Genomic DNA, 115,343 nt, shown 5'->3' on the forward strand with positions numbered 1-115,343 from the left:
GGGCAGATTGTCGGGAATCGTCAGCTTCAGGTCAATGTGTTTGCTTTTGATTTTATGATCAAGCAGGGTAAGCGTACTTCGAATACCTTCGGCAAGCAGCACGTTTTCCTTACCCCCGCCCCGATCCATGTGGGTATAATTTTTGATTGAGCCGGTCAACGTTGCTATTCGCCGGGAAGCCTCGCCAATATCGGAAACCAACTTCTCAATTACCAGATTATTTACTAACCAGTTGGCCACACCCACCAGGTTCCCGTCGCCAATTTTTTCCAGTATCCAGTCCAGATCATCGACCGTAAAGCCAAACTCAACCAGTGGGCCTGCCAGATCGGTACTGTCGTCGAGGCCATGATCGTCGAGCCAATCCGTAACATCATCTTCCAGACTGGTTCGTTCGAGCAACGTTAGGCGTTTGGTATCGGGCAATAGCTGGTTGTCAACTTTCTTGAAAAATACCTCGGTTACACTATCCACCTGACTGGCCGTCAGTTGCAGACTCATAACTGTTTTGAAGGCTTCGGGCGTAGCTCTTAAATGGCTTTTCAGCGTATCGACAGAACGCACAACGGCGGCAACCGGGTTGTTCAGTTCGTGAGCCAGCCCCGCCGACAACCGGCCCAGTGATGCCATTTTATCGGTCTGCTGAGTTAGTTTGGTATAATCCCGAACGCGGGTCGTCATCTGATGCACCAGCGCTTCCGTTAGTTCATAGCAGTTATGTATCAGGTCGTGCAGTTTATCGCGGTGGAGCCGCAAAAGCCGGGTCGGTGTTGTAGACACCAGCCGATTCGGGATGGTTTTCATCCGCGAAAAAGGCAATACGCCAAGAACTGAGTAGGGGTCGTAGGTAAGAATCTCGTCGTTGGCCCCGCCCCCGTCGATGCGAATACGACCTTCCAGCAACAGCATCAGGTACTCAACCGGCTCGTTCGGCTTGTAAAACACCGTTTCTTCGGGATACGATACCTCTTCGGCCCGGTCAATAACCCACTGAAGCTGCTCGTCCGGCACGTTCGCTAAAGCCGGAAACTGGTGTAGTGTTTCTAACAAATTCATGGAAAAGAAGAGGTTGACAGACAGACTGGTAACCAATTTTAAAACAGATTGGTTACAGGATTAGTCCGAACCACCTAGCTAATGCGTCTACCAGTTCTTTTGCTTTGCCTGCTGGCTTTTGCTTTTCGAGCCGACAAGCCCGCTTACCGTCTCTATACCCCTGCTCTGAAGTCCACCTCTTATGCCAAATTGCTTCGCCAAGCGGCCGAGGCCGATGTTGTTTTGTTTGGCGAACTGCATAACAATCCCATTTGCCACTGGCTTGAGTTTCAACTAACAAAAGACCTGCAGGCAATCCGAAAAGGAAACCTTGTGCTGGGTGCTGAAATGTTTGAGGCCGACAATCAAACCGCTCTCAGCGACTACGTACAGGGCAAAACGACTAGCAAAGAACTGGCAGTACAAGCCCGGCTCTGGCCCAATTTCGATACCGATTATAAACCTATTGCCGACTTTGCCCGTGAACAGCATATTCCATTCATTGCTACAAACGTGCCGCGCCGGTATGCCCGCCTGGTTTCGCGTCAGGGACTCTCCGCCCTCGACACGATTTCTGCCGATGGGAAACGACAGGTAGCACCGTTACCCATAACCGTTGATTTAACGTTACCCGGCTACAAAGCCATGATGGAGATGATGGGGGGAACCGACGGAAAAGCGGGGGCTGGCCAGCATGGCTCGCAACCCGACATGACGGCTAATTTTGCGCGTGCTCAGGCCATCAAAGACGCGACAATGGCCTATTTTATTCTCCAGAACTGGAAATCAGGCCAAACCGTTCTGCACTTCAACGGGGATTATCACTCCAAGAATTTCGAGGGTATTGTCTGGTATCTCCGTCAGAAACAACCAAACTTAAAAATCCTGACCTTATCCTCTGTCGAACTATCCGACATCGAAAAGCCCGAAGTCGACAACCGCAATCTGGCCGACTTCGTGTTAGCCATCCCCGCCGATATGACGAAGACGTATTAAGGTGAGGTGTATTAAACAGCTTGGCACCGGCCACCCGGCCAGCTGTTTGCGTGAGTTGCTATCTTACAAACAGCTAGCCGGGTGGCCGGTGCCAAGCTGTTTAATACACACCCTTAACCCTGTGTTTTCTTTTTTGCTTTCGCTCCTGCCTTAGCCAAATTCTGTTCAACCCTGTATTTTGTAATTTTTGCAATTAACTCCAGCGGCAGCGGTTCATTGAGAGGAAACTGAACAGATCCTTTTGCTCCTTTATAGCCAGATAGTTCTTCTTTGAACGCGTCCAATCCCTGCGGTGCCGGATAGAAACCAATGTGGTTTTTGAAAGCCGCAAAATGCACCAGATTCCCCTTCAGTTTTAACGTGGGCATTCCGTAACTGATCGCTTCTTCGGCATCGGGAGCGGCAGTTCGAACGGTTTGCCGCATATGTTCCAGAAGTATCTGAATTTCTGGAGGGAACGCAGTGATGTAGGCGTCGATTGTTGTAACTGAACTTTTTTCCATGATGGATCGGTGTGATTTTGTAGCCGGTATCTGTTTAGAATAGGCTCACTGCAGATGCACGGTTACTAAATTTCCTCTTAGCTCAACAAAATCAGAATCGGCATCGCTCTGAACGGCCGCTTTTTTACCATTCACCTGCCAATCATGATACTTGCCTTTGGAGAAAACCAGCTTTACGGTCCATTCTGGTTTCTTCTGCGTAATTGACAGCGTCAATTGCTGACCTGCTTTTGCGTAATCCATCGACAATAGGTTATCACCTACGGTCACTTTTTCGACGCTGGCTTTGTCCCAGTCGCTTGGCATTTGCGGGTGAACGGTAATTAATTTTCGTGACGCTTCCGGCTGAATACCGAAAAACTGTTTAATGATCGGAACAGCATAACTGTACATGTTCCAGGCCTGCGTAACCATCCCGTAATCGGGCGACACTTCATAAATAGAGCCCGGAAGGGCGTAGCTGAACGTTTTTGTCATTCGTTTCAAATAGCCCAGCGCTTTGTCTGGATGGCCGTATTGATTTTCGCCAATGGTCGCTACGCCCGTGGGCAGTGTCATCACCGCCCCGGTGTAGGTAAATACTTTTTTATTTAAGGTGAACGACCCCTCGTCGTTTCCCGCCGATTCGTCGCGGTCGATTCCCGTTACAAACACGCCAAACGGATTCGTAAATTTGCTGGCCGTCTGGAGGGCAATATCGGCTTTTTCGGGATCAGCTACACCCGTTTCCATCGGCGTGTTGACTACCCAGTTATGGTGTAGTACAAAGCCTTTTTTAGTACCCTCGGGCAATAGGCGCAGCTTTTGTTGGGTAGCTTTCAATTCGGCAACCGCCCAGGGCTTGTGCAGGGTATCTGCCCGAATAATGGCTCCGTCAACAAGCTGCAAAGCCTCGGCTTTTGTTCCGATGAAATCGGCGTATGAGCCGCTTTCGGGTACCCAGAAATCTGTATTTATCTTCGTTTTCAGGGTGGAAGCCTTCTCCTGATAATTCATCGCCAGCGTTTTGTCGCCGAGCTCCGACGCCATGTAGGCGGCATTGGCAAAAGCTTTCTGCGTGTACACCGCTACGTCGATCATCTCGCTGTTCATGCCGTGTATTTCCATCATGCCAAAGCCATCGGGCAACAGGTTTTTATCTTTGTCGTTCTCCGCCAATAACCAGGTCATGCCCTTTTTTACCGTCGGGAAGTATTTCTGAAGAAAACCCTTATCACCCGTCCATCGGTACACTTCAGCAATCATGCTGGCAAACTGGGGCACTTCATTCAAGTTTCCGGGATTGAAGACAGCTCCGTTGGTCGATACTTCATGGATGATTCGCCCGTTTCCGTTTTCCTTTTCGGAGATTTTATTCAGCAGGTCGACGGAATCATACACCAGTTGCCGGTTTCCCGTTGTGATTAGTCCCGATAGGGTATAACACCCATCGGCACCAAACCACCACGGGTAATCGGGCAAGCCCGCCGACATGCCCCGGCCTATTTCGGGCACTTCCCGTATCAGCCAGTCTGAATTGTATTTTACCCAGCGAAACGCCTGTTCCAGTTTTTTATCCGGTATATGTACCGATGCCATCTGGTCAATGGTAGCATAGCGACTTTTCTTGCTTGCCAGATACGTATAGGCATTTTTCTGAACATCAGAGAAAGTACGATTAGCCAGCTCGGCCGATTTATAGGAGCCTGCAATCGTAATTGGCACTTGTGTTTTCCCGTTGGCGGGCACCGTGATCGTGTACACCAGCGAAGCCGCGCACCCCTGCCCTGCCGACACAAAATCACAACTCTTATTCTGGTGATGCTGACTGGCGGGAACGTTGGCACCGAAGACGACGAACCAATCATTCTTTTGATCCTTAGCCAGCCAGGAATGGTTTTTGGCATCCCAGGTTGCCGCATCCGGCGCATCGACCATATTGGTCCGTTCGCCCAGCCAGGTAGGGCGTAGATCCGTGTGGCCCGTCCACGTAAATTGAAGCGTAAGCGGTTTGGCTTGCTTATTTATGAAGGTGTACTCCACCACCATTCCCTCTTTGTTATCGGGCACAAATTGGAATCGCTCAATGTCCAGCCCATCGGCAACCTGTTGGTATAGGTGCTTATTGGCAAAAGGGTAGTTAATAAATTCGGTTGCTCTATCCAGGCAAATCTGTTTTTGCTTGATGGACACAGACGCCGTAAAGCCATCCATCAATTTGATCGGATGATCCCAGATTCCGCCCATCTCGCCCGTAATGTGCCAGCCCAGATCAGGAAATTTCCCATCCTGATGACCAACCATATACAACCGATTGCCAGCCGTTACAAAGGGAGACGCCAGGTACGCTTTCTTACCAGAAATATGCTCGACTTGCTGCACAAGTGTTTGAAGCGGTTGCTGCGCGGCTACGTTTTGAACGTACACCGACAAAAGGGCAAAGGCCACTAAACTAACTGTATAGAGTTTATTTCTACAAAGAGTCAGTAAAGCCGACTGGCAATGGGTTTTCATTAGTTGAGGGTTATTTTAATGGGTAACGATTGGCTTACGCACGCTAGTTGAGCCGTTTACAAAGATACAGATTTACCAAAAGCAGTACTGTTATTACTACTTCATAAAGGTATAATCCTAATTTAACTTGCGAGATATGTGGCCTATTTTACAACGGACGGGTTTAGGTTTTCCGCTTTACCTAAGATTCCTGCGTCATCTTACCAATTTCACCCCTTGTAACAAAGCCCCACATACTCCGCCACCAACGCCCAACAATGGGCCTCACACTGCCAGCGCATTTGCATAAGGGGGCGGTCGGCGAACCGACGGAGCAGGGGTTGTTCGTAGGCCGTGAGCAGGCCCGCTATGAAGAAGTGAAAGGTGTCAAAATCCTGTTCGATACCGTCGAGATTGATTGGCGGAACCGATTCGTCCAGGCGACCTAACGAAGTTGCCAGTATGAGCTTCTCCACACGGTTTGTGGCGTTGACTAATTGCTGACGTGCATCAGCGATCAGGCGCGGGCGGATAGGTTCGAGTTCGGTAATGGTGAAAGCCGACATAAGCCGCGCCAGGTGGTAAATAATCAGGGATGTTCGGGCGTAGTGGGGCGCACAACGAAAGGGCTCTGATACATACCGTCCCGACTCCACAACAGACCGCAAATAGGTCAGTGAATCTGTGTCGTGCGAGTTACGTGGCAAGTCGAATTGATAAATGCAATACAGGGTATTGCTCAACGCACAGGCATCAAAATCAACACCCATGTTTTTTCCGAACCAGGTCGAGTAAGCACGTAAATCCCGATAATCAGGGTATGTATTTTTAATACGCTGCGGCTGGCTTCCGTTGGCATGCTGGGCCAGTTTATTTTTAAGCCAACCCTGTTCGTCGGGTGTGGGCGTGGTTGTCAGGTACACCATCGCCGTGTCGTCGATATCGTCGGGGATGCGGAAGTGTTCGAAATGGCGAAATACATAGCCGTTTGAAAAGTGCTGCGAGGGGCGTGTAGGCCAGAAATTATAGGTATTCAGCCCGTCTTTGTTCTGAAAAATCGGGTAGGCGGCTGTAGCCCGGCTGGCGATGTGATCAATTAGCAAACGGGTTTCGGGCAATGCGGACGAACGCAGCTTCTGCAACGTAAACACCGTGACCGCCGTAAAGAAGACATTAGTGTCGGGGCGACGGTAAAAAACCGCTGGATTATGCCGAAACGAAGCAAAGAGGCCGGTTTCGTCCTGCAAATCAGCAATCCGCTGAATGATACTGTCGATGGATAGAGCCGCCATATTTTCGTAAAAGTACCGTTTCATACGTTCTCTTTTTCCAGATTAAGGTTGGATATTTGCCGCCTGATTACCCTGATACAATCAATGCCAACTTTGATTTTATTCGATGACCCCGTCATCCGTACAGCTTTATTACCCTTCACGTTTACGCGGCCTGTGGCGGACATTCGTATCGGAACACTTACACTGGCCGAAAAATGGGCGCATACGCTTGGCCAAACGCCCTCGTATCTGACCGAACCCTATTTGCAAACGAAGTTTCCGCAACAGAGTAGCAACGATAATCTGTACATCAGTGGAGCCGTTTGCCCCACAGATGCCCTCAATCAAACCATTTCGGCCTTACCACCCAATACAGGACTGATTACCCACGATGGCTTACTACTGGCCTTACGGACAAACAGCCCATTAGCCACCGCCCCTATCGTAAACGACGACTACCCGTTCCGCACCTTTATGGAGCCGCTAATGATTGTTCGTCATTTGTGGGATATATTCGTTAATAACAGCGATCAACTGCGCGCTGATTTTGTGCGACTAACCACCGGACGAACCTCAGAGCCCATTATCGACCCCTTTACCCGTTGTTACGCGCCCGAAAACATTTTTATCGAACCGGGGGCTACCATTCGGGCGTCGGTTCTGAATGCAGAGGGCGGGCCTATTTATATCGGTCGAAATGCCACCATCAGCGAAGGCTCTATTGTTATCGGCCCATTTTCGCTTGGCGAAGGATCGACCGTGAACTGGGGCGGCAAAATGCGGAGCAATACCACTATTGGGCCCTTCTGCAAAGTGGGTGGCGAAGTAGGCAACTCGATTTTCTTCGGCTATAGCAACAAAGCGCACGACGGTTTTCTGGGTAACTCGGTCATTGGCGAATGGTGCAATCTGGGTGCCAATGTCAATAACTCGAATCTGAAGAACGATTACAGCAATGTAAAACTCCACTCCTATGCCACGGATCAACTGGAAGACACCGGACGGATTTTTTGTGGACTAATGATGGGCGATTTTACAAAAGCCGGTATCAGCACCATGTTCAATACGGGCACCGTAGTGGGCGTTAGTGCCAACGTATTTGGCGGGGGCTTTCAGCACAAACATATCCCCTCTTTTTCGTGGGGCGGTGCCGCTGATGGCGTCACACCTTACCGCATCGAAAAAGCGCTGCAAGTAGCCAGAGAAGCGTTCATTCGGCGCGACAAGGCATTTGACGAGGTAGAAGAAAAGATTTTGAAGCACATTTTTGATGTAACAACGGTTCTTCCAGACCGTTGAGCCGCCCAAGCGGCTACTATAGCCAAGCAAAGATAGTCGCTTACGCGACTCAACGGTCTGGAAGGACCGTTGCTACAAGATTATGCAATTCTCAGAAATAATCGGCCTGAACGAAACGAAGCAAATGCTGCTGCGGGCGGTGCAAACCAACCACCTGGCGCATGCGTTGCTATTCGATGGCCCGGCAGGAAGCGCCAATCTCGCGCTGGCGCTCGCATTGGCGCAATACGTCAACTGCGAAGACAAGCAGGCCGAAGATTCCTGCGGACGTTGTGCATCCTGTGTGAAAGTTCAGAAACTTGTGCACCCCGATATGCACATGGTTTTTCCGGTGACGAATCAGGGTAAAGGAAAAACATCAGAAACGTATTTGACCGACTGGCGGAAATTTCTGCTCAGTACGCCTTACCGCACCCTGCCCGATTGGCTCGAATCGCTGGGGGCTGATAACAAACAGGGAAATATCTCGGCGGAGGAAGCCCGGAATATTCTGCAAAAACTGTCGCTGAAAGCCTATGAGGGAGCGTATAAGATCATGCTCATCTGGCTGCCCGAACTCATGAACGTGACCTCGGCCAATGCCCTGCTGAAAGTGCTGGAGGAGCCGCCTGCCCAAACGCTGTTTCTGCTCGTAACCAACCAGTCCGACAAATTGCTGATTACCATCCTGTCGCGCACGCAGCGGGTGGCGATTCGGGCGTTTACGGATGAGGAAGTGGCTACATACCTGCGCCAGCACCTGAATGTGGACGAAACAACCGCCCGACGACTGGCCTATCTGGCCGATGGCAATCTGGCCGAAGCCCTGCAACTGAGCCAGCAGGACACCGGTTCGACTGATGAACATGCCTGGTTTGCCGAATGGATGCGTACCTGCTATCGGCAGGATTTAGTTGCGCTGGTCAAACAGGCCGACCAGTTTGATGGTTTCAGCAAGGAGAAACAGAAGGGTTTGCTGGATTACAGTATCCGGCTGTACCGCGATTTATTCCTGTGGCAACAGGGAGCCGCCGAATTACTCCGCCTGCCCGACGATGAAATGGCATTTGTAAAAAACTTTGCTAAAATATTGACCATTAATCACATTGAGCGCATTGTCCATGACCTTAACGAAGCCGCCTATCACCTCGAACGGAACGCCCGCGCAAAAATGATTATGCTGGATATGTCGCTTACCTTTAGCCGGTTGATCCGGTGAAATTATTGAATAGAACCGCACCGGCGGACTGGCAGATTTTTATGATGACTTAAGGTTTTTTAAAATCATATCTACACCCTATTGATCATAAAAATCTGCCGGTCCGCCGGTGCGGTTCCATAATGAAACCTAAGCCCAAGCAAATTATCGGCATGACTGATCTGGTTGATTTTCCAGATCTGGGCTTATTCGACATACAGGCCAAAGTCGATACAGGTGCGTTTACATCGGCCCTGCATTGTAAAGATGTGCGTGTAATACGGTTGGGACTTAAACGAAAATTGAGCTTTTGGCTGATCGATAAAACCGGACTACCTGCCCGCAAATTCCGTAGCGACCAGTTTAGTCAACGCATGATTAAAAACTCGTTTGGTGTGGCCGAATTACGCTACGTCATTCAAACCCGCATCGTTTTATTTGGCCGTACGATAAAAGCCGAATTTACCCTTGCCGACCGCGAACAACTCAAAAACCCGGTTCTTCTGGGCAGAAAACTATTACGCAACCGCTTCCTCGTCGATGTGTCGCAGAAGAACCTATCCTATGATGCCAAAGTCGCAGGCAACGTTTCCTCAGTAGCGCCGTCGGAAAACGACTAACACAGGTACCAACAACTCCTCACAGATAACTGAACACTGAATCGATGCGTATTGCCATTTTATCGGCCAATCCGAATTTATATTCTACCCAACGACTTCTCGAAGCCGCCAGACAGCGTGGTCACGAAGGAGTGGTTGTCAATCATCTGAATTGCCAGGTCATGATTGAGGGCGGCAAGCCTTCGATCCTGTACGAAGGCCACGAATTAGAGACATTCGATGCCATTATTCCCCGCATTGGCGCTTCTGTAACGGATTATGGCTGCGCTGTTGTCCGGCAGTTCGAGATGATGAACGTCTTTACAACGGGCAAATCGCAGGCCATTATGCGCTCACGCAACAAGCTTCGCAGCTTGCAGGTACTCTCAAAAGCGGGTGTCGGTTTGCCCAAAACCATGTTTGCCAATCATCCAAAAAACGGCGACGTAACCCAACTCATTAAGCTTGTTGGCGGTCCACCGGTCGTTATTAAACTGCTGGAAGGAACGCAGGGTATTGGTGTCGTGCTGGCCGAAACGACCAAAGCGGCCAAGTCAACCATCGAAGCATTTTATGGGCTGAAGAAGAACGTACTGGTGCAGGAATTCATTGCCGAAGCCAAAGGGGCTGATATTCGGGCATTTGTCGTTGGCGGTCGTGTGGTGGGAGCCATAAAACGACAGGGACTGGAAGGCGAATTTCGCTCCAATATTCACCGGGGGGGCAACGCCGTTGCTGTACAACTCACCCCCAACGAAGAGCAAACTGCTATAGCGGCCGCCCGTGCTCTGGGTTTGCGGGTAGCAGGTGTCGATATGCTCCCCTCCGACCGTGGCCCACTCGTGCTGGAAGTCAACTCATCGCCAGGGCTGGAAGGCATCGAAAACGCGACCGGCCTCAACGTTGCCGCCGAAATAATCACTTACATAGAAGATAAAATCCGCACCGACGAAAGCGACACGGTGGGAGTTTAAATGAATAATGTAAAGTCTTAATGAAAAATGAAGAGTGAAGAATGAATAATAAATAATTTTACCGATCAGTATGCTTTATTCTTCATTATTCACTCTACATTATTCATTTAATGCCCCTCGATCCTGATCTCAAAAAAGCCATTGTCCGAATGCCGGGTGTGGAGAAAGATAAATTATTACTGCGTCTGATTGCAAAAGACGCCGTACTAACCGAACGACTTCAGTTCGAGCTGGTTGAAGAAGGGAGAACCATCGACGAACGGCGGGGCCTGATCCGGGACTTCATTAACCGAACGGCCAATCTCCACGCCGATACGCCCGGCTGGCTCATGATGGATATGCGTACCGTGAGCGGCTACATCAGTCGCCACCTGAAGGTCACGAAAGACAAATATGGCGAGGTGGAATTGATGTTGTACATGCTCAATACGTTCTACGACAACAACGCGCACTTGCTTCAGAAGTACAACTCCCGCACCGACAAAGCGGCCGAGTACGTTGCCAAACGCACAGAACAGGTCCTAAAAAAAGCGGTGAAACTAGACCCGGATTATTACGTCGAATTTGTCGATGACATTAACAAACTGCTCGGCTGGGTGAACCACACGGCATCGGCACACTATGCCCGTCAGTTGAACTTGCCTAAAGAGTGGCTGGTGTGAGGCTGCTATTTGGATAAAAGATGGTCTGGTCACTCCTCAAAAGCCTACACATAAATGCGCTCCTGAACCTGTCAGGGTCACCTCTACCAAGTGAATACAAAATGTCAAGTCGCTCTGTCAGACTTATTTCAACAGATAATTAATACCAACATTAGCTTGCCAACGGTTATAATCTGGTGTTAAATAAGACGATTGTAGCCAGCTACGTTCAGCAGTTGCCTCTAAAGACCAGCGTTTCCCCAAGCGGTAATGCGCTCCTAGACCAGCGTTGGTTTGCCAGCTATTAGTACGTATACCATTCCTGGAAGAGGCTGGATCTACTGGATCATATTTGTCATATTTACTCTGGCCATACGTGGCACCAATTTTAGCAAAAAGCGCAAACCGACTACCGCGCAGAAAATAATATCTAGTCGACAACCCAGCACCCAGATACGTGAAGGTGTAAAACGAATTCGATTTCAGAGAACGACCTTCGAGCGCCACCGACCATCCACTGGCAAGAAAATACTGAATTTTGGGGCTATAAACAGTAGTTGTTGACTGACTCCCTTTGTACCCTTGCCCAACAGAAACACCTGCATGTACATGCCCCTTTCCAAGCAAATCCTGCTGATGCTTGCCAGGCACCTTTTGAGCGGATGCGACTAGAGGTAAGAAAATACCTAACAGTACTACACAACGTTTCATCATGATCATGTTCTAGTTGAGTCAATGATACTGGCATGATCAAATTGGTTGTAACGCGGTGCGGCTTTTAAGCTTTTTTAACGATCATTTTCAGGCAAGTGAACTGGTTCAGTTATAGGCTGACAGGAAGGCTGACCGTATCCGTTTCGACTACGTTACTTTCGTTCAAGTTCCGATCACGCACGCGTACCTGAAACTTGATGGGTAGTAGCTTATAAGTACCGGCATAAGTGAATACTTGGTTATACTTAAGTGTACCATTCTGAGGTACGATTGTGCTGCCCCCCAGATCAACAAAAAGCCTCTTGTTAACGGATGGCGTAATCTCTTCGAACTTGTTATTTACAAATTGAAACGCACGAATTTGGTAGTTCCCCCAAGTCTGATTACCAAATACACGCTTCAAACGAGTTGAATCACCGGGATCTTCACCCAGATCACCATCCGCATCACTAAAACTGATAGCGACCACCACAGAGTCCCGTTTTGCTTTAGTGGTATTGGCGGCAAGAGTAACTTTATTTATTGCTTTAAAGGCAATAACCGGCACAGGGTTGGCAGCCGGTTCTTTTTCAGAACAGGCTATAATCGAACTTGTTAGCCCAATCAGAATGAGTAACTTAACGAATAATAGCCGAGACATACAGGAACCTTTTTGAGTTGATTTTATTAAGATGGAAGACAACTGTTTTGGTGTGGTTAACGTCACCATTAGAGCAACCAAACATAAGAATTCAGAAGCGAAGACACAATCAATATGATAGGATTTTCATTTAAAATCTGATACACTATTGTGGTTAATCTTCCTTTGCGCGCAACACTAGTGTCACCCACCCAATAAGGCAGCTGCTTGCAAAACAGCAATCGTTCGAGTAGCCTGATTGGCTAAATCGATAACTTATTACCAACCTTATACAAACACAGTAAATGCACAAGGTCAACCAAGAACAGAAAACAATGCTCCCTGCAGATAAAACCGATATTTTATCTACGATAATTACGAATTTACTAACTTAAACGAACGAACACTAAGCTAGTTTGTGTGTTATATACTTACACCCACCAACTAAATCACTGACGTATGAACGAAACAGTTTTAATTTCTGGTGGCACCGGCTCTATCGGTCGTCGACTCACCCAATTGCTTCAAGAGAAAGGGTATCAGGTTTCGCTCTTAAGCAGGTCACCCAAGTCGATCCCCAATGTGCAGGTGTATCAATGGGACATCAAAAAAGGCCATATTGACCCACAAGCCATCGCTACAGCCGATCATATTATTCATCTGGCTGGCGAAGGCATTGCCGACGAACGCTGGACGGATGAGCGAAAAGAAGCTATCATAAGTAGCCGGACACAATCCACCGATTTACTGGCGCAGGCGCTGGCAAAGAATCCGCATCATGTTAAATCATTCATGGGGGCTTCGGCGATCGGTTTTTACGGGGGCAACACCGAAGATCGACCGCTAATTGAAACCAGTCAGGGCGGATCTGATTTTCTGGCGCAGACCGTGCGAGCCTGGGAACGGTCTGAAGAACAGGTGGCAGCCCTTGGCATTCGAACTGTCAAGTTCAGAATTGGGGTCGTATTAATGACCGAAGGCGGGGCACTACCCAAGCTCGTTCAGCCCGTCAAGTTAGGAGCGGGCGCACCCATCGGGTCGGGGCAGCAGTATATTTCGTGGATACACCTCGACGACCTTTGCCGCCTGTTTATGCAGGGTCTTTCAGATAACTCGTGGCAGGGAGTTTACAATGCCGTAGCGCCCAACCCTGTCACGAACGAAACGCTGACACGGGCAATTGCCGGGGTATTGCACAAGCCTATATTGCTACCCAACATACCTAATTTTGTCATCAAACTCATGTATGGCGAAATGGCGATTGTCGTCACGGGCGGCAATTACGTGTTGAACAAACGCATTGCCGACGAGACGAATTTCCAGTATCAATACGCTGATTTGACAAAGGCACTGGAGAATTTATTAATGTGAACGTACCCACGGGCTTTAGCCCGTATTTTATGCTTAAATATATACCAGCATAAAACACGGGCTGAAGCCCGTGGGTACGTTCACTTCTAACTCCACTCTCGATCGGCGGAGTCTTTCGTATTCCATGTGTCGGTTGGGGCAAACCAGGTGGCTCCTTTTTTCAGGAATTTCTTGGCAGCGTCTTCGTTTAGTTCGACACCAAGACCCGGTTTGTCAGGTACCTTCACAAAGCCTTTGTCAACTATTGGCCTCATGCCTGTAACGATATCCTCCCAACCCGCCACGTCGACACCGTGGTGTTCGAGGGCGACAAAGTTCTCGGTTGCAGCGGCACAGTGAACGTTGGCCATCATCGAAATGGGCGAGCCGGCAAAGTGCATAGCCATTGGAATACCCTTCTCCTCGGCGTAATCGCCAATCTTCTTCGTTTCGAGCAGCCCGCCCGACGTTGCCAGATCCGGGTGAATCATGTCTATGGCTTTGGCGTCGATGAGTTTAATAAAGTCCTCTTTGAGGTAAATATCTTCACCCGTCAGCGTTGGCGTGTCGATGGCATCGGTAATCTGTTTCCATTGATCGGTGTAAAACCAGGGCACAAGATCTTCGAGCCAGGCCAGCCGGAAGGGTTCCATCGCTTTGCCAATCTGAATGGCCGTGTTTACATCGAAGTGACCAAAGTGATCGGCGGCTAAAGGCGTATCGTAGCCAACAATGTCGCGCACTTTACCCACGTGTTCGACCAGTTTATCCAGTCCTTTTTTCGTGACCTGAATGCGGGTAAATGGGTGTTTTGTATTGGCGTAGTTGCCGAGTTTACCTGACTCCCGATCGTTCCATTGTTGCTTCACACTCCAGTTATTGGCATTTACGAGCATACCCGGCTGACCCGCCAGCATACCAATACCGAAGTCCATTTTCAGGAATGTATAGCCCTGATCCCGGCGTTTCTTCATGTTTTCGGCAAACCCCTCGTAGGTATCAGCTTCGGGGGTATCGGCATATAACCGGACGAAGTCACGGTATTTACCGCCCATGAGCTGATAGGCTGGCACATTATAGGCTTTCCCGGCCAAATCCCAGAGCGCCATTTCAACACCACAAACGCCACCAGCCGCGCGGCTATGGCCACCAAACTGCTTGATCTGTTTAAAAATCTGCTCTACGTTGCAGGGGTTCTTGCCCAATAAACGACTTTTCAACATCAGCGCGTAATTAGCGCTGGCCCCATCACGCACTTCGCCCCAGCCAATAAGGCCCTGATTGGTATCGATACGAATAATTGGACTGCTAAAAGGTACGCCATTCAGAACGGCAACCCGCATATCCGTAATTTTCAAATCGGCGGGCTTTGAGTCGCGGGGGACTTTTTGGGTAATATATTCCATTTCCTGCTCGGCAGCATGTGCGGTTTGCTGATCGAACATAAAACCAAGCGACAGACCGCCCAGGCCTGCATTACGTAGGAAGTCACGTCGGTCAGAAGAATTGCCGGAAGATGACAATCGGGAGAAAATGTTTTTCATGGTAAAAAAACGTCAGGAGTTTAAGGCTGTTCGATGCAAGAATGTAATGATAAGCAGAACCATACTTTCCGGTACAAACCGGACAATGTGCGGTCAGGATCACCACAATAGTCTAGCAATCACATAAGTAGACTAATGCCAGTATTTTACTTATGTTTTGGCCTTTTTGACTGGAATTGTAACGAAACACCTCTTTTCGTCAAAGAAAACTAATCCTATTTTCAACGCCTTTTTTCGTATCAGGTCCCATCCCGATACATCTATTAGTCTCATAAACAGTCAACTCAAGATAAAGCAATGATCAAGCGAGCGCTCTTATTTATGACCGTCATTACCCTGTCTGCTGGCTACATGGCCCAGGCTCAACGGGTGGGTTCAACGCCAGAATACGTTAAAGCGTTAACGGCCGACTGGAAGGGCGAACGCTTTGCCGATGGTCGCCCGAAGATTCCTGATATCGTGATGGAACGCCTGGCGAATTGTACGCTGGAACAAATCTGGGGGTACCTCGGCAAAAAAGGCTATCGTAATCAGGTTGAGAAAAACTGGGTCATTCTCAAGCCCGGCGAAACGATGACCGGCCGCGCTGTTACGGCTCAGTTCATGCCCATGCGACCGGACCTCGACAGTCTGGTACGCGCTCAGGGCAAAGCCGAAGGGCGTTCGCAAAAAGGCGGCATCAACATCTGGCCAATTGATATATTAACGAAAGGCGATATTTACGTAGCCGACGGATTCGGAAAGGTAAAAGACGGCACCCTGATCGGCTCAAGTTTAGGAAATGCGATCTATGGCAAAACGGGCAAGGGCGTCATCTTTTATGGTTCGGTGAGAGACATGCAGGAGTTGAAGGATACCAAAGGCTTCAATGCCTGGGTAAAAGGCCACGACCCCTCTTACATCAAAGACATGACACCAACTTCCATCAATGCCCCGATTCGCATCGGTGAAGTAACGGTTATCCCCGGCGATGCGGTGTTTGCTAACGAATACGGAACGGTATTCATACCAGCACACCTTGTAGAAGGACTGGTGTCGGCGTCGGAAATGACTGCCCTGCGCGATGAGTTTGAGCGTGTACTGTTACAACAGGGCAAGTACCCATCCGGCGAAATTCACGGCGATTGGTCTGACAAAATTAAAGGTGAGTTTAGAGCCTGGGTTGGCAAGTACCCGAAGAAATTAGCCATCACCGAAAAAGATATTAATGCTTATCTGGCAAAAGAGGGCCACTGAGTTTGCACACTGGCGCGGGTTTGAACCGCTCGGGCGGCCCCGCCGTGCCTTCTAATAGCACACTGGCGCGGGTATTTACCCGTGCCTATTTATTCGTCAGTATTCACTGACGCTTGTTGAATAGGGCCAGCGAATGCTGGCTAGATTAAAAGGCACGGTTGAATACCCGCGCCAGTCAGTATCCATAATTAAACAATCTGATGAAATTTCGAATTACTCTTTTCCTATCCTTTCTGACTACCGTTTTTACTAACAACTCCTTACGGGCACAGACGATCCCGAAAGACGAATTGACCTTTCTAACCTCCGAATGGAAAGGCGAACGATTTCCCGATGGTCGCCCAAAAATTTCGGATTCACTGGTAGAACGGGCCAAAAACATAGGTATTGATGATGCCTGGACGGTGTTGAAAAATGAAGGCTACACCAACCAGTTTGAAGGTAACTGGAAACTGATTCATAACGATGTAGTGGTAACAGGCCGCGCCGTTACGGCCATGTATATGCCCAGCAGACCGGATGTCGAAAAGATTATTAAAGAGCGGGGAATAACGAAGCAGGGTCGCAAAGGGAATACCAACACCTGGCCCATCGAAACCCTGACAAAAGGCGATGTGTATGTAGCCGATGCTTTCGGTAAAATTGGCGGAGGCACACTTATGGGCGCTACGCTGGGAAATGCCATTTTCAGCAAAACGGGTAATGGCGTCGTTTTTAACGGAGCTGCCCGCGATTTGCAGGAATTACAGAACATAAAAGGTTTCAATGCCTTCGTTCGTGATTTTCACCCGTCTTTTCTGGAAGAAATGGTGTTGATGGGCCTCAACTCTCCCATTCGAATAGGTAACGTTATGGTACTACCGGGCGATCTGGTGATTGCCCAACGGGAAGGCGTTCTTTTTGTGCCGGCTCATATGGCCGAACAGGTTGTCAGCACCGCCGAGTTTGTAACCCGCAAAGATCAGTTTGGCTTTGAAACGGTCAAATCGGGCAAATACACAACCGGGCAAATCGACAGTCAATGGACAGATGAAATCAAAACGGATTTCCTCAACTGGCTCGGTAAGCATCCCGAATTAGGGAAAATGACCCGACCTGAATTAGACAAAGTGATGAGCAAACGAACCTGGTAATGCCCGAAAAGGCATCCCGCTACTAAACAACTTTACGCGCGTAAAAGACTGGCTACCTCCATCAAAAAAAGTTGATTTTAGAAAAAACTACCGTTCACTAAAAATTGTAATGAATAAAAAATAAATATAATTTTCTCAAGATTTACCTGATTGTTGAATAAATACAAAGGGAACTTATTTTGTCTATCTGACTGGAAGGTGGAGTAAACTGATTGTGAGCTAATTAGTGATAAGAAGTCTAGATTATCACTATTCCTTTGGGGAAAAATTATACAAATTCCAGAATAAATCAAATCACTTTATTCAAAAATTGGTATATAAAAGGCGCCTTGCTTTTCTGAATGGTCACTCTATATTTGACTTATTAAAATACGGAGTTATACTGATTGATCAGGTAATTTGCCAGAACGACAGGTATATACAGAATACGTATGACTATCCACTTAATTATGAAACGCTCTTTACTTCTCTCCTTCGCTGATCTTCGGCAAGACCTATCGTCAAATCACAAGTCGTCTGTTTCCAGGCAACCTTCTGCTCATTTCTTCGGGCGGGATTCGTATCAACTTACTTCCTGAAAGGCAATCAATGATAGGCTTGCTATCAGAGTCGTAGGCTAATCGACAGCACTGACTGTGTGTTGTTTATTGGCTTACCTGACCAAGGGATATATTCTAGTAAATCGTTAGATTAACTCTACAAATAGTATCTATCATGTAAGTGACAAATAGCGACATCGAATGACCGATGCTACGGAGACGGATTAGTTTCCAAACGACGATTAGTTTGTTCGGGCGCAACCCAAATCGGTTTAACACCCGTGCAGACCAATCATAACCCGCAGCGACTATTTACTCAACGTTGGGGACGCACGCACAACTCAGTGGTATTACTTTCTGGCCAGGAGTTTATCACTCACCGAAAACGCTCTACGACACAATACGGTGATTACAAATGCAATTAACCCTTACTCATTTCATTCATTCTTAACAATCTTTCTTTCCTCTAACATCATGAAAAAAGTAATTCTTTCTCTCGTTGCCGCCTGTGCAATAACCACATCCTTTGCGCAAAACAATGCATCACTGAGTCAAAGTGGTACAGGTAATAGTTCCAGTTCAACTCAGATTGGTGATTTACAAACTGTCAACGTTGTTCAGAATGGAACAAATAACGTAAATACGAATCAGCAGTTCAGCCACTTCTCGCAGTTAACCAATGTTACGCAGACGGGCCTTGCCAACACGGCCACTACGTTTCAAAATGCCGATGCCGGTCCAACAAACGTCATAACGGTCAATCAGAACGGCACAGGAACTGGCGGAAACACGGCCGTAGTTGACCAGTCTGACTTCTTAACGATCAATTCGCAGGCTACTGTTCTTCAAAGCGGACAGAATCTACAGTCAACGATCACACAGCATTATGCTATCAATGATGTGGCTATTACCGATCAGACGGGTGCCTCTAATAATGCTACGATCAATCAGGGCAATGGTTCGATGGGCAGTGCAAACAGCTACGCTTATATTCAGCAATACAGTGACTTCGGACCACAGGATGCCACGATCAATCAACTGGGCGACAACAACAATGCTCAAATCTTTCAGAGCAATGATGCAGGACCAAACAATGTGGCTACTTTGAACCAGAACGGTAATAATAACATAGGGTTGATTGACCAGTCAGATTTCAGTACGGTCTCTACGGCTGGTGTTATTAACCAATTGGGCAATAATAATCAGGCTTACCTCCAACAGAGAGGTGGCGGTCCGTTCACTTCTGGCTCAAGCGCCAGCATTGATCAAACCGGCAATGGCAACTACGCTAACCTCACGCAGTATGGTGGTGCGAACAATCAGGCTGTAATTACACAAACAGGGGATTTAAATGTAGTAACCGGCCTTGCAGGCGTAGGCGTATCGGGTTTACAGATTGGCACAAACAATTCGTTAACAGTAACGCAATTGTCGGCGGCAGGTGGCCCTGGCCAAACAGCTCGCGTTCAACAGATTGGTACTGGAAACGTAGGCGTAATTGGTCAAGGCAACTAAGTAGTTGCTGCCTATAATTTACCCCAGACGGATACATCCGACAACTTCGGAAATCCGCCTGGGGTACACATTCCCTTACCCATTCCGGTACGCCCTTTCTATCCTCACAATGACTAAACTTATACTTACGGGGGTGAGCTTTATGGTTTTTTCGGCAGCTATTGCCCAAAATCAGGCTACACTCCGTCAGGTGGGCACGCAACTGAACAGCACACAAAATCAGGTGGGCAGTCACCTGATGTCAACTGTTATTCAGGGAACTGGAACAAATACGGCTATCAATAGCCACAATACCGCCCTTACCGATCAATTGGGAAATAATTCAACGGCTACCGTTGAGCAACGTCTCTTCTCGACGGCAAATACAGCCATTCTGATTCAGAAAGGGGATAACAACGCCGGGGCAATCGAACAAAATGTAGCCAGTGGCGGCATGGGTGTTGGCAACACAGCCGAGTTGTTTCAGGCGGGCAACAACAACCTGTCAACTATTGTTCAGCAAAACAACGTCAGTTTTGGCAACCAGGCTTACCTGAATCAGTACGGCAACAATAATAACGAAACCCGAATTACTCAATCAACGCTGTCATTTCGCAACAAAGCGACTATAGACATGGGTGGTGATGGGCCAATGGGTATGTATCCGAATGGCTGGACACCCGTAAACGGCGGAACGGCCATTATTGAGCAAATGGACAACAGTCACGATAACATTGCCCGAATCGGGCAGTCGGGTGATGGTCATATTGGACGTATATACCAGAATAATAACACGGCCAATAGCGAAGCGTATATTGAACAATATCCTTCGGAGCAGGCAAATAACGCGCTTATTCAACAGACGAATCAGTCGTCGGGAACGGCGCGAATCACGCAAAATCAGAACAGCTTTGGAGGTGGCAGTGGGGCTAACCTGGCCGAAGTCTTTCAGGGAAGCAATGCCTTTAGCCTGTCAGGTGGAAACTATACACTCATTACGCAGGAGAACGCCAACAACATAAGCCGAAACCAGCAACTAGGTACTAACAATGTGGCCATCATCAGCCAGACAGGAAATGGAAACATAGTGGAAGGACTCGGCGGTGACCCTATTGCCCGCCAGATTGGCTCTGCCAATCAACTGCATGTTACGCAAAGCAGCCTGGGTGGACCGGGTAATGTGGCACACGTTAGTCAACTGGGTACGGGCAATGTCGCCATCATATCGCAAGTATCGCAAGTAAGCAACTAATCCCGAAAACTGGCCAAGCAACTGTACAATACCGCTCACTGGTCAATCAATAAAAACTGTTCTTTATCAAGTAAACGTATGAAAAAGGCATTTTTTCTAAGTCTGGCAACCTTGAGCAGTGCAGTGGCTGTAGCACAAAATACAGCCGTTATTAATCAGCAGGGCAGCTCGCACGACGTGTCCGTTGTGCAGCAGGGAACGGGCAATACGTCTGTCATAAGCCAAGCCAATTCAGGTTCGTCAAACAGTGTCGTTATTTCACAATCCGGAGCGGGTAATGTGGCAACCATCAATCAGGGAAGCCTGCCCGACGGTTATGCGGAACCCAAAAACTCGGTTACTACTGTGCAGACGGGAGAGGGCGTAACGATTGTAAATCAATCGAAGGGCAGCAATACAATTAGTGTTTACCAGTCAGGCATGCCCGAAACCACCAAAAAGAAGAAAAAACAGAAGGGGCACTTTAACAATTAAAGCCGGCAACCACTAAACATGAAGTCATCATGATACGTCTTTTGCTCCTTATCGCTTGGGTAGCCGGTACTGTTTCCGTACAGGCTCAGACGAATACAGGACCTGCCAACACGCGGGATGCTTACTGGAGTCTAAGCTCTATTCCCAGCCAGGCGCAGCTGAGGATAGGCACCAATAGTGTCAATGACCCTGGTTCATCGCTGAACGAGGTCATTACACACCAGGATGGCGTCAACAACACAGCCGTTTTATCGGTTGTCAATGGTGCGCAAAACAGGCTGGAGGTGAACCAGTATACCGGCTATAATTATACCGATGTACTGCTGTCGGGGGTGAATAATAGCGTCTTACTGAACCAGACAGGCGGCAATAATAGTGCCTCATTCAGCTTGAACGGTGTGAATAACCGGTTTTTAGTAACGCAGGATGGCGGAGATCGCCTACAGATGCAGGGGCTTCAACAGGCCAACACACGGCTCGAAATAACGCAGGGAATTGGCAATAATACCCTGACGATCGATAATACATCGTTGTTTCAGAATGCGAATGGAACGGGCATTCAAAACCTGCGGATCGAACAAAGCGGGGGCGCAGCAGCCACGATTCAGAACGGACGCTTATTTGGCAATTAACGTCATGAAAGAACTACGGAGTATCGTATTTATGGCTTTGACGCTACTAAGCGTTGCCGCCAGCGCACAAGACCCTGAGCTGGAAGGCAAACTCGAAGAGGATATGCTGACAGAAACGGTCATAGCCGAAGAAGGCACCGAAACCCTATTGCTGGATAATACCCGCTCAAAGATTGGCCGTGATTTTTACGAAGCTTTTTTTCGGCACTATGTAGAACTGCCCAAAGCTATATCGCCTGCGGCCCTGGCTGACTCTACCGTTAAAATAACCCCGAATCTTGAACTTGATATCAATGCGTTCATCGTCACAATTGACGAGTTACCCGCTTTGGGGATTGGCACAAGCATTATTTCGGTGTCGCTGAACGACCAGTTGGTCTGGCAAAATTATGTGCAAATTCGGCAGGAGGTGCTTGAATTGTATGCTTTCAATGCGGCCGAGATTGTAAACCAGTATGTACTCAATTATCAGGAAGTTCAACGATCGCTCGAAAACGAAGACCAGAAAGGCAGCGGCATGTTTTAATCAGTGCAACTTCATCAACCCTCAACCTCGATCCTACTCACCATGAAAAAAAGTTTATTTTCTCTACTTTTCAGCTTTGGCGTTATAGCCTGCGCATCTGCTCAATCATTTGTTTACCACCCGAATAACCCAAACTTCGGAGGAAACACGTTCAATTATTCCTGGATGCTGAGTTCGGCACAGGCGCAGGACAAAACGAAAGATCCAAACGCACTAACGACCACTCGTACAGCGACAAATACCTCCGCCAATAGCTTAACCAATTTTGCTCAAAGCTTACAGAATCAACTGCTTAACCGAATTACAACTAGCCTGATTGGCAACCAGTTTGGCGAGGGGACTCTAAAGCCCGGCAATTATACATTTGGTGATTTTCAGGTGCAGATCAGCAACGGTGCCGATGGTGTTATTGTCCGGATTGTGGATGGGAAAGGGGGCGAAACGTCAATTACGGTTCCTTACTTCTGATGGCGTTGTTTGGCTGGCTGTCCAGACGTCCCGAAAACTCCCTCATCAACCTCCTTCGCCCCTCCTCATTATCATGAAGATACGTTTACTTACCTTAATTCAAGTAGTTATTCTGAGCGGCCTGATTAGCGGGCTAACGGGTTGTACCGCCTTTTTTCATCAGCCTACTCAGCCCCGGCGTGCCCGGCTGGGCGAAGAAACACCCACTACCGTTTCTCTCCGTCAACTGCCTTTGGCTAAAGAAAAGGTTGTAGCTGCCGTTTACAAATTTCGGGATTTAACAGGCCAGTATAAGCAAACCGAGACAGGCACCGGCTTTTCGACGGCGGTTACGCAGGGCACAACCAATATTTTGCTGAAAGCACTTGAAGAGAGTGGCTGGTTCATTGCTATTGAGCGCGAGAACGTCAGCAATCTGCTTAACGAACGAAAAATTGTACGCTCCAGCGTCGCGCAGTTTAAAGAGGGTGAAAACCTGCCCCCGCTCTTGTTTGCCGGTATTATTCTGGAAGGTGGCGTTGTCTCCTACGATGCCAACATTATTACCGGTGGCGGTGGAGTTCAGTACTTTGGGGCGGGTGCCTCAACACAGTATCGTCAGGATCGGGTAACGGTCTATTTACGGGCAGTTTCGACAAAATCAGGCAAGATTTTAAAAACGATTTACACATCCAAAACCATTCTGTCTCAAACTGTTAACGCCAGCTTGTTTCGGTATGTGGATTTCAAGCGGTTACTCGAAACAGAAACCGGCCTGACCACAACCGAGCCGGGCCAACTGGCTGTGACAGAAGCCATCGAAAAGGCGGTCGAAGGCTTGATCATCGAAGGCGTTCGGGATGGTTTATGGTCGCCCGCCGACAAGTCGGCAGGTGCCATGAAAACCACGCTTGAGGCTTACGAGAAAGAGAAAACTATTATGAGTGAGACCGACGTGTTTGGTCTACGCAAGGAGATTGCTCCGCCTTTTCTTAGTCTCCATCCCTATGCCGGTGTGCTGCGCTACTATGGCGATTACGCCCGGCATACCCTTAAAGGCAGCTACGGTGCATCGCTGGACTTCCACATTACCCCCGTTTTTGGGATACAGGTAAATGGTGCCACCGGTGTTCTGGCCAGTGAGGGGGCTTTTTCCAGAAATATAACCTCGCTGGAGGGTAATCTCATTATTCGCCCAATGCCCTATGAACGCTGGACACCTTTGCTGTTTATTGGTGCCGGAACGGTGTCGCAAAGCGGGTCGTCGCCCTTCCGGTTTCAGGGAGCCAGCTATTTACAGGCGCAGGGGGGGCTGGGGGTACAGTTCTCGGCGAGTAAGGCGATTGGCTTTCGCTCAACGATCTCCTACAATCAACCCTTTACTGATGCGCTGGACGGAAGAATAGCGGGAACGCGAAACGATTATTACCTGCGCGGAACCCTGGGGTTAGTGATTCACATCGGTCGATTCTCCCTGCCCAAATCCCGCCCGTTAACCACTCAGGGAGTATTCCAACAGGCAACACCACTTAATACGACGCCAAAAAATTAACAGTCTCTTCATCACACCTATTTACTTGACCCTTTCTGTCAATGAAATCTCTTCTTTATCTCATTACGCTTGCTGCGGGTATGTCTATCTTCTGGGGTTGTAATGAGGATGTTTATGTAGATCCGATTCAACTATCTACCGTGCGGGGCCGGGTTCTGTATAGTGTTAACCAGCAACCAATTCGCAATGCGAGTGTAACCCTTTCGCCTACCAGCCGGGTCGTTACCACCGATTCATCAGGCAACTTCCGCTTCGATAGTGTACTGGTAGGCAGCTATACACTTAGAGTATCGAAAACTAATTATGGCACCGAGTCATCGACGATTACCGTAACGGCCGATGCAGTTCCCCTAGTTACGGTTCAGCTAACGGACGACCTAACGCAAAATCGCCCCCCAACGGCCCCCACCCTGGTTTCACCCGCCACAAACAGCAATGCTCAATCGACAACACTAACCCTCAAATGGACAGCTACCGACTCAAATCGGGATAGCCTGACGTATGATGTGCTGTTATTCAGGGGTGGGAGTTCGACACCTTCGGCTTCGTATACGGGCCTGACCGTCGATACGTTGACCGTGTCAAACCTCGACTATAGCACAACCTATTTGTGGCAGGTAATTGTCAAAGACGGAATCAACACCGTCAATGGCCCCATCTGGTCGTTCACAACCGGCGAGGTACCCGATTACAGCTATGTATTTGCCCGGAGAATAAACGGCCAGTACCAGCTTTTTACGGCCAACGCAACTGGTCCGGTGGCACAACTAACGCGGAATGGCAGCAACTGGCGACCCGTCGTTAGCCCAAACCGACAGCAGATCGCGTTCATTTCCAACGTGACTACCGACCTGCAACTGTTTGTTATGAATGCCAATGGCAGCAACCTAAAGCAGGTGACTACGGTACCCATTGCCGGGCTGTATCAAACTGATTTGTCGTTTTGCTGGTCGCCGGATGGAACGCAGTTGCTCTATCCAAACAACGACAGACTTTTTGCCATACGCACCGACGGAACGGGCCTTCGCACGGTGGCGCAGGCTCCTTCGGGGCGCATTTTTGCCGGGTGCGACTGGACGCCCCAGGGCAATCGGATTGCCGCCCGAACCACAGGAACGAGTGTGTATGATAACGAAATCACCACGTTTCAGGACGATGGATCGGGGGTAAAATCTGTTTACAGCAAGAGAAACAGCCGGGTTGGCAATCCTGTTTTCTCGGTAAATGGACGTCAATTGGTTTTCTCAGCCGATGCCAGTGGATTTATGAATGAACAGGGCCGTCAGCTCGACGCCCGCCTTTACCTGCTCGATCTGTCGACGGATGGAGTTGTTGATTTATCAACCTCGCAAAGCTCTGCCACTAATCCCGGCCAATTGAGCAAACCAGCCGGTACAAATGATGTAGACCCCCGATTTTCGCCTAATGGCTCGCAGGTTATTTTCACCAATATGGACAATACAGGAAACGGAACGCGATCCGTCTACACCGTTGATCTGACCGGAACCAGTCAGATAATCCAAAACCGAAAACTGTTATTTACATCTGCCGAGATGCCTTACTGGCGGCAGTAGGCTGATTCGTTGCCTACTAGTTTTCGGTTGGGATGAACTCAATTCGCTGCTAGTGTGGACTGTTCGGAGGTGAGGCCGGCCTGTTTGGTAAAGGTTGCCAGCAAGCTTTGGTAAGCATTGATCTGGCTCGTTCGATGGGTTTCGCTCCAACTTAATTCTGCCGCCATAAGGTCGGCAACTTGTGGGGTTAGCCGGGCGGTCAATTGCCAGTTAGATAATTCCAGACGCCACCGTCGCGCCAGTACATCGCGTACTGTGACGGCCATTTCTTCGCGAACCTGATAGATCACCTCGGCACCAATAAACGGCTGGCTCTCCGTTAACTTTTCAGCTAGAACTGGCTGCACTTTTGTCAACTGAGCTACTTTCCCAGCCCGATTTCCGTACGTCCGCATAAGGTGCTGACAAACATCTTCGGGCAACTTATACTTGCTTTGCAGTTGTTTCCAATCGTCGAGATTATACCCTTCGCCCCCAACCAGATAATGGGTTTCGGTACGGCCGGGCACTGTTTTTTTCAACAGTTCTCCGGCTCGGTCAATGGCATCCTGGGCCATGAGCCGGTAGGTTGTCCACTTCCCGCCAAGCAAACTCAGCAAACCGGATTCTGAATCGTGCTCAACTTCGTGGTCGCGAAGCAGTGTTTTCGTATCGGCGCGGCTACTCACAATAAGCGGGCGAATACCACCAAAGCCTGCCTGTACATCACTCCGTTCCGGCATTTTAGCTAAGTAAGGCCGTACCGTTTCGAGGAGGTAATCGACCTCGTCGGGTTCCAGTACAGGCTCCTCCGTCAAATCCGAGTAGTCGTTATCTGTTGTACCAACAAACACTTTGTCGCCAAACGGAATGGCGAATACAACCCGGCCATCTTTCGTTTTAGGGATCAAAATTGCGTAATCGCTTTGCAGCGTTTCGCGCGGCAGCACAATATGAACGCCCTTGCTGGGGCGGATACGCGGCTCAAGACCCGGGTTAGCTAATAGCCGAACAGCATCGGCGTAGGGACCGGTACAGTTCAGAAATACGCTTGCCCGAATGGATATGGTTTCTCCCGTTAGTTGATCTGTCGCTACAGCCGTTTTGAGTTGACCGTTCTCTCGGCCAAAGCCGGTAACAGCCACGTAGTTGACTACCGCAGCCCCAGCCTCATCGGCCGAGTGCGTCAGCGCGAGCGCATAGCGGGCATCATTGAATTGACCATCATAATAGAGAACAGCACTGTGCATCTGGCGCGTCAGCATCGGACTTTTGTCAAGTGCTTCGGCTTGCTTGAGCCAGCGACCTTTAGGGAAGGCATCATGCCCGGCAATGAAATCGTAGAGCGTCAGGCCAACGGTCATATACATACCCTCAAACCAACTGAATACCGGCGTAAGAATAGCCAGCGGATGCGCCAGATGTGGCGCATTTCGGATAACCGTCCGGCGTTCGGCCAGTCCATGACGAACCTGCCGTAATTGCGCCAGATCGAGCTTTTTGATGGCTTGTTCCAGGTATCGAACGCCACCATGAATCAACTTAGTGGATCGGGATGAGGTTTCGCCGGAAAAATCTCCCCGGTCAATCAGAGCAACCCGGTAGCCGCGCAGAGCCGCATCCAATGCTGACCCGGCCCCGCTTGCACCGGCTCCAATTATACAAATGTCGAATGTTTCCTGTTGTAGCCGCTCCCAGTTTTTTTGCCGATCCATACACAAAAGTACGTTTAATGAAGGAGGATGCGAAAGGATGAAGAGGCCATATTCGCGCTTAACGATTTGTTAACCAAACCATCTCCCCGGTTAATCAAACGGACGTGCTTCCACCAAGTTCTATTGATTACCCTCCGAAACTACGACCACCCCTGCTAAAGAAGCCGCTACGACCGCCCGACGGCCGAACCGTGCGGGTTACGCGCGAGCCGCGGACACTCTCGCCAACCCGTGTAGACCGTTCATAAAGGCTTGAGTTGGCATATACGCCTGCCCCGTATCGACGTTGGTCATTAGAATACCGGGATGAGTTATTGCGACCAAGCATATAACCCAGACTCCCCCAAAGCAACACATTGGCCAGGCCATTATGATGGTGCTGCTGGTAGGCATTTGGGTTATTGAGGTAGGTGCTGGTCGATTGATCAGTCTCAACAAGTTTTTTAGCGGCTTCAACACTCAGTGTATCCCGGTGCCCATCGAAGTAGCTCACAATAGCTCCGGCCTGACCGGGACCTGTTTGTACCTCATCCGTAATTTTAAAATTACCGGGTGCCGTTTCTGTAATATACGTCCGAACGCCCTTTTCAAAACGGGTTTCGGTTCTCTCGGCCTGATCTTCGTCGGAGTTATTGCTGCCGCAACTTTGCAGCATAGCGGACCCATTGAGTAATGCCAAACTAAGGGTAGCACTAAGGGTAATATCTTTTACGCGCCGAAGAACGGCATGCCGACGAAGGGGTGTCATGGCCTGAATAGTATAAAGTTAGACCACTAAACTACGGCACTCAGCCGAAGGTTACAACCCAATATGGATGAACCGTCGGGGCAGTCAATCAACGGTCGTTAGAACGGACGGTATTTATCACCGAATAACACCGTTACACCCGCTGATACGCTCACAATACTCACCACTCGATTACTGCTAAAAGTAGAACTTTCAGAACGAATGGAGCCATTGGTAGCGGTTGAGGTAAGGTTATTGAAGGTGAAATCGGCCCGGCTATAATCAGCGTTGAGGTTTAGAGCAATGCTTCGTCCAAGTCGATAACGCATGGTTAAACCGCCACCCAGCGACAAGGCTGTACTCTGTGAACCGGTTGTTTTCACCGACATCTCTGTCGTACCAAAATTACCAGCCATCGATGTATTTGGCAATACAGCCAGGGCTCGTCCGGCCAGCAAGCGGGCATCGACAGAGAAACGTCCCATAGGTACGGAAATGTACGGCCCGGCCGCGACCGTCAAAACAGACCAGTTATCGGCTTTAGCCGTCCATACGTCCGTGTCGTTCCGATAAAGTGCATCGAGCATGGCACTGGTATTGACGGTATTCCGATGCTGTTCTCCCCGAATCATGAGCCCTACCGGGCCAGCAACCCGATAACCTGCCGAAGCATTGAAGGCAAACCCTTGCCCAGCCATACACGCCTGGCCGTCGGTAGGTGAACAACTGGCAAATTTACCCACGGGCAGACTGGCTCCCGCCGATACAGCAAAAAATCCTTTTTTATCCTGATGCGATAAAATGAACGTCTTCTGGCAAAAAGCAGCGGTGGTCATACCAGCGGCCAGCACAGTTAAGAAGAGCTTTTTCATGGCTAATAACTTGCAGAGTAAGGTGTTGAAAGCTTACTCTACAAATTCAGTGCCATAAATTGGTGGAGTGGTAAGTAGTGTAGTAGTTAATTGGTTACCCAGTTAATGTCATCCCCTTACTGCTACACGACTCCACTACTCAACCACTCCACCAATAAACCGCTTAACTACTCCATAGCTCGCTCTTTATCCATTGCCAGATACACGCCATTGGTCCAGCCGAAGACATCCTGGTTTGGGTATTCGCCCCCGCCAGTGGTTAGGGCCGCATCGACAACGTTATATTTTTCCATCATTTTGCCTGTGGCTCTAAATACTTTGTCGTTCAGGTCCAGCCATCGGTTCCGTCCCTCACGAGCCGTTTCGGTAAAGCCGTAATTCATCAACGACCGGTACACGATCCATTGCAGGGGGGCCCAGCCATTGGGCCAGTCCCATTGTTGTCCTGTTTGAGTGAGGGTAGTTACCCAACCGCCAGCCTGCAAAAAATCGGCCTTGAGCCGATCATGAACACAAGCTGCCTGCTCGGGCGTGGCAAGTTGAAAAAACAAAGGAAAAACACCAGCCAGCGTCAGGGCATCGGTCTGCCGACCAGCCACAGCGTCGTAGTCATGAAAGAATCCGGTGTCTTTATTCCAGAATGTTTGCTGAATGGCGTGTTCACGTTTTTCGATCAACAGATCGTATTTATCTGGAGCTGTTTTCAGGGAGCCGGTCGCCACTGACGCTTTATTTAGAGTCGTTTCCAGTGAATACAGTAAGCAATTCAGATCAACAGGCACGATGTGAGCGGTTTGAATTCGACCCATTATTTGCTGATCGGGAAACCAGCGGCTGCTAAAATCCCAGCCCGATTCGCAGGCTGCCCTGATGTGATTGTATAATTCGGCGGGCACAACCCCTAGTGGTTTAGCCTCTTCGGTCAGTTCAACCTCCTGTCGATACGCTTCTGGCCGGGGGGTAGGCCTATCATCCCAATAGCGATTCAATACATGATTTTCCGGCACACTTGCCACCCGTTTAATTAATGGCTGGTCTGCACCTAGTTTATCCTGACCATCCATCCAGAAATCATGTTCCCGCTGCAATTGTGGTTTGTATTTCACCAACGCCTGAGATCCAGCAACCCCGTCAATATCGGCCAGCAAACTCACCATTAGCGCAAAATAGGGTGGCTGCGACCGACTTAGAAAGTACGTTCGGTTGCCGTTTGGAATAAAACCAAATTCATCAATCAGGTAAGCGAAGTTGTCGAGCATAGACCGAATCAACTCATCACGACCAGCTTCCTTCAGGCCAAGCATAGTAAAATAACTGTCCCAGTAGAAAATTTCCCGAAACCGTCCACCGGGCACAATGTAGGGGTGTGGCAGTGGCACCCGCGAGCTGCCTTCAACAGGTACATCGGCCTTACGCGTGAGCCGATCCCATAGCCTGTCAATATGCTGCGCTGTGCTGATCGTTGTATCACTAACATACTCATCAACCAATTTCCTCGGTGCCCTAAAATAGGCATGCACAAATGTCGCCAGGTCGAAATCGGGTTTGATTTTTTCGCTTTCATAAAGCGCCATCAAATCAGTCGGAGCGAGCTTCGGTACACTGTCCACAAATGTTTTAGAGTCGGCGAAAACGTGCCCTACCTGAACATCTCGAAACAGGCTACCGAAAAGTTGATCAGGCGATTGAGGGATTGATTGATTTACCAAAATAAAATAGATACGTTTCAGTAGGTGTAACGAAAAAGAAGTGCATTTGTCATTGCGCGTTGACTGAGCACGACAAAAATGCAGAATGCCTAATTGTAACGGATAAAAGTAACAGGTTTAAACACGAATGTTTATCACTCTTAACCAACTAACCACCGCATTTAATGGCTCACTGGCCTATAAAGCTATTGCTGCTTCTTAATTATTTCGTTTTCGAAATTCTCCTCCACAGCGTTGGAATAAGGATTCAATGGACTCAACATGACGACGTATAATGTATGCTATAAGGTGAATGTACCCACGGGCTTTAGTCCGTGCCTTAACTGATGTATACATCAAGTTAAGGCACGGACTAAAGCCCGTGGGTACATTCACCTTATAGCATACATATTCTTCATTCTTCATTTCTCAAAACCCGGCCCCATGAGCAGTTGGCCGGGTCGCTGGCCGGTGTGCTGGTTGTTCTCAACGACAGGAACGCCGTTGACAATGACCCAGGAGATACCTGTTGTGTAGGCATGAGGCTGATCGTATGTCGCCTTGTCGGAAACGGTTTTCTCGTCGAACAACACAATATCGGCGGCATAGCCTGGTCGGAGCAACCCCCGATCTGTTAACTTAAACCGTTGGGCAGGCAGCGACGTCATCCGTCGAACAGCTTCTTCCAGCGGGATAACGTGTCGTTCGCGTACGTACCGACCCAACACACGGGCATTGGTGCCATAAGCACGGGGGTGCGGCATACCCGACCCTAGTTTGGCAACACCGGCATCAGATGCAATCATCGTATTCGGGTAGCGCAAAATAGTTTCCACGTCCGTTTCCGACATGGTATGATACACCATCTGTATGCGTTTCAGGTTGGCACGTTCCATCAGGTCCAGAATCAGATCGGCTTCGGTCGATGCGTTATTTTTTCTACCTAGTTTCTGATTGATCGTACTGATACTAAGGCCGTTGAATGTTGAATCAGGCTTGTAGTTGGACACGACAGCATAGTCGTAATTTTTGCGAAGATTTTTGGCCAGGCCATCCAGCATTTCGGCCCGGATTTTGGCGTGAGAAACGGGGGCACGAAACCGGGCCAGCACCGCCGAATCGCCGTCGGCCAACGCCCAGGAGGGGACAATACTCTCCAAAGACGTACTTGAGGCCGTATACGGATACTGGTCTACCGTTACGTCGAGCCCTTCGCGACGGGCTGCTTCGACCAATTCGACGGTTTCGGTACTTTTACCCCAAAGTGGTTTACTGGCGACTTTGAAGTGCGATATTTCGACGGGAATTTTGGCCTCGCGACTAATCAGAATAGCTTCTTCGATGGCCTGTTTCACGTTTTGACCCTCGTTTCGAATATGCGATGCGTAGACCCCGCCATAGCGAGAGGCCATTTTTGCCAGATTGACCACCTCGGGCGTGCGGGCGTAAGTACCAGGCGTATAAATCAACCCGGTCGATAAGCCTACAGCTCCGTCTTTCATCGCCTGTTCGACCAGTCCTTCCATATCGGCCTGCTCACGGGCGGTCGGCTCCCGAAAGGCCATTTTCATGACTTTCATCCGCACGGTATTATGCCCGATCAGCGAGCCAACGTTCACCGAAATTCCCTGTGTTCTAAGCGTATCGAAATAAGTGCGAAGGTTTGTGCTTGAGCCGCCACAGTTTCCAGTAATCATGGTGGTAACGCCGTCGAAAATAAAATTTGGCGCACCGGGCTGCGCTTCCAGGCTGCCTTCTACGTGCGTATGTACATCAATAAACCCGGGTGCTACAATGAGTCTGCTGGCATCAATTGTCCGTTTGGCATCCGTGGCGGGTATCGACCCCACCTTAACAATGCGTCCATCTTTAATGGCTACATCGGCATATACCCAGGGGTTGCCCGTACCATCGACAACCCGGCCATTTTTAATAACGAGATCATACGTTTGCGCATGGGCTGAGCAGAAACATAACAGGCAGAAAACCAGTGTCAGGAAACGGTAGTGCATACGTTCGTTTTAGGTTGTATAGAAAGTGATTCAGTGATCAATGTGGCTGTTTTTCATCTGAAAACCAAACCAATTTCTAGCCAAACACCCAGAAGCCAATCCCCTTACGAGTGCGACAACTAGCACATCAAATCAATTTGTCAGTCCATAGGATAAGTATTGATACAATATGTAACTAGAACACGTATAGACAATTATCTTTCAATTACGCTTTCTTATTCCAATTACTAAACACGTATACAGATGCTTAAGGAATTCAAAGAGTTTGCCATGCGGGGTAATGTCATGGATCTTGCCGTTGGTGTAATTATTGGGGCTGCTTTCGGCAAAATTGTGGATTCGGTCGTAAACGACCTGATCATGCCGCTTGTGGGTATGGTAGTAGGCAATGTCGATTTCAGTAATCTATACACGCCCCTCTCCGACAAGATTACGCCGGGGTTGACGCTGGAGGAGGCAAAAAAGCTGGGGCCGGTTTTCGCCTACGGTAATTTCCTGACCATTGTCATCGACTTTCTAATTCTGGCATTTATTATTTTCCTGCTTATTCGGGGTATGAACCGTCTGATGCGCGCTAAAGCCGATGCGCCCGATGTTCCACCCGCACCAACGAAAGAAGAGGTGTTACTCACCGAAATTCGGGACGCACTGATAGCAAACACCCCGACAACAATGCGTTCACCTGAAATAAGTCCTTCTGCGATGGGCAACAGACAAATCCCATAAATCTTCCATTCATTGAGAACGAATTCATTCCGGCCGGTATCCTGTTAGGTAACCTGACAGGATACCGGCCGCCTTCGGTTGCAATCGAGCCCGGTTTTTCGGTACTTAGCCTTCTCTACCGAATTGACCCGGCCATGAAACAACTGCTTTCCCTGCTCCTGCTGGGTATAACGTTAACAAGCTTTGCTCAAGCAGCGAAGCCTATTTTTAACACCCCCTTAAGTCCCCGTCTGGCTAATTACCAAATAGATGTCACACTGAACCCAGCCACAAAAAAACTTACAGGGCGCGAAACGCTCACGTGGAAAAACCCATCGACAGATATTGTTCGGGAGTTGCAATTCCACTTATACCTGAATGCATTTCGCAACGAACGGTCGACGTTTATGCGGGAATCTGGTGGGCAGTTGCGGGGCGAAGGAATTGATAGAAATGCCAAAATAGACCCCTATGGCTCTATTGACATTGTTTCGATGAAGGTCCGGAATGGCGAGGCACTGGCCTACCAGTTTTTCCAGCCCGACGATGAGGCTGCCGGAACGCAGAACAAAGACGACCATACCGTTATCAGGGTGCCGCTGAGTAAACCCGTCGGACCGGGCGAAACGATTGTACTCGACATTGCTTTTCGGGCCAAACTGCCCAAGATTTTTGCTCGGACGGGTTTCAGCCGCGACTTCTTTCTGGTGGGCCAGTGGTTCCCTAAACTAGGCGTTTATGAACCTGCCGGTACGCGCTACGCCAAATCGGGCCAATGGAACTGTCACCAGTTCCATGCCAATTCCGAGTTCTATGCCGATTATGGTGTATATGATGTCAATATCACCACACCTTCAGCCTATTGGGTAAGTGCTACGGGTCTCTACCAGTCCGAAAAAATTCATAGTAACGGCACAAAAACCATTCTCTACCACGCCGAAGATGTCGTCGATTTCGCCTGGACGGCTTCCCCCCGTTTTAAGGTTGTAGAAGATAAATGGCAACGCCCCGGCGGTGGGTTCGTTAGCCTCGAACTGGCTATGCAGCCAGAACACGTGCATCAGGCGCAACGGCATATAGACGCGATTAAGGCCGCGTTAACCTATTTTGACAAACATCTTGGCAAATACCCGTTTCCAAACCTGACCATTGTTGACCCGCCGTTTCATGCTCAGGGTTCGTTTGGCATGGAATATCCAACCTTCATTACGGCCGGAACCGCCTGGTTCTTACCTGCCGGAGCCCGTTTTCCGGAAGAGGTGACCATTCATGAGTTTGGCCACCAATATTTTATGCAGTTGCTGGCGACGAATGAGTTCGAAGAAGCCTGGCTCGACGAGGGGTTCAATCAATATTATGAAGGCCGGATTATGGACGCAACTTACGGGGCGCGTTCATCGCAAATCGACTTGCTTGGCTTTGGGATGGGCGATCTGGAAAGCTCGCGGGACAGTTATGTGCATCAGGGCAATCCGGCTATTGGGTCGTCGTTCGGCAACACCTGGCAACTGCCCGACGGCCAGTATTCGGTGCTAACATATACTAAAACGGCGACCTGGCTCCGAACGTTGGAAGGGCTGGTGAGCCGCCCGGTGATGGACGAAATCATGCAGACGTATTTTAACCGCTGGAAGTTTAAACACCCCAATGGGCAGAACTTCGTCGACATTGTAAATGAAATTGTGCCGAAGCGACTTGGTGCTAAATACGGCCCCGATATGAACTGGTTTTTCGCTCAGGCGCTCTACGGCGATAACGTTGTTGACTACGAACTCCTGTCGCTCAAAAACCGCAAACAGGCGGGCCAGCAACAAAGTATTATAACCGTACAACGCAACGGCGACGGAACGATGCCGGTAGATATACTCGTTCATTTTGACAACGGTCATGAGTCCACGTTGTTCTGGGATGGTAAAGGCCGTCAGCGGCAGTTTACGGTTAGCCAGAACGCCAAAGCCATTTGGGCAAGCATCGATCCGAAGCAAAAGATTTACATGGACACCAACCTGAACAACAACAGTTTAACGCTGGAACCATCATCTGCCCCAGCCGCCAAGTTTGCGACAAAATTCTTATTCTGGATTGAAAACTGGATGCAGTGGCTGGCCTGGCTGGCGTAAAAAGGATGTGAATCCATATTAGGTATGACTTTTCCCGAAATAAACGACCTCCTTACTACTCAATTTGGTACCGGGCTACAAGCCACAACCCAAACCCTGCAACCGTATCTGACCGTTCCTGTCGATCAACTCGTAGAAATCTGTCAGTTTTTGCGCGATGACGAGCGGCTGTTTTTTGATCTGCTGGCCTGCGTCACAGCCATTGACAACGGTCTCCAGACAGATACAATGGAGGTCATTTATAACCTCACATCCATTCCATACGAGCACAATTTGATGCTTAAGGTTATTGTGCCGCGCAACACCACAGGGGCAAATTTGCCATCGGTGCCAAGCGTAGCCCACATCTGGCGCACCGCCAACTGGCACGAGCGGGAAGCCTTCGATCTTGTTGGTATTCATTTCGATGGTCACCCCGACCTGCGCCGAATCCTGCTACCCACCGATTGGGTAGGGCACCCGCTCCGCAGTGATTACCAGGAAGAAGAACAATATCATGGCATAAAAACGAAATAAGCTGTCGACATTTCGGGCCGATTGTTGACTGTTTCTTAATTTCGTTTGTTATTGCTTTATGCGTTTTCCTGAACCAATGAAAAATCGTTATCGGCTCTTCTGCCGCTTGTTGTTTAGTGCCTTTTTCCTGGCGCCCATGTTGGGTCACGCTCAAACTGACTCAGTGATTGTAACGGGCCGCATTCGGAATCTGTCGGCCCGGCTGTATCGGGAATCGCCCACGGTTCTCGTAAGCCGAAATAATATCTTGCAGGCAAATCGCGAACTTGTTCGCCCGGCTGCCCTCGGTATCGATGGTACGTTTCGGGTATCGCTGCCACTGATTTACCCGCAGGAAGAAATGTATTTCAACTACGGTCGTATTTCAACGGCTTTTCTGGCTGCTTCCGGAACATTGACTATAGACCTCGATGCTGATTCGCTGTTTACGGCGGCAGTGCCTTTCCGATTTGGGGGCGTTAATGCCCAGGTAAATAGTCAATTTGCCCGCTTTAAAGCCTTTGAAGCAAGTTTCCCGGATAAGCCAGATGGCAAAAAATTAACGACTAAACTAACTGGCCTGTCCACTGAAAAATCCTTCGATGTACTTCTGGCAGCTTATCGCGCTCCTTTCGACAAGTTCGCTGTAAAGGAGAAAGTCTTTCCGCTGGTATCTCGCTGGATCATGGCCAACAACCGCTATAACGCAGCGGCTTTTCTATACGATAAAGCGACCTATGAAGGCGAAAAAATTCCTAATTCGCTGACGGATTCACTCCGCCCTGCCAATGATCTTATTCTTACGGCGGCTCGTTCCTCGGCAATGAATCGTTTTGCAGCCTATGCGGCACAACGAGTTACGACAGAGGCCACCAATAGCCGGACAAACGGGCTCACCGTGCGGGCCTTGTCTCTTTTACTTGAGCGATACGGCAAAAACCTGACAGCCGACGAGCGAATCCGACTCAGTGATTATGCGATGGCAAATTCAGCAAAAGCATCGGATTTAAAATTTTTCGATGGGCTTGTCAAACGAAGCCCCGATACACTCCAACGGTTAGTCAACTACGAAATGTTGATTCAGCGCAGTATTCGACAGTTCGACAGTCTGGCGGTGAATTATGTAGCGGCTTATTGGCTGGCAACGTCACTACCCGGCCTGACGCTCAATTTTGCCGAGTTACTGTATGATTACGGTCGCCCGCAGGTGAAGGATCAGGCACTGGCACAATCGCTCGATGAACTGTATAGCCTCGAAGTAAAAGACAGTACCCGCATCCGGGCGGCTATTCAAACGCTAAAAAAAGCGGGTAATACAGCATCCTCACTAGAAATATCGTCTGGTGTTTTCGTAACCAAAGCTACACGCGGGAATGGGGCTACGCTTTTCGATCAAGTCGTCAATACAAACCGGGGAAAGGTTATTTATTTACTCTTCTTCTCGCCTACTGAAGAGCCTGATCGGCAAGCCGCAATTGATGCCCAACGTTTACGTAATGCGTACAGCACTCGCGATTTTGCGTTAGTCTATCTACCACTTCCGGGTACAGATCAATCCCTATGGCCTGAAATTGCGGCCCGTTATAACCTTGAGGGCGATCATCTATTACTAACCGACTCTCAACTGATTGATGCCGTAGACCGGCTACGATCTGATAATGACCTATCGGGTACGATCATCAATCGAACGGGAAAGATCGTAAAACGAAACGCGCCCTTGCCGGGCGCGTTCGATGAAGTCAAGAAGCTAATCGATAAGAATTTATAAGATTGGTGACTATAAGCCGTATTGGTCCAGCAAATAAATCAGAGCGGCCATTGAGGCTGCGCCCAACTCAAGTTCGCGCTGGCTAACGACTTCAAAATTATCGGCGGCCGTGTGGTGGTAATCGAAGTACCGTTGTGAGTCGGGTTTGAAGCCGAACAATACCGTGCCCGACTGGGCTAATGGGCCAATGTCGGCTCCACCCCCACCAGCACCAATTTCGAGCAGGCCGTAAGGGGCCAGTAATGGTTTCCAGGGCATCACTTTGGCGCGTTGCTCGGGCGTTCCAACAATGCCAAATCCGCGTGGTGTAAAGCCACCGGCATCGGACTCGACAGCCGCCATATGTTTCTCGTTATTCTTTTTGGCAAGATCGGCATAGGCAACGCCCCCACGCAATCCATTTTCTTCATTCATGAACATGACGGCCCTAAGCGTATGCTTTGGTTTAATACCCAGGGCTTTAAACAGTCGAAGCACTTCGATCGACTGCATGCAGCCAGCGCCATCGTCCTGCGCGCCTTCGGCCAGATCCCACGAATCAAGGTGCCCACCTACAACAATGATCTCATCAGGCTTCTCGCTGCCCTTGATTTCGCCAACTACGTTATAAGACTTTGCATCAGGCAGGGTCTCGCAATTTTGTTTAAAATAGAAGGTCAAGGCTGGATTCTCGGCTAATGATTTGCTCAGCAAATCGGCCGCGTTTGTGCTGATAGCTGCCGTCGGAATTAGGGGAACACCGGTTCCGTAGCGCATTCCACCCACGTGTGGATAATCGTCGTGCCGGGGATTCATGGAGCGAACGATAGCGCCCACGGCACCTAATTTAGCGGCTTCGGTAGCGCCATTAGCCCGTTGATCTACCGCCCCGCCATACGCTTCGAACGTGTTGATTTTCGTCGGGTCCATTGGCCGATTGAAAAAGACAATCTTGCCTTTCACTTTATCCGGCCCCAGAGCCCGCAACTCAGGAAAGCTTTTTACCTCAATAACACCCGCTTCGACACCTTTTGGCCCGGTGGCAACAGAACCGCCTAAGGCAGCCAATGGTACATTAACTTTCTGTTTGCCACTGCGAATGAAAGCTTCTTCTTTAGCGCCCCGTACCCAGTGTGGCACCATCACATCCTGCAGGAACACCCGGTCGAAGCCTTCTTTCTCCATCACCTGTTTTGTCCAGTCAACAGCTTTTTGCGCCCCCTCCGATCCACTCAACCGTGGTCCGATCTGCTTGGTCAGGTGGCGTAGCCATTCGTAGGATTTCCCGTTGGCGAGTGCTTCACTATAAATTTTTCGGATAGCTACCGAATCGGCATTTTGCGCCTGTGCATAGCCGACCAGTATGGTAAAAAGAAGTGTAATGGTTTTTTTCATTGTAGGCGGTTGTATTGGTTAAGAGGGCAATATACAGAAAAGCCCGGCTGCTTTCCAGCAACCGGGCTTGTGTACTCCTGTATCTCGAAAATTACATATTGATCGCCCGATTGTCGGTAGCAGCCAGGCAGGCTTCTTTGAAGGCTTCTGTATAGGTCGGGTGTGCGTGCGACATGCGCGACACATCTTCGGCCGAGGCCCGGAACTCCATAGCGATAACGGCTTCGGCAATCATATCGGCCGTACGGGCTCCAATCATGTGAACGCCCAGAATCTCGTCCGTTTCTTTGTGCGCCAGCACTTTCACCAGCCCATCGACATCCATACTCGCCCGGGCACGACCAAGCGCCTTGAACGGGAATGAGCCAACTTTATAGGGAATACCTTCCTGTTTCACTTCTTCTTCGGTATAGCCTACCGAAGCAACTTCCGGCCAGGTATACACTACACCTGGAATAAGCCGGTAGTGGATATGCGGCTTTTGACCCACAATGGTTTCGGCAATGAACGTACCCTCCTCTTCGGCTTTATGAGCCAGCATAGCACCCCGAATAACGTCGCCAAGGGCGTAGATGTGCGGAACGCTTGTACGCAGATAGTTGTCAACCTCAACTTTACCCCGAGCGTCGGTTTTCAGGCCGGCCGCTTCAAGGTTCAGCCCGTCGGTATAAGGGCGACGACCAACTGAAACCAGGCAGTAATCGCCGGTAAGCGTGATTTGCTCTCCCTTTGAGGTATCGATGCTCACAACGACTTCATCGCCCGTATTTTCAACTTTGGTAACTTTATGACTGAAGTAAAAATCGGCACCGAGTTTTTTGATGGACTTTTGAAGTTCTTTACCCATCGTTTTATCCATTGTTGGAATCATCGAATCGGCAAATTCAACGAACGACACCTTTGAGCCAATCCGGGCATACACTGAACCTAGCTCGGCACCAATAACCCCCGCACCAATAACGATTAAGTGTTTCGGGATTTCTTTGAGCGTAAGGGCTTCGGTTGAGGTAATGACGCGTTTTTTGTCAATCGGCATCGAAGGAAACGACATTGGTTTGGAGCCAGTCGCAATAATGATATTCTTCCCTTTGATGATCTGCTCTGATCCGTCTTCTTTTGTAATTTTAATCGTGTGTGGATCAACAAACGAGCCAAGGCCATGCAGCTCGTCGATCTTGTTTTTCTTCATCAGAAAAGCAATGCCTTTGGTTGTCTGATCGACCACGCTTGCCTTGCGGGTGATCATCTGCGCCAGATCGACCTGCAAATCGTTCAGTTTGATGCCATGTTCGGCAAAGGTATGCGCGGCATTATAATAATGCTCCGACGAATCGAGGAGTGCCTTCGACGGAATGCAGCCTACATTAAGACAGGTGCCGCCCAGTGCCTGGTATTTTTCAATAATGGCTGTTTTCAGCCCGAGTTGGGCGCAGCGAATCGCGCCAGTGTAGCCGCCCGGCCCCGAACCAATCACAATAACATCGTATTCCATGAATTAGGTTGTTTTTTTGTGGTTTGAGGTTTGAAATCTGTAATTAGCTGCTGGCAAATCAGTCTCCTGTCCGGCCCAAACTACAAACCTCAAACTGTTTACTTAAAAAGCATTCTGACTGCAAATTTGGTTCAGAATTTGATTACCTAAACCGATTTGTAAAAAAAGGTGTTGGTAATTCCGTAAGGCCCTCTTCATTCAAGGCCGTTTTGTCCTGATTTATGCGTTTCGTTTATTCCATTTTTCTGTTATTCACACTGTTAGCCAGTAGTTGCACCGACCCCGCTCAGCAAAATCAACCGAACGTTTACTATGACGTATTAGGCTATGTGAAAGGGCAGATTGCTGAGGCATCGGCAAAAAAACCACTTATTACAAAGACGGTGGCAATTAACGAAAAACGAAATCAACAAACCACCCGTGACATCAATTGGAGCCGCGAACTGGAATTATTCACACAAGCCGATATTAACAAACCCGCCTTGCGTAGCAGTTACCAGGTAAATCGTCCCGATTCACTCACGTATAAGTATACTTTGAAAAATTCGGAAGAACGACTCACCGTTCGGTCGCTAACAGTGCGGCTGGATGCTGCTACCCGGAAACCTACCCGAATTGACGCTGTTTTACAGACAAACAACCCGCTTTATTCGTCGGAGCGTCGTTTGTTGTTAGAGAGTGGCCCTGGCGTTAACCGACAATGGAGCCTACAGCACTATACCGTTTCTGGTTTTCAGAAACTGCCTTACTTCGACAAGAATGAATTTTTGGTAGATGGACGTCTGAAGTGACGTCACACAATCAGGCTGTTGCCAGATTGGACGAAAAAGGCAGGATAAATATAAAGGTAGTTCCCTCTCCTTTGCTGGAATGTATTTCGTAGCGTCCCCGAATAAGATCCATACGAGCCTGAATATTATGAAGCCCCATACCGGTTGCATCGTCGGGATTCATGCCACAGCCATTGTCCTTCACAATCATATTCAACTCATCGTTAAATCGCCGAAACAGAATATCAGCTTCAGAAGCTTCGGAGTGCCGGAGAATATTGCTGCATAATTCAATACAAATCGAATATAGGTTAAACTCGGCCGTTTTGTCTAATCGGGGCAACTCAGCGTTGTCTAACCGAAACGTGATTTTCTGTGTTAGGTTGAGTTTATAAACCAGCCGGACCAAAGCCTCCGATAAGCCTTGTTTCTCTAATTCGTCAGGTTGCAGATTATGCGATAAGTACCGGATCTCAGCGAAGGCTTCTTTCGTCATGGTCAACAGATTGTTATAAATCTGCTGCTCCCGTTCGGCCATATGCGCCGGATTTAGGGCCGACATGCTGGTTTTAATAGCCGCCAGCAATCCGCCGAGGCTATCGTGCAAATCGGCTGCCATACGCTTGCGTTCAAGCGTTTGTCCGCGTAGAAGTGCTTCTTCGATCTCCCGGTTTTTAGCCCGCAACTGGTCATTGGCCAATTTCAGTTCAACCGTTCGGGCAAACACTTTATCCTCCAAATCCCAGTTCAACCGTTCGATTTCCCGCTTCTGACGGTAGATCAACCGGTTCTTCCGGTAATAAACGATCACAAAGCCCAGCAGCATAGCTAAGCCACCTACCATAACAGCCCGCATTAATTTATCCTGCTGAATGTCGTGACTTAATTTATCAATGTGGGCTCGTTGTTCCAGACGGCTTTTTTGAGATTCAGCTCTCAGATGTTCTGTTTCGACTCGTTGCTGAAGTTGACTCATTCGGGTTTCTCCGGCTATTTGTTCGCGTTCCGCTTCGGCACGTAAATGGGAAATTTCCGCCTGTCGACGCACATTAATCAATTGCTGTTGCTGAATAACCCGCTCTTTATTGGCAGCCAGGCGAACCTGATCGATATCATATTTTTTCTGGACCGTCGACAATTCTTCCACTCGCTTAATATTCGTCAGGCTATCGCGGAGCATACTAAATTCCTCATACATGGCCAGTGCCTGAGCGGGCTTGTTGGCTGCTTTGTAAGCCTTATACAACGACTCGGCAGCCATTTGCTGAATCCGGATGTACCCCGATTCTCTGGCTATGGCAACAGCTTTTTCGCCAAACTCGATAGCCAGGTCAGGCTTGTTGGTAAGCGTATAGCCTTCAGACAAGCGAGCCCAAACAGCGGCCTGCCCGCCCCGATCGTTAAGTTGGGTCCAAACGGCTAATGCTTCATCAAAAAACTTGATAGCCTGCTCAGGCTGGTGCCGACTGATAAAGAAATCGCCCAGGCGTTCGTTTGCATACGCCACATTCACCTGCGCATGTAGATCTACGGCAATTTTCCGACTGGCGTCGAATTGTTGACGAGCCTGTTCAAACTCACCCCGAATTTCGTAGACTTCTCCAATTTGAGTAATTGCCTGACTGGTGAGTAATTTCCGGTTCTTAGGTGTCAGTGACGTATTAAAAGTTAGTAAACGTTGCGAGAGCTGGTAGCTGCGGAGTGCATTGTCATATTCCTTTAAGAGCATATAAATATCGCCCATGTTCATTTGCACCTGCCAGCGCGGAGAACTCTCACGGGGCAGTTTGATACACAGTTCAGATGCTCGCTGATTTAGGCGAAGTGCCTGAGGAAAGTCGCCTTTTATGGTTCGTATATGATACTCTTGCAACATTATAGCCCGTACGGCATACAGGATGTTCTTATAGAGTAGTGCCTGCTCTTCTAACTGCCTGGCATACAAAAAGCTACTATCACGCTGCGTGCCACGCATTTGTTTAAACACCAGTGCCATGAATCGTAAACCTTCAAGCCGTAAGGTATCGTTATGGAGTGTACGTGGCAGTGTGCGGGAAATCTGTCGGTGTGTTCGGCCGAGAGTGAGTAAACTATCCATGTAAACTGCATCGCCCCGCCGATCAAAATTTAAGTCCGGCAGTTTAGGATACGCCTGACCAAAGCAGGTCATGCACCAACCAAGCAATATGAATCCAGATAAGAGTGATCTCATAGAGTGCTCACCAGCTTACCCAACAGCTGGCAGGAAGCTCTAAAGTAAGTATTTAGTGCAGTAAATCAATGGGTTGCCTAAAGTTTATCCTATTCTCCAAGGTTCATTAAAAACGCGATCTTAGGCATCTTTTTGAATTAATTCGTAGAGTCTTTATACTTATAAACAGCTCTAGAGGTACAGAATAGACCCCACAAAGAAAATCAAACAAAAAAAGTTGGTATGATTTTAAACGAATAGGCTACACATTGAATCTATAGTGTATTATCGAACGTAAGTACAATAATTTCCAAGAATAAGCTATGTTTGGTCAAAATAGGCGGTTCAACCACTTTTCTGCGAGAAAAACGAGTTTTTTCAAGGGAAAGCTACCGTTTGGCAGATTTTTTGCGGCAAATACTTGCAGATAAGCCTATTTTTTTCTTACTTTTAAGGCTGGAAAAATTAAAATTCTCAAAAACATAACTCTCCCATACACTATCGGAACACTGCTCTACGTTACCTAATTGTCTTACTGAAAATGGAAAAAGCCCAGGTAAACGACAGTGAGTTGATTTCCCTGTACATCCGTGGTAATGAAAAAGCCTTTGCAAAATTAGTGCAACGGCACAAATCGAAGATTTACACCACAATTTACCTGATCGTTAAAGATCAGTACATTGCAGAAGACTTAATGCAGGACACGTTTATTAAAGCCGTGGACACTATTAAGTCTGGTAAATACAACGAGGAGGGAAAATTTCTACCCTGGATTATTCGAATTGCTCACAACTTGGCCATTGACTATTTCCGAAAAGATAAACGCTACCCTAGTGTGGTGTTTGAAGACGGAAGCAGTGTTTTCAATACGCTTGAGTTTGCGGAGGATTCTGTAGAATCACTCCAGATTCGACAGGAAACACACGAGCATTTGCGCGAATTGATTCAGCGATTGCCGGAACAACAGCGTCAGGTGCTTATCATGCGGCACTACGAGGAAATGAGTTTCCAAGAGATTGCCGATGCAACCGGCGTCAGCATCAACACGGCTTTGGGGCGTATGCGTTATGCGTTAATTAATTTACGCAAACAACTGAGCAAACGTTCGCCGAGTTATGATAAAAACATTTACCCAAGATGATGTGATCCGGTATGTCTATGAGGAGACCTCGCCAGAGGATAATCTGCTCATTGAAGACGCACTAATGTCTGAGCCGGACCTAATGACGTTCTTCCTCGAAGCCCTAGAACTACGGGCTTTGATGAATAGAATTGAACGTCAGCCACGTAGAGATACGGTTCAGTCAATTCTAGATTATTCTAAACACCATCCGGCAAACCCACCTGCTCGAATACGACATTCGTAACGAACAGGTGGGTTTACTATGTAGCGTGGCTGAGAAGCTTCGTGTCAAAGGCGTATGTCTTTTTGATACGAAGCTTCCTAGCCACGCTGTTGTACCGCTATGCAAAAAAAAGAACGGTTCCAACGCTTTATTGAGTACTTCACCGAACATTATCCGGAACCCAAAACAGAGCTGAACTTCAGTAATCCTTATGAGTTACTGGTGGCAGTTATTTTGTCGGCACAGTGTACTGATAAACGAATCAATCAGATTTCGCCCGCTCTCTTCGCTCGATTTCCAGAGGCTCAATCACTGGCAGCAGCTTCGGCCGATGAGGTGTTCACCTACATTCGTAGTGTCTCCTACCCTAATAACAAGGCTAAACATCTGGTGGGTATGGCAAGAACACTAATGGATCTATTTGGGGGAGAAATACCCGCAACTGTAGAGGAACTGCAGACGTTGCCGGGTGTGGGCCGTAAGACCGCCCATGTAATTTTGTCGGTCGTCTATAATGAGCCAACAATGGCGGTCGATACGCACGTCTTTCGTGTTTCGCACCGACTTGGACTAGCTCCTTTAACAGCCAATACACCTCTGGCCGTAGAGAAGGCACTTATGGCACACATTCCAAAGCAGTACGTTCCAAAGGCGCATCACTGGCTCATTTTACATGGCCGTTATGTTTGCCTCGCCCGCTCGCCTAAATGTGAGATTTGCGCGCTGAAGGAGTTCTGTAAGTACTATGAGCAGAATGCACTGGTGAAATAGGTGGAGTGAGTGCAGTAGGTTTATTCGTGCGTAACTCACTCCACCTATTTCACCTACTCCACCTATTTCACTAATACTGCTCCATATTGGCGAAAAAGAAACTGCCTTCGATTGTTGCGTTTTCGTCTGAATCAGAGCCGTGAATAGCATTCGCTTCGATAGACTTGGCAAAAAGTTTACGGATTGTCCCTTCTTCTGCCTGAGCGGGATTCGTAGCGCCAATGAGCTTGCGAAAATCAGCAACAGCATTCTCTTTTTCCAAAATCATAGGAACGATAGTTCCGGATGACATATAGGCACACAGGTCTTTATAAAACGGGCGCTCGATATGCACAGCATAGAACTGGCCAGCCCGCTCACCTGTTAGTTGTGTTTTTTTAAGCGCTACAATACGGAAACCCGCTTCTTCAATTTGCTTAATAATTGCTCCCGTATGTCCATCCTTAACAGCATCGGGTTTAATCATTGTGAACGTTCGGTTCGTTGCCATCCTAATTTTTTATAGCCAAATTTTATTTCCCCATACGGGTCGCCCTACGCAGGTCGGGGACAAATCTACTGTTTTAGCACTTAAATGCCACGCTGTATTTACCGTACGTCCCTCAGCGGTACCGCCCATTGGTATGTCTCACAGCAAACTTATTAGGCAAGGACGTTAATTCATCAATCGGAATTACTATTATTCGTACTTTTGGGTTTCGATTTTGGCTAAGGCCATTTGTTTATGCAAGATATTGACGCAATTGGCGCGGTTATAGGAAACCCACAAACCGTGCTGATTACAACTCACCAGAATCCCGATGCCGATGCCATGGGGTCATCGCTGGGGCTGGCGGGCTACCTTCGCAAAAAAGGCCACCACGTAACGGTTATTACACCAACCGATTATTCTCAGAATCTACACTGGATGTCAGGTAATGAGGGCGTAATTGCGTTTGACGAGAAGCTACGCGTGCCCGTGACCCAGTTAATTGCTGAAGCCGACGTTATTTTCTGTCTTGATTTTTCGAGCCTCGACCGTATCCGTGAACTGGCACCGCTCGTGCGGCAGTCACGTGCCCGCAAAGTCCTGATTGATCACCACCTCGAACCAGAGTCCTTTGCCGACCTTGCCCTTTGGGACCCAACTGCTGCTGCAACCGCCGAATTAGTTTTTCAGCTAATTGTGGCTTTGGGGGATAAAGACTTGATTGACATTCCCATCGCGGAATGCCTGTACTCGGGCCTGATGACAGATACCGGCTCATTCCGGCATCCAAACACGACAGGGAATGTTCACCGTATGGCCGCCGAATTAGTCGACCTCAAGATTGACGTTAGCAGCATTCACCGCCGTATTTTTGACAACGTAACCATCGATAAATTTCGGTTGCTCGGTTATGTTTTGAATGAAAAGCTACGGGTATTGCCCGAATACAAATTCGCATACATTACCCTCACCGACGGTGAATTAAAGCGCTACCGCTCTAAAACCGGCGATACGGAAGGTATGGTAAACTATGCTCTCGCCGTTGAAGGCGTTGTGATGGCCGCTATATTGATCGACAGAAATGACGAAATTCGCATCTCGTTTCGTTCTATAGGCAACTTTTCGGTGCGCGATTTGTCGAGCAAACATTTCGAAGGAGGAGGTCATCGAAATGCCTCTGGCGGACGATCCAAGCTTTCCCTTTCCGAAACAGAACAAAAACTATTATCCATTTTACCCGAGTACCAGCAACTGTTGCTGGAAACAGTTTAAAATTACAGTATTCGCGGTTCCCCGTCGAGATTCACAGTTTACGGAAGTGTAGTGAGCCGATGCAGTGCGAATGCTATTACCGTGAACATTGTTAACATTAAACCAAGTAATCAATCTCTCATGTCTCTTAAAAATTTCGGAAAAGCCGCCCTACTCGTCGCTGTTGTGGCGGCTTGCGGCAAAAACCGCCAGCAGGTGACGGAAAACGGCCTGAAGTACACTATTCACGAACAAACCGAGGGTAGTCGTAAAGGTAAAGTTGGCGATATTCTGACCCTGCACCTTACCCTGATGAATAACAAGGACTCGGTCCTGCGCGATACACATAAAGAAGGTGTGCCGTTCCAGATGCTGCTGCAGGTTCCCCCATTCAAAGGCTCTTATGAAGAAGGGCTAACCTTGCTTGGTAAAGGTGACAGCGCAACGTTCTACGTTAGTGCCGATTCGCTCTTTACACGGGCTATGCAACCACTGCCTCCGGGTGTACAGAAAGGTACCGACATCGGTATTGCGGTGAAACTGCTCAACGTGCAAACCGAGGACGAGTACAAAAAAGCCCAGGCTGTTGATATGGAAAAACAGAAGGGTATTGACGCTAAGGTGATTGAAAACTATATCGCAAAGAATGGTTTGGCCGGTAAAGTACAAAAGACCGAATCGGGTGTGTACTATGTTGTTACCCAACCCGGTAGCGGCCCAACGCCTAATAAAGGCGATGTGGTACAGGTACACTACACAGGCAAACTTTTAGACGGCAAAGTGTTCGATAGCTCGCGCACAAACCCTCAGGCTGGCGGTAAACCCGCTCAATTTCAGATCGGTGTGGGCATGGTGATTCCAGGTTGGGAAGAAGGCGTCAGCAAAATGCATAAAGGCGAGAAAGCTACGCTGATTATCCCATCGACGCTGGCCTATGGCCCACGCGGAAATCAGGGTATTGCCCCAAACTCGGTTCTGTTGTTCGACATAGAATTGATCGACATTCAGAAAGGTCAACCGCAGCCAGGTCAGCCGGGACAACCCCAGATGCAACAGCCAAGCCGGTAAGTCATTAACCTTATTTTTAAGAAGCCGTTTGCAGTTACGACTGTAAACGGCTTTTTTTGTTCCCTATGGAACTCTGCTTTGCCACAAACAACCATCATAAATTAGCGGAGGTGTCGGCCAAACTCGGCGATGCCTTTACGCTTAAAACGCTCCTTGATATCGGTTGTACCGATGAGCTGCCCGAAACAACAGGGACGATTCCCGGCAACTCACGCCAAAAGGCAGATTATGTCTGGACACATTTTGGCGTTTCCTGTTTCGCCGATGATTCTGGACTGGAAGTCGACGCACTGAATGGGGAACCAGGAGTTGACTCGGCTTACTACTCAGGTAGCCGGGATCACGGAAAGAATATTGAGAAATTGCTCACTAATCTAGCAGGCCAATCGAACCGAAAAGCTCAGTTTATTACCGTGTTTACACTGGTATTACACGGGGTAGAGCACCAATTTCAGGGTATTATCGAAGGGACTATTTTAACGGAACCAAGGGGTAAGGGTGGCTTTGGTTACGATCCGGTTTTCCAGCCTACTGGGCACGATCGCACTTTTGCCGAAATGACGATCGACGAAAAAGGTCTAATCAGCCATCGGGCGCAGGCTTTGGCTAAGATGATCGTGTATTTGAAGGAACAGATCAAGTAGGGCGGACATCCTGTCCGCATATCTCAATACGATTAAAATCAAAAAATAGATAGCGGTTATACGGACAGGATGTCCGCGCTACATGAAAAAGCCCTCGTCTGATTTCCAGACGAGGGCTTTTCTTATTGGATTAACTAAAGACTAGTAGAACTTAGCCCGACGATCTTCAACTTTAGCGGCATCTTTAATGGCTTCGTTGATGTAGAAACCAATACGCGATGTGCTGTTTTGCTGAATCTGCGTTTTGTATAATGTATAGTCAGCAACGGCTGGGGCGGGTGTCAAACCCAGTGTTTCTACGATCAGAACGCCACTCTCGCCCACAAACGGTTTCGAATGCGTACCCACTTTCAGGCCGAATGCTTTGCCTAAGGCAACTGGATCAACACCGGCGCTGCGAAGGAAACCCGTTGCCAGATTCACATCGTCAACGACTTCAACCAGGGCACCGGCACCAAATTTTTGTGCAATGCTTTCCAGCGAGCCGGTAGTATTTCCGAGTTTGGTGATGATTTGCTCGCCTTTCAGTTCATTACGAACTTTAGCGGTCAGTTCATTCCGGTAATCATTAACCTCTACTTTGTCTTTTGACGTTTTATTTGTCAGAACGGCAATTACATACTGATCGCCCACTTCGAAAGGCTCCGATACAGCGTTGATATCCGTTTTGTCGTTGAACGCCCAACGAACGATCTGACGCACTTCAGAACCCGTCAAGGCGTTAATCTGATTAGCCCCTTCCGGAAGCCGGTCTGCTGTGGCAAGCACAAGCGACTTATCTTCTTTCACTTTCGCGTCGAACGCTTCTTTCGTGTGCACATCCGATGCAAACTGATCTGCCTTACGCAGGGCTTCATCGCGGGTGATTTGGCTAGGCGTAATTGATTTGCCAATAGCCGCAATCCGATAAAGTACATTCGTTTTAGGCTGGGTAACCTTAATGATATGGTAACCAAATTCGGTTTCAACAAGGCGAGGAATCAACCCTGCCGATGTTGCACCGAATACAGCGGTCTCGAAAGGTTTTACCATTTGGCCATTATTCTTGAAATAGCCTAAATCACCACCAACCGAACGGGATCCATCGTCGCTGTTCGTTTGAGCCAGTGCTTCAAAACTGGCACCACCCTGAATCTGTTTCAGAATGCCTTCAGCCCGGCGACGGGCATCAGCTTTAGCCGAATCGGCAAGGCCTTTTGTTTGAATCAGGATATGACTGGCACGAGCGGTGAAGCTGGTATCTTTTTTGGTACCGCCGTATTTGTAGATAAAGTAAGTGTTTCCTTCACGGAAAGGGCCATAAATACCACCTGCCGCAAACGTTGGGATAGACGCACGGAGTTGTTCGGGCATTTCGCCCGCTGTCAGGTAAAGTGGTACCCGAACGTCGCTGTTTTGCTGAGCAAACGTCGAATCATTCGTAGCGGCACCCAGGCCACGAGCCAGCGATTTGATCTGGTTGTAAAGGGTAGCGCTATCTTCTTTTGAGGGAGCCACCGAGAATGTTACGTACTGGATGGAACGGCTATCGGTACCTGGGTATTCCTCTTTGTGTTTCGTCAGGTAATCCTGTAACTGTGCATCTGTTACTTTCACCGTCGTATCGTTGATGGTGTAATAAGGTACGAACAGGAGCTTAACGTTGGCTTTTGAATTCTGCGCCTGGTATTCTTTCTGTGCTTCGGCTGTTGTAGCAAATACAGACAGGCTCATCAGGCTCTCATACTTACTGCGAAGCCGATCAGAAGCCAGGTTCTTTTCAAAGCTAGCCCAGGCAGCCTGCTGCTGGGCAGGCAGGTTTTTCAACCCTTTAAGGTAGCTGATAATCGAACTCTTGTCGAATACGCCGGTTTGCGGATTCGTAAATGCCTGACGAACAGCCGGGCTGATGTTGTTGCCCTGTACCATATCGACAAGTTCTTCAGACGAGACTTTAAGTCCCAGTTTGTCGAACTCTTTTTGGTAGGCAATTTCAAACAGCATCTGGTTCCAGGCTTGCTCCCGAATCTGGGCTAAGTCCTGATCGACGGGAGCCCGTCCTGATTGTTGCTCAAACTGCGCACGAAGGTCATCTACCTTGGCATTAAATTCTTGATAATCAATGGATTGTCCTGCAATCTCACCAACTTCCTGTTGATTTCCCCCAAACAGCAAACTACGGCCGCCGAGTAAATCACCACCCACAATGAACAGAATTAAACTGACGGCAATAACACCAACAGCTACTCCCGAATGTTCTCTGATCTTATTAATGACAGACATTTCGCTTTTTAACAGTCAATTTAGCCCGCAAAATAACAATTTTCCCTGCTGGAATACAAGTAGTAACCGTATATCTATCCTCAAAAATGAGGAAAAGGCGTTACTGTGGTCTAACAAAAAAAGTGCCGACTTTTTCAAAAAGTCGGCACCCTGTCAATATTTCCAAAAAGAACTGTACGATCTAGTTGTCGTTCCGCTTAAGCTTATCGCCTGCTTTATCGAAGGCATCGCCAATTTCGTGGCCTGCCTGTTTGAACCCTGATTTCACATCTTTCCAGGCATCGGCAGTTGCGTTTTTAGCGTGATCAATATCTTCGCCTAGTTCTTTCCGCTCTACTTCCAGCTTGGCTTTCTGACGCTCGGTTTCAATTTTAGCTTTATCGCTTTGCTTGTCAGCTTTCACTTTTAACTCGTCGATTTTAGCATCCAGTTTATCCTTCTGAACATTCATTTTTGCCACAGCTTCGTCCCGTTCCCGTTTAAAGTCGGCGGCCATTTCATCCGATTTAGCGTCTGCTTTATCACCCGCTTCACGCATATCATCTTTAGCTTCGTCCTTGGCGTCCTTAGCATCAGCCGACATGGCATCACCTGTCTTTTCAAGGGCATCTTCGGTGCGGGATTCGTTCTTATTATCAGAACCGCAAGCCTGCAATAGTGCTAATGATGACACCAGCATCAAGGTGCCAGCTACGTGTTTGATTTGGGTTAAGATCAACGGATACTTTTTCATAATCGTCTTGTGTTTTTAAACTACTGTAAATGAATTAAATAACTGATAGGCCATTTTGGTGTAATGGTAGAACAGATAACTCAGTGAAGAGAGTTATTGGCTGTTAACTCACTACCGCATCTACTTATCCAGTCACTACTTCCACTTGATGGCACAACCAATTGGTTTTGTAATGGGCGACTGCACGGGCCGACCTGCCAACAGGCTGCTTACAGCATCGTCGATATACCGACGCTGCACGCTGCCCCCATCCTGAGGGCTGTCGTCAATGGCACCCACATACTCAAGAACAAACTGCCCCCCAACTTGTTTGAGCACATACACTTCTGGTGTGCGCGTTGCCCCAAATGCACGCGTGGTTGACTGTGTTTCGTCCATCGCATAAACGAACGAGTAAGCTTTGTCGCGGGCACGAATCTGCATATTCCCAAATGAGTCATCTTCGTAGGCATTCGGATCATTTGGCATAATGGCCAGCACAGGGTAGCCCTGGGGTGAAAATTTGCGGTCCAAGGCAATTAACCGATCTTCGTATGCTTTCGAAAAGGGGCAGTGATTACTCATAAAAACAACGATCAGGCCTTTCTGAGCACGATAGTCGGCTAGCGTAACCTGGCGGCTATCCACGTTTTTTAACCGAAAATCAGCCACGGCATCTCCCAAACTATACCCTTTTATCGTTTGAGCCTGTATGACAGATGAGGCCACCAGTAAAAGAACTGTTAGAATAAAGCGCACAAGTTTGTCAGTTTTCACGGAGTTATCCATTTTTGTTAATTAGACAACAAATAGGTAATAAGGATTAGTTTACTGTGAATTTGGGCTTACTTCCCCACGAAACCATCTATACGCCAACTAATTTATCCGCTGGCCGGTAATAGATATACACTAGTAGACTAACCGTATATATTTTCTGAAAATAAAATCAGTCAAAACCACACGTAACTTCGCACGATGAATCGACTACTACTTGGGATAATTTTTGCTACACTTATCGCAAACACAGCGATTGGTCAGATTATACGGATCAGTAGCGAAAGCAGTCTGGAATTGGGGAAATCTAGCTGGCGTTTTATGCCTGGTGACAACAAGCGCTGGGCCGATTCGGCTTTTAACGATAGCGCCTGGAAACGCCAGTCGATAGAAACGTCTATTGACTTAAATGATCCGGTATGGCAGCAGAACCAGGGCTGGTTTCGGCAATCGTTACGCCCACGAACTGGTATTCTCAAAAAAGACCTTCGGCTCGTTGTCAAACAATTTGGTGCGTCTGAAATTTACCTGGATGGCCGATTGCTGGCCGTACTCAAGCCGCCCCGATTTGATTCAGGTGGTTCTCAGCGACTTATCCGGTTCATTCCCATTCAATTTACCGATACAAACCAGCATATACTGGCTGTTCATTATCGGTTTCGACGCGACCCAGTTGTTCAGGCATCGACAGACATTTCTCCACTTAGTCTGCACCTTCAACACGCCGATGATGTGGGCAGTTCGTTGATTGATGAAACCGAATGGTCTGGAGTACTAATAGGCTGTTTTATGGGTGTGTGTGGAATACTGGCGCTACTTCATTTTCTGTTTTACCGGGCCAACCGCAGTCAACCCATTAACCGGACATTGGCCTGGGGCATGTTATTTTTTACCCTGGGTGCCGCTATGTTCGAATTGATTGATTTTGTCGGCACGCTCACCTATGTTTCGTTAACCGATCTTCTTAACGATGTAAGCTTACATATGGGGTTTATACTGCTTCTTACGGGTGTTTATCAGTACGTACACTTGCGCAGAGGCTGGATTTACTATGGTGTAATCGCTACCGTACTTATTGATCAGCTTTACCGTATTTCCATAGGTAGTCTTCTGAATGACTTCGGGTGGATTCCAGTGGGATTGGTCATTCTCGACTATATTCGGGTGAGTTGGTTAGGTCGTAAACGGAAAGACCTTGACGCCCGCCTACCCTGGAATTCGCTCAAAGTAGCGGTCTACTGTTTTGTGCTCATTATTGCCTGTGGCATTATTGTCGGCATTTCGGAATCAATCATGAAGGGTAATGTGGAGTATATGCTAGTCATACTCATACTGCTTCTTGCAGGAGTGATTTTCAGTATTCCGGTGGGCCTTTCGCTCTCCCTGGTGAGTGATTATACACGAACCTACAAAGCCCTGGGCGACAACCTCCGCGAAGTCGAACAACTCTCAGCACAAACACTGGCGCAGGAGCAGGAAAAGCAGTACATATTGGCCCGTCAGAATGAAGTGCTGGAAGAACAGGTCAAGAAACGAACCGTCGAACTCCACCAATCGCTTGACGAACTGAAGTCAACACAGGCCCAGTTGGTTCAACGGGAAAAATTAGCCTCCTTGGGCGAACTTACGGCAGGTATTGCCCACGAAATTCAGAACCCACTTAATTTTGTCAACAACTTCGCTGAAGTATCGGTCGAGTTGGTCGAAGAGATTAATGACGAACGGGTAAAGCCAGTCGGAGAGCGTGATGAAGAGTTGGAAGCTGAGTTGTTGAGCGACCTGAGTCAGAATGTACAAAAAATCAGCGATCATGGAAAACGGGCCGCCAGCATTGTCCGGGGTATGCTCCAGCACAGCCGGAATAGTTCAGGTCAGAAGCAACCCACCGACCTAAATACACTCGTAGACGAATATTTGCGGCTGGCTTATCAGGGAATGCGAGCCAAAGACAAGTCCTTCAATGCGCACTTGATCAGCAACTTTATGCCCGATTTGCCCAGCATCGATATTGTGCCGGAAGAGATAGGTCGGGTATTGGTGAATTTGTTCAATAATGCATTTTATGCTGTTCAGCAAAAAAGTCTGTCAGCCTCTCCGGGTTTTGCGCCAACGATTTCTGTTGAAACCGGCCGAGAAAACAACCAGCTCATTATTCGGGTGCGGGACAACGGCTCGGGCATTCCTGATGATGTTCGGAGTAAAGTTTTCCAGCCTTTCTTTACCACCAAACCCAGTGGTGAAGGCACAGGATTGGGACTATCTCTCAGTTATGATATTGTTGTGAAAGGGCATGGAGGCCTATTAAGCGTAGAAACAGAAGCGGGTGAGTTTACTGAATTTACGATAAAGCTGCCGGTTAAGTAGGCGGGTTTTGTTGCTTTCAGCGCAACGCCGGACTTAATACTGATACCTAATTTTTAGGGACCAAATCAGCCCTTTAATCAATAACCACAAAAAAATAGTACGAATTTCTTGTTTACTAAACAGTGTTCAGTAAGTTTGCATCGTTAATTAATTTTCTCAATGGGTATTACAGAACGGAAAGAGCGGGAGCGCGAAGAAATGCGGCAGCTGATTCAGGACGCAGCCCTGAAGCTTTTCCTGGCCAATGGCTATGAGAAAGTAAGTATACGCAATATTGCCGATGAAATCGAGTATAGCCCAGCCACGATCTACCTCTATTTCAAAGACAAAAACGAGTTGCTCTTTGCCCTGCACCAACGTGGTTTCGTAAAAATGGTGCAGGAATTTCAACCGCTGCTGCTGTTGAGTGACCCGTTCGAAAAGTTGGTTGAGATGGGTCGTTCGTATATCCGTTTCGCGGTCGAAAATCCGGAGCTTTTCGATCTGATGTTTATCATGAATGCCCCGATGGATAAGCTCGATAAAGAAGACTGGGTCGAAGGAGACAGGGCGTTTGGCTTACTGACGCAGGTTGTTCAGGAATGTATGGATGCGGGGGTTTTCAAGAAACACGACCTACAGTCAACGGCTATGATGATTTGGAGCTCGATTCACGGCTATACAGCGCTGTTCCTTCGGAAACGTCTGGGTATGTTCGCTGAATGCGACGTACCAATGATCATGGATGACTCATTCAATTTGTTCTGCGAAACGCTACGACGTGGGTTATAGCTTTTTTTTACCCTATCACTAAACACTGTTCATTAACTAATATATGATTATGAATCTCATTCTCAAGCACATCCGCTATTTGAGTCTGCTGCTTCCTCTATCGGTTGCGGCACAGCCTGCGCCAACGTCGAGCCCTATATTGGACAGCTATGTTCGTGATGGCCTGGCAAACAACCTCGCGCTTAAGCAGGAATCACTGGAGATTAGCCGCGTGACAGAATCGCTCAATCAGGCGAAGTCGTTGTTTTACCCGCGTGTGGCCTTCAACCCAACCTACTCACTGGCGGCTGGCGGTCGGCGGCTGGATTTCCCGGTGGGTGATCTGCTTAATCCGGCCTACAAAGCCCTGAACCAGCTTACCGGCTCCGATAAATTCCCGACCAACATCGAGAATGTGAACCAGTTGCTGGCACCCAACAATTTTCACGACACTAAAATCAGTGTTAACTACGCTATTTTCAACACCGACATTCAATACAACTACCTTATTCAGAAACAAGTACTTAGCTCGCAGGAGGCCCGCCGACGGGTTGTCGAAAATGAGTTGCGGTACAACATCACTACAGCCTATTATCAGTACCTGCAAACGCTCGACGCTGTTCATATTTTCGAAAATTCGCACAGCATACTAAGCAGTCTCGCCCGCCTGAACGAAAAACTGGTGAGTAACAACATCGCGACAAAAGAAACCGTGACCTCGGCTCGCTATGAGATCAGCAAGGTTGATCAACAACTGGCCGTAGCGCAGAAAAACCGCGAAACCGCCCGCGCTTATTTCAACTTTTTACTCAATCGCGATCTGGTAGCGCCTGTTGAGGTCGATTCGTTACTCACGAAGATTCTGCCGGAATCGAAGGAAAACCTACCCGACTTGCAGCAAACGGCCTTACGCGGTCGGCAGGAGTTAGCGCAGGTGACGAGTTCACTGGGAGCGGCACAAACGGCGGTCAAACTGGCCGAAGCCAATGCCAAAATCCCGAACGTATATCTCGGCGCCAACACGGGTTTTCAGGGTTTTGGGTATACGTTCCAGAACCAGGCGTATCTGGTGGCGCAGGTTGGTTTGCAGTGGGATTTGTTCAGGGGGTACGAAAAACGCTCGAAGATCCAGCAGGCTAAAATTCAGACCAACGCCCTGCAAACCCGGTATCAGGAAGTACAGCGGCAAATTCAGTTGCAGGTGCTACAGGCGTATTTTGACCTGGATGCGGCCACAGAGAGCCTGGCTGCTACGCAAAGTGGTATGCTCAACGCCGATCAGACTTTCCGGGTTATCGACAGTAAATACCGCAACGGGCAATCGCTGTTGATCGAGTTCTTACGCTACCAGAACGACCGCTTGACAGCGCAGCTCCAGCACTCGCTGGCTCGCATGGATGTACTTGTAAAACGAGCGGCTCTCGATCGGGCCGTGGCGGTGGGGCAATAATTAATAGATAATGCAAAGTGAATAATGGATTGCCGTGGTGTCGGGTCCTGGAATGCCAGCCACCACATCCACACCACCCCACTTTCACAAATCACGTGATTCACCCAAATCATTTATAAACAATTGACCGCATGAAACCAATCCATATTCTTCTCTCTTTATTACTCTCTGTTCTTCTCTGGGCTTGTGGCAGCAAAGCCGACCGCGCACCAGCCGAACAGAAACCGGTTGCCGATGAGGTAGTTGTCCCCATCAAACTCACGTCAGTTAGCACTGTTGTTCGGGCCGAACCGGTGGTTGCGTCGGGTCTGGTCTCGTCGGCGCAGGAAGCCCGGCTATCGTTCAAAGTTGGCGGGATTATTAACCAAATGCTTGTGGAAGAAGGGCAAACCGTTCGTAAGGGCCAGCTTCTGGCGACGCTCGATCTCACCGAAATTAACGCGCAGGTTAGTCAGGCACAGTTGGCCAATGAGAAAGCCGAACGCGATCTGGGCCGGGTGAAAAGCCTGTATGCCGATACAGCCGCCACGCTGGAACAGCTTCAAAACGCAACCACTGGCACAAGCATCGCGAAACAGAACCTGACCATTGCGCAATTCAACCGCAATTACGCCCAGATACGCTCAACGGTCGACGGCACCGTAACGCGTAAAGTGACCAACGCGGGTGAGTTTGTCGCATCAGGTGCCTCGGTTTATATGATCTCATCCAATCGTCGGAGCGACTGGGTTGTGCGAGTAGGCGTTTCGGATAAAGACTGGGCGCGGCTTCGGCTGGGGAATCGGGCAAGCATTATGCTCGATGCCTATCCTAACACGACGTTTATGGGTACCGTAACCGAGCTGGCGCAGGCAGCCGACCCTATCAATAAACTATATGAAGTGGAGGTACGGATTAACCCCGGCACGGCAAAATTTGCCCCCGGTCTATTTGCCAAAGTAACGCTTGTTCCGGCCCAGAGCCGCAATTACACGCTCGTGCCCGTTGAGGCAATTGTAGAGGGAAATGGCAAAGATGGCTTTGTCTATGTTCTGGCCGATGCGCGACCAAATTCCGGCCCATTGCACGTTCGGAAAGCACCTATTCAGATAGGTTATCTGGATGGCGACAAAGTGCTAGTGACCAACGGCATGTCAGGTATTAAAGACGTCGTTACGGCGGGGTCTGCATTTTTAACTGAAGAATCGGCGGTTGTTGTTAAATAATCATTTAAACACAGAGAACACAGAGCAAAAAAAGAGACACGGAGTGCTCAGTGCGCTCCGTGAAGCCCTTTGTGGCCTCTGTGTTTTAAAACACTATGAACATATCCGAATTTTCCGTCAAAAACTGGCAGTTCATGCTGGTGCTATTCCTCGGCGTGGCCGCGCTTGGCGTCAACTCCCTGCTCAATATGCCTCGGGGCGAAGACCCCGAATTTACCGCCCCAGAGTTTGCGGTAGCCGTTGTCTATCCCGGCACCGATGCGCTGGATATGGAAGAACTGGTCGTGGACCCGGCCGAAAAACGGTTCAACGAACTCGATAACATCAAACACGTCATTACCAGCGTAGACGATGGGCTGGCGGTGTTTCGTGTCTCCTACGAATACAGCGAAGACCCCGACGAAAAGTATCAGGAAATTATTAGGGAAGTAGGGGCATTAAAGAGTGAACTACCTGCCGATGTTTTCAAGATAGACATTACAAAATTTTCGCCCTCCGATGTCAATATTGTTCAGGTGGCCTTGCAGTCAGAAGTAGCATCGGACAAGGATTTAGGTAATTATGCCGATGAGTTGAAAAAGCGGCTTGAGAAGGTCACAAGCCTGAAAAATGTGCAGGATTGGGGGTACTCTGCCGGTATTGTTCGGGTGTCGCTCAACATCGAAAAGATGGCGCAGGAGGGCATCTCAACCAACCGCGTCATTGGGGCGTTGCAGGCCGAAAACGCGACCATTCCGGGCGGAAGTATCCAGGTAGGAAGCCGAAAATTCAACGTCAAAACGGCGGGCGATTATCAGTCGCTGGACGAGATCAGGAATACGATTGTATCGAGTAACGGGCAAAAAATCATTCACCTGCGCGACATTGCCGATGTGGATTACAACCTCGAAGATGAAACCCACATCACCCGGCTCGACGGGCATCGGGCAGTGCTGGTAACGGCCAGCCAGAAGATGGGCGAAAACATCGACAAGGTTGGCAAACAGATCAACCCAATCATTGAGAATTTCGCCAAAACCCTGCCTCCGCACATTAAACTGGTCAAGAATTTCGATCAGGCTGCCAGCGTAAACAAACGCCTGTCGCATTTTGCGCTCGATTTCGCCATTGCCATTTTACTGGTATCGCTAACCTTATTGCCACTAGGCTTTCGGGCGGCTGTGGTCGTCATGATTTCGATTCCGCTGTCGCTGTCGATTGGTTTGTCGCTGCTCAATGCCTTTGGGTATAGCATTAACCAGTTGAGCATCGTTGGGCTGATTGTGGCCCTTGGCATTCTGGTCGACGATAGCATTGTGGTGGTCGAAAATATTGAGCGGTATCTGCGCGATGGGTATTCTAAAAAGGAAGCCGCGATCAAAGCCACCAGCCAGATAACACTGGCTGTTGTTGGCTGTACAGTCACACTGATTCTGGCCTTTTTACCCCTTCTGTTCTTACCCGAAGGCTCCGGCGATTTTATCCGGTCGCTGCCAATGGCTGTTGTAACGACCATTTTGGCGTCACTGCTGGTTTCGCTTACCATCGTCCCTTTCCTGTCGAGCCGGATTCTGAAAGAAGAACACAATCCTCAGGGAAACATCTTTCTTCGTGCGCTCAAAAAACTCATCAGTGGGTCGTATAGCCGCTTGCTGAATGTGGCGCTGGATCGGCCAGTCATTACCTTACTGGTGGCGCTGGCAATTTTTGGCGGAGCCTTATCACTGTCGGGTAAAGTTGGGTTTGGCTTATTCCCGGCCTCCGAAAAGCCGCAATTTCTGATCAATATCGAAACCCCCGACGGCAGCAGTCTAAGCGAAACCAACCGTGTGGCCCGCTATGTTGAGAGCAAATTGAAACAGGATTCCGCCATTCGGCATTTTACGACAAACGTTGGTAAGGGTAATCCACGGATTTATTACAACATCATCCAGCGCAACGAATCGGCCAATTTCTCGCAGTTTTACGTACAACTCAATGACATTACGCCACCAGAGAAACGAGCCATTATTGATACCTACCGCGACCTGTTTGCGCTCTATCCGAACGCCAAAATTGAAGTAAAGGATTTTGAACAGGGACCTAATCAGGAAGCACCCGTGGCCATTCGGGTATTCGGCGAGAATCTGGATACGCTGCGTACTGTGGCGGCCCGTGTCGAAACCATTCTAAAGCAAACAGCGGGTACGATTTACGTAAATAATCCCCTCGCCAATCGCAAAACCGACCTGCGCATTAAGATCAATAAAGAGAAAGCTGGTCTACTGGGTCTGTCCATCGCCGATATTAACCGCACCATCCGCCTGGCCGTTGCGGGTCTGAATGTCGGCACCTTTAAAGCCCCGAACGACGATGACGACTATACGATTAACGTCACGTTGCCGAAGGGTCGGGTAACGGATCAATCCGTACTGAAAAACCTGTATGTCAACACCGTAACAGGCGGTTCTGTCCCTCTGAGCCAGGTAGCCGATCTGCAATTTGAGACGGGCACGAACCTCATCAAACACTATGACAAAGATCGCTTTGTGACGATAACAGCCTTTGTTAAAACCGGGCATTTAGTGGATGATGTATATACGGATGTGCTGAAAAAGCTGGATGCCATGAAGTTTCCCAGTGGTTTCCGATATACGGCGGCTGGTGAACTGGAAAGCCGCGAGCAATCGTTTGGTGGCCTGGGCACCATTATTATGATTACGATTTTCGGGTTTATGGCTGTCCTGATTCTGGAGTTTGGCACCATTAAAAGCACCCTGATCGTGCTGTCGGTTATTCCGCTGGGCATTATTGGCGCTATTGCGGCCCTGCTGCTTACCGGAAACCCGTTTTCATTCGTGGCCATTATCGGCCTGATTGCCCTGATCGGTATTGAGGTCAAAAACTCGATTCTGCTGGTGGATTTCACCAACCATTTGCGCGAAGAAGGGATGCCACTGGTAGAAGCCATTAAAGAAGCGGGTGAAGTCCGGTTCGTTCCCATCGTATTGACCTCACTCACTGCCATTGGTGGCTTGATGCCGCTCGCTCTCGAAGGGAATCCACTGTATTCACCACTCGCCTGGGTGCTTATTGGGGGCCTGATTTCCAGTACATTGCTCTCTCGCATTGTTACCCCGGTGTTGTATAAACTGCTTCCACCGAAGGTTGAGTTAAAAGTAGCAAGGGCGGAAGAGCAGGAGCCTGTTTTAGTATAAAAATACAAAGCGTGCCCCGGTTCGAACCGGGGCACGCTTTGTATTTTCTGTAGTGCCGACCGTCGATGCGTCGAACCGTCCCGGTCGGGCGAGTTGGTTCTATATGCCCGACCGGGACGGTTCGACGCATCGACGGTCGGCACTACATTTTTACTTCACAATCACCTTCCGCACGATGCGCGTAGCTCCAGCATTGGCCCGAAGCAAGTATACTCCCGGACTTAGTGCCTGTGCCGTTGTGAATAGCATTGACCCATCGGATTGTGCTTGTCCCTGAACAGTAATTTCGCGTCCGGCAAGAGTTGTCAGATGATAGACTGCGTTGGGCAAGTTGCGGACTGCGGCCCGAATCGCCTGATTATCGGTTGGGTTGCCAAGAATTTCAAAGGCGGGCGTCAGGTTGTCTATTACGACCGATACGATTTTCGAGTAGGCTGTTTGCCCGTCAAGGTCGACCTGTTTCAGCCGGTAGTAGTTCGTACCGCTTAGGGGGTGTTCATCTACCAGACCGTAGGTTTTGGTCGACTGCGCTTCGCCTGCTGCCGCCACACGGCCAATGGCCCCAAACTCGCGGGCATCAGTACTGCGTTCGACATCAAAATAAGCACTCTTTGTTTCGTTGGCTGTTGCCCAGGAAAGGGCTACCGTCTCGCCAACCGCTTTTGCTTCAAAAGACGAAAGTCGTACCGGCAACGCATTAGCGATATTGAAGCGGGCAAACGTTGGATAGTGGTCGGAAGTAGTGAGGGCGTAGTTGACAACGGCAGGCCGTACCGACGCTACCGACCCGGCGATGTAAGCAGGAGCCAGCTCATTCGAAACCGTGATATGGTCGATCGCATCCGTGAAGTTTGCATCAGTATTACAGCCATTCGTGCTTAACTCGCTGGAAATAACCGTGTAATTGGCATCGGCAACAAAGTTAGCATAAGAGGAAGGATTACCGGTTGCGATAGACTGGTCAACATCGTCGTTATAATCACCGGCCAGAATCAGGTTAACGTTGCCGTAGTTGGCATCCAGTTCAGCTTTCAGGTCGATAATATCCTGCTTCCGGCGGTCGTAATCGGCCTGCGCCGAACCCGATTTGGCGTGAATATCCACGATATACAACTTGCGGGTCTGCCCGTCTACGGTCACGTTTGCGACAAACAGATAAGGCAACCGACCCGATGCCCATGCATCGCTGCGGGGCGTAGCAGTGTAATTGTATTTATCAGCCAGCAGTGGCTTACTCTCGGCGGCAATCATCGAGACCGTACTCGTTTTATACATCACGCATACTTTCTGGTTGATGGCCGTCGGGTTAAAGCCCTGTGGATTACCGTTGGCATCGCATAAATCCTGAAAGAAGTAAGACGTGTACTGATCCGAACAACTCAGCGCATAGCCCGCTGGCGTATTAGCAATCAGAAGATTCTTATCGCTCACCTCCTGCAACACATAAATATCGGCGTTGAAGGCGTCCATCACCGACCGAACGTTTTGCGCCTGAAGGCTTTCATTCGTCGGGCCATTGTCAGCATATGTCCTTGAGCCATTGGTACACGTATAGGAGCCTCCATCGAAACCATACCATTCGAGGTTCCAGGTCACCACGCTCAGGGTTTGGTTATTATCGGTGATATCGCGTGTGGTAGGGCAAGTTATAATGGTCGGCGGTGGCGGTGGAACTTCCGAACCGGGAATATCGAAGATGGCGCGGGGATTAAGCTGTATAACATTCTTCGATGCATCGGTTGGTATGTATCTGTCGGCAATACCTGTTGCCGACAATACTCCGGTTGGCTTGGTTGCACCCACCAGATCGGAGGCACTTGTAACAAATAATTCGGCGGCACCGTCGCTGGTTGTGAGCGGGTACGTACCGGCAGCTCCCCCCTGAAACGTAGCGCCTGAGCCACCAATGGTAGCATTCTGAATCGTGACCAGTTGCCCTTCAAATGTGCCTGCCGTAAGTTGTGGTATTGTAATGACCTGGGGCGAAACGGGCTGATTGGTGTTGTCTACCTTCGAAAAAGCCATAACACCATTGATTTCTTTCTTCCCCTGAAACAAGGCTACCGGCCCCGTTACCTGAACCAAATCACCGAGCTGTACCTGATTTCCGTAGCTTGTATTCGGGTCATAAACTGCAACACCGCCCGTAGCATCCTGAATATAAAACAGCTTACCACCAAACTGGGTGCTAACCGTTACGCGCCCCTGAATGGTGACAGTTGTGCCTACCTGTCCCCGCGCTGTAGCAATGGGCGTTGGCCCGTTGGCCACATCAACCGTTCCGCTAACTGCTACGTTTTGGGTGGTGGCCCCTGCACTCTCGTTCGTGATGGCACCGCTGAGGGTACCGCTACTCACACCCGTAAGTCGAACACTAATGGCCGTTGCCGCTACTACCCCACCCGATTGCGTCAACGTTTGTGTACCGGCATAACTGCTGCCGTTATCCTTACTGATTTCGTAGCCCGTTGGCGCGGTAATCGTTAAATCGGTCGTCAGGTTTACGCTGGAAACGGTATAGGATTTGGGCAATGAAGGCGTACCCGGAACCGTGGCAAAACTGGTAAGTGAGGCAGGAGAAACCGAAATAAGTGGCGCAGTCGGGTCCAACGGTCCCACCGAACCATTCAGCGTAATATTATCGAACCGCCATGTTCCACCTAAGCCACTGGCGCCATACCCATAGATCCGAAAGGTAATGGGTGTACTAACATTTTGAAGGGCAACATTGGCACTTAACGACACTACACGCGACGTAAATGAACCATTGGATGTTGGGGAGGTTGCCGATGTAGGCGTGGTATTGATATCGGCAGCAAAATTATCCAGACTTGTTCGCAACACCCATGTCGTTGGGCCGGTGTTCGATCGCTGTTCATCGAACGAAAGCTGGTCTACGGATACGGTAAAACTGGATGCCGGGCTTAGGCTAAACTGAACGTATTTGTTGGCATCCGGGCTGGCGACATTCCAGGCAGAACCCGAAAATGCTTTCCCTGTTGATGGATTGCCCTGCGGATAAGTTGGACCGGTGATGCCCGATCCTATCGTTGTATTTGCCGCCGAAACATTGGCGGCAACGGCTGTTGGCACTGGGGTGGACGTGTCAAAGTTCCATTGGGCTAACGTCGTTTGGGCATAGGTCGAGACCGCCAGTAGCCAGAAAAATACGACTAATGCAACTTGTAAAGTTCGATTCATAGTTGAGTTTTGCTAATTAGAGCTGATGATCAAAAATACGTTTTCAAGTATTACGAAAGCGTTAATTTTCTATATAGTCTATCAGCACACTACTCGGGCGAGAATCATTTTCAGGCTTTATACAAGGTTATCAGCTGTAAAAATTTAGTGAGTTGGTGCTATTTCAGAGCACAATTCAGACTATTTATTACCTATCAATCAACACCTTAACTACATACCGTTGTCCTTTTCCCTCTACGTTCAGCCAATATAAACCTATTGGCAAAGGCTGAACAAAAGTCAGGTTGGCTTCCCCTGCTTTCTTATCCAATAGCCCAGGCATGAGTTGCCCTGATGCGGTTAGCAGCTGCACCTTCGCATCATCGGCATTCCAAAGCCGCACATGAATTCGATCAGGACTCGCCGGATTAGGATAGACGGTTATGACGGGCTCACTACTTCGAAGAACAACCGATATAGGCCTTATATATTGAAACGTGCCATCGTGGTCAATCTGTTTCAAACGATAGTAGTTTATACCAGGCTGCGGATTCAGATCAGTCAGGCCGTAGTATTGTCGGGAATCGGTGGTGCCTTTAGCGGTCACTTCGCCTACGATCGTATATTCGCCCAAATCACGACTTCGTTCGACAACAAACCGGTTGGCGTTGTACTCAGATGTTGTCGACCAGGCAAGTTGAACACGGTCGCCTTCGGGTTGGGCTGTAAATGAAAGGAGCGTTACGGGAAGTACGGCAGCATTGATCTGGATCTCATCTATTTTGAGCGTCCCTCCCCCATCGTTAGGGTTGCACCCATAAATACGAAAGGTTATAGCGTTCGATTGATTGCTGAACCCCGCACCCGTCAACACAATAGACGCTACCTGGTAGCTGGTCGTGATGGCCTGAGACAGTAAGTTGCTGCTAAATCCATCAACACTCGACCGGACTGTAAGTTGCTGCGGACCTTGTGCCGAACGGGCAACGGCAAATGATAGAGAGGCCAGAGTAATGGTTGTTGTGCCAAGGGGCTGTACGGAAAACTGGACGTACTCCGTCTGATTGCATAAGGTGGTTGACCAGTTCTGCACATTGGCACCCAGACCAACATAGCCTGCTGAATATTGGCTCACGGCCAGTAGGTTTACTCCCGTATACGTAACCACCGAAGCGGCTACCAGACCCGTCGACGATATACCATTGCTGTTTCCCTCAAAATGCCAGTTTGCGGTAAATGGCGTTGCCTGCGCTAGGGCAGATACTATTCTTAGTAACCAGAATAACAGGCATATGCAGAGAGTTTTCTTCATACAAAAGCCTCAATGTATCTATCACATCAAGGCTCGTGCAAGGTATCAATAAAACAAACAAGTCACTTAATAAATAAACTCACCTACTTCGCTTCTGATAGTCACTTGCTTACCCGCATAGGCTTCTACATGACCAATTATCTGCGCGTCGATGCCAAAGGATTGGGCAATGTCAATGATGCGCTGTGCATTGGCTTCCGGCAAGTAAACCTCCAGCCGATGGCCCATATTGAAAACTTTATACATTTCCTGCCAACTCGTACCGCTTTCGGCCTGAATCAGCCGGAACAAAGGCGGAATTGGAAACAGGTTATTTTTGATAATATGCACGTTGTCGACAAAATGCAGAACTTTCGTTTGTGCCCCACCCGAACAATGCACCATACCGTGAATCTGCATACGTAGTTCATCCAGCAATACCTTCGCCACAGGGGCATAGGTGCGTGTGGGCGAAAGAATAAGCTGGCCTACCGTAGTACCGGCCGGAACTGACGGTATTACATCCGTTAATTTTTTAGATCCGCTATAAACCAATGACTTATCAATAGCCGGATCGAAGCTTTCGGGGTATTTGCTAGCTAAATAATGATCCAGCACATCATGTCGGGCCGAGGTAAGTCCGTTGCTGCCCATGCCTCCATTGTAGGTTGTTTCGTAGGATGCCTGCCCAAACGAAGCTAACCCAACAACAACATCACCCGCCTGAATCCGGTCGTTGCTAATGACCTGATCGCGTCGCATCCGGGCAATAACGGTGCTGTCGACAATGATGGTACGAACCAGATCCCCCACGTCGGCGGTTTCGCCACCGGTGCTGTAAATTTCGATGCCGTGGTCGCGCAGCATCTGCAACACCTCTTCCGTACCGTTTATGATCTCGGCAATGACTTCGCCCGGAATCAGGTTTTTGTTACGCCCAATGGTTGATGACAGCAGCATGGGGCCAGTGGCTCCGGCACAAATCAAATCGTCGGTATTCATAACGACTGCGTCCTGCGCAATGCCTTTCCAAACGCTTAGATCGCCGGTTTCGCGCCAATAGAGGTACGCCAGCGCCGATTTCGTTCCAGCGCCGTCAGCGTGCATAATCGTGCAATAATCCGGATCGCCAGCCAGCGTATCGGGCACGATTTTACAGAAAGCCTTTGGGAACAGCCCCTTGTCAAGTTGAGCAATTGCGTTGTGAACGTCTTCTTTACTGGCGGAAACTCCGCGCTGGGCATAGCGATCTGTCATGCCGCAAAGGTAAGAAAGGGAGGAGAAGGAGGAAAGGGAGGAGTGGAGGAAAGGGAAAATAACAATTCAGGCTACCTCTCTCTTCCACCTTCCCTCTCCTCCCTTTCTTACCTTCCTCCCTCTAATATACAATTCCCGTTTTGGCCCGGACGGCGTCCAATAGCGCCATCAGGTTCAGACTATCATCGAGCGACCAGAATGGACTTTCGATTTGGCCTTCGGCTAAACACTGCATTACATGACGGGCTTCATAATCGTAACCGTGGGTTGTGCGGGTAAAATCGAATTCGGTTGAATCGCCCTCTTCCGGAATGAGCGAGAGACCCATTGTTTCGTGAAAGCGACTGTGAATCCGAATCTGACCTGTTTCACCCTGGATTAAGCCAATACAATCCGTTTTCGCCTGTAGCGTACTATCCAGCAGTGCAATCGCGCCATCGGCATAGGTCAGCACCATACCACACTGTTCATCGACACCAGTCGATCCAAAAATAGCCGATGCTTTTACAGTCGTAGGTTTTCCCAGAATGAGATAGGACAAAAATAGGGGGTAAATACCGATGTCGAGCAACGAGCCGCCACCCAGTTCTTTATTAAAAAGACGGCTTTCGGGCGAAAATGGGGCTTTAAAGCCAAAATCGGCTTTCACCGAAACCACTTTGCCGATAGCCCCCGACTGAACGAGTTCCAGCGCCTTTTCGATGCCGGGCATGAAGCGACTCCAGAGTGCTTCCATTAGAAAAATACCCTTCGTTCGTGCCAGATCGACCATTTCCTGAACCTGTTCGCTATTCATGGCAAAGGGTTTTTCGCCTAGAACAGCAATGCCCCCATTGAGCAACAGCAATGCATTTTCGTGGTGTTTGATGTGCGGGGTCGCCACATAGACAACATCTAAATCGGGCAGGGAGAGCAGTTCTTCGTAGGAGCCAAGTGCATGAGGGGCGTTATACTCCCTGGCAAACTCCTCGGCACGTTGCAGGTTCGTGGAGGCAACAGCATAGAGTTGCGCATCGGGCAACGTGAGTAGGTCTTGTGCAAATTTGTGGGCAATGCGGCCCGGTCCTAAAATTCCCCAGCGAGTCATAATAAACGATGTAATTGAGTGGTCGGCTATTGGATAAGTTGACCGGTTGGCCAACCCTTAAATGTATCTTTTTTTCTAAGTTGCAGCTTCAACAACTCAACTCTCAGTGAAAAGCATTTCAATATTCTTTCTACTATTCTGTTTATTAATCGCGCATTCGGTCTCGTACGGCCAGATTGTTGAGCAGCCTGACCCGCTTCGCCCATCCGTCGTCACGCCCGACAGCACCAAAGCAAAAACACCTGTTGACTCAAACAATGCCAGTGCGCAAAAGCCAGCTCTGGCAAAAAAAGACACAGCTGCTCCCGTGCAAACACATATTTTTCGATACCGTTTTACTGCCGATGGCACCGTAACAGCGGGGAACGTAAACCGCACGCTGCTACAACTTACCAGTGCCCTGGATTATGAGCTAAGCCATTATTTCAAACTGTCGAGTAATCCATCATTTGTCTATGGAAAACAGAATGGACTTCTGGCCGAACGCGAATGGTTTGGGGATTTTCGGACAACCTATCGCTACGAGAAACGGCTCTATTATTTAGCGTTTGGGTCTTATGAGCGCAGTAACCTTCGGCAGATCAATAACCGTTGGACAGCGGCAGGGGGCGTTGGCTATAAACTCCTGAATCAGAAGCGGGCCTACATATCTATTACGGACGTAATTATGAATGAAAACACCGATTTTCTCGAACTCGAAGACATTTATATTGTTCGTAATTCGGTGCGTTTGTTTGGCGAATACACCTTCGGTAAAGACCGGTTTGTTGTTACGCATACCGCCTTTTATCAGCCAGCTCTGGGCCAGTACAACATCCGATGGAACGCCAGCCTGAGCGTTCAGATAAAACTCACGTCGGCCACCAGCCTACGCACAACAGTAGCCAATGCCTACGAGAGCCTGGTAGTACCCGGCAGGCAGAACAACGATTTTCGGTTTACAATGGGGTTGGTGTATGAACGGAAGTAAACGGGATGCAGTGCATTCTGGCGCGGGTACTTCCTGGCGCGGGTATTCACCCGTGCCTGTTCATGAAAGCCAGCATTCGCTGGCAAAACAATTCAGTTAAACGCCAGCGAATGCTGGCTTTCATGAACAGGCACGGGTGAATACCCGCGCCAGAATCCCCTTTCCTACTGTTTCTCAGGAAACGGAATAATTAGTTTTTCGCCCCGCTGGGCTAAATCTTTGTCTTTACGGTTAGCTCGCATGATTGCCTCTTTGCTAACGCCATATTTCTGCGCGACAACCCGAAGGACATCACCCGGCCCAACCGTATGAACGGCCATCACCTTAACGTTAAGTTTCGTTACGCCCGCTTTAATGTCGCTTTCCGATACGCCGGGGTTAAGTGCCTTTAAGGTGTTGATTTTCATGTTGTAACGATTCGCCACGCCATAAAACGTTTCGCCATTGCCAACCGTGTATTTGCTCGAAACGCCCCCCGGCTTAACGTTTACCTTTTCTACGGCAACTTTGGGCTTAGTTTCGGTCGGTTTTTCAACCTTTGGTTTTTCTGCTTTCGGTTTTTCAACCACTGGCTTTGCTGTCACTTTTTCTTCGGGAACAGGTTTGCCATCGGTTGTTTCGCGGTTATCTTCAGCCACTTCCTCAGCTTTAGCGTTAGCCTCGGGCGCATCGACGGGCGGTGTCGCCTGCGACAGGTCGACCGGGGCGGGTTGCGACGAGGTATCTTTCTCTTCGGGCGCCATCAGCATTTCGGGATCGTTTTGCGAGATCGGTTGCTGCGAAGCCGTATCGAGGGCCACGTTGGTCAACTCATCGGACCCATTGGTATCATCGGTAACATATCCATAGCCAATGTACAGCAGGGCGGCAATCAGCCCTACTAAAACAACAAGCGTGATCGCGGGCAGACTGGAATTGGAATTACCGGCCGGGCGCGGATTGGATGATTTATTTTCGGCATCCATAACGTAAGTATATTGGGTTAGGGTGTGGTTAACTGGCGACTCATATCAGCCACTTTTTCCTTTAAACTCTCTTTGAATCGGCTTAGATTACTAGCAACGGTTTCGTCAAATGTGCCAACAATCTGTGCAGCCAGAATCCCGGCATTACGGCCCCCATCAAGTGCCATTGTCGCCACAGGCACGCCACCGGGCATTTGAAGAATAGACAAAACGGAGTCCCATCCGTCAATTGAGTTACTGGACTTCACCGGAACACCAATAACAGGCAGGATGGTCAGCGACGCCACCATACCGGGTAAATGAGCGGCTCCCCCTGCCCCGGCAACAATAACCTTCAGGCCCCGATCTCGGGCGGTCTTTGCATACTCAACCATCTTTTCGGGTGTTCGGTGGGCCGACACAATATCCATTTCCCACGTTACGCCCAACTCCGTTAATATGTCGGCGGCCTCCTGCATGATCTTTCGATCGGAGATACTGCCCATAATGATACCTACCATTCAGATGATTATAAGTTGACTCTCTGCGAAATAACGGAGTTTAACGCAGATTCTGGCCGTCTGATAGCTAAATTTTTCTTCCGGTCATTAATCCACCCTTTTTATTCCTCCTTTCGCAATAAACCATTATACAAACTTTATTCCGTCGAATTTCCGTCCTAAAATGGCCACATCGTCGGCGCCAAGGTAGTCGTGAAGGAGCGTCGCATATATTTGACGGAAATCTACCGAATACGTCAAGTCACCATCCGTTAATTTCGCCAGATTCGGCGCTTCGTTCAGTACACGGCGTGATGGCAGCCCGCCACCAATCAGGAACACGTTGTTGGCGGTTCCATGATCTGTTCCGTTGCTGGCGTTCTGCTTCACCCGTCGGCCAAACTCCGAAAACGTCATCAGCAATACATCATTCTGCCGACCGGCCGTTTTCAAATCGGTCATAAACGCCCCGACAGCTTCGGCATATTGACCCAATAGTCGCTCCTGCTGCCCCGGCTGATTAATGTGCGTGTCAAACCCGCTAATCGACACATAATAAACGCTTGTCTCTACTCCCGACTGGATTAGCTGCGACACGGTTTTAAGCCGATTGCCTAATTCATGATTCGGATACGTTGTCAGTAGTGTGCTGGAAGGCGCCCCGGAAACGGCCCGACTTGTTCGACTTACTTTGTCATAAACATAGTCGGCCGACGATACTGTTTCGGCCAGTGTTTTATATAGATATGCCACTGATTCCGGCTCGTGCATACCCTTGTCGGCAGCTTTTTCCTTTCCCAATCCGGTTACAAAGCCACTACGGGTCTGATTGTAGAGTTTTTTAGGGTCTACGACAGCGAGGCCATTCAACGAGCTACCTTTCATGGCCAGACTCAGCGTATCATCTACTTCGATGGTCCGAAACGGTTGCTGGGCCTTGCCAGCACAGGATGCATCCAGATACCGCCCAACCCAGCCCGTATTTACGTATTTGTCGGAATCGCTGGCCGTTTGCCAGATGTCCATTGAGCGAAAATGCGACCGGTCGGGATTGGGGTAACCCACGTTATTAATGACGGTCAGCAGACCTTCATCGTACAACGCTTTCAGCGGTCCCATAGCTGGATGCAGCCCAATTTCGTCGTTTAGTTGAAGGACTTTTTCGGGTTTGATAGCAATTGTCGGGCGTTCCCGATAGTAAATATCGTTCCGGTACGGCACCACGGTATTCAGGCCATCATTCCCACCCGATAGTTGCACTACTACCAGAATTTTACCGTTCGAGGCTGGCCCTTTGCCCAGCATCTGCGATTCGTAGGCTTTCAGGAAATGCGGAATCAGCATTGTCCCCGCCGTTGTAAAAGCCGATTGTTTGATGAAGTTTCTACGGTTCATAATTTCTCAATGTATGAATTAGCGAATGCCAGAATGAATGAATTATACGCAGCTGACCTGTCTATTCACTTATTCTATCATTCACTCACTCGAAATTAAGTTAGTTGATACTCCGGCAGGCTCATGAGTGCCGCCGTTAGCGTTTGAATGCGTTCGGGACGGGTTTGACCGGATTTGGTTTGGCTTTCGAGTAAGGTGCGTTGGTCTGGACGAAGCGGAAAGGGCAGCAAAACAGTGGCAATGGAATCAATCAATTCGGTGTCGGACGATTTTGTAAAGGCATTCTCAAAATCGGCCCAATTGACGGTTGTGCGAAACTTCGCATTACCTTTTCGGGCCAATAGCTGCGTGTTTACGTCGCCATCTTCTTTAGGTTGTACGGTAACCTCAGTGGCTTTCAGTATGTAGTTGGGCAGTTGCATCCGAAACAGCAAACTCGACGAGTCGATCCAGTTTTTACCGCCCGGCCAGCCCGCTACGTTTGGCGGGTAAAACAGTAACTGACCCAGCGTTCGCTGCACAAAAATCTGCGGTTGCGGCTGATCGAACTGCACACCGAGCGTATGGCGCAACCCAACCAGCAACTCCACCGGCGATTTAATATGTGCGCCCACGTTTTTGGCGTCATAAAACCAATCGGCCAGGAAGATCGTCTCCATCAAGTCACTGATATCGTAGCCGCTTTTGTAGAACTGCTCGGCCAGCGCGTCGACCTGTTTTTTATCTTCGGTTTCGTTCACGAAAAACCGGTAGATCTTCGAAGTAATGAACCGGGCCGTTTGCTTATTTTCCAGCAACATCGCGATAATATCTTCGCCTTTGAACGCGCCCGTTTTTCCAAAAATAGTCTTGTCGCCTTCATCGTGAATCCGCTCCCGAAACACAAATTGGCCTTCGGGCGTGAACTGCCAGCCCGTAAAGGCGCGGGCAGCTTCTTTGATATCGTGTTCGGAATAGTTGCCCCGCCCAAGCGTAAACAACTCCATTACCTCACGGGCGAAGTTTTCATTCGGGGCATTTCTTCGATTCTGCTGGTTATTCAGGAATTGCAGCATGGCCGGTTCTTTTGATACCGCCATCAACAAATCGCCCAGTTTCCCCAATGCATTTTGCCGAATCGTATTGGCATATTGCTGCATAAAAAGTGGATTTCGCCCCTGCGCCCGGCAGGCAAAATGACCATGCCAGAACAGCGCCATTTTTTCCCGCAAAGCGGCTTTGCTGGTGGCCATCTGGTCAAGCCATTGCAGATTCAGGTCGCGCACTTTCTCGGCATTGTCCCGAATGCGTTCTTTCAGCATGTCTTTATCGAGTTGCCCATCGCGAAACTGCCCTTTCAATTGCTTCTTTGTTTCATTCTCTTCCGGCTTCACAACGCTTAATTCGGAAACAGTTTTACTGTCGCCGAACAGTTGCCGCACCACTTTGCGTAGCGGTTTTCGGGTCGCTTCCTCCAGTTCAGCGGAGGTAGCACCAAAACATGCTCGGGCAAAGAGATAGCGGGTTTGTTGCTGTTTTGTCAGTTTATCCATGCCTATCGACTGTTGACTATAGGTGTATGACAAGATCGGGCAGGAATCGTTTAATAGTGAGGAGATTAAAATTATATAGTACACTGATTGGCAGCAGATTGTATAACTCGATGGCGCGAGGCTCTGACCTCGTGTCTACTATTCGTCGGCCTCTGGCCGATAAATGACAATTGCTGAATAAACCGGCCGGAGGCCGGAAAATAGTAGACACGAGGCCAGAGCCTCGCGCCATCGGGGTTGCTACTACATTAAAAAGTCTATAAAACAACCAGGACACTCACCCGGTTACGCAACAGAATCTACCTGTTTTTCGTACTGAATATATAATCATAGCCGGTACTGTATCGACCTTATTTTACTTTTATATGTCTCAACGTTTATGGTCTCGCACGGGCTGGTTAATCGCTCTTTGGGGAATAACCGCTTCTACATTTCTGACCGCCCAATCATTACCTCAGTATAGTAGCTTGCAACGGTCTCAGCAAAAAGCATTACAAAAAACGATTGAGCAACTACAATCCGCAAACTATACATTGGCTGTTGCCAAAGCACGGCTTCTCAACCGGCCCATTCAACAAATTTCTCCTTCGGGTCGGGTTGTGCAGTTACGCGAAATCAGTCCCACTGGCGAACTTATTTACGATGCTACATACAGCACAACAAAGGCTGGTATAAGCACCCGAACCAATTCGCTTTATGCAGGGGGTAGCCTGGGCGTATCGCTCTCGGGCAGTACACTAACCGATAAGCTTGGCGTTTGGGATGGCGGCAAAGTGCGTGATACGCACGTGGAATTTCGCAATGGCACTGGTAGCCGTGTTGTGCAGGTCGATGGATCCACGACACTGGTTAGTCACTCCACCCACGTAGCTGGTATTATGATAGCGGCTGGCGTTAACCCGGATGTAAAAGGGATGGCTTTCGGTACAAACCTGCACGCTTACGACTTCAGCCGTGACGTAACCGAAATGAGTAGTGCTTCCCCTAATCTGCTGGTATCAAACCACTCATACGGCTCCAATGCGGGTTGGGTCTATAATGACACCCGGACAACTACAACCAAATGGGAATGGTGGGGCGATACAACGATTAGTAAAACAGAAGATTACAAATTTGGCATTTATGATGCAACAACGGTTTCATGGGATCGAATTGCCCAAAACGCACCCTATTATCTTATTGTCAAGTCGGGCGGAAACAGTCATGGTTCAGACGGACCCGGTGCCGGACAGCCCTACTATTTGGGCACAAGTAATGTGACCAGTACGGTAGCCCGAAAAGATCAGGAAGGGTACGACCAGATCAGCACCTACGGTAATGCCAAAAATATTCTCTCCGTAGCCGCTGTTGGCAACTTAAACTATGGTTACAACCAATCGGCCGATGTACCGCTTAGTGACTTTACCAGTTGGGGGCCAACCGACGATGGGCGAATAAAGCCCGATATCGCCGGGATTGGCGTTGGCATTCTGTCGTCAAGTTCCGAAAGTGACAGTGCTTATGTGGTGTATGATGGCACGTCTATGGCATCGCCCAACGTGGCCGGTACGCTCCTTCTCCTACAGGAACTGTATTCGCAGCGCAACAGCGGGAAGTACCTGCGGTCGTCCACCCTGAAAGGACTGGCCCTTCACACTGCCGATGAAGCAGGCACCTCGCTCGGGCCCGATTATCAATTTGGCTGGGGGCTACTAAACGCCGAACAAGCGGGAAAAGTCATTCTGAACAGCAACCAGAACCACTTGCTCGATGAACGAACCCTAAATCAGGCAGAACCCTATTCGCTCACGGTGGTGGCATCTGGACTTGGACCGCTGGTGTCTACCATTTGCTGGACAGACCCTGCCGGGACGGCTACCGTGGCCACGGCGGCTAACCTGAATGACCGGACACCCAAACTTGTCAATGATCTCGATCTGCGCATCAGCAACGGGCAGGCCACGACCCTACCCTGGATTCTGGACCCCAATAACCCATCGGCAGCGGCCACGCATGGTGATAATATTCGGGATAACGTTGAGCAGGTGTTAGTTTCCAATCCGGTGCCGGGCCGAACCTATACTATTACGGTCACCAATAAAGGAACATTAAGTGGTGGTAAGCAGGATTATGCCCTGCTCATTAGTGGCATTGGAGGTAAAGCCTATTGTGCCTCGGGCGCAAGCTCAACCGCCGATACGAAGATCAACCAGGTTCAGTTTGCCAGCATCAACCAGGCCGGAGCTAGTGGGTGTACGTCTTACAATGACTTCTCTCAATCTATAGCCACCGTACAGGCAGGGCAACAGATTCCGTTGACCGTATCGCTGGGCACCTGTGGCGCATCTAAAAACGTAATCGTAAAAGCATTTGCCGACTGGAACCAGAACGGCAGCTTCGATGACGCAGGCGAGACCCTGGCCACGTCGGGCGTATTGGCGAACTCGGCGCAGTTTATCACTACGATAACCATCCCAACCACCGTTCAAACAGCGCAGAACGTGCGCTTTCGACTTGTAGCCGTTGAAACATCGGACCCATCGGCAGTTATTTCGTGCGGAAGTTACGGCAATGGCGAAACACAGGATTATGTACTCAATGTCGTCCAAACGACCAACGACATTGGCGCATCTGCCTTGCTCTCGCCCGAAACGAACTTTTGCGGCCAAACGGGCACCGATGTAACGGTTTCTGTTCGTTTGCACAACTACGGTACGGCCAGCCAGACCAACGTGCCGGTCAGCGTTAAAATCACCGACGTCAACAACAACGAGATCACGACGCTGACCGGCACCATCGACCGAATTGTCTCGTTTAGGGATGCAACCGTTTCGCTGAAGCTACCCGCCAGCACTTCATTGGCAGCAGCCCAAACGTACCGTTTTACGGTAACCGCAGGTCTCAATGGCGATCAGAACACGACTAACAATACGATTACAGAAACTCGCGCTACGGCACCAACGCCCGCCAACGGGCTGTTTTCTGTTACCCGTTGCGGTAGTGACACGACGATTTCACTTCGAAATATTGGCGAGGGAACGGCTTTCTGGTATGATGCGCCTACGGGCGGCAATTTGCTGGCGGCCGGTAACCAGGTTGCAGTTAAGTCGATACCTGCGAGCGGCCAGTTTTATGCTTCTCTTAATGAGTTTGCCGGAACCATAGGCCCCGAAAGTAAGAGTGCATTGGGTGGTGGCACCTACGGAACAGGTTTCCAGCCCGCCCCGCTTATTTCAACGCAAGTACCGCTGTTGATCGAGAACGCCCGGTTGTATATAGGCTCGGCGGGCACGCTCACCTTCACCGTCAGGAAATACGACAACACGGTGGTGTCGAGCGTAACGCTCGATGTTACACCAACCCGCACTCAAAGTGTAACAGCGTCAACGGGCGGCACCTACCCCGACGATCCTAACGACCAAGGAGCTGTTTATGCATTGAATCTGCGTATTCCGGCAGCGGGCGATTATAAAATTACCATTGATTATGGGGATGGGGCATCTATTTTCCGCAGCAATGCGGGCACGTTCGCCTTCCCTTATCAACTAAAAACCCAATCGGGCCAGCCCGTTGTTACGATCAAAGGTTCCCTGTTTAACAACGGCACCTCGACCGATACACTCAAAACAGCCTGGTATTACTTCTACAATATGAGCGTTCGGGCGCTAGACTGCCGTAGTCCACAGCGAACAGCCGTCACGCCAGCCACAGGAGCGGGAACCACTGCCGTTATTACGCCCAATGGCTCTACGAGCGTTTGCCAAGGTTCCAGCGTGTTACTTCAGGCCAATGCTGGTTCGGGGCTTACCTATCAGTGGTATCGAAATGGGCAGGTGATTACGGGCGCTACCAGTAACACGTTACTGGCGTCAACCGCCGGAGGCTACGTTGTGCAGGTTGCTAACAACTGTTTGCCGGTTAACTCGGCAACGGTGACCGTAACTGTCCAGACAGCCCAAACGCCCCTTATTACGGCCAACGGATTCACGCTTGTGTCTAATGCCACAACGAATATTCAATGGCTCCTTGACGGCGTGCCCATTGCCGGAGCAACATCACCCAATTATACCGTTGTACAAACGGGCCGTTATTCAGTAAAAGGAAGTGTAAATGGTTGCGGAGATGCTCTCTCGGCCGATATATACCTGACTATTCTGGCTACTGAACCAACTGCCGACGATGGAAATCTTATTGTTTATCCAAATCCAGCTACGAGGCAGGTAACCGTTTCGCTGGGAGCTACGCTTGCTTTACCAAAGTCGCCCACTGTTCGTTTGACCAACTTAAATGGACAAACTGTTCGCACAGGAGTCCTTTTGCGGGACGGAAAAAATTATTCAACAATTTTTGATGTGGCCGACTTGCCGGGCGGTACGTTTATTGTAGTTGTAGAAGATGATCAGACGCAAAGCGTCCGGGTCAAACGGATTCGCAAGCAATAATCAACTACACTTCTGCAACAATTAGATCGGCATAGTTTAGGCTTGAAAAATGGGGTACAGTGCATTTCAGGGGCTTTTTCTCCGGTTGCATGGTGCCTCATTTTGTCGTTTTTAATCGGATCAGGAAGCCCCCTCAAGGCACAGTCAACCAGCGAAGAACTTAAGTTAAACTGGCAAAAGGAGCTTAGTCAACGCCACATTACTCTACGCGAACGTACGCTTCGACTGGCACAGCAGAGAGGCTGGCCCCTTAGCAAAAACTATTCCAATCAACGAGTTCTTCAACTTCAGGAAATTGATGCGCTGGGCCAGCCGGTTTATTATACCCTCCATAATGTTGAAGCGGCACGCGGCACGCAAACGCAGGCTTTACAGGGAAACGGCTCTTTACCCATTGCCCTGTCGGGCGGTTCGGCGGTTATGGCTGGCCGATTAGGATTGTGGGATGGTGGTAAGGTGCTGGAATCACACAACGAGTTTGGTGGAGCCGTTGCCAGAATTACCCAGAAAGATAATCTTACTACGCTCAATAACCACACCACCCACCTTGCGGGAACACTCATTGCCAAAGGCATTAACGCACAGGCGAAGGGAATGGCATTCGGGTCACAACTGTCTGTTTGGGATTATACCAACGACATAACCGAACTCACTTCCACAGCCTCGAATCTACTTATCTCAAATCATTCATACGGCCCGGTCGTTGGTTGGGTCTACAATGAATCCCGCCCCGGCAAAGACCCCAATCTGAAATGGGAATGGTGGGGTAATACACAAATAAGTGAAACAGAGGATTATCTTTTCGGCTTTTATACGGCAAATACCCGCGATCTGGACAGGATAGCCTACAACAATCCGTTCTTTCTGATGGTACGCTCGGCAGATAATAAGCGTAGTGAAACCGGCCCACCTACGGGAACACCTTATTTCCTGAAAAACACAGATACAAAAAGCACCCTGGCCCGAAGCCAAAATGATACCTATGATGTTATTCCAGGGGAAGCTACAGCAAAAAACGTTTTGACCGTTGGGGCCGCCAATGTATCGTTTACCGATCAAAACAAGGCCGTCCTGTTGGGAACAATGGGCTTTAGTGGCTGGGGACCAACCGACGACGGGCGCATAAAACCAGACCTGTTAGGTATTGGCTCAGATGTATTGTCGTCTTTGAGCACCAGCAATACTGCCTATGGCATCTATAGTGGTACGTCGATGGCATCGGCAAATGTGGCAGGCTCGCTCTTTTTATTACAGGAATTATATGCCACCCAACGAGCCGGCGGTTTACCTACCAGCGGGCAATTTATGCGGGCGGCAACGTTAAAGGGGCTGGCAATTCATACCGCTACCCGGCCCAACCCATCCGCCGGACCTGATTACCGGCAAGGCTGGGGACTCCTGAATACAGAAGCCGCAGCCCGCCTTTTGTTGAATGAAAATCTGGCAAATCTGGTACTGGAAAAAGCATTGGTCTCCAGTGGCACGTTTACGCAATCCATCGTTGCACAGGGAAATGAACCCTTGCTGATAACCCTCTGCTGGACAGATCCCGAAGGAACGACCACCAGCGTTACGTCCAGTTCAGTCAATAGCCGAACGCCCAAACTCGTCAACGATCTTGATTTACGCCTGAAAACGAGTCAGCAAACAGAGTTTCCCTTCATACTAAATCCAGCCCAACCTGCTCTGGCAGCTGGTCGGGGCGATAACATTCGGGACAACGTCGAACAGATTTACATTGCCAATCCGGTGGCCGGGCAAACTTATACCCTTACGGTTTCGCACAAGGGAACGATGACTTATTCCAGCCAGCCATTCTCTGTTATTGTCAGCGGGCTGACCCACACGAACTGCCAGCTAACAGCCTCTATCCAGCCCAGAAAAGATACATCTATATGTAGCGGCACACCCTTTTTTCTTCAGGCCTCTACAAATACAACGGGCTTAAAATACCAATGGCTACGCGATGGGGTTGTGGTAGCCAGTACATCAAATCCTGCTTATCAGGTCACCAGAACGGGCTCTTATTTACTGCGTATTACAGATACAAAAGGCTGTGCAGCCACCTCCCAGCCTGTACGGGTAGACGTCCGAACGCCGACGGCCATCATGACACCAGGCACGGATCAATTGCTTTGTGACGACAAGATGGTTGTTACATTACAGACGACGGCAAGTTCACCGAGCGAAACGATAGATTGGCTTTATAACGGAGTTGTTATTGACAACAACCACGCAATTACCTTCAGTACCAGTTTGCCAGGCAGTTATCAGGTTCGGGTAACACAGGATGGTTGTCAGGCACTGTCAGCCGCAACTAAACTGGTACTTACATCTATTCGCCATCTAGACATAACCCCTCAGGAAACAGAACTTATCTTACCTCTGGGTGGTACAGTGACCCTGAAAGCCACAGTCGATACGTCGTATCGCTACCAATGGTATCGGGATGGCCAGATTTTATCGAATGGCAATCAGTATCGTTTTCTTGTCACTCAGGCAGGTGATTACAAAGTGCAGGTGAAGCAAAAAGATTGTGTTGCCTGGTCAACAAATCGACTTGTACAGACAACAGCAGCTATATCCAGTACAACGACGTCGTCAACGGCACCCGTTACCGCCGATCCCGGTGATCAGTTCATCGTATATCCCAACCCCACAGATAATACCCTTTCTATACATTATGCAAGCCCGCTGGCAACTCAGGCCGAAGCCAGGCTGTTTAATGCTCAGGGCGTTTTGCTACAATTGCCCGTTTCGCTCAAGGCGCAAAATGGTCATTTTGAAGCACATATATCTGTTCTTAACCTACCGGCTGGTACATACATTTTACAGCTTACAGACGGCCGCTCAACCCAAACGGAGCGATTTATAAAAAAGTAAACCGGTTCATTTACGGCCTAACGCCAACAAATGAACCGGTTCTTGTTCAGCACCTCAACAGGCGTCGATTATACCTATTTTCCTTTTCCGGAAGTTGCTTCCTGAGCTAAAGCCAGTTTCACAGCGTCATACAAATTGACGATTCCACCCGTTTTCGACAAGGTAGCAAAGCCAACTGTATCGGTCGATTCAGGCTTTGTGACTTTGGTGCTATAGGGCGTTGCCGATTGCAGGATGATGCGCTTAATGTCAGCATACGTCAACTTCGGGAAGTATGACTTCAATACGGCCGCTACCCCTGCCACGACTGGTGAGGCCATGCTTGTACCGCTATTGTTTTCGTATTTGCTTCCCGGTACGGTCGAATAAATATCCTTACCCGGTGCAAACACATCGACATTCTGTTTACCGTAATTAGAAAAACTGGCGATCAGATCGGCGGTATTAGGTTCGGCACTAGCCCCTACCGTTATTACGTTTGGAATGGCTGAGCCATCAATAAACCGGGGAGCCGGATAGTTTGCTGCGGTATCAATGTCTTTGCCATCATTACCAGCCGCATGAATCATGAGCACGCCTTTTGTAAGCGCGTAGCGTTCAGCATCTTCCACTGTTTTCCGCTGGGGCGAGTAATCCTTACCGAAACTCATGTTAATGATCTGCGCTCCGTTGTCAACCGCATACCGGATAGCATTAGCCACATCTTTATCGCGTTCGTCGCCATCAGGCACCGCCCGAACACCCATGATCTGTACGGCATCGGCAATACCCATCACCCCCAGATTATTGGTACGGTCAGCCCCAATGATACCAGCTACGTGTGTACCGTGGTCAGGACGAGGCCCCGCAATATCGGCGTTACCGTAATCACGCTGCGTCATATCGTTCGGGTTGTCGCCTACAATTTCACGGCTATTAAAGTCGGGATTGTAGTTGTACTCGGCCCGTGACTTGAGTTGCTCATTGGCTTTTTCGAGTTCACTCATAACCACATCTGTATCGGCAGCGCCCTGTTGGCGTAACAGGCGTAATATACCGGCTACAGGCCGTTTCAGCGCGGCATCACTCAGCGTGTCGGCAGCTTTACGCAACGTCAATGTATCAAGCTTCGATACATTAAGCGCCTTCTTCAAGGTTGTAACGGCTGAGGTAAATTGCTCAGAAAATTGACTGATGCCCTGATATTGCGACTTATACTGAGCCTGATTTTTTTCAACCTCAGCTTTTGTTTTTACATACAGGTCATACTCTTTCTGTTGCTCTGGCTTGAGTGTTTTCCGGTCGACCGCAGTTTTACCTTCATAGGTAGGTTTAAGCTGCGCGTAAAGGCGAGTTACCTCGGCAGTTTCATACCCAACATTCCGGCCATCTTTACCACCGATGAAGTTCCAGCCATGCACATCGTCTACATAGCCGTTTTTATCGTCGTCTTTACCATTACCAGCTATTTCTTTAGGATTTAGCCACAACACCCGACGAAGATCTTCGTGGGTTGTGTCAATTCCTCCATCAATAACGGCTACGATAACAGGGGTTGGTTTACGCCCTTTAAGTAGTTCGTTATACGTCCGCTCAACACTGATTCCAGCTGTTTTATCGGTTTTATCACGCAGATACCACTGCGTTTCCTGCGCCAACGCTGCTACTGAGAACAGACAAACAGACGCGCTAAAAAGGAGTTTCTTCATGAATTAAGAACAAAAAATCTCCACAAATTACGAAGAAACCGGCTTAAGTTTAGCTTAAAAATTGTTAAACGGCCCTCATATTGTTCTCTATGGCTTGGCTGCGTGACTATTCTTATAGTGCTCTTTTAGCAGATCTTCGCCCCAATCATTCGTTAAATCCCGCACAACGGTGTGAATGTGGTTGGCATTGGTTTGGGTGTTATCATACTCAATCAGGATCGTGGGACCATGAATTCGGTAATACCACCCTTTCCCGTCGCCCAGCTCTGGCGTTAAATCACCCGCCCAGGCAAAACGCAGACTATCCAACCCAGATTTTTCCAGTTTAGCCATTTGTTGTTTAGCCAGCGTAATCCGGTAATTAGTCATATACACTTGTAGTAATGACAAAAATAGCTTGCGCTGCTCGGCAGTCATTTCAGATAACATGAGGCCATCCATTTTCTCGATCGAGGCCATCCGTTTATTGGTTGTCACGATTTCAGGATAAGCCACGGCGCCTACTATTGCTTTTTTTAGCTGGTCGGGCGTAAGCGTTTTCAGTAAGGCAAATGCCTGTTCGGTTTCCTGCTTTAGAATCTCTCTCCCTTTCTGGGGCAAATCATTTATGCGTGGGTCAGCCATGCGTTTATCGGCCATAGTGGCGTCATACTTTAATACACCTGGATTACTGCCAAAGAACGTGGGTGTCTGGGCCAGCACCTGACCGGTCAGCGACAAAAACTGTAGGGATAAGTGATGCCCTTCAATGCGCCAGCTCCAGGGAGTTTTCTCTGCCGGATCACCGAATACGGTGAAGGAATAATTTTCAGGGTCGCGATAGACATCGTTAGGAGGGCGGTTATCGATAACACGCAACACATTTTCCATATCTATAATGGATGTCGCCTTATCATACCCCTGATTGCTCAGTCCGGTTTTGAGCATAGCCATTGCCGCCTGGCGCTGATCTGCAGTCATTTGTTTAAGTGGCAGCCCTTTACGTTCGCGGGGAACATAGTGCCAGTTAAATCGCTCGACGTCATCGAGCGGGTATATCGCCACCTTACGTTGTTCTGGCGTCAGCAAGCCCAAAAATGTTGTGGCGGCATCAAGCATATCGTCCTTGACACGCTGCTGGGCAGCTGTTGGCTTTTTAGGAGAAGCCGTTTGCTGAGCCAATGCCTGAACAGACAATAAACAGAATAAAAGGAAGGGTTTCATAAGTGAAAAAGTTGTTAGGTAATTGACAAAGCTTTCGACTATCGACATTTACCTATTTGGCTGTAATTGCCACTCCATCAACTGATTTATACGATATATCCTTATTTCATTAACAACCACAGCTGTTTGACAGTTTACAGGTTAACTCACTGTCAACGAAAGATATGTCCACCCGGCCACCAAATGATAGCTCAGGTCCATTCGACCACCTGGCACTGCGCTACCTGCGCCAGTCCCTGGACACATCACATCCAACCGATGAGCCTTATGTATTAAATTCGATAGAAAGTCGAGTCATTCGGCGAACCAAAATAGTTACCCTCACCATGGCGGTTTTGCTTGGTGTTATGGGTGTTTTATTACTTTATGGCCCTCAGTACGTCTGGCCGGATCTATTTTCAGGCACAACCGTCTGGTTTTTAGGCGATGCTTACGAACTGCCGCTTATTACAACTCTTTATGGCGTGCTGTTGGTGTATGTAGAGGTGAATTTGCTGGTTGTTCTGAATCTTCACGCGGTAAAGATGATTATGCGCGTATGTCAATTTCCCAACGCTCACGACGCCCAGTATGATCGTCATTTGCAGGCATTGGCCGATGCGGCTTTAGAGAAAACGAACAGAGGTATTCTACGTTTCGGAATAGACCCCTATTTAAATATGCCGCGCTGGGGTCTCACTATCTTCTTTCTGCTGAATATGGTAAAGGCAGCCCTAAGCAATTTAGCCCTGAAATTTTTGTTGAAACGGTTTATTGGGCGCTTCGCCCTGCGCCAGATAACTGACCTTGCCGGTATACCTATCTATGCGTTCTGGAATGCCTGGGCTTCATGGCAGGTACTGCACGAAGCGCAGGTTCGGGTTATGTCTCCAATAACGATTCGTGAGTTTGTGCACGAACTACACGAAGAATGGGGCAAAAACGATCAATTACGCCCTTTGCTGCTCGAAGCATTGCAATATGTGGCTATTCTGAAACGGCAATACAACTATTCCCACTTTTTGCTTACTGAGACATTGGTTGACCGTTTTGGTCTACAGGTTGATACACCCTTAACCGGAGATTTTTTAACGCAGGTAGCACAGGCACCTATGGATGTGCGCCGTAGTCTCGAACGGCTTATTGTTTTTGGTGTTCTGGTTGATGGTAAGCTGTCATTACTCGAAAAGAGACGGTTGAGTGAACTGCGTAAAAACGGATTTCTTACTTATTCAGCTAATGACATACAGCGGATTGGTAACGATTACAATCAAGGGCGCGGGCTTTGGGTATAATAAGCTTATCCTGAAAGCACTTTATATTCTTAGCCTTCACTTTATACTACATCATTTTACCTTTGGTAAAGATATCCTCCTGATCGGGCATTGTTGGGTTAACGAATACATCGGCTCCGTTTATTGTCCGTCGAACTGGTTCCTCGGTGGGTCTCTGGCGATGATGTTTATAAGCGCTGTCAGATGAATAGTGGCACACGTATGATTTCCGTGTCAAGGCGCTGTTCCGAATGGCTTCTCCTCCATGTGCGAGCGCAGCATGCCAGATCAATACTTCTCCTTTTTTAATCAGCAAAGTTTTTTTCTCCATCCCTGCTTTTTGGCAAGCAGCGTCTAGGTATGTAGCAAAATCACCTGGATTAAGTGTCGATTCATTGTTAAAGAATATGCCATTGCCAAAGTTAAACTTAGCAATCTTATGCGACCCCGGGTAATAGGAGAGCGGACCTGCATCTATCTGCACATCTTCGAGCGCTATCCAGGCAGCCGCCAGATGGCTGGGGATTTCGGATACGACGTAGGCAAAATCTTGGTGTGTTGCCTGCTGGCTACCATATTTAAACAATAAACTCTGCATAGCAATCACCTTTTCACCAAATACAGCTTCAAGGAAAGTCACGATATTTTTGTGAAGCATTATTTTTTTGCCAATCACCGAGTTATCGTGAAAATCATTGAATTTGATATATGGGCCGTTCAACACGGTTTTTGGCACATCCTTCACGGGCAAAATCGGGTTTGCCTGGTATTCAGGAAGATCAATCCGCACCTGTGTCTGGTATTTTTCATGGTGCTCAACCAACTCCTCAACTTCACTCCATAACTGGTCAAGCCAGTCAGTATCAATCGCCTTGCCCAGGATGACGTACCCATTGTCACGCCAAAACGCTAATTTTTCGGCTAAATCGTAGGGGAGTTCTTTAACCGCCGGAAAGTGGTTGATAAACGACGCAATGTCAGCGTCTTTCTTATCGATCCAAGGCAATGTGTCATAAACAAATTCAGTAACTGGCTTTGCTTTTTGTTCGGGGCGGAGCACCTGCTTGGCCACAGACTTTAGTTTTGAAAGAAGACTCATAAATGATAGCGTAAACCAGGGTTTGCATCAAAAATATAAAAACTGCCTTCTTTTACAAACTATATAACCTAAACAGCCGATAATGATTAATTATAGCGTAATAAAGGGTATGAATTAGGACTGTGACTGTAGTACTTCATTGCCTTTTCTAACTCTTACTTCATTGATTCGTTTATCGTCAGCGGATACCACATGAAATAAGAAATCAGCATAAATCGTTTCTTCACCTGGTTTCGGTAGTCGATTAAAAAGTTCAAGCAATAAACCTCCCAGTGACTCGCTGTCGCCCTGCACAGTTTCGAATGTAGTAGCATCTACATTGAGTATCCTACACACATCTGTAATGGGCATCTTTCCTTCGAACACCACTGTCCAGTCATCTTCGCGACGATAGCCAACGGGCGTTTCATCATCAAACTCATCGTTGATATCGCCAAATATTTCTTCAATAATATCCTCAAGCGTAACCAGACCCCGTGTGCCACCATATTCATCGACCACAATTGCCATATGAACACGCCGTTTCTGGAAGTCCTGCAAGAGGTCATCCACTTTCTTGTTCTCGGGGATAAAGAAGGCGGGACGCAACAACGATTGCCAGTCAAATGAATCGTCCTGGTGAATATGCGTCAGTAAATCTTTAATGTACAGAATACCTTCGATTTGATCGAGTGATTCATGAAAAACGGGCACCCGCGAATAGCCCGATGCGTTAATCAGCGCCATTAATTCACTAAACGTCAGGTCGTCCTCTACCGCCGAAATATCCAATCGGGCACGCATCACCTGGCGGGCTGTCAGGTTGCTGAAGTTAACGATACCTTTAAGTATTTCTTTTTCTTCAACAGTTGCATTCATTCCGGTCAATTCAACTGCCTGACTCAATTCTTCAACGGAAAGCTTGTACCCTTTTCGCTGAATACGGCGATCAACCTGATTACTCAGATTTACCAGAATCATTGCCAGTGGTCGAAATACAGTCAAGCCCATTTTAGCCAGAAAAGCTGTTTTCCGAGCCACTATCAGGTTATTTTGACTGGCATACACCTTGGGGACTATCTCACCGAAAAGTACAATAGCTACCGTTGTTACCAATGTTACCAACGGTAGTATCCAGCTTGTTCTCCCTTGCAAGTTTTGTGAGAACTTCCAGGTCAGGTAGGTAACAATAACAACAATAGCAATATTTAATAAATTATTGAATATTACCAACGAGGCCAGCAGCCGCTTTGGCCGTTCGAGCAATGTAGCAATACGCTGGTCATCGGCAAGGTTGCTATCCCGGCAAAGAGCCCGATCATCGGGCGATAGAGAGAAGAATGCTGCTTCGGAAGCCGATACTAAACCGGCGAGTGTCAACAGCAAAAGAATGAGGGCCGTGTAGGGGCCGTATAAATCAAAATAGGTGCTCCAGCCGTCTGTGGCCAGGAGCACCTGTCGAGGAAGAGGATCACTAAGGTCCATGTATATTAAATCTCGTTCAACAACTGAGCGCGTCAAGTAGGTTAGAACGGCAAGTCGTCATCACTACTATTGCTCTCAAAAGGTACTGGTTCCGGCTCCCGTCGTTGTGCTGGTGCCTGCGGGCGTGGTGCAGGGGCGGCCTGTGGTGCCGCTTGCTGGCGAGGAGCACTGGCTGGTTGGGCCGGAGCCGACTGCTGGCGGGGAGCTTCATAGGGCTCATTACCTCCCCCCTGATTTTCATTCGGGCTACCGAGCAATTGCATGATGCTGGCACGTACCCGTAAAGATGTGCGTTCTTTACCTTCTTTGTCGGTCCATAACTCCGTCCGTAAACGGCCTTCAACGTACACAGAATTGCCTTTCTTTAAATATTTTTCAGCCACTTTAGCCTGTTCATTCCATAATTCAACCCGAAACCATTCGGTCTGCTCTACTTTTTCGCCATTCCGGTTTGTATATTTTTCGGTAGTTGCCACATTAAATGTTGCCACAACAGCACCGCCATCCAGATAGCGAACCTCAGGATCGGCACCCAGATTGCCGATGATTGTCATCTTATTCAGACTTGCCATACTCTTTATTTTGTTGGTTACCGGTTAATACGGTTAGCGTTTAAGGAGATTAAAGATACTGAAATATACCGACTTATCCAAACTGCTGATCCAAATAGTTTGTAATCAAAACAGGCTTAGGTAGGTTACTTATTTCAACAGGCAAATACCACTGTAAATCAATCGGCAAGCTATTAATTAGCTCATCGGGTACATCAATCAGGTAAAATCGAGCCCGAATTCGTTGATGCGATAACAACTGCATCGACTCCACTGGCAAAGCGGCAGGAACACTCTGATCAACGACCTGAGCGACTGGATCAGACAAGGGTATGTCACGCAACGCAGTTTTGGGCTCATCAGTTTCCAGTAAATAAAAATCATAGAGATTCTGCCAGATATCACGCGCTGTCCTCTCCCTAAGTGCTAATCGACCTTCATTCCGAAAAACCAAGTAATTAAAATACCGCTCACGTACCGGCGCTTTTTTTGATTTAACCGGTAGCCGGTGCTGACGGCCGGTCAAATAAGCTACGCACTGCTGCTGAATTGGACAAAGGAGACAGTCGGGTGCAACGGGCGTGCAGTGAATAGCCCCAAATTCCATGATAGCCTGATTGTAAGTAGCCGGGTCATTGGCCGTTTGAATCAGCCGCATGGCAAGCGTGGCAAATGTTTTTTTTGCGGTAGTCGTCGTAATATCTTCATCAATCCCAAAAACCCGCGAAAGTACTCTATACACATTTCCATCCACAACCGGCACTCGTTCACCAAAGGCAAAGGAGGCTATAGCAGCGGCCGTATAATTACCTATCCCCTTCATTTTCAGCAACTCATGATAGGTATCAGGAAACTTACCTGACAATTTTTCCGTTACGTAACGAGCAGTCTGGTGCAGATTTCGGGCGCGGGAATAATAACCTAGGCCCTGCCATAGGCGGAGTAGCTCCCGTTCGTCGGCCCTGGCCATATCCGCTACGGTTGGGTAAGTGGTTACAAAGCGTTCATAGTATGGCTTTCCCTGTGCTACACGGGTTTGCTGGAGGATTATTTCCGATAGCCAAATAGCGTAGGGATCGAGGGTGTGACGCCAGGGAAGGTCTCGCTTGTGGAGCTCATACCACTGTTCGAGTACAGGCGCAAAAGTGGTTTCGATACCGTTAGAGTCTGATTGCCAATTCAAAATAAAATTAAAAAATAGAACGTTAGCTTATAAAAAGGGGGATACAGGTTTTATAATTTATGGGAAACCCCTACCTTTGTGCTCCCATTTTTGAGGCCCCAATTTTCAACAATACAGTAAACGTTAAAGTTTAAGAAGTCGTGACGAAAGCAGATGTAATTGCCGAGATCTCCGATAAGACCGGAATTGACAAGGCAGAAGTGACAAACACACTGGAAACATTCTTTTCAGTAGTTAAGGACTCGCTGGCCGAGGGAGAGAACATTTATGTGAGAGGGTTCGGCAGCTTCATCAATAAGAAAAGAGCCAAGAAAGTAGCCCGGAATATCTCGAAGAATACCGCTATGGTAATCGATGAGCACTTTATTCCGAGCTTTAAACCCGCCAAAGTTTTTGTTGAGCAGGTAAAAACCAGCGACAAAGCCAAAGTAACGGCGGAGTAAGACAAGTAGCCTGAAAAGAGCAGACTTGGGCGTTTGCATCATAATTAGTATCTCCTATGAATAAATCTGTGTTGTTTGTTGTCATACTGGCGGCTGCCTTAACGGTTGGGTTGTATACCCGTCCGAAAGTGGTAGTGCGTAATGAGAACAAGCAACTTGGGGCAGTAACTTCAGGAGGACATGCGATGCAAGCGCCCACAACTGTTAAATCAGGAACTGATTCTCTCAACGTAGCCTCTACAGAAAACGGAGCCGGTCAGTCGGAAATCCATGAGAAGCCCGTATCGCCGGCGCAACAAGAGCGTATTACAGCGCTGGAAACTGAATTTGATAAGGCAAGTCCAACACAGAAAGAAACTATCGGAGGCAAGCTAATTGCTGTGTTCCGCGAAGCTACACGCTATGACAGTGCAGCTCATTATGCGGAACTGATAGCTATTGCTCAACCCAATGAGCGTAATCTGTTGAGGGCTGGCGATGAACATTTCGAAGCGTACACGTTTGCTGTGGACGAAAAGAAAACAGCTCTGCTGGGCCAAAAGACCCGGGAGCTGTACGAACAGGCGCTGGAGAAAAACCCAAACCTGTTGTCGGCCAAGGCGAATATGGCAATGACCTATGTAAATACAGACACGCCCATGAAAGGAATCATGCTGTTGCGCGACGTATTGAAACAGGACCCAACGAATGAATTAGCTCTGTTCAACTTAGGCTTGCTATCCATGCGGTCTAATCAGTATGAACGGGCTATTGAGCGATTCCGGCAAATTTTGGTTAATAACCCGACAAGCCGAAAAGCTCAGTTTTATCTGGGCGTCAGTTTAGCCGAAGCCGGTCAGAAAGCCGAAGCTAAACAAGTACTTGCTCAGGTAAAGAAGCAGGAGAAAGACCCGCAAATTTTAGCCGCTGTGCGCGAGTACGAAGAGCGGCTTAAGTGAAAGTTATAAAGTTGTTGAGTCATAACAGTGTAAAGTGGTTTCAAAGTAAAGATATCTGCTTTATGCTGCTGTAACCTTAGAACTATACAACTTCAAAATAGGGCTTGATCGAGTGATTGGCCGACATGTATTTCAACCATTAAACACTGTTTAACTATGCCTTGCGGTAAGAAACGGAAACGACACAAGATTGCCACTCACAAGCGGAAAAAACGGCTAAGAAAAAATCGGCACAAGAAAAAATAGTTTGTCGTTCGTTGTTCGTCGTCAAAGAAAGCCGATTTGTTCGACGCGCTTAAACGACGAACAATGTACGACAAACTTATTCATAGAAGCCTCGGCCGGTCTGCAAAGTCCGAACGTGGCTTCTTTCTTTTTATATTGCCATTCTAACCGTACATTCATCTTGTGAGTAATGAATTAGTTATCAGTTCGACTCAGAAAGGTGATCGGATTGCGCTCTTGCAAAACAAGAGATTGCTGGAGTATCACGAAGAAGAGTTAGACAGCAGCTTCACCGTTGGCGATCTATACTTAGGAACTGTCAAAAAACTATCGTCGGGGCTTAACGCTGCTTTTGTAGACGTTGGTCATGAAAAAGATGGGTTTCTACACTATCAGGACTTGGGGCCGAATATTAATTCGCTCAACAAGCTTGTTAAAGATGTTATCGCCAAGCGCGTCACTACCGGACGGCTCAACCCTAACCAGTTAGAGCCAGTTATCGACAAAATCGGGAAAATCGATAAGGTACTGACGAAAAACGCTCCCATTCTGGTTCAGGTAGTTAAAGAACCTATCTCGACCAAAGGTCCACGCCTTTCCTGCGACATTTCCATTGCCGGACGTTATTTAGTCCTTGTGCCCTTTTCGGATGGCGTCAATCTATCTAAAAAAATTACAGACCGTGCCGAGCGGTCGCGGTTGATGCGGCTTATGTCGTCGCTAAAACCAAAAAACTTTGGCGTTATTGTCCGAACTGTCGCGCAGGATAAAGACGTTGAAGAGCTCGACCGAGACCTGCAAAACTCACTTGCCAAGTGGGACCAGGCCATTAAATCCCTTGCCGATGCCAAGCCCCGCGATAGAATCCTGGGCGAAATGAATCGCGCTTCGTCTATTTTACGGGATATGCTCAACGAATCGTTTGAGAGCATTACCGTCGATACACGCGAATCATTTGACGAAATCAGAGATTTTATTCATACGATTGCGCCCGACAAAGAGAAAATCGTTAAACTCCACACCGGAAAAACGAAGGTTTTTGAAGCTTTAGGCCTCGAAAAACAGCTCAAGTCGTTATTCGGCCGATCTGTTAGTTTGCCGGGAGGTGGTTATCTGATCATTGAACATACCGAAGCGTTACACGTTATTGATGTAAACAGCGGGAATAAGTCAAATTCGGAAGAAGATCAGGAAGCAACAGCCATTAGTGTAAACCGCGAGGCTGCCAAGGAAATAGCTCGTCAGCTTCGATTGCGTGACATGGGTGGTATCATCGTCATTGATTTCATTGACATGAAAAAAGCAGATAATAAAAAACTTCTGCAAGACATCATGCGCGATGAAATGAAACCGGAACGCTCCAAGTTCACCATTCTTCCATTAACGAAGTTTGGCCTTATGCAGATCACGCGACAACGTGTGAGGCCGGAAATGAATATCGTTACTCGTGAAGTATGCCCAACTTGTGGTGGCACGGGCACTATTCAGGCCAGCGTACTGGTAACAGACGTAATTGAAAATAATCTCGACTATATTCTGACGAAGCAGAATGAACGTGGCATTTCGATTTCTATGAACCCATTTCTCTATGCCTATTATACCAAAGGGATTTATTCCAAACAGGTTCAATGGTATATGAAATATAAAGTATGGGTGAAGCTTGTTAAAGATACCTCATTAGGCATCGTTAACTTCAAATTTTTCAATAAATCCGGAGAAGAAATTGAAGTAAGTAGCAATGCCTAGTCTATAGTAAAAAATTACTACAGACTGATACAAAAAGTGCCCCGACCTATAACTAGATCGGGGCACTTTTTGTATCAGTCTGGTTTGCTTAATGAAGTACTTCCATTTCCATTAATTCGCCAAAAACTTCCTGGCCAACAATAGCTTCAACGGATTCGACTTCATTTAAATTTAACAGCAAATCACGTAGATCTTCGGTTATTTCATACGTTTGGTAAAGTTGCCGATCGAAGAGGATAGGTGCCTCTTGAAGATCACACAGTGAATATCTTTCTTCGTTAAAGGATGGGCAGCCCCCTCCTCTTCTCGCACTAATACCAGTATTCGTTTCAGGTTGTAAAAACGAATGGATAAAGTTCCAGCCCTCCCACTGTCCGGGGAATTTGTTCAACAACGGCCAGAAGGCATCGTAAAGTTGTTGCATAGCCTCCTGACAGTAAATCTCCCGATCACTTCGGGGAATTGGGCGGATTGGCTTCATAAAATGAAGCACATTTGTCATATCAGGCTCACGGTAACTCGCCACCGGCACAATAGGGATACCGGTTGCATGCGACAAATACCCAACTCCTTTGCGTGTCAATACGCGTCGGTTGCCAAAACGCACCGACAAAAATTGTGATTCATCTTTTGCTTCGGGTGCCGTTTCCGGGCTCCCGTCGACATAAACGATGAGTGAGCGCCCAGCTTTCAATTCTCGCAGGATTGTTAGACCTGCTGATGGGCTCCCCGTTTCGACCACCCGAAAAACGTTCGTTAGGCCATGTTTCTTTCGTAATCCCTCAATATGTTCTGCCATGCCATCGCCCTGAGACCGATTCATGTTACTACCAACAAGTAGAACACAATCGATACCCTGCCTAAAGAGCACACTGGTAAGTAGACGGTATGAACCCAAATGATAAGTACAATAAATGCGAGGGCCGTCTGCTTTTTTGAGTCCTTTGTGCGTTCCGCGTAGCTTTACTAAATCTCCAGCTGTAAGACATTGCTGATCGAAAGTGGTGAAAATCTGCTGCAGCAATAGCTCCTTAAACATTGTTTCATGCTCTTGTCGGGGTATAGCGGGCAGAAGATTCTCAACAGTTGCCGAGAATGTGGTGAACTTCATGAGGTAGCCTTGTTCTTTCACAAGGTCTACCCGCTCGAAGTGTTGGCGGCATTGCTCCAGCTCTTGTTTATATAGTTGCTTTGCAGTTAGCATGGCATACTTAAATTAACGGGTGGCTACAATTCTTGACAGATCCCAGCTGCTGCAGCAAGCACCATCTGCAAGAAATTTCAATACATTGGCTGATTCTGACTTAGCTACCGAATTCGTGATGGCTTTAACAACTTGAGCTGGTTTGATGGCGAATTGTTTTTTCATGATAATAGAGATTGTTTGAGATAAGTAGTTGATTGTTTGATTGGCGTTTTATTTGCGCCTTATTGTTGATACAAAGCTACTAGCTCAAGCAAGGGTCATCAATGGTGAAAAAGTCATCAATTCACACTTGGAATTAATTAAATATTACTACTATCTTAGTACGAGATTTGAATAAGAGAACCGTATGAAGGAAATTCGATTAACCCGGAGCTTCCTGAGCAAACCGATCAACAGTGTTGTCATACTGTTCAGTATTCTTGTGCTTATCGAGGCCGTTTCGTGGTCTATTGGTTACGAGATAAAAACAGAAAAAGTAGAAAAAGCCGGCGGTTATTTCCATTACGTATGGCTTTTTTTACGCGCAGCAATAATTCCTGAATTATTTACCGTGTTTATTACCATATCGCTTGTCAATCGTTTTCATAGCTGGTTCAATGCACAAGTTGTTCAAAACACCTGGACAGAGATAGGTCGTTATGAACTACGTTTCTTACCCGTTTTATGCTTTGCTTTTTGGCTATTTGATCCAGTTACCCAAACCATTCGTTTTCTAATAGAACAATATCCCAGATACTCTCTTAGCAGCTACTGGAAAGTATATATAGTTGATACATATACGTGGCACGTTTATTTCATGTATTTGTTCCCGGTTATATTAATTGGCTATACAGCCATCAACATTTCGCTTTTACAGGATTTTTTGCAACAACGTCGGGAAGCTCAGGAAGCTGCCGAAGCAGATGCTGCCAAGGCAGCCCAGGAAGCTTTAGCCCTATCAGCCACTTTTTTACCAAAACCCATAACACCTTCACCTTATCTGTCTTACTTGAAAGGGAAAAATTCGTTTGGCGAATTGGACTTCCCGGTAAACGACGTTTACTACTTTACTATTGAAGAGCGATTCTACTACGCGGAGTTAGCTAAAGGGCGCTATCTGATTGGCAAAACCCTTAACGAACTGGAAGCAGAACTGGACCCAAACCAATTCTTTCGCATTAAGCGCGATTATATAGTTAACAGACAAGCCGTGTTAAACTACGCCTATTGGGAAAACGGTAAATATATAGTCAGGCTTAACATGCCTGAAGGGCACAATATTATAGTCCCCCGCGCACGTATGCAGGAGTTCCGGGAATGGTTACAAAGCGGCCAGGGAGGATCTTATATCAATTCAGACTCCTTCATGGTTGCCTCTTAAGGCACCCTCTTATAAATAATTCTTCACCGCAATACTATACTTTGGTAATTGCCGACAGCTGGTTAATTCCAGTTTTTTTGCAATATGTGCTTTATGATTCACGGCAGTACGATAGCTGATATTAAGCTGATCGGCAATTTCGTTGGCCGTGTTTCCATTTGCAATCATTCGTAATACTTCACGCTCACGCTGAGTTAACCGGCTTAGTTCCTTGCGGGTCGTATCGGAGATCACCTCTACACCATAGTCTTTGAGCAGATTCATAAAGCCATTACTATAGTAACAACCTCCATTACTGACCGTTTGAAAGCATCGGTATAATTCGTCCAGGCCATCTGTCGCATACAGGAATCCAAAGAAGCCCATTTGCATAGCACTGGCTACCATTCGCATATCAGGATTTCGGGTATATAAAATGAATTTTGTTTGCTGATTTGATCGTTGCATCTGCTCAACAATGTCAAAACTCCGCTGTCCGGAAATCTCCGATTCCAGTATTACGCATTGAGGTCGCTTCACTCTGATTTGCTGCAGGGTATCTTCCATCTCGACGGCACGACCGACAACATTATAGCCCTGTTCCTTTAAAAGCTGGCTCAATACTTCACAGTTAAATAACTCTGACTGCGCAACGAGGATCGAAAAATCGCGACGACGAATCGCAAATTTTTTTGTGAGTTCCTCACCACTGTCTAAATGATTCATGGTCTTTTTACATCTATAGGTGGAACAATGTAACACTGATAGAGAGCCATCGGCAACCGCAAATGAGTGAAATCACCATTTTCCCGGACGAAATCAACTATTTAGTTTAAACTTTATGGGTGATTTCGTCCGGAAAAATGGTGATTTCACGCAAAACGGTTTGCTTTCAGCCCTAGAAGGAGTCTATTTTTGATTATCCAATTGCAACACACATATTTGACCATCGGATGATGAATCAGGAAGAATCAGCAATCACGTTCGGCTACGAAGCCTCAGAAGAGGAGATCCAAAAAGTCATATTGGCATGGGCGCAGGCGACAGAAGCATTCCATTATCGCTTCGCTAAATTGGATCGAATTATAAATACGCTACAGACAACAGCCCGCCGACAGCCATCGGCAAGCCGGGCACGTCTCAATAGACTCATTGAACTCCGCCAACATATGGGCGATGTTTTGATGACGTTATTACTCGATATGTCGGGTCAGAAAACGGGGCAATCTGCTCAGCTTTCTAAACCCGGTCAACTCTACTCACATGCCAATTTGTTGGATGAGTTGAATCGACAAATAGATGCCGAATTGATTAGCGTCACGACGGTAGCTCAAGCTTAGTGTTCATCCTCCCCTATATAAAGGTTGCCCCGACTAGAAAATAGCCGGGGCTTTTTTCGTATCCTTATCGATTGATTTATCCCGAAATAACGGTACCCAGAAGACTTGAAATTTCAATATCGATCCGTTTGAAGTGCATAAATTCGCCCAATAACTGATCAGCTTCTTCGGGTGATTTATTCCTCGACTCCCGAAGCAATTGCTGTAGCGTTGCCATCCGTTGCTCTGCCAGCATCTTTTTAATTCGCAGTATGTTCCGGTAAGCTGAGTCAGCTAAAATGGCAATCTCCTCCTCCGAGGGAACAAAGATCTCGTGTTTTAACCACCCACCGCTGATTTCGTAGCGGGGCGTAGTCATGTGGATGGCCTGACTCTGGATTTCTATGTCATTAGGCCCTCCTGGTGCATTAGGGCGACGATTCAAGAAATCACCCGCCGTCAGGATTTCACCCCGGCTGTAAGCTTCCCGAAACAAAGTTAGAATCAGATTGTAAGGCGACGTCTGAAAATCAATCTCGTGCAGCTCGCTCAATACATATTGACAGAGTGTTATACCCGGCTCTAGTTCGCGTGCACCGTAGTTTATCAGCAATCGGATACATTCCTCCTCTTGGTATGATAAAGGCGCCCTAACGGGCTTTATGCGCTCATCAGTATAGAACTTTCCTGACGCTGGTGCATCGACAGGAGTCTCTGCCTGAAATGGCTCATCGCTGACACCGGCAAATAGAGCATTTATATCATCGGCAGATGGTTCTGATGATGCTGATGGATGACCGGAAGGCTGTTTTCTGGATAGATCTACAGACCGTTGCTGCCGCTCTGAATCCTTCTTGCCTTGCTCCTGCTGTTTCCGTAATAGCCGATTTATTTCCGAAATGACCGATTGTTCACTAACATGAAAAACCTGAGCTACGCGCTGAGACAGTGTCTGGCGCTTAAGCGAGTCGGGAATTTTTGTGATACTGACACATACGTCAGAGATACCTTCGGCACGCTTGAGTGGATTATCCCCCGCTTCGCTTAACCATCGGCTGGCTTTAAAGTCGATAAAGTCCTGCGACTGCTCCCGAATATATGTTTTGAAGGCATCGGCCCCAACCTTATGCACGTAGCTATCGGGGTCCTCACCATCGGGCAACAGGAGTAGCTTTAGATTCAAGCCTTCTTCCAGCACCATATCCAACCCACGCAGAGCCGCTTTGATACCCGCAGCGTCGCCATCGTAGAGAATCGTAACATTGGGTGTGAAACGCGAAATCAACCTTATTTGCTCGGTTGTGAGCGATGTACCCGACGATGCAACCACGTTTTTGATACCAGCCTGATGCAGCGAAATCACATCTGTGTATCCTTCTGTCAGATAACAGACATCTTCCTGGCGTATAGCCTGCTTCGCCTGAAAGATCCCATACAGAACCTGACTTTTATGGTAGACCGTCGTTTCGGGCGAATTTAGGTATTTGGGTTGATTTTTATCCGTTTTTAAAATTCTGGCCCCGAAAGCGATAACCCGACCGGATACGTTATGGATGGGAAACATAACCCGCCCCCTAAACCGATCGAATACTTTTTTATCGCCACCCGTACTCCCTTCTTTAAGTAGAATCAGTCCTGCTTTTTCGAGCAAATCGCGGCTGTATCCTCTTCGTTCTCCTTCTTTCAGCAATGCATCCCATTGATCGAGCGTATACCCTAGTTCGAACGCATCGATGGTTGGATTCGTAAACCCTCGTTCCCTGAAGTAACTCAGCCCAATGCTTTTACCTTCATCGGTTGTTTGCATTGTTTCCTGAAAAAAGGTTTTGGCAAAGTTGAGTACGATCAGGAGGCTCTCCCGTTCGTTCTGCCGCAGAAGATCTTCAGGAGTTTGTTCCTGTTCTTCAATCTCTACACCGTATTTTTTCGCTAAGTAGCGGAGTGCTTCGCCATAGCCGATATTTTCGATGTCCATGACAAAACGAACAGCATCACCCGCCTTACCACAGCCAAAGCATTTGTAAATTTGCCGGCTAGGGTTAACGTTAAATGACGGCGTTTTCTCATTGTGAAACGGGCAACAGGCAATGTAGTTGCTACCCCGTTTTTTGAGCGATACAAAGTCGTTGATTACTTCCAGAATGTCGGTTGATTGACGGATTCGTTCAACGGTTTCTTCAGGAATTCGCATTGGATAAATAGAAGTTATATAGCCTATCAAAGATAAGGCTAAAGTTGGCGGTTGCCTATCCGGCTAATCGGTAATCAGACTGAGCAATTATTTACTTTGGCAGCGTTTTTGCGCTTATTCCTCATTGAGGTTCAGATATATATTAAATGAGACGATTTTTTCCGTAACTATTTATGAATTCACCTTTCCTTCCTGTTTCAAACCAGCGTGCTTCCAAAACCAGTTTTCAAAGTAATCGGTGGAAGTTCCCAGCAAGTATACTGCTGGTAGTTTTATTGCAAGCCTGCCGCATTCAACCGGCAGACCCTGATCCTGTAATACCGGTAGGCGGAAAAACAGCGGATCAATACACGGGTGACGTGGCCACGCAATGGGCGGTCTTGCAACTCAAGTTAACAAAAACAACAGCCGGTTTTACTCCACCCGTAGCGTCTCGTGCGTACGGTTATGCCTGTATAGCCATGTATGAAGCAATAGTATTTGGTCTAGTAACTCACAAATCACTTGTTGGTCAACTTCAGGGTTTGACAGCTTTACCGCTGGTTGAGTCGGGCAAAACGTATAACTGGGCCTTGAGTGCCAACGCAGCAGAAGCGGCCATTTTACGCAATTTGTACCCAACGACCAGTGCAGGGAATAAAGCAACGATTGATTCGCTCGAAGCGGCTTTATTAACTACGTTCAAAGAAACCGACGAAACAGTAAACCAGCGCTCTGTCGATTTTGGCAAAAAAATAGCCGATGCGTTGTTTGAATGGTCAAAGACAGATGGGGGTGATGCCGGTTACAGCCGTAATTTCCCGGCAAGTTATATTGTCCCTACAGGAGCTGGTCTTTGGCAACCTACCGAAAACGGCCAGAAAATTCCAATGCAACCGTACTGGGGAAAAAATAGAACATTTGTTAAAGCGAACGATGCTTTACTCATGCCCAAACCGCTTCCTTATTCTACAGATACCAAATCGGCAACCTTCGGTCAGTACCTTGACGTGTACACTAAATCAAAGAATTTAACCCAGACAGAAAAAGAAATTGCCGTTTGGTGGGCAGATAATCCGGTAGAGACATTTACGCCACCAGGCCACTCCTATAACATTGCCCGGATTGCGGCTGTAAAAAGTAAAGCTGACCTTGCAAAGGCCATCGAAACGTTTGCCCGTACCGGCATCTCAGTAGCCGATGCATTTACTTTATGCTGGCGTTGCAAGTATATCTATAATAATATTCGTCCTTATACCTACGTTCGGCTGGCCATCGACCCTAACTGGGTACCCTTTTGGCCTGCTCCTCCTTTCCCGGGTTTTCCGTCAGGGCACGCCACACAATCGTCGTCTGCCGCTACCGTATTAACAGCTTTATACGGCGAAAACTTTGCGTTTACTGATGATTCGCACATTGGCAGAATCAAGGACGTAGCACGCAATGTTGAGTTCAAAACGCGCTCTTTTACATCGTTTACACAGGCAGCTACCGAGTCGGCAGATTCCCGTTTTTATGGTAACATCCATACAAAGCAGGATAATGACACGGGTCTGGCCGAAGGCAAGAAGATTGGCGCTAACGTCAATGCGCTGGGCTGGCTGAAATAACCGTTTATAAAAAGTGAAGTGGGTACAGTAAGTAAAAATAAGTCAGTAAGGAACATGACTCTTTTTACTTACTGCACCCACTTCACTTTTTATACCTGAACCCTAATAAGCTCTTACCAGTTTGCCTTCCATAAAATTCACGAAGGCCTTGTTGACCACAACGTTTCCGCCGGGCGTTGGATAATCGCCCGTAAAATACCAATCGCCCGAATGATTAGGGCATGCTTTGTGAAGGTTCTCAACTGTTTGATACACAACTGCAACCTCAGCATTAAGTTCGGCAGGCGTAACGATCTGAGCAACTTTCTTTGATAGTTCTTCGTGTGTAAACGGCTCAAAAAGAGCTTTCACATAGTTTTTCTTCGACGCATTTCCTGTTTCGATTGCGGCTACGCACTGTCCATAGACTTCATCCAACAAGTCTTCCTGACCCCGATCTTTGAGTAGTTCGAGTGCGGCCCGGAAACCAATAAATTCCTTGAACTTCGACATATCGATGCCGTAACAGTCAGGAAAACGAATTTGGGGAGCCGACGAGACAATGATGATTTTCTTGGGACCCAGGCGGTCCAGCATACGAAGGATACTCTTTTCCAGGGTTGTACCCCGCACAATAGAGTCGTCGACAACGACTACATTATCCTTTCCTTTTTTGATAACCTCAAACGTCGTGTCATACACATGCGATACCATATCGTCACGCTGCGAGTCGTCGGCGATAAATGTTCGTAATTTTACATCTTTGGCAACCAGTTTCTCGATACGCGGCCGGAAAGAAAGTACCCGATCCAGCTCTTCTTCAAAAAGAATACCATCCATGATAGCCTTTTTACGTTGCTTGGCCAGATAATCTTCCAATCCTTCTACCATGCCGAAGAAAGCCGTTTCGGCCGTATTCGGTATGTATGAGAAGACTGTGTTTTCGAGATCATAATCTATTTCTTTGAGAATCTGCGGAATAAGCAGTTTTCCCAGCGTTTTGCGTTCGTTATAAATATCAGGATCGGTAGCCCGCGAGAAGTAAATCCGCTCAAAACTGCATGATTTCTTTTCGATTGGTTTCACAAACTCCTGCTCCATGTATTCACCATATTTATCAATGATGAGGGCATGGCCGGGCTTCACTTCCTGAATAGCACTGTAATCGACGTTGAAAGCAGTTTTGATAGCGGGCTTCTCTGAGGCCACCACCACCACTTCATCGTCGGCATAATAGTAAGCTGGACGAATACCTGCCGGGTCACGCGCCACAAAGGAAGCTCCGTAGCCTGTCATGCCAACCATAGCATAGCCCCCGTCGAAATCGCGACAGGACCGGTGCAAAACGCGCTGCATATCGAGGTTATCTTCGATGATATCCGACAAATCAGGGTTTTCGTAAATACCCTTGAATCGCTCGAATACGCGTTGGTTTTCCTCGTCGAGGAAGTGACCAATTTTCTCCATCACCGTTACGGTGTCAACCTTATCCTTCGGATGCTGGCCCAGCGAAACGAGTTTATCGAACAGTTCGTCGACATTGGTCATGTTGAAGTTTCCCGCTACGACCAGATTTCGACTACGCCAGTTGCTCTGACGGAGCATTGGGTGGCAGTTTTCAATTTCGTTGGCGCCGTGGGTACCATAGCGCAGGTGGCCCATCCATACCTCGCCCGTGAAAGCGATGTTTTCCTGGAGCCATTTCGCGTCTTTGGCTTTGTCTTTGTTGCCTTTGAGCGCTTTACGAAATTTCTTATTGACCTTTTCGAAGATGTCCGTTACGGGTCGCTGGTCGACAGAGCGATAGCGGCTGATGTACCGATGCCCGGCAGGAACGTCGAGCTTGATGTTGGCAATCCCGGCACCGTCCTGGCCGCGATTGACCTGCTTTTCCATGAGCAGGTAGAGTTTGTTGGCTGCGTATAGTGCTGTACCGTACTTATCAATGTAATACTGGTACGGTTTGCGCAATCTAATTAGGGCAATACCGCACTCATGTTTGATGGCGTCGCTCATGAGGGAGTTTGTCGAAGCACTTGATTTAGTAGTACTGAGGTAACGGCACTACCTGTTCAATGGTTCGGCAGGCCACTAAACAAATGTAGGCAAAAAAGGCATCTACCTATTGTCGGCAGGACCCGTTTTTGTCGCCCAGTGACTCATTAGCAAATAAATAATAACGGTTGACAGCGTGCCAACCAGTGAACCAGCGAATGTATCTTCGACAAAATGCTGGAACAAATATACCCGCGAATAGCCTGCCAGAACGCCTAGTAGCAACCAAACCCAGCCCCGGCTCTTCTTTTCATCCAGAAAAGCCAGCAAGCCGAACATGGCAAAAGCGGTGGTGGTATGGCCCGATGGAAAGCTGTTATAGCTGTGAATATCCAAACCTTTGATAATGTGGTATTGGAAAGTCGAATGTTCGAAATATTTGAGCGGCCGGGGCGAACCATTGAAAACAATCTTCTTTAAAAACTCGGACGTCAGCGAAGACAGGGCAAAACTTGCGAAGGCCATCAGCCCGATACGCCAGTTAAAAAGCAGGAGAAGCAAACAAACGGCAACGAAAAAGGTCCCATCACCCACGTAGGTAATGTAGGGAAAAATTAAATCGGCAAGAACACTATTACGTGTGTTTACCCACTGCATCAACTGCTCTTGTGTGTACAACAGTTGCAACGTCCCAACCACTGCCAATATCAGGGCGTAGGCGAGGAAAAAGAATCGATTTCTGCGCAACAAATTAACTAGCATCAGGAACACTAAAGTTGGGTTAATGAGCTTGAGTAGCCTTTTCAACCGTAATGCCTACGCTCATTATGTTGAGCAGCGGGTCCTGACGCATATACTGCTTCAACTGCATGGTGTATTTCCCCGGCTTTGGAAAACGATAGTTACGTTTTATCAGGAACTTATGGTCGAATAAATCGCCAAGGCCATCGCCGTTTGGTTTGCCGGTTTTAGGGTCCATCAAAATCAACTCGTCCAAACGGGATTCGATTTCTTTCCCGCTCGCATCACGCAGGTAACGTGTCAAATACAGGTTGTAATACCCGTATGATACGCTATTACGCAGGTTGTAATAAATATTGTAGAGCTGCGACGCATCGGCGATCTCGAAGGTGAATGATGGGGCATTTTTGATGTACCACTTCCCATCGTCGATATCCGTATATTCTTTATAAACTGCATTTGTGTCGCAACCGCCAATCAGCAATACCGTACACAACAGTAACCTTAAACCTTTCATACACATCACCCTAAATAGTATGCAAAGCTACAACGGTACAACTGGCTTTTCAAATGGCAAAAAACTACTTAACTAGTTTGCAAACGACAAAAATAGTTCTAGCTTTGTTCTATGGAAAAGTTAACAGCAAAAGAAGAAGAAGTGATGCAGGTAGTCTGGAAAATGGAGCAGGGCTATGTGAAAGACATGGTACCCCAGTTTACAAATCCTCCCTTGCACTATAATACGGTTTCGACTATTGTTCGCAACCTCGAAGAAAAGGGCTACATAGGTCATAAGGCATATGGCAATACGCACGAATACTACCCGATTATAACAAAGGAAGCGTATCAGAATCGGTTTGTGCTGACGAAAGTAGTCGACGAATATTTTGATAACTCCTACAAGAATCTGGTTAGCTACTTTGCTAAGAATGAGAAAATTTCGGCCGATGAGCTGCGGGAAATCCTGGCTATGATCGAGAAGAAATAAGTGGTATCCTCCCGGACGAACGTCCGATAGTTTTAACCGGACGCTGGTCCAGGATTCGTTACCCGTTATGGAAACTTTACGCTATATCGTGTTGGTAAACGGACTACTGGCCGTTGTGAGCGTTGCGTATTACTTTTTGCTCCGGCGCGAAACGTTCTTCGATGCCAATAGACTGGCCTTGTGGCTCGGTTTAGCCGGAGCCCTACTTCTCCCCTTACTTGAGTTACCTGACTGGCGTCCTCAACCGGTACGGTCGGTTATGCAGCATACGGCTCAGGTCATTGTGCCGCGCATACTACCAAAATCAGACTATTCATCTGGTGTAACGATTACATTTCCGAATCAAAAAACATATCTGGCCTTTCAGTCCCAACAAAAACGAGTTGTCTGGTCGTGGCAATTAGGATTACTACTGACTTACCTGGCTGGCCTTACTTTTTTGTTGATTCGGTTTGGTATTCAGTTGTTTTCGCTTCGCAAGCTTATTCGTCAGTCGGTGCATGAACCTTACGACGATTTCATACTGGTCCGAAATGAGACGGTCACCTCACCTTTTTCCTTTTTCAATCGGGTAGTTCTGAACCCCAATCAGCACACTCCCGATGAGTTAGACCAGATTCTAAGGCACGAGCGCGTTCATGTTCAGGAGCGACATAGTGTCGACATGATTACCGGGGAGTTCGTATGCATTGTATTTTGGTTTAATCCGGCGGCTTATCTGTTTCGGCACCTACTACACGAAATCCTCGAATTCAGTGCCGACCGGGCTGTTCTTACAGAAGGCATTGATGCGAAAGCCTATCAATATAATCTGCTGAAAGTGAGTTTATCGGTAGGGCAATTAGCCTTCACCAACCGGTTTAGCGGTCCTAGTTTACGCCAGCGCGTCGGGATGATTAATAGCCAACCCTCGGGGCCTTTGGCCTGGTGGCGATATTTACTTTGGCTATCAGTGATGGGTATTGTGGTACTGGCCTGCCAGCATGGGCGCATAGAAAACACCAAGATACATGATCAAACCTTTGCCCCGAATGCATTACCAGCCAGCACACCAACTCGAGCAATGGTTGTTGATTTGGAGGATAAAGGAACCTGGTACCGCCATCTGGCTCTATTCAGGACTAAATTCGGGACCGAGATCGTAGAAAGTAAACCGGTGGTTCTACAACTCAAAGGCAATCGCTTCGTATTACCCGACGATTATAAATACGAGTCAGCCATTTATATTGATGGAAAAGAGGTTGCAACAGAGGCATTAGCAAAGCTATCGCCGGAATTTATCAATGAACTGTTTGTCATGCATCAGTGGGAAAACATGGCGAACGTGGATGCTAAGGCTAAACCCTATCAGATAATTATCCAGACAAGTGGCAAACCCATTCGATTTGACGGCAAACGCAAACAGTTTTTTACGCTACTTCAGGCGGCTGCAATTTCGCAGCATCCACTGGGAGAGACGTTTTCCTTCAATATGAATCAATTGCTCGAAGCGACTTTTTTTCACAACAAAAACGCGCTCGTCGAACGGACTAAAAACGAGCATCTGAGCGTGTACGACGATTACGCTAACTCGGTAGAGATTTCTATCAACAATTTACCGGCAACACTTGCCGATGTAAAGAGCATTCATGTTCGGGAGGTAGCCCGGCTTTATACAAAGGAACGGCCTTATATTGAGTGGTTTCGCGCCGATTATCCGTTACCCCGCTTTCAACTATCCATCGAGACAGCGCCCAAACGGGCCAAGCGAGATAGCAGTTACTACGTTTTCAGTCCGTTCTATACTGGTGATTTCTAGGTTAAAGACAAACGCCGTATCTCCAAGATACGGCGTTTGTCTTTAACCTAGAAATCACCAGTCAGTCTGCTCGTTTCTTTTAGGCTTTACCGTTTGGCGCAGGGCGGGGCGTATTACCTTCTGGCCCTCGTGATTTTTTCTTCTTCTTTTTGTTGGCCGTTCGAGCCGTGTATTTAGCATCCAACTTTTGCAGGTCGCTATTGAGAGCGGCAGCGGTAACATGCTCTTTTTCGCCAATGGGGGTCAGCACATCGAACGATTCGGGAACAATGCCGTTTTTGTTTAACTCAACAATTTCCAGAACGCGCACAATGGGCAACGGATACCAAGTACTTTCGGCTCCGTAGCCAAACCACATGAGCTTACGGAAAATATCGGTCTTTTGAAGATAAGCCCGTCCTTTCTGCGTTTCCAGCGGTTTCTCAATCGTTGGAATATCCCGCAGCGCATCCATATACGTATCCAGTTCGTAGTTCAGGCAGCACTTCAGGCGTCCACATTGCCCCGACAGTTTAGCCGGATTCAGCGACAGATTCTGATACCGGGCCGCCGAAGTAGCAATGTTTTTGAAATCCGTTAACCAGGTTGAACAGCAAAGTTCACGACCACAGGAACCAATACCGCCCAGCCGACCGGCTTCCTGCCGAAGGCTAATCTGGCGCATTTCGATCCGGGCTTTGAATTCACTCGCCAGCATTTTGATTAACTCACGGAAATCAACCCGCTCTTCGGACGAATAATAAAAGGTCGCCTTTGTGTTATCTGACTGAAATTCAACGTCAGATAGTTTCATATTGAGCTTTAACTCGCGGGAAATTTCGCGCGAGCGATAGAGTGCCGGGAGATCGCGCAGAACAGCCTGTTCGTGGCGTTCAAGATCTTTAGGCGTTGCAATCCGGTGAATAACTTTGGTGTCATCAGTAATCTTGACACCGCGTTTTTTCACCTGTATCCGTACCAGTTCGCCTTGCAGCGAAACAGCGCCCACGTGGAAACCCGATTGCATTTCAACTACCACATAGTCGCCCGTAGTGAGATCAAGCTGGTGAACATTCCGGTAATATTCCTTCCGTCCACCCTTAAATTTCACCTCAATTACATCGTATCGCAAACCTGGCATGGCGATATCGCTCAGCCAGTCAAAAGAATTCAGTTTGTTGCAGCCTCCGGTGCTACACCCTCCGCTACCGCATCCTGTGGTGGCCGTTTTCTCGCCATCGGATGCGCCACGTTGGGTTCCACACCCGCCGGTTGCACAAGATTTGCAGGACATGTATATATAATTTACGATGTACGAATTACGATTTTCGAACTACGAACAAGAAAAATCGTAATTCGTACATCGTAAAACGCAAATCAGTTAGTCGGAATACCGGATCAGGTCAAGCCCAATGTCTTTCCGGTACTGTTTTCCGTCAAATTGTACCATCCGGGCCGCTTCCTGCGACTTCCTGACAGCGTTTTCAAGCGAGTTGGCCTGTGCTGTGATAGCCAGTACCCGTCCGCCATTGGTCAACGCGTGACCGTCTTTTTGGAGCGTTCCGGCATGGAACGCCATTATATCATCTAAACGCTCTAGTTCAGAAATGATTTTACCGGTTTCGTAATCACCCGGATAACCACCCGATACCAGCATTGTTGTAACGGCCGTTTGGGGCGACACCTGAATCGTAACGTTTCCAAGCTTACCCTCGGCGGTAGCGATCATTAACTCCGCAAAATCACTCTGTATACGGGGCAACACGACTTCAGTTTCAGGATCGCCCATACGAGCGTTGTATTCAATTACATAAGGCTCATTGTTTACTTTCATTAACCCTACAAAAATAAAGCCCTTGTAAGCAATACCTTCTTGCTGTAACCCAGCTAACGTAGGCTTGACAACCTTATCTTCAACCTTTTGCAAAAACGCTTTATTGGCAAAAACAACCGGCGAAACAGCACCCATACCGCCTGTGTTTGGTCCTGTATCGCCATCGCCAATACGCTTATAATCTTTGGCTTCGGGCAGAATTTTATAGTTGACACCATCAGTCAGTACAAAGACTGACAATTCAATACCCCGCAAAAATTGCTCAATGACGACCTTACTACCAGCTTCGCCAAACCGCTGGCCATCAAGCATGTCCCGAACGGCCGTTTGTGCTTCAGCTACTGTTTCGGCAATGATAACGCCCTTTCCGGCTGCCAGCCCATCAGCTTTTATAACAACTGGCAGTGTATGTTTTTCCAGATAAGCAAGTCCGTCCTCAAGTGTGTCTATTGTGAACGTTTGTGACACTGCAGCAGGAATACCGTAGCGATGCATGAACTGCTTGGAAAAGTCTTTACTCCCTTCCAACTGCGCCCCCTTGGCATCTGGACCCACTATGCGGAGACTGGCTAAACCTCGCTGTTTGTGTAAGAAATCGACAATTCCTTTTACCAATGGCTCCTCCGGTCCAACTAGTAACAAATCAATTTTATACTCACGAATTGCATTGGCAATAGCCGAAAAATCATTGTAGCCTATAGACAAATTGGTAGCTACCTGTGCTGTTCCGGCATTACCAGGTGCTACAAACAATGAATCACACAAAGGGCTTTGTGCTAATTTCCAGGCAAAGGCATGTTCTCGCCCACCCGATCCTAGTATTAATATATTCATGTAATGATTTACGATTTACGAAATACGATTTGTGATTTACTCGCAGGTATGCAATCGTAAATCGTAAAACCGCACCTCGTAGATCATTTAGTTAGCTACTTCCGACAGGAATTTAATGCGCATCAGGCGCAGGTCTTGTTCGGTGAAATCGTCGCCCCCAAATTCACGCAAAGCAACAGCGATGTTATCACTATCGGCCCGCATGAAATACTCGAAAATTTCGTCCTGTCGGTCTTCATCCATTACCTGGTTAATGTAGTAGTCGAGGTTCAATCGAGTACCAGAGTAACAGATATGTTCAATTTCTTCCATCAGGTCTTCCATCGTCAGTGACTTCGACTCGGCAATCTCGTCGAGGTCAACCTTCCGGTCAATCTGCTGGATAATGAAAATCTTGACTTTCGATTTATTGACCGTAGACTTGATGACTACATCCTTGGCCGTTTCTATGTCATTATCGTCAACATATTTTGTGATCAGGTCAATAAACTGCCGACCAAATTTCTGCACTTTACCCATCCCGACGCCATTGATTTGCGCCATTTCCTCACGCGTGGTGGGATAGGTAGTCGCCATCTCTTCCATGGATGTCTCCTGGAAAATAACGTAGGGCGGCAGGTTTTTCTCTTTAGCGATCTTTTTGCGAAGGGCTTTCAGTAGACCCAAAAGCTCTTCATCATACGCAACTCCGCCCGACGACGGAGCCGAATCTTTGTCTTCTTCCTCTTTTATATCGATACCCTGCTGCTCATAATCATGATCTTTGGTCAGCGAAATCGGATAAGGATCTTCAATGTAATTCAGGCCGCGCTGCGAGAGTTTTAGAATGCCATAATTGTCGACATCCTTTTCGAGGTATCCGTAAATTGTAATTTGTTTAATCAGCGAGCACCAGAAATTACAGTCTTCATTGAACTCCCGCCCCTTGCCATAAACGGAAAGTTTATCGTGCTCATAACTGGTTACGTATTGATTGCCCGTTGCCGTCAACACGTCGGATAGGTGAGCCACGTCGAAACGCTGCTCGGTTTGCAGTACGGTTTGCAGAGCCAGCACTACCTCGTGCTGTGCTTTGTACTTCTCCGGCGACTTCAGGCAGTTGTCGCAGAAGCCACAATCCTTATCCATAAACTCGCCAAAATAACCAAGTAACTGCCGACGGCGGCAAACGCCCAGATTGGCGTAAGAAACCATTTCAGTCAGTAGATGCTTGGCATTGTCGCGCTCGGTAACGGGCTTGTCTTTATTGAATTTTTCGAGCTTAACAATATCGTCGTAGCTATAAAACATCAGGCAATTACCTTCCAGCCCATCGCGACCAGCCCGGCCTGTTTCCTGATAGTAGCCTTCGAGCGATTTTGGTGCATCGTAGTGAATAACAAACCGAACGTCGGGTTTATCGATACCCATACCAAAGGCAATGGTTGCACAGATTACATCGACATCTTCGTTCAGGAAGGCATCCTGATTATTCATGCGCGTTTGGGGGTCCAGACCCGCATGATAGGGCAATGCCTTCACATCATTCACGCGCAGAAGTTCGGCAATCTCTTCGACCGTCTTACGACTCAGGCAATAGATGATTCCCGACTTCCCCTTGTTTTGCTTGATGTATTTAATGAGTTGCTTTTTAGCGTCAACCTTCGGTCGTATTTCGTAATAGAGGTTTTTCCGATTGAAGGACGTTTTATACAGATTGGCATCCTCCATCTGCAGGTTTTTCTGAATATCCTGCTGCACTTTGGGTGTGGCTGTGGCTGTGAGGGCTATCACAGGTAAGTTGCCGATGTTATCAACGATGCCGCGAATTTTTCTGTACTCTGGCCGGAAGTCATGTCCCCATTCGGAGATACAGTGTGCTTCGTCAATTGCGACAAAAGAGATATTTGCTTTCTTCAAAAAATCCAAATTCTCTTCCTTTGTCAATGACTCTGGAGCAATGTAGAGAAGCTTGAGCGTACTGTTAAGTGTATCTCGTTTAACCTTATTCATCTCCGCTTTCGAGAGCGTTGAGTTAAGGAATTGCGCATTAATGCCAAAGGCATTCAATTGATCGACCTGGTTCTTCATCAGAGCAATCAATGGCGAAATAACTACGGCTGTGCCTTCACTTACAATAGCGGGCAACTGATAACATAGCGATTTGCCTGCTCCTGTAGGCATAATAACAAAGGTATTTCGCCCCGCCAGAATACTATAAATAATGGCTTCCTGTTCGCCCCGGAACTGGCTATACCCAAAAATTTCTTTTAGCCGCTCTTTAAGAGTTGAATGGACCGACTGATCAACCTGCATCATTCTACAAATCGTACAAAAGTTACTTTACTCAGTGTGCTTGCCGTATCTTTGCTTTATAAAGTTAGCGAATATACACAGCAAACAATTCCTGATTATCAAAACTGACGTTGAAAGTAATAAAAAATCCTAAGACTATTGCCCGTTCGGTTTTGTTAGCCGAGGCAGAAGCAATCCGTAATGCCGTCGATTTGCTTGATGATCAATTCGATGATACCGTTGAAACGATACTACACAGTTCAGGCCGATTAGTCGTAACAGGTGTAGGCAAAAGTGCCCTTGTTGGTCAGAAAATCGTAGCCACCATGAACTCAACGGGAACCCCCTCTCTGTTCATGCACGCGGCCGATGCCATTCATGGCGACCTGGGTATGATTCAAACAAACGATGTGGTGCTTCTTATTTCGAAGAGCGGCAACACTGCTGAAATTAAAGTACTGGTGCCTTTGCTAAAGCGAATAGGTGTTCGGATGATTGCGCTTGTCAGCGCCCGCGACTCCTATCTGGCGCAGCACGCCGATCACCTAATCCACGCTTATGCCGAGGTCGAGGCCGACCCACTCAACCTGGCTCCAACAACCAGTACAACCGTTGCATTGGCCCTTGGTGATGCATTGGCGGTTAGTTTGCTCGAAGTTCGTGGATTTACCAGGCAGGACTTTGCACGGTATCACCCGGGCGGATCGCTCGGAAAACGATTGTATTTAAAAGTAGCGGATATTTTTCCACACAATCAGTGCCCGGTAGTTTTGCCCGGTACGCCCGTTCGGGAAGTGATTTTCACTATTTCGGCGAATCGGTTGGGAGCGACAGCTGTAGTTAATGAAACCGGTTGCCTAGCGGGCATAGTTACAGACGGCGATATTCGGCGTATGGCCTACGATCATATTTCCTTTTGGGAACTCTATGCCCGGGATGTTATGACCTCAACGCCCGTTTGCGTAGCTGCTGACGAATATGCGGTAACGGCATTGCAATTGATGCAGGAGCGGGATGTCTCACAACTCGTTGTTGTTGACGAGAATCGGGTGATTGGATTTATACACTTACATGATTTGCTGAAAGAGGGACTTATTTAATTAGAAAAGAAAATAAATCTTTCAGAAATCAGACTAAAAATGGTAGAATCTATGGTTCTACCATTTTTGTTTAATATATTTTCCAAATTGTTAAACAATCTCCACAGTGTGGATTCCCCACTATGGGGGAAATATTCCACACTCCACACTAGTAGCACTTGATCTGTGGCTGTGCCATTGCAAAATTAATATTATGTAAGTTTCTGTTTTTCAATAAATTAACGATTCAACTCAGATGCCTTTATCACTTCTGAAAAAGACTGGTTGTGTTTTTGTCTAGTAGATATTTGTATTTGATTCAACAGAAAAACTTAAACAGCCATGACCGCTCTCGAATTTACTAACCATATTGGCAAAGTGTCTAAATCGTTACGTCCGTTTGCTCTTCGCTTGACCAAAGATGTTGAAGACGCAAATGACTTATTACAGGATACATTACTGAAAGCGTTTACAAATCGCGATAAATATACAGACGGAACTAATTTGAAAGCATGGCTTTATACTATCATGAAGAATACATTCATCACCAACTATCAACGTATGGTGCGGAAGAATACCTTCATTGATACAACAGACAATTTGCACTACATCAACTCTATCGAGAGTAGCACAGATAATATGGCTTACTCATCATTTGCACAGGACGATATCAATCGGGCTGTCAATGGTCTGGAAGACACTTACAAGACTCCATTCATGATGCACTTCCGTGGTTTTAAGTACCATGAGATAGCTGCAAAACTGAACATCCCTATAGGAACAGTGAAAAACCGCATTCACATTGCTCGTAAGGAATTGAAAGGTCAGCTGAAAGTTTACGCATATTTTAATGCCTAGACGAGACTTTTTCAAAGTCTCTCGTCTAAGGTTTATTGATTGAGTAGTTTTTGGTTAAAAAAGAGGAAGGTTCGAAAAGTTGGGTAGTTTCTACCCAACTTTTTTTCATTTTTAGGCCACTGATAGTCAAAACGTTATACGTCAACAGTTGCTTTAATATACTTTTTTTTAATGAATCGCGAAGAAAAGTAATAGTGCTCACAACAGTGCTACTCCCTTCTCCCAGTGTCCATAATAGCTATATTCGGAGCGGATGGACGAACATTGATGAAAAATTTAGATAGCTTCGCTCAAACAAATTTCTTCATCAATTACTTTTCCAGTTTCTTACCCAACCGTTCGTTTACTAATGCCCAAACGAGTTCTTGTCATTGGAGCGGGGTTTGCCGGGCTGGCAGCAGCCACAAGTCTTGCCGATAAAGGTTACGATGTCACTATCTTCGAAAAGAATAGTATGCCCGGTGGTAGGGCTCGCGTTTTCCATACAAAAGGCTTCACCTTCGATATGGGACCAAGTTGGTACTGGATGCCTGATGTGTTTGATACCTACTTTGCCCGCTTCGGCAAAAAAACAACTGACTATTATAACCTTGTTCGCCTGGACCCTTCCTACACAGTTGTCTTTGGTTCCGACGATGCTGTCGCTCTTCCGGCTGGGCTAGATAATTTAGAAGCCTTGTTCGAACAAATTGAACCGGGCAGTGGCCCCAGGCTACAGGAGTTCCTCAAACAGGCAGCCTATAAATATGAGGTTGGTATGAATAAATTTGTTTGGAAACCGAGCCGGTCGGTAACCGAATTTATAAGCCTGAAGTTACTATATGATGTTGCGCGTATGGATGTCTTTAAGTCATTTGCCAGCCATGCCCGTAAGTTTTTCACCAATCCACGCCTGCTCGAAATCATTGAATTTCCGGTTTTGTTTCTGGGTGCCACGCCCGCAAACACGCCTGCCATGTATAGCTTGATGAATTATGCGGAAATGGCCCTGGGAACCTGGTATCCTATGGGAGGCATGCATGAAATCGTGAAGGCAATGGTTAGTCTGGCTGAAGAAAAAGGCGTCAAGATTTTACTAAATCAGACGGTTCAGAAAATTGACGTGCTCAAAAATAACGCACAACGAGTGGTTACCAATGATGGTATCTTTGAGGCTGATGTCGTTATAGCGGGTGCAGACTACCATCATGTTGAAGCAAACCTACTCACCGAAGAAAACAGAAATTATGATGAAGCCTACTGGAAATCCAGAGTCATGGCGCCTTCATCGCTGTTATTCTATTTAGGTGTAAATAAACGGTTGCCGCGCTTACAGCATCATAATTTATTCTTCGACGAAGATTTCAAACTCCACGCACAGGAGATCTATGAAACACCCCGCTGGCCGTCCAAACCGTTGTTTTATGCGTCGGCACCATCCAAAACAGACCCCGGTGTAGCTCCCGAAGGATGTGAAAATCTTTTTTTACTAATTCCTGTTGCCCCCGACCTCACCGATGATGATGCCACACGAGAATACTATTTCGAAATGATTATGGATCGACTGGAGGCCTACGTTGGTGAGGATATTCGCAATCACATTGTCTTTAAACGTAGTTACGCACACGCTGACTTCAAAAGGGACTACAATGCTTTCCGGGGAAATGCTTACGGTCTGGCAAATACGCTGAAGCAAACAGCACTGTTGAAACCGTCGCTTAAGAACAAACGGGTGAACAACCTGTTCTACACCGGTCAGCTTACCGTTCCGGGGCCGGGAGTGCCTCCATCGCTTATTTCTGGCCTGGTAGTGGCCGATGAAGTTGCCAAAGAATTTATATAGTTTGATACCATAATCAGAGAAAACGCATTTGTTCGCCGACCCCGACGCTGCTTATTCT

General features: G+C 48.1%; 93 protein-coding genes (1 of these 93 cut by a window edge). 50 read left to right on the plus strand and 43 right to left on the minus strand.

The features are described 5' to 3' along the window. Positions 1 to 1,056, minus strand: the 5' portion of a protein-coding gene (locus CWM47_RS26985; protein ID WP_100991700.1) for an ATP-binding protein. It extends 351 nt beyond the left edge of the window; the window shows 1,056 of its 1,407 coding nt (coding positions 1-1,056); it begins with the start codon at positions 1,054 to 1,056; its stop codon lies off the left edge, out of view. 81 nt (positions 1,057 to 1,137) lie between these two features. Here CWM47_RS26985 and CWM47_RS26990 point away from each other — a divergent pair, with 81 nt between their 5' ends. Further along, on the plus strand, positions 1,138 to 2,031 hold the full coding sequence (locus CWM47_RS26990; RefSeq protein WP_100991702.1) for a ChaN family lipoprotein: 894 nt from the start codon (positions 1,138 to 1,140) through the stop codon (positions 2,029 to 2,031). Between the two features lie 113 nt (positions 2,032 to 2,144). Here the strand turns inward: CWM47_RS26990 and CWM47_RS26995 are convergent, their stop codons facing one another. From CWM47_RS26995 to CWM47_RS27005, 3 genes are all read right to left on the minus strand, one after another. Further along, on the minus strand, positions 2,145 to 2,534 hold the full coding sequence (locus tag CWM47_RS26995) for an iron chaperone (protein ID WP_100991704.1): 390 nt from the start codon (positions 2,532 to 2,534) through the stop codon (positions 2,145 to 2,147). A 45-nt stretch (positions 2,535 to 2,579) separates the two neighbouring features. Next, positions 2,580 to 5,027, minus strand: coding sequence for an alpha-L-rhamnosidase-related protein (locus CWM47_RS27000; protein WP_100991706.1), 2,448 nt, complete (start codon positions 5,025 to 5,027; stop codon positions 2,580 to 2,582). Positions 5,028 to 5,236: 209 nt separating this feature from the next. Further along, positions 5,237 to 6,298: a hypothetical protein gene (locus CWM47_RS27005; RefSeq protein WP_100994070.1), complete on the minus strand. Its 1,062-nt coding sequence runs from the start codon at positions 6,296 to 6,298 to the stop codon at positions 5,237 to 5,239. A gap of 84 nt (positions 6,299 to 6,382) precedes the next feature. On the opposite strand from CWM47_RS27005, the gene CWM47_RS27010 reads away from it, so the two are divergent. From CWM47_RS27010 to CWM47_RS27030, 5 genes are all read left to right on the plus strand, one after another. Continuing rightward, positions 6,383 to 7,579 (plus strand): putative sugar nucleotidyl transferase, encoded by a 1,197-nt coding sequence (locus tag CWM47_RS27010; RefSeq protein WP_100991708.1) that lies wholly within the window; start codon positions 6,383 to 6,385, stop codon positions 7,577 to 7,579. An 82-nt stretch (positions 7,580 to 7,661) separates the two neighbouring features. Beyond that, positions 7,662 to 8,777: a DNA polymerase III subunit delta' gene (holB, locus tag CWM47_RS27015; protein WP_100991710.1), complete on the plus strand. Its 1,116-nt coding sequence runs from the start codon at positions 7,662 to 7,664 to the stop codon at positions 8,775 to 8,777. A 122-nt stretch (positions 8,778 to 8,899) separates the two neighbouring features. Further along, the gene (locus CWM47_RS27020; RefSeq protein ID WP_240625488.1) at positions 8,900 to 9,376 is read left to right on the plus strand and encodes an ATP-dependent zinc protease family protein; all 477 of its coding nucleotides are present in this window, start codon (positions 8,900 to 8,902) and stop codon (positions 9,374 to 9,376) included. Between the two features lie 44 nt (positions 9,377 to 9,420). Then, positions 9,421 to 10,329: a 30S ribosomal protein S6--L-glutamate ligase gene (gene rimK / locus CWM47_RS27025; protein WP_100991712.1), complete on the plus strand. Its 909-nt coding sequence runs from the start codon at positions 9,421 to 9,423 to the stop codon at positions 10,327 to 10,329. A gap of 110 nt (positions 10,330 to 10,439) precedes the next feature. Further along, positions 10,440 to 10,991: a hypothetical protein gene (locus tag CWM47_RS27030; protein ID WP_100991714.1), complete on the plus strand. Its 552-nt coding sequence runs from the start codon at positions 10,440 to 10,442 to the stop codon at positions 10,989 to 10,991. 123 nt (positions 10,992 to 11,114) lie between these two features. Here the strand turns inward: CWM47_RS27030 and CWM47_RS27035 are convergent, their stop codons facing one another. Beyond that, the gene (locus CWM47_RS27035) at positions 11,115 to 11,684 is read right to left on the minus strand and encodes an outer membrane beta-barrel protein (RefSeq protein ID WP_240625489.1); all 570 of its coding nucleotides are present in this window, start codon (positions 11,682 to 11,684) and stop codon (positions 11,115 to 11,117) included. Positions 11,685 to 11,793: 109 nt separating this feature from the next. Then, complete coding sequence (locus tag CWM47_RS27040; protein WP_100991716.1) at positions 11,794 to 12,324, minus strand: hypothetical protein; 531 nt, start codon at positions 12,322 to 12,324, stop codon at positions 11,794 to 11,796. Positions 12,325 to 12,762: 438 nt separating this feature from the next. On the opposite strand from CWM47_RS27040, the gene CWM47_RS27045 reads away from it, so the two are divergent. Next, positions 12,763 to 13,674 carry a TIGR01777 family oxidoreductase gene (locus CWM47_RS27045; RefSeq protein ID WP_100991718.1) on the plus strand — a complete coding sequence of 304 codons (912 nt, stop codon included), beginning with the start codon at positions 12,763 to 12,765 and terminating at the stop codon, positions 13,672 to 13,674. 86 nt (positions 13,675 to 13,760) lie between these two features. On the opposite strand, the gene CWM47_RS27050 is transcribed toward CWM47_RS27045, so the two are convergent. Then, positions 13,761 to 15,197, minus strand: a complete 1,437-nt coding sequence (locus CWM47_RS27050; RefSeq protein WP_100991720.1) for a mandelate racemase/muconate lactonizing enzyme family protein — start codon at positions 15,195 to 15,197, stop codon at positions 13,761 to 13,763. 297 nt (positions 15,198 to 15,494) lie between these two features. Here CWM47_RS27050 and CWM47_RS27055 point away from each other — a divergent pair, with 297 nt between their 5' ends. The 11 genes from CWM47_RS27055 to CWM47_RS27100 all read left to right on the plus strand — a co-directional run bounded on the left by CWM47_RS27055 (position 15,495) and on the right by CWM47_RS27100 (position 26,056). Further along, on the plus strand, positions 15,495 to 16,433 hold the full coding sequence (locus CWM47_RS27055; RefSeq protein ID WP_100991722.1) for an RraA family protein: 939 nt from the start codon (positions 15,495 to 15,497) through the stop codon (positions 16,431 to 16,433). 200 nt (positions 16,434 to 16,633) lie between these two features. After that, complete coding sequence (locus CWM47_RS27060; protein WP_100991724.1) at positions 16,634 to 17,566, plus strand: RraA family protein; 933 nt, start codon at positions 16,634 to 16,636, stop codon at positions 17,564 to 17,566. Positions 17,567 to 18,015: 449 nt separating this feature from the next. Next, positions 18,016 to 18,144, plus strand: a complete 129-nt coding sequence (locus tag CWM47_RS39840; protein ID WP_262511978.1) for a hypothetical protein — start codon at positions 18,016 to 18,018, stop codon at positions 18,142 to 18,144. Between the two features lie 435 nt (positions 18,145 to 18,579). Next, positions 18,580 to 19,620: a hypothetical protein gene (locus tag CWM47_RS27065; protein ID WP_100991726.1), complete on the plus strand. Its 1,041-nt coding sequence runs from the start codon at positions 18,580 to 18,582 to the stop codon at positions 19,618 to 19,620. Positions 19,621 to 19,729: 109 nt separating this feature from the next. Further along, positions 19,730 to 20,851 (plus strand): hypothetical protein, encoded by a 1,122-nt coding sequence (locus CWM47_RS27070; RefSeq protein WP_157816069.1) that lies wholly within the window; start codon positions 19,730 to 19,732, stop codon positions 20,849 to 20,851. 78 nt (positions 20,852 to 20,929) lie between these two features. Then, positions 20,930 to 21,325, plus strand: coding sequence for a hypothetical protein (locus CWM47_RS27075; protein ID WP_100991730.1), 396 nt, complete (start codon positions 20,930 to 20,932; stop codon positions 21,323 to 21,325). Between the two features lie 29 nt (positions 21,326 to 21,354). Beyond that, positions 21,355 to 21,957 (plus strand): hypothetical protein, encoded by a 603-nt coding sequence (locus CWM47_RS27080; protein ID WP_100991732.1) that lies wholly within the window; start codon positions 21,355 to 21,357, stop codon positions 21,955 to 21,957. A gap of 4 nt (positions 21,958 to 21,961) precedes the next feature. Further along, positions 21,962 to 22,483, plus strand: coding sequence for a CsgE family curli-type amyloid fiber assembly protein (locus CWM47_RS27085; RefSeq protein WP_100991734.1), 522 nt, complete (start codon positions 21,962 to 21,964; stop codon positions 22,481 to 22,483). Between the two features lie 42 nt (positions 22,484 to 22,525). Next, positions 22,526 to 22,951, plus strand: a complete 426-nt coding sequence (locus CWM47_RS27090; RefSeq protein ID WP_100991736.1) for a curli production assembly/transport component CsgF — start codon at positions 22,526 to 22,528, stop codon at positions 22,949 to 22,951. A gap of 73 nt (positions 22,952 to 23,024) precedes the next feature. Beyond that, positions 23,025 to 24,482 (plus strand): CsgG/HfaB family protein, encoded by a 1,458-nt coding sequence (locus tag CWM47_RS27095; RefSeq protein WP_100991738.1) that lies wholly within the window; start codon positions 23,025 to 23,027, stop codon positions 24,480 to 24,482. Between the two features lie 41 nt (positions 24,483 to 24,523). Then, on the plus strand, positions 24,524 to 26,056 hold the full coding sequence (locus tag CWM47_RS27100; protein ID WP_100991740.1) for a carboxypeptidase regulatory-like domain-containing protein: 1,533 nt from the start codon (positions 24,524 to 24,526) through the stop codon (positions 26,054 to 26,056). 38 nt (positions 26,057 to 26,094) lie between these two features. Here CWM47_RS27100 and CWM47_RS27105 read toward each other — a convergent pair whose 3' ends face one another. From CWM47_RS27105 to CWM47_RS27125, 5 genes are all read right to left on the minus strand, one after another. Next, entirely contained in the window at positions 26,095 to 27,750 is a 1,656-nt protein-coding gene (locus tag CWM47_RS27105; RefSeq protein ID WP_100991742.1) for a glycerol-3-phosphate dehydrogenase/oxidase, read from the minus strand. Between the two features lie 127 nt (positions 27,751 to 27,877). Continuing rightward, positions 27,878 to 28,498, minus strand: a complete 621-nt coding sequence (locus tag CWM47_RS27110) for a hypothetical protein (RefSeq protein ID WP_100991744.1) — start codon at positions 28,496 to 28,498, stop codon at positions 27,878 to 27,880. Positions 28,499 to 28,596: 98 nt separating this feature from the next. Further along, entirely contained in the window at positions 28,597 to 29,349 is a 753-nt protein-coding gene (locus tag CWM47_RS27115; protein ID WP_100991746.1) for an outer membrane beta-barrel protein, read from the minus strand. 167 nt (positions 29,350 to 29,516) lie between these two features. Further along, entirely contained in the window at positions 29,517 to 31,058 is a 1,542-nt protein-coding gene (treF, locus tag CWM47_RS27120; RefSeq protein ID WP_240625490.1) for an alpha,alpha-trehalase TreF, read from the minus strand. A 401-nt stretch (positions 31,059 to 31,459) separates the two neighbouring features. Next, the gene (locus tag CWM47_RS27125; protein WP_100991748.1) at positions 31,460 to 33,049 is read right to left on the minus strand and encodes an N-acyl-D-amino-acid deacylase family protein; all 1,590 of its coding nucleotides are present in this window, start codon (positions 33,047 to 33,049) and stop codon (positions 31,460 to 31,462) included. 243 nt (positions 33,050 to 33,292) lie between these two features. Here CWM47_RS27125 and mscL point away from each other — a divergent pair, with 243 nt between their 5' ends. From mscL to CWM47_RS27145, 4 genes are all read left to right on the plus strand, one after another. Further along, positions 33,293 to 33,775, plus strand: a complete 483-nt coding sequence (mscL, locus tag CWM47_RS27130) for a large conductance mechanosensitive channel protein MscL (protein WP_100991750.1) — start codon at positions 33,293 to 33,295, stop codon at positions 33,773 to 33,775. Positions 33,776 to 33,909: 134 nt separating this feature from the next. Beyond that, positions 33,910 to 35,874: a M1 family metallopeptidase gene (locus CWM47_RS27135; RefSeq protein WP_100991752.1), complete on the plus strand. Its 1,965-nt coding sequence runs from the start codon at positions 33,910 to 33,912 to the stop codon at positions 35,872 to 35,874. Positions 35,875 to 35,898: 24 nt separating this feature from the next. Next, a complete protein-coding gene (locus CWM47_RS27140) occupies positions 35,899 to 36,390 on the plus strand; it encodes an NADH-quinone oxidoreductase subunit C (protein ID WP_100991754.1) in 492 nt (163 codons plus the stop codon). 76 nt (positions 36,391 to 36,466) lie between these two features. Further along, positions 36,467 to 38,137: a hypothetical protein gene (locus CWM47_RS27145; protein WP_100994074.1), complete on the plus strand. Its 1,671-nt coding sequence runs from the start codon at positions 36,467 to 36,469 to the stop codon at positions 38,135 to 38,137. 9 nt (positions 38,138 to 38,146) lie between these two features. Here CWM47_RS27145 and CWM47_RS27150 read toward each other — a convergent pair whose 3' ends face one another. Both CWM47_RS27150 and lpdA read right to left on the minus strand, forming a co-directional pair. Continuing rightward, positions 38,147 to 39,511, minus strand: coding sequence for a M28 family peptidase (locus CWM47_RS27150; RefSeq protein WP_100991756.1), 1,365 nt, complete (start codon positions 39,509 to 39,511; stop codon positions 38,147 to 38,149). Between the two features lie 91 nt (positions 39,512 to 39,602). Next, complete coding sequence (gene lpdA / locus CWM47_RS27155; protein WP_100991758.1) at positions 39,603 to 41,003, minus strand: dihydrolipoyl dehydrogenase; 1,401 nt, start codon at positions 41,001 to 41,003, stop codon at positions 39,603 to 39,605. A 221-nt stretch (positions 41,004 to 41,224) separates the two neighbouring features. On the opposite strand from lpdA, the gene CWM47_RS27160 reads away from it, so the two are divergent. Next, entirely contained in the window at positions 41,225 to 41,794 is a 570-nt protein-coding gene (locus CWM47_RS27160) for a hypothetical protein (protein ID WP_100991760.1), read from the plus strand. Between the two features lie 10 nt (positions 41,795 to 41,804). Here CWM47_RS27160 and CWM47_RS27165 read toward each other — a convergent pair whose 3' ends face one another. Then, complete coding sequence (locus tag CWM47_RS27165; RefSeq protein ID WP_100991762.1) at positions 41,805 to 43,985, minus strand: tetratricopeptide repeat-containing sensor histidine kinase; 2,181 nt, start codon at positions 43,983 to 43,985, stop codon at positions 41,805 to 41,807. A gap of 520 nt (positions 43,986 to 44,505) precedes the next feature. Between CWM47_RS27165 and CWM47_RS27170 the strand changes: the two genes are divergently transcribed. The 3 genes from CWM47_RS27170 to nth all read left to right on the plus strand — a co-directional run bounded on the left by CWM47_RS27170 (position 44,506) and on the right by nth (position 46,081). Then, the gene (locus CWM47_RS27170) at positions 44,506 to 45,105 is read left to right on the plus strand and encodes an RNA polymerase sigma factor (protein ID WP_012930482.1); all 600 of its coding nucleotides are present in this window, start codon (positions 44,506 to 44,508) and stop codon (positions 45,103 to 45,105) included. Beyond that, a complete protein-coding gene (locus CWM47_RS39405) occupies positions 45,080 to 45,331 on the plus strand; it encodes a hypothetical protein (RefSeq protein WP_100991763.1) in 252 nt (83 codons plus the stop codon). Before CWM47_RS27170 ends, CWM47_RS39405 begins: the two co-directional genes overlap by 26 nt. A 99-nt stretch (positions 45,332 to 45,430) precedes the next feature. Beyond that, entirely contained in the window at positions 45,431 to 46,081 is a 651-nt protein-coding gene (nth, locus tag CWM47_RS27180; RefSeq protein WP_100991765.1) for an endonuclease III, read from the plus strand. A gap of 70 nt (positions 46,082 to 46,151) precedes the next feature. On the opposite strand, the gene CWM47_RS27185 is transcribed toward nth, so the two are convergent. After that, positions 46,152 to 46,571 carry a nucleoside-diphosphate kinase gene (locus CWM47_RS27185; RefSeq protein WP_100991767.1) on the minus strand — a complete coding sequence of 140 codons (420 nt, stop codon included), beginning with the start codon at positions 46,569 to 46,571 and terminating at the stop codon, positions 46,152 to 46,154. A gap of 234 nt (positions 46,572 to 46,805) precedes the next feature. Between CWM47_RS27185 and CWM47_RS27190 the strand changes: the two genes are divergently transcribed. The 3 genes from CWM47_RS27190 to rdgB all read left to right on the plus strand — a co-directional run bounded on the left by CWM47_RS27190 (position 46,806) and on the right by rdgB (position 49,513). Beyond that, positions 46,806 to 47,822, plus strand: coding sequence for a DHH family phosphoesterase (locus tag CWM47_RS27190; protein ID WP_100991769.1), 1,017 nt, complete (start codon positions 46,806 to 46,808; stop codon positions 47,820 to 47,822). Positions 47,823 to 47,942: 120 nt separating this feature from the next. After that, positions 47,943 to 48,869 (plus strand): FKBP-type peptidyl-prolyl cis-trans isomerase, encoded by a 927-nt coding sequence (locus CWM47_RS27195; protein WP_100991771.1) that lies wholly within the window; start codon positions 47,943 to 47,945, stop codon positions 48,867 to 48,869. A gap of 65 nt (positions 48,870 to 48,934) precedes the next feature. Continuing rightward, entirely contained in the window at positions 48,935 to 49,513 is a 579-nt protein-coding gene (gene rdgB, locus CWM47_RS27200) for an RdgB/HAM1 family non-canonical purine NTP pyrophosphatase (protein ID WP_100991773.1), read from the plus strand. A gap of 141 nt (positions 49,514 to 49,654) precedes the next feature. Here rdgB and CWM47_RS27205 read toward each other — a convergent pair whose 3' ends face one another. From CWM47_RS27205 to CWM47_RS27215, 3 genes are all read right to left on the minus strand, one after another. Beyond that, the gene (locus tag CWM47_RS27205) at positions 49,655 to 51,775 is read right to left on the minus strand and encodes a peptidylprolyl isomerase (protein WP_100991774.1); all 2,121 of its coding nucleotides are present in this window, start codon (positions 51,773 to 51,775) and stop codon (positions 49,655 to 49,657) included. Between the two features lie 181 nt (positions 51,776 to 51,956). After that, positions 51,957 to 52,508: a sll1863 family stress response protein gene (locus CWM47_RS27210; protein ID WP_100991775.1), complete on the minus strand. Its 552-nt coding sequence runs from the start codon at positions 52,506 to 52,508 to the stop codon at positions 51,957 to 51,959. Positions 52,509 to 52,643: 135 nt separating this feature from the next. Beyond that, entirely contained in the window at positions 52,644 to 53,264 is a 621-nt protein-coding gene (locus CWM47_RS27215; RefSeq protein ID WP_240625491.1) for a thioredoxin family protein, read from the minus strand. 198 nt (positions 53,265 to 53,462) lie between these two features. Here CWM47_RS27215 and CWM47_RS27220 point away from each other — a divergent pair, with 198 nt between their 5' ends. The 5 genes from CWM47_RS27220 (at position 53,463) to CWM47_RS27240 (ending at position 62,206) form a co-directional block, all read left to right on the plus strand. Then, positions 53,463 to 55,625 carry a sensor histidine kinase gene (locus CWM47_RS27220; protein WP_100991777.1) on the plus strand — a complete coding sequence of 721 codons (2,163 nt, stop codon included), beginning with the start codon at positions 53,463 to 53,465 and terminating at the stop codon, positions 55,623 to 55,625. 159 nt (positions 55,626 to 55,784) lie between these two features. Further along, entirely contained in the window at positions 55,785 to 56,396 is a 612-nt protein-coding gene (locus CWM47_RS27225) for a TetR/AcrR family transcriptional regulator (RefSeq protein WP_100991778.1), read from the plus strand. A 49-nt stretch (positions 56,397 to 56,445) separates the two neighbouring features. After that, a complete protein-coding gene (locus tag CWM47_RS27230) occupies positions 56,446 to 57,825 on the plus strand; it encodes a TolC family protein (RefSeq protein ID WP_100994075.1) in 1,380 nt (459 codons plus the stop codon). Positions 57,826 to 57,956: 131 nt separating this feature from the next. Next, complete coding sequence (locus tag CWM47_RS27235) at positions 57,957 to 59,030, plus strand: efflux RND transporter periplasmic adaptor subunit (RefSeq protein WP_100991779.1); 1,074 nt, start codon at positions 57,957 to 57,959, stop codon at positions 59,028 to 59,030. Positions 59,031 to 59,125: 95 nt separating this feature from the next. Continuing rightward, positions 59,126 to 62,206, plus strand: a complete 3,081-nt coding sequence (locus tag CWM47_RS27240) for an efflux RND transporter permease subunit (RefSeq protein WP_100991780.1) — start codon at positions 59,126 to 59,128, stop codon at positions 62,204 to 62,206. 150 nt (positions 62,207 to 62,356) lie between these two features. On the opposite strand, the gene CWM47_RS27245 is transcribed toward CWM47_RS27240, so the two are convergent. From CWM47_RS27245 to CWM47_RS27260, 4 genes are all read right to left on the minus strand, one after another. Further along, positions 62,357 to 65,407 (minus strand): endonuclease/exonuclease/phosphatase family protein, encoded by a 3,051-nt coding sequence (locus CWM47_RS27245; protein WP_100991781.1) that lies wholly within the window; start codon positions 65,405 to 65,407, stop codon positions 62,357 to 62,359. Positions 65,408 to 65,594: 187 nt separating this feature from the next. After that, on the minus strand, positions 65,595 to 66,698 hold the full coding sequence (locus tag CWM47_RS27250; RefSeq protein WP_100991782.1) for a T9SS type A sorting domain-containing protein: 1,104 nt from the start codon (positions 66,696 to 66,698) through the stop codon (positions 65,595 to 65,597). Positions 66,699 to 66,764: 66 nt separating this feature from the next. Next, positions 66,765 to 67,934, minus strand: coding sequence for an AIR synthase related protein (locus CWM47_RS27255; protein ID WP_100991783.1), 1,170 nt, complete (start codon positions 67,932 to 67,934; stop codon positions 66,765 to 66,767). Positions 67,935 to 68,055: 121 nt separating this feature from the next. Then, entirely contained in the window at positions 68,056 to 69,021 is a 966-nt protein-coding gene (locus tag CWM47_RS27260) for a Gfo/Idh/MocA family protein (RefSeq protein ID WP_100991784.1), read from the minus strand. Positions 69,022 to 69,127: 106 nt separating this feature from the next. Here CWM47_RS27260 and CWM47_RS27265 point away from each other — a divergent pair, with 106 nt between their 5' ends. Together CWM47_RS27265 and CWM47_RS39845 are read left to right on the plus strand one after the other, a co-directional pair. Then, positions 69,128 to 69,991, plus strand: coding sequence for a DUF481 domain-containing protein (locus CWM47_RS27265; RefSeq protein WP_394341951.1), 864 nt, complete (start codon positions 69,128 to 69,130; stop codon positions 69,989 to 69,991). A 5-nt stretch (positions 69,992 to 69,996) separates the two neighbouring features. Then, the gene (locus CWM47_RS39845) at positions 69,997 to 70,131 is read left to right on the plus strand and encodes a hypothetical protein (RefSeq protein WP_262511979.1); all 135 of its coding nucleotides are present in this window, start codon (positions 69,997 to 69,999) and stop codon (positions 70,129 to 70,131) included. Between the two features lie 24 nt (positions 70,132 to 70,155). Here the strand turns inward: CWM47_RS39845 and CWM47_RS27270 are convergent, their stop codons facing one another. The 4 genes from CWM47_RS27270 to CWM47_RS27285 all read right to left on the minus strand — a co-directional run bounded on the left by CWM47_RS27270 (position 70,156) and on the right by CWM47_RS27285 (position 74,362). Next, on the minus strand, positions 70,156 to 70,956 hold the full coding sequence (locus CWM47_RS27270) for a LysM peptidoglycan-binding domain-containing protein (protein WP_100991785.1): 801 nt from the start codon (positions 70,954 to 70,956) through the stop codon (positions 70,156 to 70,158). A gap of 17 nt (positions 70,957 to 70,973) precedes the next feature. Next, positions 70,974 to 71,456: a 5-(carboxyamino)imidazole ribonucleotide mutase gene (gene purE / locus CWM47_RS27275; RefSeq protein WP_100991786.1), complete on the minus strand. Its 483-nt coding sequence runs from the start codon at positions 71,454 to 71,456 to the stop codon at positions 70,974 to 70,976. 126 nt (positions 71,457 to 71,582) lie between these two features. Further along, positions 71,583 to 72,830 (minus strand): DUF1501 domain-containing protein, encoded by a 1,248-nt coding sequence (locus CWM47_RS27280; protein WP_100991787.1) that lies wholly within the window; start codon positions 72,828 to 72,830, stop codon positions 71,583 to 71,585. A gap of 95 nt (positions 72,831 to 72,925) precedes the next feature. Then, positions 72,926 to 74,362 (minus strand): DUF1800 domain-containing protein, encoded by a 1,437-nt coding sequence (locus CWM47_RS27285; RefSeq protein ID WP_100991788.1) that lies wholly within the window; start codon positions 74,360 to 74,362, stop codon positions 72,926 to 72,928. A 365-nt stretch (positions 74,363 to 74,727) separates the two neighbouring features. Between CWM47_RS27285 and CWM47_RS27290 the strand changes: the two genes are divergently transcribed. Continuing rightward, a complete protein-coding gene (locus CWM47_RS27290; protein WP_100991789.1) occupies positions 74,728 to 78,783 on the plus strand; it encodes a GEVED domain-containing protein in 4,056 nt (1,351 codons plus the stop codon). 102 nt (positions 78,784 to 78,885) lie between these two features. Then, on the plus strand, positions 78,886 to 81,666 hold the full coding sequence (locus tag CWM47_RS40685) for a S8 family serine peptidase (protein ID WP_100994077.1): 2,781 nt from the start codon (positions 78,886 to 78,888) through the stop codon (positions 81,664 to 81,666). Positions 81,667 to 81,740: 74 nt separating this feature from the next. Here the strand turns inward: CWM47_RS40685 and CWM47_RS27300 are convergent, their stop codons facing one another. Together CWM47_RS27300 and CWM47_RS27305 are read right to left on the minus strand one after the other, a co-directional pair. Continuing rightward, positions 81,741 to 83,354: a S8 family peptidase gene (locus tag CWM47_RS27300; protein WP_100991790.1), complete on the minus strand. Its 1,614-nt coding sequence runs from the start codon at positions 83,352 to 83,354 to the stop codon at positions 81,741 to 81,743. Positions 83,355 to 83,441: 87 nt separating this feature from the next. Further along, positions 83,442 to 84,557, minus strand: coding sequence for a DUF3500 domain-containing protein (locus CWM47_RS27305; protein WP_100991791.1), 1,116 nt, complete (start codon positions 84,555 to 84,557; stop codon positions 83,442 to 83,444). Positions 84,558 to 84,721: 164 nt separating this feature from the next. On the opposite strand from CWM47_RS27305, the gene CWM47_RS27310 reads away from it, so the two are divergent. Then, complete coding sequence (locus CWM47_RS27310) at positions 84,722 to 85,831, plus strand: LBF_2804 family protein (RefSeq protein WP_206170548.1); 1,110 nt, start codon at positions 84,722 to 84,724, stop codon at positions 85,829 to 85,831. 46 nt (positions 85,832 to 85,877) lie between these two features. On the opposite strand, the gene CWM47_RS27315 is transcribed toward CWM47_RS27310, so the two are convergent. The 4 genes from CWM47_RS27315 to mutY form a co-directional block, all read right to left on the minus strand. Continuing rightward, the gene (locus CWM47_RS27315; RefSeq protein ID WP_100991792.1) at positions 85,878 to 86,909 is read right to left on the minus strand and encodes a phytanoyl-CoA dioxygenase family protein; all 1,032 of its coding nucleotides are present in this window, start codon (positions 86,907 to 86,909) and stop codon (positions 85,878 to 85,880) included. 114 nt (positions 86,910 to 87,023) lie between these two features. After that, a complete protein-coding gene (gene gldE, locus CWM47_RS27320; protein ID WP_100991793.1) occupies positions 87,024 to 88,373 on the minus strand; it encodes a gliding motility-associated protein GldE in 1,350 nt (449 codons plus the stop codon). Between the two features lie 41 nt (positions 88,374 to 88,414). After that, a complete protein-coding gene (locus CWM47_RS27325; protein ID WP_100991794.1) occupies positions 88,415 to 88,945 on the minus strand; it encodes a single-stranded DNA-binding protein in 531 nt (176 codons plus the stop codon). A gap of 73 nt (positions 88,946 to 89,018) precedes the next feature. Further along, a complete protein-coding gene (gene mutY / locus CWM47_RS27330) occupies positions 89,019 to 90,107 on the minus strand; it encodes an A/G-specific adenine glycosylase (RefSeq protein WP_100991795.1) in 1,089 nt (362 codons plus the stop codon). A 140-nt stretch (positions 90,108 to 90,247) separates the two neighbouring features. Here mutY and CWM47_RS27335 point away from each other — a divergent pair, with 140 nt between their 5' ends. The 3 genes from CWM47_RS27335 to CWM47_RS27345 all read left to right on the plus strand — a co-directional run bounded on the left by CWM47_RS27335 (position 90,248) and on the right by CWM47_RS27345 (position 93,459). Further along, positions 90,248 to 90,550 carry an HU family DNA-binding protein gene (locus CWM47_RS27335; protein ID WP_046577075.1) on the plus strand — a complete coding sequence of 101 codons (303 nt, stop codon included), beginning with the start codon at positions 90,248 to 90,250 and terminating at the stop codon, positions 90,548 to 90,550. Between the two features lie 56 nt (positions 90,551 to 90,606). Continuing rightward, entirely contained in the window at positions 90,607 to 91,488 is an 882-nt protein-coding gene (locus CWM47_RS27340) for a tetratricopeptide repeat protein (protein WP_100991796.1), read from the plus strand. Positions 91,489 to 91,896: 408 nt separating this feature from the next. After that, on the plus strand, positions 91,897 to 93,459 hold the full coding sequence (locus CWM47_RS27345) for an Rne/Rng family ribonuclease (protein ID WP_206170549.1): 1,563 nt from the start codon (positions 91,897 to 91,899) through the stop codon (positions 93,457 to 93,459). A gap of 88 nt (positions 93,460 to 93,547) precedes the next feature. Here CWM47_RS27345 and CWM47_RS27350 read toward each other — a convergent pair whose 3' ends face one another. Beyond that, the gene (locus tag CWM47_RS27350; RefSeq protein WP_100991797.1) at positions 93,548 to 94,663 is read right to left on the minus strand and encodes a lysophospholipid acyltransferase family protein; all 1,116 of its coding nucleotides are present in this window, start codon (positions 94,661 to 94,663) and stop codon (positions 93,548 to 93,550) included. Between the two features lie 12 nt (positions 94,664 to 94,675). Further along, positions 94,676 to 94,828, minus strand: a complete 153-nt coding sequence (locus CWM47_RS38835) for a hypothetical protein (protein WP_170069456.1) — start codon at positions 94,826 to 94,828, stop codon at positions 94,676 to 94,678. A 259-nt stretch (positions 94,829 to 95,087) separates the two neighbouring features. Between CWM47_RS38835 and CWM47_RS27355 the strand changes: the two genes are divergently transcribed. Then, positions 95,088 to 96,026, plus strand: a complete 939-nt coding sequence (locus CWM47_RS27355) for a LytTR family DNA-binding domain-containing protein (RefSeq protein WP_240625492.1) — start codon at positions 95,088 to 95,090, stop codon at positions 96,024 to 96,026. A gap of 9 nt (positions 96,027 to 96,035) precedes the next feature. Here the strand turns inward: CWM47_RS27355 and CWM47_RS27360 are convergent, their stop codons facing one another. Further along, positions 96,036 to 96,731, minus strand: coding sequence for a LuxR C-terminal-related transcriptional regulator (locus CWM47_RS27360; protein WP_100991799.1), 696 nt, complete (start codon positions 96,729 to 96,731; stop codon positions 96,036 to 96,038). Between the two features lie 227 nt (positions 96,732 to 96,958). Here CWM47_RS27360 and CWM47_RS27365 point away from each other — a divergent pair, with 227 nt between their 5' ends. Next, positions 96,959 to 97,345 (plus strand): hypothetical protein, encoded by a 387-nt coding sequence (locus CWM47_RS27365; protein WP_240625493.1) that lies wholly within the window; start codon positions 96,959 to 96,961, stop codon positions 97,343 to 97,345. A gap of 76 nt (positions 97,346 to 97,421) precedes the next feature. Here CWM47_RS27365 and dnaG read toward each other — a convergent pair whose 3' ends face one another. After that, positions 97,422 to 99,515 carry a DNA primase gene (gene dnaG, locus CWM47_RS27370; RefSeq protein WP_100991800.1) on the minus strand — a complete coding sequence of 698 codons (2,094 nt, stop codon included), beginning with the start codon at positions 99,513 to 99,515 and terminating at the stop codon, positions 97,422 to 97,424. Positions 99,516 to 99,688: 173 nt separating this feature from the next. Between dnaG and CWM47_RS27375 the strand changes: the two genes are divergently transcribed. Beyond that, positions 99,689 to 101,104, plus strand: coding sequence for a vanadium-dependent haloperoxidase (locus CWM47_RS27375; protein ID WP_100991801.1), 1,416 nt, complete (start codon positions 99,689 to 99,691; stop codon positions 101,102 to 101,104). Positions 101,105 to 101,206: 102 nt separating this feature from the next. Here CWM47_RS27375 and CWM47_RS27380 read toward each other — a convergent pair whose 3' ends face one another. The 3 genes from CWM47_RS27380 to CWM47_RS27390 form a co-directional block, all read right to left on the minus strand. Next, entirely contained in the window at positions 101,207 to 103,099 is a 1,893-nt protein-coding gene (locus CWM47_RS27380) for an amidophosphoribosyltransferase (protein WP_100991802.1), read from the minus strand. Between the two features lie 102 nt (positions 103,100 to 103,201). Continuing rightward, positions 103,202 to 103,840: a phosphatase PAP2 family protein gene (locus tag CWM47_RS27385; RefSeq protein WP_100991803.1), complete on the minus strand. Its 639-nt coding sequence runs from the start codon at positions 103,838 to 103,840 to the stop codon at positions 103,202 to 103,204. A 19-nt stretch (positions 103,841 to 103,859) separates the two neighbouring features. After that, positions 103,860 to 104,336 (minus strand): gliding motility lipoprotein GldH, encoded by a 477-nt coding sequence (locus CWM47_RS27390; RefSeq protein WP_100991804.1) that lies wholly within the window; start codon positions 104,334 to 104,336, stop codon positions 103,860 to 103,862. A 111-nt stretch (positions 104,337 to 104,447) separates the two neighbouring features. Here CWM47_RS27390 and CWM47_RS27395 point away from each other — a divergent pair, with 111 nt between their 5' ends. Both CWM47_RS27395 and CWM47_RS27400 read left to right on the plus strand, forming a co-directional pair. Continuing rightward, positions 104,448 to 104,807 (plus strand): BlaI/MecI/CopY family transcriptional regulator, encoded by a 360-nt coding sequence (locus CWM47_RS27395; RefSeq protein WP_100991805.1) that lies wholly within the window; start codon positions 104,448 to 104,450, stop codon positions 104,805 to 104,807. 67 nt (positions 104,808 to 104,874) lie between these two features. Next, positions 104,875 to 106,605 (plus strand): M56 family metallopeptidase, encoded by a 1,731-nt coding sequence (locus CWM47_RS27400; protein ID WP_100991806.1) that lies wholly within the window; start codon positions 104,875 to 104,877, stop codon positions 106,603 to 106,605. 79 nt (positions 106,606 to 106,684) lie between these two features. On the opposite strand, the gene CWM47_RS27405 is transcribed toward CWM47_RS27400, so the two are convergent. From CWM47_RS27405 to recQ, 3 genes are all read right to left on the minus strand, one after another. Further along, positions 106,685 to 107,878: a PSP1 domain-containing protein gene (locus tag CWM47_RS27405; protein WP_394341952.1), complete on the minus strand. Its 1,194-nt coding sequence runs from the start codon at positions 107,876 to 107,878 to the stop codon at positions 106,685 to 106,687. 87 nt (positions 107,879 to 107,965) lie between these two features. Beyond that, positions 107,966 to 109,252: a phosphoribosylamine--glycine ligase gene (gene purD, locus CWM47_RS27410; RefSeq protein ID WP_100991808.1), complete on the minus strand. Its 1,287-nt coding sequence runs from the start codon at positions 109,250 to 109,252 to the stop codon at positions 107,966 to 107,968. Between the two features lie 87 nt (positions 109,253 to 109,339). Further along, a complete protein-coding gene (recQ, locus tag CWM47_RS27415) occupies positions 109,340 to 111,550 on the minus strand; it encodes a DNA helicase RecQ (RefSeq protein WP_100991809.1) in 2,211 nt (736 codons plus the stop codon). Positions 111,551 to 111,657: 107 nt separating this feature from the next. Between recQ and CWM47_RS27420 the strand changes: the two genes are divergently transcribed. The 3 genes from CWM47_RS27420 to CWM47_RS27430 all read left to right on the plus strand — a co-directional run bounded on the left by CWM47_RS27420 (position 111,658) and on the right by CWM47_RS27430 (position 115,285). Continuing rightward, positions 111,658 to 112,626 carry a KpsF/GutQ family sugar-phosphate isomerase gene (locus tag CWM47_RS27420; RefSeq protein WP_100991810.1) on the plus strand — a complete coding sequence of 323 codons (969 nt, stop codon included), beginning with the start codon at positions 111,658 to 111,660 and terminating at the stop codon, positions 112,624 to 112,626. Between the two features lie 321 nt (positions 112,627 to 112,947). Next, positions 112,948 to 113,463, plus strand: a complete 516-nt coding sequence (locus CWM47_RS27425; RefSeq protein ID WP_100991811.1) for an RNA polymerase sigma factor — start codon at positions 112,948 to 112,950, stop codon at positions 113,461 to 113,463. Positions 113,464 to 113,812: 349 nt separating this feature from the next. After that, positions 113,813 to 115,285, plus strand: a complete 1,473-nt coding sequence (locus CWM47_RS27430) for a phytoene desaturase family protein (RefSeq protein ID WP_100991812.1) — start codon at positions 113,813 to 113,815, stop codon at positions 115,283 to 115,285. Positions 115,286 to 115,343 lie beyond the last annotated feature (58 nt).

The sequence above is a fragment of the Spirosoma pollinicola genome (genome assembly GCF_002831565.1).
GTDB lineage: Bacteria > Bacteroidota > Bacteroidia > Cytophagales > Spirosomataceae > Spirosoma > Spirosoma pollinicola.

Coding starts and splice junctions, on each gene's coding strand:
- CWM47_RS27125 (WP_100991748.1), bottom strand. CDS start 33,049: ATGCACTACCGTTTCCTGACACTGGTTTTCTGCCTGTTATGTTTCTGC.
- CWM47_RS27290 (WP_100991789.1), top strand. CDS start 74,728: ATGTCTCAACGTTTATGGTCTCGCACGGGCTGGTTAATCGCTCTTTGG.
- CWM47_RS27305 (WP_100991791.1), bottom strand. CDS start 84,557: ATGAAACCCTTCCTTTTATTCTGTTTATTGTCTGTTCAGGCATTGGCT.
- CWM47_RS27385 (WP_100991803.1), bottom strand. CDS start 103,840: ATGCTAGTTAATTTGTTGCGCAGAAATCGATTCTTTTTCCTCGCCTAC.
- CWM47_RS27285 (WP_100991788.1), bottom strand. CDS start 74,362: ATGGATAAACTGACAAAACAGCAACAAACCCGCTATCTCTTTGCCCGA.
- CWM47_RS27270 (WP_100991785.1), bottom strand. CDS start 70,956: ATGGATGCCGAAAATAAATCATCCAATCCGCGCCCGGCCGGTAATTCC.
- CWM47_RS27350 (WP_100991797.1), bottom strand. CDS start 94,663: ATGCTAACTGCAAAGCAACTATATAAACAAGAGCTGGAGCAATGCCGC.
- CWM47_RS27105 (WP_100991742.1), bottom strand. CDS start 27,750: ATGGATCGGCAAAAAAACTGGGAGCGGCTACAACAGGAAACATTCGAC.
- CWM47_RS27010 (WP_100991708.1), top strand. CDS start 6,383: ATGCCAACTTTGATTTTATTCGATGACCCCGTCATCCGTACAGCTTTA.
- CWM47_RS27075 (WP_100991730.1), top strand. CDS start 20,930: ATGAAAAAGGCATTTTTTCTAAGTCTGGCAACCTTGAGCAGTGCAGTG.
- CWM47_RS27390 (WP_100991804.1), bottom strand. CDS start 104,336: ATGAAAGGTTTAAGGTTACTGTTGTGTACGGTATTGCTGATTGGCGGT.
- CWM47_RS27060 (WP_100991724.1), top strand. CDS start 16,634: ATGAAATTTCGAATTACTCTTTTCCTATCCTTTCTGACTACCGTTTTT.
- purD (WP_100991808.1), bottom strand. CDS start 109,252: ATGAATATATTAATACTAGGATCGGGTGGGCGAGAACATGCCTTTGCC.
- CWM47_RS38835 (WP_170069456.1), bottom strand. CDS start 94,828: ATGAAAAAACAATTCGCCATCAAACCAGCTCAAGTTGTTAAAGCCATC.
- CWM47_RS27150 (WP_100991756.1), bottom strand. CDS start 39,511: ATGAAAAAAACCATTACACTTCTTTTTACCATACTGGTCGGCTATGCA.
- CWM47_RS27100 (WP_100991740.1), top strand. CDS start 24,524: ATGAAATCTCTTCTTTATCTCATTACGCTTGCTGCGGGTATGTCTATC.
- CWM47_RS27040 (WP_100991716.1), bottom strand. CDS start 12,324: ATGTCTCGGCTATTATTCGTTAAGTTACTCATTCTGATTGGGCTAACA.
- CWM47_RS27225 (WP_100991778.1), top strand. CDS start 55,785: ATGGGTATTACAGAACGGAAAGAGCGGGAGCGCGAAGAAATGCGGCAG.
- CWM47_RS27255 (WP_100991783.1), bottom strand. CDS start 67,934: ATGACAGATCGCTATGCCCAGCGCGGAGTTTCCGCCAGTAAAGAAGAC.
- CWM47_RS27145 (WP_100994074.1), top strand. CDS start 36,467: ATGAAAAATCGTTATCGGCTCTTCTGCCGCTTGTTGTTTAGTGCCTTT.
- CWM47_RS27250 (WP_100991782.1), bottom strand. CDS start 66,698: ATGAAGAAAACTCTCTGCATATGCCTGTTATTCTGGTTACTAAGAATA.
- CWM47_RS27070 (WP_157816069.1), top strand. CDS start 19,730: ATGACTAAACTTATACTTACGGGGGTGAGCTTTATGGTTTTTTCGGCA.
- CWM47_RS27030 (WP_100991714.1), top strand. CDS start 10,440: ATGCCCCTCGATCCTGATCTCAAAAAAGCCATTGTCCGAATGCCGGGT.
- CWM47_RS27185 (WP_100991767.1), bottom strand. CDS start 46,571: ATGGCAACGAACCGAACGTTCACAATGATTAAACCCGATGCTGTTAAG.
- CWM47_RS27085 (WP_100991734.1), top strand. CDS start 21,962: ATGAAAGAACTACGGAGTATCGTATTTATGGCTTTGACGCTACTAAGC.
- CWM47_RS27170 (WP_012930482.1), top strand. CDS start 44,506: ATGGAAAAAGCCCAGGTAAACGACAGTGAGTTGATTTCCCTGTACATC.
- CWM47_RS27360 (WP_100991799.1), bottom strand. CDS start 96,731: ATGAATCATTTAGACAGTGGTGAGGAACTCACAAAAAAATTTGCGATT.
- CWM47_RS27190 (WP_100991769.1), top strand. CDS start 46,806: ATGCAAGATATTGACGCAATTGGCGCGGTTATAGGAAACCCACAAACC.
- rdgB (WP_100991773.1), top strand. CDS start 48,935: ATGGAACTCTGCTTTGCCACAAACAACCATCATAAATTAGCGGAGGTG.
- CWM47_RS27235 (WP_100991779.1), top strand. CDS start 57,957: ATGAAACCAATCCATATTCTTCTCTCTTTATTACTCTCTGTTCTTCTC.
- CWM47_RS27090 (WP_100991736.1), top strand. CDS start 22,526: ATGAAAAAAAGTTTATTTTCTCTACTTTTCAGCTTTGGCGTTATAGCC.
- CWM47_RS27310 (WP_206170548.1), top strand. CDS start 84,722: ATGTCCACCCGGCCACCAAATGATAGCTCAGGTCCATTCGACCACCTG.
- CWM47_RS27000 (WP_100991706.1), bottom strand. CDS start 5,027: ATGAAAACCCATTGCCAGTCGGCTTTACTGACTCTTTGTAGAAATAAA.
- CWM47_RS27020 (WP_240625488.1), top strand. CDS start 8,900: ATGAAACCTAAGCCCAAGCAAATTATCGGCATGACTGATCTGGTTGAT.
- rimK (WP_100991712.1), top strand. CDS start 9,421: ATGCGTATTGCCATTTTATCGGCCAATCCGAATTTATATTCTACCCAA.
- mscL (WP_100991750.1), top strand. CDS start 33,293: ATGCTTAAGGAATTCAAAGAGTTTGCCATGCGGGGTAATGTCATGGAT.
- CWM47_RS27325 (WP_100991794.1), bottom strand. CDS start 88,945: ATGGCAAGTCTGAATAAGATGACAATCATCGGCAATCTGGGTGCCGAT.
- CWM47_RS27080 (WP_100991732.1), top strand. CDS start 21,355: ATGATACGTCTTTTGCTCCTTATCGCTTGGGTAGCCGGTACTGTTTCC.
- CWM47_RS27240 (WP_100991780.1), top strand. CDS start 59,126: ATGAACATATCCGAATTTTCCGTCAAAAACTGGCAGTTCATGCTGGTG.
- CWM47_RS39405 (WP_100991763.1), top strand. CDS start 45,080: ATGATAAAAACATTTACCCAAGATGATGTGATCCGGTATGTCTATGAG.
- CWM47_RS26990 (WP_100991702.1), top strand. CDS start 1,138: ATGCGTCTACCAGTTCTTTTGCTTTGCCTGCTGGCTTTTGCTTTTCGA.
- CWM47_RS27380 (WP_100991802.1), bottom strand. CDS start 103,099: ATGAGCGACGCCATCAAACATGAGTGCGGTATTGCCCTAATTAGATTG.
- CWM47_RS26995 (WP_100991704.1), bottom strand. CDS start 2,534: ATGGAAAAAAGTTCAGTTACAACAATCGACGCCTACATCACTGCGTTC.
- CWM47_RS27205 (WP_100991774.1), bottom strand. CDS start 51,775: ATGTCTGTCATTAATAAGATCAGAGAACATTCGGGAGTAGCTGTTGGT.
- CWM47_RS27375 (WP_100991801.1), top strand. CDS start 99,689: ATGAATTCACCTTTCCTTCCTGTTTCAAACCAGCGTGCTTCCAAAACC.
- CWM47_RS27055 (WP_100991722.1), top strand. CDS start 15,495: ATGATCAAGCGAGCGCTCTTATTTATGACCGTCATTACCCTGTCTGCT.
- CWM47_RS27425 (WP_100991811.1), top strand. CDS start 112,948: ATGACCGCTCTCGAATTTACTAACCATATTGGCAAAGTGTCTAAATCG.
- CWM47_RS39845 (WP_262511979.1), top strand. CDS start 69,997: ATGCAGTGCATTCTGGCGCGGGTACTTCCTGGCGCGGGTATTCACCCG.
- lpdA (WP_100991758.1), bottom strand. CDS start 41,003: ATGGAATACGATGTTATTGTGATTGGTTCGGGGCCGGGCGGCTACACT.
- holB (WP_100991710.1), top strand. CDS start 7,662: ATGCAATTCTCAGAAATAATCGGCCTGAACGAAACGAAGCAAATGCTG.
- CWM47_RS27065 (WP_100991726.1), top strand. CDS start 18,580: ATGAAAAAAGTAATTCTTTCTCTCGTTGCCGCCTGTGCAATAACCACA.
- CWM47_RS39840 (WP_262511978.1), top strand. CDS start 18,016: ATGAAACGCTCTTTACTTCTCTCCTTCGCTGATCTTCGGCAAGACCTA.
- CWM47_RS27095 (WP_100991738.1), top strand. CDS start 23,025: ATGAAGATACGTTTACTTACCTTAATTCAAGTAGTTATTCTGAGCGGC.
- CWM47_RS27395 (WP_100991805.1), top strand. CDS start 104,448: ATGGAAAAGTTAACAGCAAAAGAAGAAGAAGTGATGCAGGTAGTCTGG.
- CWM47_RS27210 (WP_100991775.1), bottom strand. CDS start 52,508: ATGAAAAAGTATCCGTTGATCTTAACCCAAATCAAACACGTAGCTGGC.
- CWM47_RS27035 (WP_240625489.1), bottom strand. CDS start 11,684: ATGATGAAACGTTGTGTAGTACTGTTAGGTATTTTCTTACCTCTAGTC.
- nth (WP_100991765.1), top strand. CDS start 45,431: ATGCAAAAAAAAGAACGGTTCCAACGCTTTATTGAGTACTTCACCGAA.
- CWM47_RS27260 (WP_100991784.1), bottom strand. CDS start 69,021: ATGACTCGCTGGGGAATTTTAGGACCGGGCCGCATTGCCCACAAATTT.
- recQ (WP_100991809.1), bottom strand. CDS start 111,550: ATGATGCAGGTTGATCAGTCGGTCCATTCAACTCTTAAAGAGCGGCTA.
- CWM47_RS27045 (WP_100991718.1), top strand. CDS start 12,763: ATGAACGAAACAGTTTTAATTTCTGGTGGCACCGGCTCTATCGGTCGT.
- CWM47_RS27220 (WP_100991777.1), top strand. CDS start 53,463: ATGAATCGACTACTACTTGGGATAATTTTTGCTACACTTATCGCAAAC.
- CWM47_RS27315 (WP_100991792.1), bottom strand. CDS start 86,909: ATGAGTCTTCTTTCAAAACTAAAGTCTGTGGCCAAGCAGGTGCTCCGC.
- CWM47_RS27165 (WP_100991762.1), bottom strand. CDS start 43,985: ATGAGATCACTCTTATCTGGATTCATATTGCTTGGTTGGTGCATGACC.
- CWM47_RS27365 (WP_240625493.1), top strand. CDS start 96,959: ATGATGAATCAGGAAGAATCAGCAATCACGTTCGGCTACGAAGCCTCA.
- CWM47_RS27115 (WP_100991746.1), bottom strand. CDS start 29,349: ATGAAAAAGCTCTTCTTAACTGTGCTGGCCGCTGGTATGACCACCGCT.
- purE (WP_100991786.1), bottom strand. CDS start 71,456: ATGGTAGGTATCATTATGGGCAGTATCTCCGATCGAAAGATCATGCAG.
- CWM47_RS27135 (WP_100991752.1), top strand. CDS start 33,910: ATGAAACAACTGCTTTCCCTGCTCCTGCTGGGTATAACGTTAACAAGC.
- CWM47_RS27005 (WP_100994070.1), bottom strand. CDS start 6,298: ATGGCGGCTCTATCCATCGACAGTATCATTCAGCGGATTGCTGATTTG.
- CWM47_RS27110 (WP_100991744.1), bottom strand. CDS start 28,498: ATGACACCCCTTCGTCGGCATGCCGTTCTTCGGCGCGTAAAAGATATT.
- CWM47_RS27280 (WP_100991787.1), bottom strand. CDS start 72,830: ATGAACCGTAGAAACTTCATCAAACAATCGGCTTTTACAACGGCGGGG.
- CWM47_RS27050 (WP_100991720.1), bottom strand. CDS start 15,197: ATGAAAAACATTTTCTCCCGATTGTCATCTTCCGGCAATTCTTCTGAC.
- CWM47_RS27195 (WP_100991771.1), top strand. CDS start 47,943: ATGTCTCTTAAAAATTTCGGAAAAGCCGCCCTACTCGTCGCTGTTGTG.
- dnaG (WP_100991800.1), bottom strand. CDS start 99,515: ATGCGAATTCCTGAAGAAACCGTTGAACGAATCCGTCAATCAACCGAC.
- CWM47_RS27405 (WP_394341952.1), bottom strand. CDS start 107,878: ATGTCCTGCAAATCTTGTGCAACCGGCGGGTGTGGAACCCAACGTGGC.
- CWM47_RS27140 (WP_100991754.1), top strand. CDS start 35,899: ATGACTTTTCCCGAAATAAACGACCTCCTTACTACTCAATTTGGTACC.
- CWM47_RS27400 (WP_100991806.1), top strand. CDS start 104,875: ATGGAAACTTTACGCTATATCGTGTTGGTAAACGGACTACTGGCCGTT.
- CWM47_RS27245 (WP_100991781.1), bottom strand. CDS start 65,407: ATGAATCGAACTTTACAAGTTGCATTAGTCGTATTTTTCTGGCTACTG.
- gldE (WP_100991793.1), bottom strand. CDS start 88,373: ATGGACCTTAGTGATCCTCTTCCTCGACAGGTGCTCCTGGCCACAGAC.
- CWM47_RS27300 (WP_100991790.1), bottom strand. CDS start 83,354: ATGAAGAAACTCCTTTTTAGCGCGTCTGTTTGTCTGTTCTCAGTAGCA.
- CWM47_RS27160 (WP_100991760.1), top strand. CDS start 41,225: ATGCGTTTCGTTTATTCCATTTTTCTGTTATTCACACTGTTAGCCAGT.
- CWM47_RS27230 (WP_100994075.1), top strand. CDS start 56,446: ATGAATCTCATTCTCAAGCACATCCGCTATTTGAGTCTGCTGCTTCCT.
- CWM47_RS27430 (WP_100991812.1), top strand. CDS start 113,813: ATGCCCAAACGAGTTCTTGTCATTGGAGCGGGGTTTGCCGGGCTGGCA.
- CWM47_RS27340 (WP_100991796.1), top strand. CDS start 90,607: ATGAATAAATCTGTGTTGTTTGTTGTCATACTGGCGGCTGCCTTAACG.